The sequence below is a fragment of the Maribacter ulvicola genome, from assembly GCF_900155985.1.
Lineage (GTDB): Bacteria > Bacteroidota > Bacteroidia > Flavobacteriales > Flavobacteriaceae > Maribacter > Maribacter ulvicola.
Genome location: NZ_FTMA01000003.1, coordinates 1 through 115,343 on the forward strand (window position 1 = coordinate 1; position 115,343 = coordinate 115,343).

Consider the following 115,343-nt stretch of genomic DNA (forward strand, 5'->3'; position numbering starts at 1 on the left):
GATCGATAAACAAACTTTGAGGGTATGCCCAGAACAGCTTCCCCATGTATCTTGTTCTTGGTTGCGGTACGTTGTTTTAAATAGGTATCCAATAAGCGGAACAACTGTAAGCATTCACTCTGGACATCCGTCAAGGCATTGTAAATAGGAACCTCGTTGATAAGGGCATACTCACATATGGCCTTGGCGTCGCTCTTATCCGTTTTTACCTTGGCAAGTTTCATTTGAATGAAACGTTTGACAGATAATGGGTTTACTACTGAAACTATTACTCCATTTTTGTAAAGAAACTGGGCAAGTCTATAATGATAGTAACCGGTAGCTTCCATAACCACCAATGAACCTTTGGGCAATTCCTTAAGGTATTTCCTGAACCCCGTTTCATTGTTCCTATACTGGTGGCAACCTGCTTTACTACCATGTACATCAAAGACTTCCTTACTGATGTCAACTCCAAAAGTTTCTTTATATTTATTCATAGAAAATGATTTATGAAAGAACCGGCTACTTCTGCTCACAACAACTTGAAAACGAGATCTAAAGTCTCACAGAACTGAACGTGATCTAAGTAGTAAAAGAGAGAGGATTATCAATGTTGTCGAAGTCTAAAGCTTCACCGTGTATAGTAACCTTAATTCTCTCTTTTGTTCTTTCTAGTTATATCAACAATTTACTGAGAATCAAACTTAAGCCGTGTATAATTAATGGCTAGTTCGAGCTTGCTTACGAAAATCCTCGCGTATTTTCTATTTGTTTTTTATTTGCTAAATTAGGTGCTTAAACACGCCACTAGTCATACACAAAACCGTTGGGCATAATATAAAGAAACGATTGAAAACAGAATATCAAATAGTAGTTGACACAAAAAATGGATTATGCGAATCTATAGAATCTTTTAAGAGTTTATTAAACATAAATTCCAAAATTACTCTTTCGGAAAGCACAATCGAATTTGACGAATTACATTTTGAATATAACCTTGAAATAAAAACACTTTCCAGTCAAAATCAAAGTATCTTCCATTTGGAAATATCTATAGACAATGGAAATAGCTATGATATCTATACAAAACTATTAAGATTAATTCGAGAAATTTTAAACAAAGTAAGTCTTTCAATAAATATCTTATGGGATGATTTAAGTATAAAATATAGCGAAGAAGCTTATCCTCTTATCCATAAAACTGAAAATCTCTTGAGAAAACTAATAACCAAATTTATGGTTACGAATGTTGGACTTGAATGGACAAATGACAACTTACCTAAAGAGTTAAAAGATGGTTTAAAAAATGGAAAGAAAAACAGAGCTTCACATTCAAACATCCTTCATAATTCGGATTTTATTCAATTAGCAGATTTCTTATTTAAACCTTACGCCAGTAAATCGTTCGACTTTCTCTTAAACGAATTAAAAAGTCAAAAGGAGAAAAATATAAAAACTAAAGATTTAACTGATTATATACCAAAATCAAATTGGGAAAGATACTTTACAGAAATTGTAAAATGCGATGACCAATTCTTTAGTAAAAGATGGTCAAAACTTTACGAATTGAGATGCTTGGTTGCTCACAATAGTTTCTTTACAGAGAAAGATTTAAAAGAGGTTGTTGATTTGACTTCGACACTTGACGAAATAATTATAAAAGCAATTTCGGAATTAAACAAAGTCACAGTACCTGAAGAAAATAAGGAAGAATTAGTTGAGAATTTAGCAATTAACTCAAGTGAAGTTTATGCTGAATTTTTAGAAAAATGGAAAGACCTCGAATTAGCTGTTATTTCACACGTAGAAAGGAAAAATAAATTTGACTCTGAATTAAAAGAAACAGTTAAAATGAAAATAACTCGACCAAAATTAATCTTAAGTCGAGACAAATTACCTTACAGAAGGAACATAAACGCTCTAATGAATATTAGAAATAGTATTGTACATCAAATAGAACCAAGAGTTAAAGAAAAAACCTTATACAAATACATCGACAAGATGGACGAAATAATTAAGGGATTAAAATAAAAATACTATGCCCAACAAAGAACTTAGGCAAAAAACAAACAAATTCTTCCTTTATCTAAGACAATGGTATTCTAGGCTCATAGATTCTAAAGTCAGATTTTTGAGCTTTTTTCATTCCATGTATCCGCGATTTATCTAGGCAATACGGAAACGTAGGTTTCCTCATAGGGTCTACCAGATTTTGTTATAGAAAAGCTATGTTTGAACAACTTATTTGAGACAGCAATCAATGCCAGTTTCTTGCTCTTCCCTTTGTTCAAGATTTGCTCATACACTTCTCTGCATGCTTGGTTATTAAAAATGAATCTTGGCAACACCATAAAAAGAGCGGACTGGTACGTGCAAAAGAGCATTATTCTTAAACACCTTATAGCTCTCCTCTTTTTCTATGTATATTTTTATGTAATACAATTTATAAAAATACGTTGTATGTAAATAATAAAACGAATTTAAACAATGAATCATATAAATGATTATGCTTTCTTTATAGCCATTCCTGTTTTTATCGTTCTAAAGCTTTTAGAGATTTATATAGGATGGAAAGACGATAAGCAAAATTATCTCACAAAAGACACACTTGTCAATATTAGTTCAGGACTTATTTATTTTTTCATTAGCTTAATTACTAAATCATTCAAATTATTAATCTTTTTTCTGGCATATGATAATCTGAGGATTTTCACCATTGATTATACTATCTGGTGGAGTTGGCTAATTCTTTTCTTTTTAGATGATCTTACCTTTTACTGGGGACATCGAATTGCACATTCTGTTTCTTTTTATTGGGCTAGTCATGTGGTTCATCATTCATCTCAATATTTTAATTTTTCTACTGCTTTAAGGAAGACCTGGACGTATGACGCAACCGGACATTTTTTATTTTGGATATGGTTGCCAATTTTAGGGTTTCATCCTTTACAAGTTTTTAGTATGATCACCTTAAATTTCATATATCAATACTGGATTCATACTGAAAAGGTTGGTAAGTTACCTAAACCTATTGAACTCATATTTAATACACCTTCTCATCATAGAGTACATCATGGCTCAGATTTAAAATATTTAGATAAAAACCACGGAGGAGTATTAATAATCTGGGATAGACTATTTGGCACATTTCAAGAGGAGGAAGAATCTCCAAATTATGGGTTAACAACGAACATTAATAGTAACAACCTATTTAAGGTTGAATTCCATGAGTGGCAAGGCTTACTAAAGCGAATAAAAAATAGCAAAGATATGTTCACAGGAATAAAGTACTTAGTAATGCCACCGGGTTGGAGTCATGACAAAAGTACTTTGTCTACCAAAGAATTAAGACAACTAGAGAAAAGTCATTCTAAAAATTGAAATCACCATAAATACAATTATGCTATACATCATCTAACTACCATTTTTAGAGTCCTTAAATATTATCTTAATATCCACACGTCCTTACAATTTAAGATTCCCTTTAGTGCATGTTCAATAATTCTAATTATGATTATTGAAGGTATTTTTTCACAAAGAAAATATAGGATAATCAACACACATTTGGTATACGGTCGTAAACCGTAAAAGCTACGGTGCACCTATTACACCTCCCTACTTTGTTTTAAAATTTAGTACTTTCATCATTATAATATTCAAAAAGGTTGCACTAATTACTTCCTTTACCCAAAATTCAAACTTCTAATATTCCAAATAGTTCTGAGCAACTGTATAGAAAGAGAGCACGCATGCGTGTCAAGAGCATTATTCTTAAACACGATATAGCCCTCCTCTTTTTCTAGCTATATTTTTATGTAATATAAACTATAGAAATACGTAAAAGTCCGCTTGAACGCAACGCTTTAAATATGGAAGCATCTACTTAAAAAGTTAAATTATGAAACTAAAATTGTTATTTTTAATAGGACTATTGCTTGTCATTCTGTCATGTAATACTAATGATGAAAATCCGAAAACTGAAATTAATGGCAAATACATTGGAATTTTTGAACGAAATGGAAAAAATTCTAATGTGGAGTTGACATTTAATGATGGAAATTGGACTGGTGAAAGTGAAATTGTGAAATTTCCTGCTTTGTGCAATGGTAGATATTCATACACAGCAAATATAATCACTTTCGAAAATGCCTGTCCTTGGACTGCTGAATTTGATTGGTCTCTAATTTTAGGTGGTGAATGGAATTATAGTTTTAATGGAAATTTGTTGATTTTAGCAAAAAAAAATGGAGATAAATATACCCTGACAAAACAGTAAACACATACTTTAACACCCTTACCCAAGCCCTTGATCTGAAATAACTATTATTGCTAAGCCTCTCTACGGGGCTTTTTATACCGCGTTAGAAGTTCAACCCATATTAAAAATGTAATAGTTAAGTACTTTTTAAGTTTTGAGATCAGCATTTCACAACTGATGCCAAGTCAAGTAGGCCTGCACCGATTTATAGATTTTTTTCGTTCAAATTTTAGCTATTTCTTACCTACCGGACAAAGCTTAAAAAGCTACATATAAGTTACAATCACTGGGCAAATCAACAATAATCAACAATGGATTTTTCCCAACTTGTGCCACAGGTAGATCACCTATAATTTATTGCTAATCCTAGGTTACTTTTAAACATTTCTGTGGAATAATTGAAGGTTCATAAAAGTTCACTAATTTAGTTGCCAAACCACGTAACTAGTCTTAATAAAAGCGTGTAGCCAATTAAAACAAACATCATGTCAATATCAAAAGAATCAGAATTAATTGGAATGAAGAAAGTTAGTGAAGTTGTTGGTACTACACTTAAATTAATGAGGGCATATGCTAAGATTGGTATGTCTACTAAAGAATTGGATACTTACGGAGGAAAAATTTTATTAAGTTTTGGAGCTAAATCTGCTCCTTATGAAACTTATGATTTCCCAGGTTATACTTGTATAAGTGTAAACGAGGAAGCTGCTCATGGAATTCCATCTGAAAATAAAATACTAAAAGAAGGTGATTTAATAAATATTGATGTTTCGGCTGAATTGAATGGTTTTTGGTCAGATAATGGAGGGTCTTTTGTACTTGGAAAAGATATTCATAACCACCAACCTCTTGTAGACGCTTCTAAAAACATCTTGAACAAGGCAATTAATACTATCAAAGGAGGAGTAAAAATAGCTGATATAGGATACTTGATAGAAACTGAAGCTAAAAACTCTGGCTTTAAAGTAATAAAAAACTTAGCTGGCCATGGAGTTGGAAGAAGTTTACATGAAGAACCTGAAAATATTTTAAATTATCGAGTTAAAACAAATCAAGAAAGGTTTAGAAAGAACACCACAGTTGCAATAGAAACTTTTATCTCTACAAAATCAACTTTTGCAGTGGAACTAAGTGATGGGTGGACTTTAGTTGGAAACAAAGGTGGTTATGTAACTCAACATGAACAGACAATATTGATTACGGATAAAAACCCTGTAATTCTAACTGAATCTAATGGAATGTGGAACTAAAGTTGGCTACGGTAAACTGAAGTAAAAAAGCTTAGAACATCCAAAACACCGCTATTTCCCTGTCCATAGATTCTAAAATTAGTTTCGTTAAGTTCTTTTTCATTGAATGTATCATTTAATTTTGTAGTCGATATGGAAAGGGTAAGCTTCACCTGTATAAACCGTTTTATTGATAAAGACTTTACCACTACAACTAGTACTTCTTTTTTTTAATATCAAAAAAGCAAATGACACGTCAGTTATTTCTTGATGAATTAAATATCTTTGTATGCATAGTATATCATACTAATTATTATCCCAAATTCATTAAAAGCTGCCCGTTTTTTAAAGGTAAAATCAGTAGCTTCTGCTGGTAACATTATCTAGTAGCGCTTTAATTACAAACAGTATGTTTAGACATCAAGGTAAAAGCAGAAAATTAAAGCACAATCTGCAAATTGCCACTATATTATCATTTGTTGCCGGTATTGTAAATGTTACGGGTTTTTTAGCATACAACCAACTCACCACCAATGTTACTGGGCATTTTGCATTATTTATGAATGATGTTGCCAATTTAGATTTCTGGAAAGGCACTGTTTATTTTCTTTATATTTTCTCTTTCCTTTTTGGGTCATTTTTCTCTAGTTTTCTAATTGAAAAATTTAGAATGAACAAGCGACTTAATATTTTCGTAATTCCTACTGCAATAGAATGTCTTATTCTAATAGCTATACCACTTTATAGTAACGCATTTACAATTTCCCAACCCAATCTAATTGTATGCACCCTTTTATTTGCCATGGGACTACAAAATTCTCTTGTCACCAAAATTTCAAATGCAGTAGTGAGAACTACACACCTTACAGGACTATTCACAGATTTGGGAATTGAACTTTCACAATTATTTTTTCCCGAAAGGCATCCAAATAGTACACAGTTAAAATCTACAATTAGATTGCGTCTTTATATTATTTGTTTCTTTTTTCTTGGAGGAATATTGGGTGGTTACCTCTACCTACGGCTAAATCTAAAATTGAACGCCCTATTTGCTGGCGCTCTTATTTTACTGGCGAGCTTATTTTATGATGATTTTAAATATCAATTGATACGTACCAAAAGAAAATACAACAAGCGTAGTTCATAGATAACAATTAAAAAGTAGCGAACTCATTATAATTTTCAGTATTTTTAGTATTAATACCAGTCCTAATTAAAACTATGAAAATTACCTAAGAGCCATTCTTACGATACTATTTTGGGCTATTCTGGTTACCATTGTCCAAAACTTTTTAATGAGGGTTATTAGATCCATTTACAACTAATGAAATATAAACTATACCTGAACCTATGAAACATCTACTTGCCTCTTTGCTTTTTTCAACACTATTAATTTCTTGTAATACATCCGATAAATCTAAAGCTACTTCTGCAGAAAGTACAGATGCTAAAACGACTACAGAAACAGTTGCCAAAACAGAAAAGCAATTAAAACCTATTGAAACAGATGAAGACCTTATTGCTACGGCATTAATGGCTGCACCTGCAGAAAGCAGAGCCACCAGTAAAGTAATTGGCTATAATATGGCTGGAGAATTTGTTACGCTTAAAGAAGGTGACAACGAGTATATTGTGTTGGCAGACGACCCAAAGAAAGATGGTTTTAATGCGGCATGCTACCACAAAGACCTAGAACCGTTTATGGCAAGAGGTAGAGCTTTGCGTGCAGAAGGAAAATCTGCAGAAGAGATATTCGCAACTCGTGAAGCAGAAGTAAAATCTGGAGCAATCAAAATCACCCCCGGTTCAGCATTACACATCTACTATGGCCCAAATTCAATGTATGATGCAGAAACATCTAAAGTAGACGGTGCAAAATTACGCTACGTGATTTATACGCCTTTTGCCACGTCTGCATCTATTGGCTTACCTGAGACCCCGTCCGCACCTAACCACCCATGGATCATGAATCCTGGTACACACAGAGCACATATTATGATTTCTCCGTTAGCAAATGAAGAGGGAGAAAATTAGAGTTAGGAGTTAGGAGTTAGGAGTTAGGAGTTAGGAGTTAGGAGTTAGGAGTTAGGAGTTAGGAGTTAGGAGTTAGGAGTTAGGAGTTAGGAGAAATTAAATTTAAAATTAAATTCGACCAATAAAACTCAGAATTAAACATTTAATTTTATCGGCTTTTGTACTTTGTGCTTAAGACTAAATACGTCACACTAACTACTCATAACTATCTACTATCTTCGCAGTATGAATACAATTGATATTAGAACGGTAGATGTTGTTCAATATTTACAGCCCTTACGAGAAGGCGGCTCCATGCCTGCCATTGTAAAGGCCGATGACGATTTTTTGTATGTTCTTAAGTTTAGAGGATCGGGACAAGGTAAAAAATCGCTCATTTCTGAATTTATTGGTGGCGAGTTGGCGCGGGCCATTGGTTTAAAAGTACCTGAATTGGTCTTCATGAATCTAGAAGATTCTTTTAGACAAACGGAACCTGATGAGGAAATTCAAGATCTATTGAAATTTAGCGTAGGGCTCAATCTTGGCCTACACTTTCTTTCTGGTGCCATTACATTTGACCCCTTAATTTCTACGGCAGATGCTATGATAGCTTCCAAGGTCGTAGTTTTAGATAGCTTGATCAGTAACATAGACCGTACCGCAAAAAATGCAAATCTATTGTTTTGGCATAATGAATTATGGGTAATAGATAATGGGGCAAGTTTCTACTTTCATCATAATTGGGAGACTTGGGAGAGTCACCTTACCAGAACATTTCCGTTTATAAAAGACCACGTGCTTTTACAACAAGCCACTGCCCTACCTGAAGCTGCTGCTGAAATTCAAAAATTTATTACGCTAGAGAAAGTAACTGAAATAGTTTCAAACATACCAGAAGATTGGTTAACAAGTGAGTCTGATATTCTAAATGCGAATGAAAAAAGAGCAGCTTACATTCAATTTATAACCACTAAGCTATCTATGATTAATGTTTTAGTAAAAGAAGCGGAAGATGCAAGATAGACACACCTTTAAATATGCCATAGTTAGAATTGTACCCAAAGTTGAACGAGAAGAGTTCTTTAATGTAGGTGTGATTTTATTCTGTAAACGAACCAAATTTCTAGATATTAAATTTCATATTGATGAGGAAAAATTAAAAGCTTTTTCTCCGGAAATAGAATATGAGATATTAAACGAATATTTAAAAGCTTGGAAGTTGATATGCGCGGGTCAAGAAACTGGCGGAACTATTGGAAAATTAGATTTAAATGACCGTTTTGGTTGGCTAACTGCTTGCAGAAGTACAGTTATACAAAGTTCCACCACCAGATCCGGACTAAGCACAGACCCTAAAAAAGAACTAGAAGATATTTTTAACAAGTATGTTTTATAATTTTTAAATGATATATAAAAAATTACGCATACCACATTTGATGTTTAGCTTAAAATTGGACGCTAAGGCAATTACCCTTCGTTAATATCCTGTTATAAAAGTAAGTTTAACATGTATATATAGACCTACTTACCACAAAAAATTTCAAAATCACTCTTAAAATGGAATCATTTAAACTTCAATCTATTATTCAAGGCATACCTAAAGCCGAACTTCATTTACATTTAGAAGGTAGCTTTGAACCAGAATTAATGTTCCAAGTTGCAAAGAGAAATAACATCACCCTGCCCTATGATTCAATTGAGTCTGTTAAAGAAGCTTACAAATTCAATAATTTACAAGAGTTTTTAGATATCTATTATGCGGGTGCGCAAGTGCTATTACATGAACAAGATTTCTTCGATTTAACATGGGCATATTTAACCAAGGTACACAGCGAAAATGTAAGGCATGTTGAGGTATTTTTTGATCCCCAAACCCATACCGAAAGAGGTGTTCCATTTGAAGTAATCATTAAAGGAATTCACCGAGCATTAGAAAAAGGTAAAAATGAATTACATATTTCTTACAAACTAATCATGAGCTACTTGCGCCATTTAAGTGAGGAAGATGCTTTTAAAACCTTAGAAGCATCATTACCATTTAAAGACATCATTGATGGTGTAGGTTTAGACTCATCAGAAAAGGGAAATCCACCAAGCAAGTTCAAAAATGTATTTAAAGCATCTGCAATGCAAGGGTATAGATTAGTTGCCCATGCAGGAGAAGAAGGTCCGGCAGCATACATCTGGGAGGCCTTAGACATTTTAAATGTAGCGCGTATAGATCATGGTAATCGCTGCCTTACAGACAAAGCACTGGTTAAAAGATTGGTTGATGAGAAAATTGCCTTGACCCTCTGCCCTACCAGTAATGTTGCCTTAAAGGTAATTCAGAAGATGGATGAGCACCCAGTTGCAAAAATGCTTGATAAGGGAATTGTAGCCACCATACACTCAGATGATCCTGCCTATTTTGGTGGTTATATGAATGAAAACTATTACCAAACTATCACAGCGCTTAATCTAAATTTAAATCATATTAGACAATTAGCCATCAATGCTTTTGAAGCTAGTTGGTTATCTGCTTCCGAAAAGGAAAAACATATCAATGAAGTAAACAATTACTTTGATTCTATCTGATCAGCAAGTGGAATGAAAATAATAAACTTGGCACCTTCTCCCAAATTGCTCTCCACTTTAATTTGACCGTTATGAGTGGTAACAATTCGTTTAACAATAGCTAGACCAATGCCGGTTCCTTGGTATTCTTCATCGTTATGTAATCTTTGAAAAATTTCAAAGATCTTAGATTCATATTTTTGATCAAAACCGATACCATTATCGGAAACTTCGATTCGGGAATATTGCGTATTCTCAGATAATTTCAACGCTGGATAATCTGCTCCTGACACAACTTTACCGCTAACCTTAATGGCGGGCCTATCTTTCTTTTTTGTAAATTTTATAGCATTTGTAAACAAATTGAACAACAACTGTTTAAACTGAATTGGACGCACCGTAATCTCACAATCCTTTGGTACTCTAAGTACTGTTTTATGTTCTTTTAGCTCTTCACTTAAAACATCTTTAACATCTAGAACCAATTTTTTTAAAGATATGTTGGTTAAACTATTATCTATAATTTCCGTTGAACCATATGCCATTAAATCTTGAATTAGATTTCGCATTCGTGCGGCGGATAAGTCTATTCGTTCTAATTTATGTTTCCCAGCTTCAGACAGATTATTGAATTCCGTATCACTTACCTGAGAGATAAACATTTGAATTTTACGCAAAGGTTCTTGAAGGTCATGACTACAAATATGATTAAACGACTCTAGGTCGTTAATCATCAACTCTAGCTTTATGGTTTTAATTTCAAGTTGATTGGTACGCTGAAAAACCTTCTTTTCAAGCTTTTTAGAGAACTTCTTCAACTTTCTGTGTGCACGCTCTAGCTCAAGCTTATTTTTTCTAAGTTCCAGTAAATTAATAACCTGCTCAGATAAAATATTAAGAGACTCCTTTTGACTATCTGTCAAAATTCTAGGCTTGTTATCAATAACGCATAAGGTTCCAAAAGCCAATCCGCTCGTACTTTTTAAGGGTATTCCGGCATAAAAAACAACATTGGGATCACCGGTCACCAGAGGGTTGTCTTGAAAACGCTCATCTCTTCTTGCATCTTCAGTAATAAAAATAGTATCATCACCAGTAATGGCATGTACACAAAAAGCATCTTCAATAGGCGTTTCAGAAGCTTCTAATCCGTAATGAGATTTAAACCACTGTCTTTTTTCATCTAATAATGTTATTAAAGAAATAGGTGTCTGACAAATTTCAGCAGCAAGTTGTGTTAGATTATCATAATCCTTTTCAGGCAGTGTATCTAATACGGAATATGAATTAATAAGTGCTAATCTTTCCTTTTCCCTATCATTAATTTTAGCTGCTATCATAGTCTATTAAAGAGAAGTGGTTTAAAAAATTAGTCGTAAAAATAGAGTGACAAATATACGCTAGCGTCACATTTTAATGATTAAATATAAACCATTCTTTTATTAGTGGTATCATTAAATAATATTATATTACTTTTTTAGTACGCATTTACCACACAGGAAACCGTAGCCATGGATCAAGTATAAGAACATAATTTGTTAGAAAATTATAGTATAGAAAGTATCATATTCTGTTTCTTTACCTAACCATGAATTATATATCTCATTATCATGGCTTTATTCTCATTTGCAACATTTACTTTTAATGGATACTATTCATGCCTAGTTTTTAAATAGAATCTAAAAGCTGTAGCAGTATAAAATTAAATTAGCAATATTCTCCTCTCATCGATTACTTTTTAAATTGAGAATAAGAAGTATGCTAGTTGAAATATCCCTCTATCATCATTTGCTATTATTTTTCTAAGACCTTAATAACTAAAATAGAAAAGGATATAAATAGAAAAGCCAGAGAATAGATCTCTGGCTTTTAAGTACTACTACTTATATTATAGATTTAATTCTATTCCAAAGTTGATAGTGTTCCACGTACCATTCTTTACTTTTAGACCCGTAAAAGAAGTATTTATACCGATCAGGTCTGTTACTCGATAACCAATTCTTGGCTTATAATGAAATCCTCCCTTTATTCCCTTACCAATACCAACAGCATAACCTATATCTGCGCCAAGGTATAATTTCTTTATTACATTAAATCGTACAACGCCGGTAATTGGTATGTATTTTGCATCTTTATATTTATAGGTAGCGACAAAACCTTGTTCTCTTAATGTTACTTTTTCACCCTTAAAAAAAGATAACCCCGTAGCAAAACCTACATCAAACTTATTGGAAACTTCAAATAGATAGGTGGCATCCAAACCAAAACCTGTTTTAGAAACTTCTTTAGTATCTCCTATTGGCAAGGCTCCGAAAGCGCCTATCTTCAGGTTTCTGTTTTGAGCAAACGATGTTACCCCTATCAATAAAACTACTACAAAAATCATTGTTTTTTTCATTATCGTTTATATTTAAATTTATATACGGCAAAGGTGTTAATAATGAAAAAACAATTCTTTGACATAAATCAATTTTGCTAACCTGGACCTATTGAAAGTGATAATTTTGACCTAAATCAAAACTTTACTGTTGCTACTATTTTTATTCAATTTTTAAGTTTAAAATTAGGTTACATTTGGTATGCACATAACTAATGCGGCAGACCTTATGTCGTAATTAAATTATGTACGTAAAATGCAATACGTGCACCTTTCACATATCTATGAATATGATATGCAATACAATGATGCTTCAAGAATTAAAATGATGTAGAAATTATAGAAGAAAAATAGCATCTACTATTACTATGAAGATGATTAGAAACGGTCTATTAATTAAACTACTAACTTTTAGTAATGACCTACTTATTTATAAAATAGAGGCTTATTTTCATAAAACACAAAATAGCTATCTTTATAAATAGACATACCCTTTTTTGTGTAGATGTTACTATAAGGTAGCTTGTATAAAAAAACTTAATCTAACTATGTTAGTAAGGTTAAAGCTGTTAAAACCGTCCAAACGGCAACCATTAACCAATACATTAAAGGAGCGTCTTTCTTTTTTATACTTTCTACAAAATGAATTTCTCCTGTAACAATCACATTCAGTAGCCCAAGAGCTACAATTAATGCCCAGAACCAATTCCAATCGTAAATAATAGCCAATACCATTAAAATAAGAGCTACTATAGTTTTCCAATACCTCAACTTAAATCGTTTTTAATCTTGAACTAATTTCACGCAGGCGAATAATTTGTTGAAAAACAATGGGCAACATAAATACACCCCCAGAAAATTCCATTACATACGTTAACACAGAAAAAATACTACCTGCAGTAGCATTGGCAGCACTGGCTGAAGTATACAACGCAAAAATAGCCAATACAAATAATAAAATTTCAATGATAGAGAAGTTAATAGTTTCTAGATCGCTCATTTTTACTAGCCAATTAGCTATATTTTTAAAGTGCCTTAAAATACCTGCTTGCTCCCGTTTTTCTAAAATATTAATTCGATGTTCCAACTCATCATTTAAACCAATGTTATAGTTATATATTTTTTTTGTGCTCAAGATATAAATCAAAATAATAATTAGAATAGAAATTAGGCATCCGCTAAAAATCCAAACATCGAAAAAGGCCAGCATTACAAGTGCTCCAATAACACTAATTGTTGATGTAAAAGCCTGTGTAATGTCGTGTTCAAAAAAATCAATCAATTCTTTGACCAAGGCACTTCTGGCTGCAATAGAAGAAACCTGAACTTTTTTTACATTTTGAATATCAGCAATTTCAGATGCTACATTCGTATAAATGGCAGTATATGCCGGGGTATCATAATAGCGCCGTAAAGTACCTAATATAAAACCTACGCAATATAATATGCAAAACAACCACAAACCATCTTTGGCACCATTTATAAGGTCATTTATAGCCATACCCAGTACTAAAGGTTGCAATACCTTGGCAACGTTTTCTAATACCAACAATAAAAAGGTTAAAGAAATTTTCCATTTATATTGCTTAAAAATAGACTTAATTGAAAAATCGATCATAATTATTAGTATTGTGTAAAGTCAATGAACAATGTTGATAAAGAGAACAAAGACATGATAATCCAGCTAATCACAATTGCCCAAAATAAAATTGGATTATTATCGCGTTCTACCGGGTCTATAAAGTAGGTTACCCCTCTAAATATATCTGGTATTACCCAATACAAGAATAAAATTCCCCAAGCCCATTGCCAATCCATGATAAAAATGATATACACACCGATCAATGCAAGAATAGGACGCCATTGAAAATTCCTTTTCGTTTTATCGGAAAAAGAAGTCGACTTCTTTTTTTTGTGTTTGCTTTCTCTCCTTATTAAATTTCTTAATTGTTCTGATTTTACCATTCTATAATATATTTAAATAGTTAAACCAAACCTACTTAACATCTTCTTTTCCATAGCCCAGAAAAATTTAAACTGGCCAAACAACCAACCATATAACACTAAAAACAATTGATAAAAAACAAAGCTTAAAACACAAAAAATAGGGTAATAAATGTATGCATTTAGGTTTTCTAAAGTAATACCTAAAAGTTTTAAAATTGGTCTTCCGATCACAATTGACGAGGATCCTGTAATGGAAAAAACAAAAAAGATGATTAGTAGTTGCCAAGGTTTTTCAATATTCCATCGTATCATTAATTTCTTCATATACTTAGTTTTTAAGATACCGCAAATCTAAAACCTGCTGAAAAACTTGGGTTTGATTTAAATCAAAAAGAACGAAACTTCACATTAAAAATAGTTTTTGACATAGGTCAAAAAAAAGCACCTACCCTCATTATAGATTTGCCCTAAGAAACAAAACGATGAAAAAACAAGTTTGTGCAATGCTATTAACAATCATGTTCTCCTGCTCTAAAAATACGACAGAGCTAGTGGGAACTTGGCAAGTTAAAAGTAAATACTACAAGGCTACTTATGCCATAATGGAGGAGAACGATTCTATTAAGGCCAAAGTGCTCTATTACAATGATGGCACTACTATAATAAGAAAGAAAGATAAGAAAGAATATTATGTCTTTGAAAACCTAAAACCATCTAAAAACCAATATATGGACGCTGTTTCCGGAGCAACAACAACCAATGAAAACAAACCCAATATAGCACTACAACCCATACATAAGGATACTTTAAAAGTAACTACATATATAAGAAACAAACCATTAAATGAGATTTGGATTAGAATTAATAATTAACCATAATACATGAAAAAAGCGATTCAATTTTTAAGTTTTAGCACTGTTCTATCTTTAGTATTTATAGCATGTTCCGCAGAAGATATTAGGAATATTGCCGATCCAAATGGAGAAAAGGGAACACCAACGCAAACTACAGAAGTTATTCCGATTGATATCAATTCAGACGGATTTGATTTTATGGCAAAAATGCAAGGTCATTGGGTGGGTAATAATCTGGTAATTAATGACGAGTACCCATTTTTTGCTTGGGATTACAGAGCTATTTCATCATCACATACTTTTGGTATTCACGAAGGAGGTTCTGCCGGTAATTTATTTACATCTTTTTTCGTAAGCAACTACAAGGGTAAACGAACTATTATGGCCAGAAATGGTGGTTTACTAAATGGCATTTATAGAACCAGTTACTTTGTATTGGATAAAGTAGAAAATAAAGATAACGGTCGTTATTATAGATTAGTAGATGCCATTGGAGGGGATGGTATTATGTATATGGAATTACGTTTTCCAAATAATACAGATAGCTTATATTTTAATTCTTATACCAGTGGCTTAGGAAATAGAATTCCTAATAGGCATATGACCTTTAAAGGTAAAAGGATGCATTCAGAATTAGCTGAGAATGCTGCATCCGCTACCGGATATCCACAAAATACAATAGATCCTGAACTTGATTTTACCAATGGTTTTAATAAAGATTTCCTATATGTAAAAGAAGGGTTGTCCCAAGCAAATTCCGCTACATTTTTAGCAGTTCAAGAAACGAACAATATTTTTGACCTAGCGCCACAATCAGGTGATCCATATATAATTACAGACCATCCAAGATTAGCGTACTTACAAGTTAATATAGATCGTGGTGCGTTAGACAACGACCAAACCCTACTGTTGTTTTTATCAAGAGATCCTTTTACGGATACGAATGGATATTTCACTTCAAACCTTAACGCTTTCAAAACAGCTTTACATTTTCCGGTGCTATCAATTAAAGAGAACCAATTTTTAATGACATACATGCACCCAGGAACGTATTATGTAACAGTAGTTGCAGATATAGATGGGGACTTCTCAATATCTGAAGGTGATATTACACATCCTCCACGTAAAGTAACCATAGAACCTTTAGCGGAACAGCAAATAACAATAGATAATATTACAATCCAAAACTAACCTGAAAATGCAAAAACATATTTTTAAAATTGTATTACTAGCTCTTGTTTTAGCGGTAATAAGCTGTACAAAGGCCATCATAGATGAAGGAGATAAAAGCACATTACCTCCAATAACGAAAACCGTCACCTATGAAGCAGACATTAAGTTAATAATGACCAATAATTGTATTACGTGCCATGCAGGTCCAGCACCTAATGCCGGGTTAGATTTGTCTAATTATCAAAACACCAAGTATTCAGCAGAGCAAGGTAGTCTTGTTGCTAGAATGAATAGCGCTACAAACCCTATGCCACCAAATGGGACATTATCACCACAAACACTTCAAATAATTGATAAGTGGATTACAGATAATCTTCCAGAAAATTAATCTTAATTATTACACTATGAAATATATAATTCTTCTTATGCTACTTGCATCAAACATAGTAATGGCCCAAAAATACTTTACAAAAACGGGCCTAACCGAATTTAAAGCTTCGGTAGAAAATTTTGAGCCTATAGAAGCCAAAAACGAAAGTACCACAGTAATCTTAAATACCGAGACAGGAGCACTTGCTGCATTACTTTTTATAAAGGCGTTTAATTTTGAAATAGCCTTAATGCAAGAGCATTTTAATGAAAATTATATGGATTCCGATAAGTTTCCAAAAGCTACATTCAAAGGGCTACTAATAGATTTTAACATGAAAAATTTATCTTCTGAAGAAAAAAAAATAAAACTTAAAGGTACTTTAACCATACGTGGAAAAGATAAAATAATTGATACTACGGTGACGCTAAAAAAAGAACAAAATAAAATAGTTTTGACTTCAGAATTTACCGTAAAACCTGAAGAGTTCAATATTGTTATCCCTGGTATTGTTAGAGAAAAAATAGCCAAATCCATCAACCTAAACTTACATTATGAGTTTGTCGAAAAAAAATAAACTAGTGCTATTCTTATTTACAATACTACTAATAGCAAGTTATACTGCATACAAATACATCTATAAACCTCACAAACCTATAGCAGAAAAAGCAGTAGCATTTTCAGGTTCTACAGATAGCTTTTTAGAAATAGTAAAAACAGATGTTGTTAAATGGCAAGACGTGGTTGTAGAACTAACAGGAACCATCACTTTAATAGATACAAAAGGTATTATGCTTAATAATAATAATATCTATTGTCAATTAGAGGATCGCACTGCAATTACAAATTTACAAAAAGGACAAACCCTTACTATTAAGGCAAGAATGATAGGCTATGATGACCTTTTAGAAGAGATAAAATTAGATCAAACCATTATAAAATAAATACTTAATGAAGCCATATTTATTAGCAATAACCATAATATTTCTAGGGATAAACTCTGTACGTTCACAAGAAGATTTATTAAATGAATTAGAACAAGTTACCCAAGAAGAATCTTACGAACAACCCGCTTTTAAGGCGATGAAGATCGGAAACCTACAATCTACTAAAGTTGCTGCTAAAGGTGATATGTATATGTATGTTTCGCATCGTTTTGGAACGTTAAAAGATGGATTAACGACCTTTTTTGGTTTTGATAATGCCAATACTAAAATTCAACTGGTGTATGGTATTTATGATGGCATTCAAATAGGTTTAGCAAGGGAGTCCATAAGAAAGACATATTCATCACATATCAAAGCAAAAATAATTGGACAATCAAAAGATTTTCCTGTGAACATTGTAGGGTATGCAACTGCAAATATCAGAACAGATATAAGGAAGCAGCAATATCCCTTATTAGAATTTGGAGATAGAATGAACTATGCAACACAACTTTTAATTTCTAAGCGGTTTAGTAATAGTTTCTCTTTTGAACTAGCTCCAACCTACGTAAGGCAAAATTTGGTTTTAGAACCTTTTCAAAAACACGACCAAGTAGCTTTGGGTGCAGGTGGACGCATGAAGGTAAGCAAGCGTATGTCTGTAAACGTAGATTATGTATATAATCTTAGTAGACACAAAAACTCCATTTACAACAATCCGTTAACTTTTGGTTTAGATATTGAAACTGGAGGTCACGTTTTTCAATTACTTTTCTCTAACGCGCAATCAACTAACGAACCAGGATTTATTAGTAATGCCGAAGGTAAATGGTTTGAAGATGTATTTTTTGGGTTTAATATAGTAAGAGTATTTTAACCTCTAATTATTTCATTTGAACTAGGCTTACATAAACTTATGTAAGCCTTTCTATTTTCCTCTAATTCTACTTAAGGTTTCTTGAGAAATTCCGAGCATAGAAGCTATATGACCCAAATTAGCACGTTGTGTAATGGAAGGGAACGCCGTAGTTAATAGTGTATATTTTTCTTTCGCAGATAAAAAATAATAGCCTTTAAAAAAGTCATCAATTAAAGCCATTTGCTCTTCTAAAATTAATCTTCCAAAGCGTTCCAAAATTGGATATTTTAGATAAAGTTCTTGCCATTGGTCGTAAGACATTGAAATTAAAATAGATTCTTCTGTGGTTTCAATATATTCTGAAGAGGGTTTTCTTAAAATATAACTGTGCCAAGACGTAATCATTGTATTTTCAGGATAAATCCAATAGGTAATATCTTTGCCTTTTTGATAATGATAAGTTCTTGCTGTTCCTTTTTGTAAAAAATATAAACGTTCGCAAGTTTCTCCTTCCTTTAAAATAACCTGACCTTTAGAAACACTTTCATTGATTAATGCTAAAGCCCTAATCTCACTTTCTGCCTCAATAGAAAGGTTAATGTATTTCTGTATGTATAGTATGAATTCATCCATGGTTCAAAAGTATAAAAAGTCCGTTTAAAGTCATGAATTAATAGTTAAGTTTAAAACAATATAAACACTGATTTTTATATTATTCACACATTAAAACTTATATAATTAATCAACTTAGATCATAGCATTATAGCGGCGTTGACAAGATCTTTGAATGTTACAGCCTAATGCTTCAATAATTCACTCAAAGCGGTTAGAAAAATAGCGTTCATTCTTTTTATAATAACTAGTATATTCGTTTAATAATAGAACCGCACAATGTTATCCCTTGTCCCCCCCTTTACTATTGTATTCTGAAAACCTTATGGTACAAATTTTAAAAAGCAAAAAACCAATATCTTACGACATTGGGTTTAATTTTCTACGGAGAAAACTCTTCGTTTGAAAATATTTTCAAAGTTGCTTTAGGGTTAAGTACCACATAAAGATTTACAACAACTTTTTTAAACGTTTGGTTCTAAATGTCGTGTTTAGAGATGTAAACGACCATTTAAAGAACCATGGTTTTATTTACAATAGGGAAACAGATAATTGGAATTGAGCCCCACTAATGATTTGGCCTATGCACTTAATCCCCTACTCACTTTTAAAACTACTTCTAGAGCATTGTCCACTAATGGTAAGCGTACCGAAATTACTAAAAGATATACTTACCATTACACAAGGGTTTTCCAAAAAGAATCCTAAAGGCATTGTGGCGGATTTGCATACATTGATTCCAAGGCGGCTAGAACTAGCCAGTAAATTAAAAATACCAGAAAATATCATACATAAAATCCATAACGATCTGAAATCCCTGTAAGCTATGGACAAACAAGTACAAAACAATAACATCATCTACACGAGTACTAACGGCAAAACATCTGTTGCATTGTTTAAATGTGATGATAGTATGTGGGTTAATCAAAGATTAAGACCCTATAGTTATGACCGATTGCTAAGTATGGAAGGACATCCAAATAATACTTAATTATAATATTTCATAGAGTTTATACTCTCCTGATTTTCCTTTTAATAAGGTTGTATAAACTTTATATTTCGGGAATTTTTCTTTTATCATTTGATAAGCATCTTCTGAAAACAAAAGCTTAGTTTTAAATAATTTATTAGCCGTTTCTACTCTGCTGGCAAAATTAACATTATCTCCTATCACAGCCATCTTTTTCATTGAACCAAAATTTAGAGACCCTACAATTACATTTCCATAGTGAACACCAATTCTAATTTCATATTTTGTATTAAAATTAGCCATAAGGTAATTATTAAATTTCCTAAGCATGTGATGCATCTCCCTAATAGCCATAGTGGCATCTAAAACTGAATTACCATTTTCTTTATTTAAACCAAAAATTGCTAAAATTCCATCCCCTGTTACATCACTTATAAAACCATGATTATCTACAATGACCTTATTCATTATTTTATAATATCTATTAAGCACATGCATAGTATCATAAGGAGGAAATTTTTCTGCCCATGAGGTATAGTTGACAATATCAGTAAACACCATGGTCAATTTCTGTTGATTGCCTAAGGCTCCTTTAGAATTCTCGGAAAACTGTTCAAAAATAATTTCTTGATCCAATTCGTCAGAAACTATTCTTCTAATAGAAATATCACCTGAGACTTTTGTTTGACACGCTAACCTTACTTCCGAAGGAAAACTTAACTTATCAGCTATGAGTTGTTCTATTTTATTTCTTGTATTACAGTTTTCTATCCCTTTAATAACTCGAATTCTACATGTAGAACATTTTCCTGTACCACCGCAAGTATGGGAATGATTAATATGGGCTCTTAAAACAGCCTCTAACACTGTGTCATCTTCCAAACACTTAATTTCTGTATTCTCTTTAGATAAATAAATTTTATACTGTCTTATTTTTTTAATCATCTAGCTTCTTTTTTAATTATTTTCATCTTACCCTCTATAGAGAATAATTTTAAAGCATTGTTTCTGTGTTACATTCTTCTTACTTCATTAAGAATAGAAATAAAAAGTGGCTCATTGTAAAATTAATGAGCCACTCAGAAAAAACTACTATTTATCAAAAATACTTGCTAAAACATTTGATTTCTCACATATACTAATCTAAACATAACTTTGTAATGCTCCATTTCTTACCAATAAGTTATAATCTTAAATATTTTTAATTCCATGTTTAAATCGCATTACTATTTTAGCCACTCTTTCGCCTAAATACTCGCCTGTATTAATGTCGGACAAATCTGGTCCTTCTCCTGTTTTAGATTGCACTCCGGCTCCTAATTGATATCCAGTAGCATTTAATATATATTCTGATTCACCTGATGAATAATTACTCGCTTTAAAAACGACTTAGAAGAGTGAAACCCGTACATCCCAATATTAATCCAAAAGAGTGTAATGAAGTGTGGAGTTCGGACTACAAAGGGAAGTTCTTGATGTGCAACAAAATCTACTGTCACCCACTGACCATTGCCGATTCCAAAAGCCGATTTGTATTTACGGCCAAAGGGCATTATAAAGAAAACCTTGCATCGGCAAAGGCAGTGACCTCCTCCCATATTTAGGTACCGGTCATAATTAGAGAATCCGGGCTATTGACCTCCTCCCATATTTAGGTACCGGTCATAATTAGAGAATCCGGGCTATTTTCATTCTTTTCGATATACTCGTTGGGGGACATGTCCCCCAACGAGCTGTGCGGTCTAAATACATTATAGTCTTCCCTCCAAATATCGAACTTTTCCTGTGCATCTCCCAAGGAAAAGAACCAATTGGCATTCAAGCATTCGTCCCTGAACGAACCGTTGAAGCTTTCTATAAACGGGTTATCGGTAGGTTTACCGGGCCTTGAGAAGTCAAGTTCGACATTGTTTTCATAGGCCCATTTGTCCAATACCTTACTGATGAACTCACTTCCATTATCCACTTTGACACGCTTTGGCAGCACTTCGTTCCCAAAGGTAATCGCCTCCATAACTTGCACGACATCGCTTCCCTTGAGCGATTTTCCCGCATGGATGGCCAAGCACTTTCGACTATAGTTATCCACTACAGTTAAAGCCCTGAAACGGTTGCCGTTATAGAACTGGTCGCAGACAAAATCCATGCTCCAACATTCATTTAAACTAGAAGCGTTGCCCTCGCTTGGTTGTCTATGTGCGGCCGAACGGTTTCGTTTTGGGCGCTTGCTCCTTAAGTTCAGGCCTTCCTCGCAATAGACCCTGTACATGCGCTTGTGGTTGTCCATGAAGCCTTCCCTCCTTAAAAGGATATGGATCCGCCAAAATCCATAGCGTACCCTGACAGCGGCAATCTCGTTCATACGCATGCGTAACAGTTTATCGCTGCGCCGTCCCTTGGCCTTGTAGTAGAATACGCTCTTATGCAGCAATACGAGCTTGCAGCAACGCTGAACGGAAATATTGTACTTCATCCTGATATTACAGACCATCCCGCGCTTTCGGGACGGTCTCAGAACTTTTTTTTAAGAACGTCCTGTAAGATCTGTTTGTCCAGGCTCAGGTCGGCCACCAGTTTCTTCAACTGCGAGTTCTCCTCCTCGAGGTTCTTCAGCCTGCGCAGTTCCGATACGCCCAGCCCCCCATATTTCTTCTTCCAATTGTAAAAGGTGGCCTCGCTTACCCCCATCTTACGGCAGACCTCTTGGATACGGGTGCCCGTCTCTACCTGTTTGATCGCAAATACGATCTGCGACTCCGAATACTTTGATCGTCTCATAAGCAAATAGTTGTTTAAAGTTAAACATTTATTCGCCCGGTTTTCTCTAGTATTAAACGGTCCGGTTTAAAGGGAGGAGGTCAGTTATAAGGAAACGTGAGCCCCAAAAAGAAATAGTTAATAAATATAACCTCAAACCGACCTCAGATGGTTCTACAATATTCGCATCCATAATTAACATTGAATTAGAGAAATATTTAGAAATTCGTGAAGAGTACATTCAACCAGATAGTTTAGAAAATGTTGAAACTATTAAAAATAAAGTACAAATATATGTTTGGATGCTTTGGTTGATTTTATGGAGAAAAGACCAGAAAATTATCCAAATTGGTATCGACACTAGATATGAAGAACAAGGGTTTAGAAATCAACTTAGTGAAATTGAACCTTTAAATGAATGTTAGACTAATTTGATTAAATATTAAAAAAAGAACTGTCACCAAAAATGACACCTAAAAAAACAAAGCCCCGTAAACATTAGCTTACGGGGCTTTTCTGCGGAGAAAGAGGGAACGTAATCACTTAATTTTAACATTTCAAACACTACCCTAAAACGCTACCCAAACACCTTTAAATATTACTAATACCCTGTATTTATTTACCTAAGTACTAGTTAAATCAAATTAAGCCAAATAAAGATAAACTAACTTTTCAACGGTACGCATTACGGTACAAGTTTTTTTAAGTAGTTTTTTTACTTACTTTTGGTTTGCTTAATACTCTTTACAATGGCTACATTAAAATTTTACGTTAGGGGCAAACGTAACCCGTCTAAAATTGGGGTACGTTTTATGGTTGACGGATCAACAGATTACAGAATAACTACCCCTTTACAAGTCAACCCCCAACACTTCAACAACAATACGGGCAAAATCAAACACCTTGCACACGTCCAAAATAAGGATGCTTTACAAGGCAACTTAAAGGGTTTGGAAACCTACCTTTTAGACCAGTATAACAGTACGATGGCTAAAGGGGGCATTATAAACTCGCAATGGCTGCAAAGCTGCATTGATATACATTTTGATTTAATAGAGGTTACAGATAACAACTACCTAGAAAACTATTGCTCACATTATGTAGAAAAATTAAGGTTAAAAACCAATGACAAAACAGGCGGTTTGGGTGCATCAAAGGCGACCGTAACAAAGTATAATACCATTAAAAAGAAAGTGGCTGAATTTCAACGCCATACCCGTAAAAAGTATCGTTTAACAGATGTAAACCTAAAGTTTCGGGATGCGTTTCTAACCTATCTTTTAGAGGTTGATAAATTAGGGCGTAATACAGCGGGGCGGTATCTAAAGTTTCTCAAAACCGTTTGTTTGGATGCTCAACGGTCGGGTTTTAAAGTTAGCCCCGAACTATCACAAGTAAAGGGTTTTAGGGTAGAGGTCAAAAAAATATATCTCAACTTTAAGGAACTAGAACAAATAGAAACAACTAACTACCAAAGCGAACTTTTAGAAAATGCAAAGGACTGGCTAATCATTGGATGCTATATAGGGCAAAGGGCGGGCGATTTACTGCAATTAACGAACGAAAATTTGAAGACCAACGGTAGACTAGACTTTATAGAGTTGGTACAACAAAAGACCAAAAAACGGGTTTCTGTTTTAGTCCATCCCAAAGTAAGGGATATACTAGATAAGAGAAACGGACACTTTCCCACGCCATACAGTACCAATATAGGTAGTGCAATGACCATTTTTAACCGTCTTATTAAAAAAGTTTGTGCCAAAGCCGAACTAAACGAAATAATTGAGGGTGCAAAGGTCAACGAAAAGACCAACCGGAAAGAACAGGGTAATTTCCCAAAGTCCAAACTAGTAACCTCCCATATTTGCCGACGTTCTTTTGCTAGTAACTTTTACGGTGATATGCCAACAGCATTACTTATTAATGTTACTGGACATTCAACCGAAAAAGAGTTTTTAAACTATATAGGAAAGACTAATACAGACTATGCCGAACAAATGGCAATGTACTGGAATATTCAAAGCCAAAAGCAGGAAAAAGAAACCGTTTTAAGGGCAGTTAAATAGGGTTTAAATATGGATTTAACAGATACCCGGAACATTGATTTTTCGACATTAGATATTGATAAGTATTTGAAATGGCTAAAAGAAGAATACTATTTATTTAGCCGTGTTTGGGAACTCCCATTCTTAGATCGTAGAATTAATAATTTACTACTCGATAAGTTTAGTGCAAACAGCCATTATATAGCAACGAGAGGTCTAAAACTACCCAATAGAATTGAGGGGCTATATGATACTAAAATAAAGTATCTAAAGGAATTGGCGCAACCATTGAGGGAGTTACCTATAAGAGTTATTTTCTTCAAATCCGTTAAACATGGTAAGTACCCAAATAAAAAATACGGCTTTTTCACTTCGGTGGAATTAGAAGAAATAAGAATTGATACAGAGCATTTTAATTCTTTGCTAAAAACACTTAGCAACACTTGGAAACCCTTGTTTATAGACGAACTTGAAAAAGATTTTGCGAAATCCCCATTTCCTAGAATAAACTACTATCGCAATAAAGCTATTGCGATTAGAGAAAAACAAGATAGATTTGTATACTTACCACAAATTTTACAAGGTAATTTTATATACAACCTCAACGACTTTAATGAGTGTTCAGACTTCTTTTTAGAACTTTCTGTTATATGGGAAATATCATATTTAGAAAAAGAGATTACAAGATTACAAAGCCCAAATAAAAAGACTAATCATACTTTATCCTTAAACCCAAATTTTGAAGATAGGAATTGGCAAATAAGTACAATTTTTGAATCGAGTAAACCTTTGTTTAATTCAACAATTGAACAATGGGAAAATTTATTCTCTGACAATATTGTATTATTTGATAAACCAATTGAATTAAAAAAGGGAATAAGTAAGGCGGATTTAAGGTGTTTCATTGATGAATTAAAACACTTTGGGCTTATACGTACTGGGTCATTTCTAAAAACATTACAAAATGTAAACGCATTTTCTATAAACGGTAAAATCTTAACTGCTTACGATTACAAAACAGCAAATAATGGTAAAAATTACCCAAATACACGCAATCGAAATAAAATACTAGATGTTTTCTCTGCTTTAAAAGTGTAAGATTGATAAAATTTAAAATTTGCCTTTCTGCTTTGGGCAAATTAGACAAACGCACTTATTAACACATTTGCACCATACAAATAATAAAAATGTATGGTTATGCAAATCACAAAAACAGAAATACAGGGCATTGAAGCAAGTACCCTGTTAACTCACTTTCAAACTTTAGAAACACATCTTTCCGACCTCCTACAAGCGGTTAAACCTCAACCTGACACCCAATTATTAACCCGTCAGGAAGTTGCTAAATGGTTAGATGTTTCATTGCCAACGTTACACGCTTGGACAAAAAACGGTATTCTACAATCATACCGTATAGGTAACAAAATCCGATATAAAAAGAATGAGGTTTTGAATGCTCTACAAAGCATTAACCCGCAATAACAAGGCTATGAATCTAAACGCAAAAATTAGCCATGTGGTTGCTGTACTAGATGAACTTGCAACTATTGGGTATATGACAAATAAACCCGAAAAAATGCAATCTATAGAACTTATACAGAGCATTTTAAAAGGTTTCCATTTACCCAGTAAACCAACAAAGGCGGATTATACTATACAGGCATTAAAACTACTTGCAGATGTTAAACCAAATAACTTAAATATACAATTAGTTGCGATTGTCTCTTTAGCGGAAAAAGCCCTTACGGAACTTCATAACCAGTACGCAAATACTATTTAACTGCGAATGATTGACGGGGTTAAAATAGACGTACCTAACCTTTCGGGCTATGAATGGCTATCTAATGATTTGCTAGATTTTTACACGTATACAAATACGAAAACGGGCGAATTGAAAGACGGCACACAAGTAGCAAAATACAAGGGCTTAACGTTTATTATTACCAACTCAATAAAGTACCAAGGCGTTACCTATTGTAGCGTAAGGGGTTCGCTGCATAAGTATTATAATAAAGGAGAAACCAACGCTAACGACTTCACCATTTATCAGTTAAAAGAGGTTATAAACGACCTATACAAAAAATTTAGCATCAACCCCAAAATAGCACTTTTAAGAAACGTTGAGTTTGGGGTTAATTTGTATACCACTATTACAGCAAAAGCCATTTTAAATAACCTTGTGGCACTTAATAGCGACCCTTTTACAGATTTCAAAGCTAACGGGCAAAAGATTGGTAAGACAATAGCAAAACAACGGTACACCCTTAAAATTTATAACAAAGGAAAACAAGAGGGATTAAAACCGCAAAACCTTTTGCGGGTAGAAATAGCGGTTAAAAAAATGGACTACCTAACCAAGTATAATATTAAGACGTTGGACGACCTCCTAAAGATAAATAAGGTGCAACCGTTGGGGATTTTATTGGCTACCTATTGGACTAACTCCATATACTATGATAAACAATTGAATTGGAAAGGTCTAACCGACTATGAGCGAAAAAAGGTGTTATACTATGCCACGCCCCGAAACTGGGGGGAATTTACACCTAAGCAAAGGTTAAGAGCAAAGCAACATTTTGATAAAATACTTTCCCTGTTTAGCACAACATTAACCCACGGAGAAACTTCCCATTTGATAACTAAAAAATGGCATGAACTAACAGCGGTAAAGTGTCCACGTTTGAACCACGATATTTTAAAAAATAGAAGCAAAGATGTGTCCATGTTTGACCCGTTAGAATACACGGTTAAAACATACCCAAATCATTTTATCCAAAGTGAACTAAAAAAAGTCGCAAAAATGAACGAAAAAAAACCAATGATTTCAGAAACTAAAACAATGGCTAAAAAGGGTAATCTATGCCGAACGTGTGCAAAGGATATATCTAACAAAAAAACCACCGCCCTGTATTGCTCTAAAAGGTGTAATAATAGTTACCAAGCAACACAACGAAAAAAGATAAGGCACAACTTAAAAATATCAGAAACTCCAATTGTAAAATTTCATATTAATAACCTCCTTAACACACGCCTTAATTTATTGATTGAGTATAGGCATAACGGAATTTGTGAAGCTGTACAGCTAACCCAAAACGAAATAAACGCCCCATACTATTGGGTTCAAAAAGTTATAAAAGCAACTATAAAGGACACGGGGGAAACACTAACAAGTCATAGAGCAAAAAGATTAATTAACAGTATATCCAAATTAAACCATATCCAAAATGAAAGACACTAAAAGACGATTTACAAAACAGCAAAACCACAATTTAAAACAAAAGTTTAAAAGTGATTTTACAACTGGGCTTTATTCTATTGAACAACTAGCAAGAAATTACAATGTAGGTTTTCGGAAACTCTTAAAATGGAAACACGAGATTTTTGGAAAAGGCAGTATAAAACAAAAAAGAATGTTTCAAATGCACCTTTCGGGATTACCAACTAAAGCAATAGCAAAATTCTTTAATGTTCCTATCTCACAGGTACATAGAAGCATAAGAGAGCATAACAACACCCAAAAAACATAAATATGAACAGTTATAATATATCCGATTTATTCAAAATTGCATTTGGGTTAACAGTTGATCCATACAACATATCGACATTAAACAAGTCAATACAGGATAATCAAAAATATAAGGGAATTACACTTTTGCCTACCGAAAAAGTAGAGCGATTAAGCCATCTTGGTACGCCTATATTGCACCCTATCAAATTTGAAAAGGGCAATTATAAAACCTATAACGAAAAAGGCGAAATTATAATGACCGGGTTAAGTGATTTGTATTTACCACCTACCACCTTAGTTGATTTTAAGAGGGCTAAAATTTTAAGTAGGTCAACCGCAATACAGGGAGTTGGTACAGTAAAAGAGTTGTACGGTTTTGATGATTGGAAAATAAGAATTAGAGGGCTATGTTTAAATACACCTAGCAATACTGCAAGGCAACAAATAAATGAATTATTAAAATGGGAAAAAGTAGCTAGCGGGGTTGATGTAGTAGCAAAATTCTTTAACGACAAAGGAATTTACAGCATAGCAATAGAAAGTATAGAAATAAAGCAAATTGCGGGTAAACCAAGTGTAATACCCTTTACTATACTTGCAGATAGTACAGATAATGATTTGCAACTAATAGAGACAAAACCCTCAAATTAGCTAAAGATTAGTCTCTAATGGCGACATTTTCAATATAGGGGTACAGTTGCTGTAATTGCTTAAAAAGTGCGTTTAAACGTCTTAAAATTGTTCGTTGTTAATTAGTTCAATATAGTACCATTGAGGTTGTATTTAGTACCGTTAAAAACATAAAAAACACCTTTACCATGCCAAAAAATTTAAAACTGGACACCCAAAAAGCCTATAGATACTATTGTTTAGGCTTAAACAGTAAGGAAATAGCAAAATTACTAGATTGTAGTTTTAGAACAGTACAAAACTACATGAGTGCTGAAAATTGGAAAGAAAAAAAAGCCAAACTTAAAAAGTCTAAGTGATTAGAAAAAAAGTATTGATTATATTTATAGATATAAAATCATTTAATTTAAAAATAATAAAATGACCAAAAGTTTTATAGACCAAGTAAATATTATAGAACAATTTAGCGATAACTATAGTATAGAAGAAATGAGCATTATTAGAGAGGAACTAAGAAAAGATATTCACCAAAGATTAAAAGAACTTAATAACGAATAAATTATTGAAATTATGAAACAGCCAAACAGACCAACACCTCCGACAAGACCAACACCTCCGACAAGACCGACACCTCCGGCAAGACCGACACCACCTAGTCCAAGTAGGAACAATCCCCCTACACCAACTCCAAAGCATAACCCTACACCGCCCCCCACAAGAGGGAATCCAAGACCTCCTAAAAAGTAAATAGAAAAAAACTCATTAGAGTTATTAATCCTATAAACATTAGCACTACACTTACTATTGTAAAATTATTAGTATAATTACTATATTTTTCTGCATTGTCATCATGTACTTTTATTTCAATTTTCTCTTTTTTGTTGATTTTATTGCCCGCTTTAATCTCGGTATCGCACATTAAATAGTCCTGTTCGTTTGATTTTCGACCATAAATTTGGCTAACAAAATTAAAGCAGATAGCCAATACAAATAGGATTCCTGAAATTTTCACAAGACATGATGTCGCCATTTCATTATCCCTTAAATACTTTATTGTCTCTAAGCAAACATAAGTTCCCGCTCCGCTAATGGATATGGTAAGCAAATCAATTCTTTGAATACTATATATTAAGCCCTCATACGAAAGTCTTCTTCTTTCCTTTAAATCTTCCATTGTTTCAATTTATGCTATTAAATATAAAACAAAAAGAGGTTAAGATAACTTAACCCCTTTTTCTGCTTAATACTTATCAAATGGCTTTATGATAAGTTTACCAAATATAGTTTTTATTTCAACTTCAAAAAATAGGTTATTCAGTTTCCAACGGTACGCATTACGGTACAAGTACTAAAAAATTAAACCTCAACTATCTGAAAATCAGATTGTTGAGGTTTTTAATTGCGGAGAAAGAGGGATTCGAACCCCCGGAGGTGTGACCCTCAACAGTTTTCAAGACTGCCGCATTCGACCACTCTGCCATTTCTCCTGAGTGCTCATCAGGTATTACCTGAATGCGGGTGCAAATATATAAAGGTTTTCTAACCTAAGAAAGCCTTTTCTTAATTATTTTTAAACTTAGTTTTTCCTAAACTTTTATAAAGAAATGAAAAGGTTGAAATTCAGTTATTTATTACCTTGCCACGATGATAAATTCACTTGTAAGTATCCTTATTCCATTCAAAAATGTTGAACGTTATTTTGAAGAATGCCTTAAATCTATCCAAAATCAGACCTATAAAAACTGGGAAGTAGTTGCCGTAAACGATAATTCAAGCGACAATAGTTTAGTGATCGCAAACAAATTTGCTGCAGTTGATCAAAGATTCAAGATACTTTCTAATAATGAATCTGGTATTATTACAGCACTAAGAAAAGCTTACAAACATAGTAGTGGCAATTTTATTTCTAGAATGGATGCAGATGACCACATGTCCCCAGACCGCATTGAAGTCATGGTCAATTCATTAATACAAGAAAGAAAAGGTAGTCTAGCCGTGGGTAAAGTCAAGTATTTCTCAAGAACCGGTGTAAACGATGGTTATAACCGTTATGAGAAGTGGTTAAACAAATTGACAGCAACTGCAGACAACTTTAACGAGATATACAAAGAGTGCGTAATACCTTCCCCTTGCTGGATGGTCCATAAAGAAGACTTTGAAGCTAGCGGTGCTTTTAACCCAGACCGATATCCTGAAGATTATGACCTTGCTTTTCGGTTTTATGAATTGGGATTAAAGTGTATACCCTGCACCACTACTCTACACTATTGGCGTGATTATGATAACCGAACATCGCGCACTAGCGAGCATTATGCTCAAAACTATTTTTTAGATATTAAACTACACTACTTCTTAAAATTAGAATATAAAAAAACAGAAAAACTGGTAGTATGGGGAGCCGGTAAAAAAGGTAAAACGATAGCTAATTCCCTTGTAGAAAAAAACATTCCCTTTCAATGGGTCTGTGATAATGAAAAGAAAATTGGAAAAGATATTTATGGTGTTCGGCTAAACCACTACTCTGAACTAAAAGACATAAAAAATGCTAAAACTATTATTACCGTAGCAAATGAAGATGATCAAACTATGATCAAATCGTTCTTTGCAGCATTGGGACAAATACCAGCGGTGGATTATTTCTTTTTTTGCTAACTGTATTCAAAAAATAATAGTTGTTTTCTCACGAACTTCTAATTTCAAAATAATTATCTTTGCCCTAATCAAAATTAGGAATGCAATTTAAATATCCAGAACTTCTTTGGGGTCTTTTACTACTAGTTATTCCTATATTAATTCACCTATTTCAATTACGCCGATTTAAGAAAACCCCTTTTACCAATGTAAAGTTCTTAAAACAAGTAGTATCCGAATCTAGAAAAAGTAGTCTATTAAAGAAATGGTTATTGCTATTTACCAGAATGGGCTTACTAGCTGCATTGGTTCTTGCATTTGCCCAACCATTCATTGCAAACGAAACAGCTCTTCAAGAAAAGGAAACTGTTTTTTATCTGGATGACTCATTTAGCATGAAAGGGCAAACTGAAAACGGCAGCTTGTTCAAAAACGCCATTCAAGATTTTATCAAATATGTCCCTTCCGATCAACGGTTCACACTATTTACCAACAAACAGGTATTTAAAGATGTAATTATAAAAGACATTCAGAACAACTTATTAAATCTCTCCGTTGGTTCAGAACAGTTGGGAATTTCTGAAATTATACTGAAAGGAAAAACCTTCTTCACGGATAATGCAGCAGCCCAGAAAAATTTGGTACTTATATCTGATTTTCAACGACAAATGGGCGATTTATCTATTGTAGACTCAACCAACAACATCAATGTTCAGTTTATAAAACCCAGTAATGCAATCATCACCAACACAGCTATAGACACGGTCTTTATAGCGGAGCGCAGTATTGACAATATAGAATTAGTAGCACGGTTATCTACAAATTCTGAAGAAAAAACAATACCTGTTTCACTATATAACAATGATAAGCTAATAGCAAAAACAGCCGCTAATTTTGATGGAAACAAAAAGGCTGATGTACAGTTCACCATACCTGCAAATGACAGTATCTTGGGTAAGGTAACCATCATGGATACCGGATTGGATTATGACAATCAATTTTTCTTTAACATTGACAAGAAATTGAAAATTAAGGTATTGGCCATTGGTAATTCGTCTATAGATTACTTAAAACGTATATATACCGATGACGAATTCAGTTTTACCAGTAGTACTTTAGAGCAATTGAATTATAGTACCATTGAAAATCAAGATTTAGTAGTTTTGAATGAAATATCAAAATTACCAAACTCGCTTATTACCGCTTTAAAATCTTTAAGCGCCAACGGAGGTAGTTTTGTATTGATCCCTGCCATAAACGGTGATATTACCTCATACAATCTATTAGCAACCACCTTTAATGGTTGTCAGTTTACAAATACAATTTCGCAAGAAATGTCAATTGCAAATGTAAAAACGGCGCATACATTATTTAGAAATGTATTCGATAAACAAGTTTCAGATTTTCAATTTCCAAGTGTTCAAGAACATTTTAAGTTAAAAACAAATGCATCGGTAGCACTCGCTTTTCAAAATAACGAACCGTTTTTAGTGGGTTCGCAAAAAGCTTATTTCTTTGCAGCGGCAATTAGTAGCAATAATTCTAATTTCAAGAATTCACCCCTTATCGTTCCCGCATTTTATAACATGGGTATGAATAGTCTAAAACTACCTCCCTTGTATGCAACAATTGGTAACCATACAGAAATAGAACTACCTATCACCCTACAACAAGATGATATCATTAAAATAGCGAATGATACAAATGAGTTTATTCCCAAGCAACGTGTACTACCTAATAAGGTGCAAGTTAATTTCATAGAAAACCCAAAAGAAGCAGGCATCTTCAGAATCTTGAATAATGACAAAACTATTAGGCACATCAGCTTTAATAACAATAGAAAAGAAAGCGAGTTAGTGTACGCTGAACTACCAAATGACAATAGCAATACATCGGTATCAAATTTCTTTTTAGAAAATCAAAAAAACAATGCTATAAACGAGTTTTGGAAATGGTTTGCTATTTTAGCACTGGCATTTGTTTTAATAGAAACCGCACTACAAAGAATTATAAAATAAACTATTAACGAACCTCTCATAACCCCATGAATATACTTTTAAAATCTGTTACTATAGTAAATGGGAGTACTAAAAACCTTCATTTAAAAGAGAAGGACATTCTTATTAAGAACGGACTTATAGAAGCTATTGAGACCACAATTGAGCCTAACGGTAAAACAAGGGTTATTGAAATAAATAATTTACATGTTTCATTAGGATGGTTTGATAGCGGAGTTAGTTTTGGAGAGCCTGGTTATGAAGAAAGAGAAACCATTGAAAACGGACTGCTAACCGCTGCCAAAAGCGGATTCACAGATGTCATCCTAAATACCAGTAGCCATCCTACACCAGATTCTGCTTCTGATATAGTCTATCTAAAAAATGCCGGTAAGGACCAATTAACGAATTTGCATCCTTTAGGAAATTTAACGGTACGAGGTGAAGGAGAGGTATTGGCAGAGCTTTATGACATGAAGAATGCCGGCGCCTTGGGATTTTATGATTATAAACACCCAATGACAAATGCCAACCTCTTAAAAATAGCCCTACAATATGCTCAAAATTTTGACGGAATGGTATTTTCTTTTCCTTTAGATAAAAGCATATCTGGAAAAGGAATTGTTAACGAAGGAATTACCAGTACCAAATTAGGCTTAAAAGGAATACCTGCCTTAGCAGAAGAATTACAAGTAGCAAGAGATTTATTTGTACTGGAATATACAGGCGGAAAGTTATTTATTCCCACTATTTCAACCGCAAATTCGGTAAAACTCATAGCCGACGCAAAGAAAAAAGGATTACAGGTTTCTTGTAGTGTTGCTGCCCATAATCTGGTAATTACGGATACCGCATTAGAAGATTTCGACACAAAATACAAGGTAATGCCACCGCTACGTACAGCAGCAGATATAAAGGCATTACACAAAGGGGTAAAAAACGGAACTATAGATTTTGTGACCTCTGATCATACTCCATTAAACATAGAATTAAAGCATGTTGAGTTTGATAATGCTAATTTTGGCACAATAGGACTAGAAAGCATATTTGGTATGCTAAACCAACTTTTTAATGTTGAAGAAACCGTTGAATTACTAACCAAAGGACGTTCTATTTTTGGAATGGAAGAACCACAATTAGAAGTTGGACAAGAAGCAAACCTCTCCCTATTCACCACAAATGACACTTATAAATTCTCTCAAGGTCATATCTTTAGTTCAAGTAAAAATTCAATCGCAATTGGTAAGCAAATAACAGGAAAAGTAGTAGGCGCCATTGCAAACAATCAAATAGTTTTAAATAAGTAACATGGAGAAATCTCCCCAATTACCCGGAAAAACAACCGCCATTGTGGCTTACCTTACAATTGTAGGAGCACTAATTGCAATTAGTATGAATTCCGAACCAAAAGACAAATTTGCTCGTTTTCATATAAGACAGGCTTTCGGACTTCATATAACCTTTATTGGTTTTGCAATATTCAATGCACAATGGGGTAATGCGTACGGCTTTTATGGACTTTATATATTTTATATTGTACTTTGGTTTTATGCCTTTTTAGGCCTATTGGCCTACAAAGAACAAGCGGTTCCTGTTTTGGGACCTTATTTTCAAAAATGGTTCACTTTTATAAATTAATATAATGACAACAGCTCCCCTATCTTTAGAACATATTATAAGACCTTCTAGCCTTACCGATAAAAAACCACCGGTACTTTTTATGTTACATGGCTATGGTAGTAATGAAGAAGATCTATTTTCTTTTGCACCAGAATTGCCAGAAGAACTATGCATAATAGCTGTTCGTGCACCTTGCATTTTACAACCTTATGGTTATGCATGGTATGCCATTAATTTTGATGATGAAAAAGGCAAATGGAGCGATGATGATCAAGCCATAGCATCGCGCGATAAAATCAAGAACTTTATTGAAGAAGCTTGTGCCACCTATGGGTTAGATGAAAAAAACGTAAATCTTTTAGGCTTTAGCCAAGGAACAATTCTTAGTTATGCCGTTGCCTTATCCTATCCAGAAAAAGTAAAAAACATCATTGCTTTAAGCGGCTACATTAATGAGACTATTTTGACAGACTCATATACCCAAAATAATTTTGACAACCTTAATTTCTATTGTTCTCATGGCGATATGGATCAAGTGATTCCGGTAGATTGGGCTAGAAAAGCTCCAGATTTATTAAAAAGCCTAGGTATAAAACATATATATGAAGAGTTTCCTGCAGGGCATGGTGTTGCCCCACAGAACTTCTATTCCCTTAAACAATGGATTTCAGATAAAATTTAATTGCTACGTGTGTAAAGTAAGTGGTCTACCAAGGTAAAGTCTACCCCAAGGTCATCTTTCAATTCGTATTTAATTAGTAATTCCCCCCAATATTTACCATCAGAAAAATCAGTAAGAATCCATTTATGGTTCAGAACTTTAATTTTATTAATTTTAAAATCATTCTGCATTCCTTCATATGGTACTAATGGGTTATCGCCTTTTTGCGCATTAGTTTCCAATAACTTATCAGTAACATAAGTTGTAGGATCTTTTAAATCTAAGTGCTCAAAATAAGCAAGGGCATCATCATTATTTTCTAATGAAAAATATTGCATATCCAATACCTTCAAAGATGATTGCTGAACCGAGTCTTTTAACGTTGCTACTTGATTTTCCAACTTTGTAATTTTTTCTATACTAGACTTTGATTTTTTCGCATAATCCTTAGACATATTATTACTGCTTACCATTAAGTATAAACAGATCAAGGATACAAATAGAAATAAATAAAGATATATTTTACTCTTCATAATTATATGGTGATTGTTAAATTATCGTATGCCAAATGTACATTATTCGGCAATATTTTTTCTACTTCGTCATGAAAACCAAGCAGGTGACTTATATGTGTCAAGTATGCCTTCTCTGGACTAATCTCCCTTATAAAAGCAAGTGCTTCTTCTAAATTAAAATGAGAAATATGTGGCTCTATCCTTAAGGCATTTACAACAACGACTTTAGAACCTTTTATTTTCTTCATTTCTTTTGGCGTAATCGACTTCACATCGGTTAGATATGTGAAATCTCCAATTCTAAATCCAAATACCTGCAATTTGTTATGTAGTACATTAATGGGTATAACTTCTTTATCTCCAATTTGAAAAGGTTTGTTATCCGCTATCAAATTTACATCAACCGTTGGCGCTCCAGGATATTTATTCTTTTCTTGAAAAATATAATCAAATCTCTTTTTTAAAGATTTCACCACCCTGTTATGGGCATATATTGGAATATTTCCCTGTCTGAAGAAAAAAGGGCGAATATCATCTAAACCAGCAGTATGATCTGAATGTTCATGAGTGTATAATATACCATCAAGATGGTTTACCTGCTGTGTTAGCATCTGCTGACGAAAATCCGGACCACAATCAATGACATAATTGTAACCATCCCAAGAAAGTAAAACAGAAACCCGTAATCTTTTATCCTTTGGATTATTACTTAAACAGACCGGATGAGTACTGCCGATAATTGGAATACCTTGAGAAGTTCCCGTTCCTAAAAAAGTAACACGTAAATTGTTTGTCATGTATTACAAATTTAATTCCTTTTTAATAAAATTGGTAGCTGAAAATTATAAGATCACTGTATTTAAAAGGTAATAAAAACAATAACCGAAACTTATTCCATTTTTTTGCGGCTATTGCCCTTTGTCACAACCATTCTTTATAACTTTGTTAAAAGATAAACAGGTAAAAAATGGCATCGGTATTAAAAAGAGATAGTGTCTTTGAAAATATTCCCTCTATTAAAGCAAAAACCTTACGTATAAATCTGAATCCGGATATATATGGAACTTTCGCTGAAATTGGCGCCGGACAAGAAACCGCTCGTCATTTCTTTAGGTCTGGTGGTGCATCTGGTACTATCGCCAAGGCGATGAGTGCGTATGATAAAGATTTCAGTGATGCAATATATGGTATTGAGTCTGACGGGAGGTATGTAACCCAAGCGAGATTAAAAACAATGCTAGATTATGAAATGCAATTGATGGAGGAGCGTATTAGTCGCGATAACCATCCTGATAGATTGTTTTTCTCCTATGCCAACACTGTAGCTACCATAGATTTCTCTAAACGTTATAAAGGCCACGGATGGATCGGAATTAGATACCAATTAGATCCTACCCAGAAAGAATATGATGAAATTATTCTTCACATTCGCTTTAAACAGAATGAAGCAAGGTTGCAACAAGAAACATTGGGTATTCTAGGTGTAAATTTAATTTACGGAGCCTTTTACAAGTACCACAAACCAAAGAAAATGTTGAAATATCTATATGATCATATAGATAAAGATACGTTAGAGATTGATATGATCAACTTCTCTGGCCCGAATTTCAAAGAAGTGGACAACCGTTTAATGAGTTTACAGCTTATTAAAAATGACATGACAGATGCTGTAATGTTCGGCCCTGACGGTAATAACTTATTACCTGCGGCAGTTCTTTACAAGAAAAATATTCTTGCTTTGCGTGGTAGTTTTAGACCCGTAACCAAGGTGAACTTAGATATGTTTGAAAAGTCTTATGACATTTTCATTCGTGATAAAGGGGTAGATCAGAACAACACCATTGTTATATTCGAAATAACACTTTCTAACTTGAAAGCTTCTGGTGAAATTGATGAGCAAGATTTTATGGATAGGGCTGAGTTGCTTTGTTCCCTTGGCCATTCTGTAATGATCTCTAAATTTCAAGAGTATTATAAATTGGTTGAATACTTTAATAACTATACCAAAAATAGAATTGGTTTAACCATGGGTGTAAATAACCTAGTGGACATATTTGATGAAAAATACTATCGTCATTTAAGTGGTGGTATTTTAGAAGCATTCGGTAAATTATTCTTTAAAGATTTACAGGTATATCTATATCCAATGAAAAATGCAGATACCGGTCAGATAATGACTAGTAACAATGTAAAAGTCCACCCACGTATGAAGGAACTATATAAGTTCTTTAAGTACAATGGTAAAGTGATGGACATCATAGATTACGAACCAGAAGTAATGCATATTTTCTCTAGAGATGTTCTTAAAAAACTAATGAATAACGAAGAAGGTTGGGAAAAAATGCTCCCAGAAGGAATTGCTGAAATCATTAAACAAAAGCAATTATTTATGCGTAAAACCGAGGAGCAAGAAACTGAGTAAAACCTTAATTTACAAAGCTTTACATACAAAAAAAACGCCCATTTAAAATGGGCGTTTTTTATTTTGCAACACACTTAAATTCAATCTAATAACTGAGCAGCGTGGTCTTTTGTTTTTACTTTGTCAATTACCTTGGTAACAATACCATCACCATCAACGACAAAAGTTTTTCTATGGATACCATCATATTCACGACCCATAAATTTCTTTAGTCCCCATACACCAAAAGCATTAATTACAGTATGATCTTCGTCTGCCACTAACGGAAAAGGAAACTCATATTTATTTCTAAAGTTGGTCTGTCTTTTTTCAGAATCTGCACTTACCCCTAAAAGTTCATAACCTTCAGATTGTAATTCTTTGTAATTATCCCTTAAATTACATGCTTCTGCCGTGCAACCGGGAGTACTTGCTTTAGGATAGAAAAAAACAATTAATTTCTTACCGGCATAATCCTCTAATTTAACTGTATTTCCATCTTGGTCCTTTGCAGAAAACGATGGTACTTTATCACCAACTTTTAACGTATTCATAAATGAAGTTTTATAAATTTGTGTTTACTTATTTACAATCGAAATTAATCAATTAATGACGAAAGCCGAAAAAATAGCTTTTACAATTTCTACCCTTAAAGAGTTGTATCCAGAAATTCCTGTGCCATTAGACCATAAGGATCCATATACACTATTAATTGCGGTTTTAATGTCGGCACAAAGTACAGACGTTAGAGTTAATAAAATTACGCCCCTCCTATTTGCAAAAGCAGACAATCCTTATGACATGATCAAATTAAGCGTTGATGAGATTAGGGAAATTATAAAACCTGTTGGCCTGTCCCCAATGAAGGCAAAAGGAATTCATGGGTTATCGCATATTTTAATTGATAAACATAATGGTGAGGTACCAAAGGAACTAGAATATTTAGAAGAATTACCAGCTGTTGGGCATAAAACGGCTAGTGTTGTTATATCGCAAGCTTTTGGTGTACCGGCTTTTCCTGTAGATACACATATTCATAGATTATTATATAGATGGGGCTTTACAAACGGAAAAAATGTGGTGCAAACAGAAAAAGATGCCAAACGTTTATTTCCTAGAGAGATTTGGAACGATCTTCATTTGCAAATTATCTGGTATGGTAGAGAATATTCACCTGCTCGAGGTTGGGATTTGGAAAAAGATATTATCACAAAAACTATTGGTAGGAAAACAGTACTTAACGACTACTATAAAAAGAAAAAAACCCGGTAAAACCGGGTTTTTTTATTAGTTTAAAAATGTTTCGAAACTTAAATTGTCATGTTCAAATTCATAAAGGGCCTGTGAATAGCTCAATAAGAAGTTGATTGTCTTAGGACAAACTTTCTTAAATTCTGTCTGTTCTTGGTAATCTGAGTAAATTTTTTCCATACTTCCTACGTTGTTACAATAAAATAACGCAGCAAATTTAGAAATATTGTTTAATTCATTTTCTACTCCAAATTAATTGGTAAGAACTATATTATTTTTTTCAATAATTTTTCTAAGGTTAATTAAAGCATAACGCATTCTACCCAGTGCAGTATTTATACTAACCCCCGTATTTTCAGATATCTCTTTGAAGCTCATATCTTTATAAATACGCATTAAAAGTACCTCTTTTTGGTCATCTGGTAACTCTTCTACCAATTGTCTTAGATCAGTATCTATTTGATTTTTTATCAATTGCTTTTCAGCATTCAACTTATCATCTCCAATGACCGAGAAGATATTAAAATCATCGCTACCTTCAAACATTGGCATTCTTTTGTTTCTTCTAAAGTGATCTATAATAAGATTATGTGAAATTCTCATTACCCAAGGTAAAAATTTACCTTCCTCACTATACTTGCCTCTTTTTAAAGTTTTAATAACCTTTATAAAAGTATCTTGAAAAATGTCTTCTGTGATATCCCTATCTAAAACCTTAGAATAGATAAAACTAGTAATACGTTGATTGTGTCTGTTAATTAAAATTTCAAGGGCTCCTTCATTACCGTTGATATAATCTTTAACTAATTCTGAGTCTTCAATTTGTAGTTTCATACGAGTTACTTTCTTTAATTGGTTAAGATTGGGGTAATCCTTTTAGTTAATTGGTTTATTTTTTAATTCTGATATAAAACTAGAGAAAAGGGGGACTGTGCAAAAAAGTATGTTGTCAAACCTCGTTTTTATGATGTGAAACATCGAATAAGTATAATTCTACACAATAAAATGGATTTCAGATAGTTCGGCAGAAAAATAAGGGTTATAAAAAAATGTCCTAAAGACCTCTAATTATCAGCATCACAATACAATACCTCTACAAACATACTGCAAAAAAAACTGTTTACACTCAAAAATCAAGAACTCTATAAGTAGTCTATAACAGTATTACATCAGGTATAAAACCAAAAAAAACCCTTAAGCAAACGCCTAAGGGTATATATAATTGAAGGATTATTCTAATTTAAGTTACTCTCAAACTGCAATCCGTCTACTTCTGTAATATTTAAAGACTTTGAATAAGAAAGCAAAAACCGAATTGTTTCTGGTTTCGCTTTCACCAATTTGGTCTGCCCTTGATCCTTAGTGTATAAATTTTCCATGCTACGTATTGTTTAGGTTCATCTAAAGAACGACACATTGATGAAGATAGTAGATCCACTCGACCTGTGACCAATTAATTCGTTAAAACTATATTATTGGCTTCCACCAACTTTCTTAGATTAATTAAAGCATAACGCATTCTACCTAAAGCGGTATTAATACTCACATCAGTATTATCAGAAATTTCTTTAAAACTCATATCCTTATATATACGCATCTCCAGAACCTCTTGTTGATCCTCAGGTAACTCTTTAATCATTCTAAGCAAATCAGAATCTATCTGTTCCTTAATCAACTGTTTTTCTGCATTCAATTTATCATCACCCAGCAATGAAAATATATTATAACTTTCTTTGCTATTATACATGGGCATTCTATTATGCTTTCTAAAATGGTCTATAACAAGATTATGAGCAATTCGCATAACCCAGGGTAAAAATTTACCTTCTTCATTATAGGCGCCTCTTTTAAGGGTACGTATAACTTTCATGAATGTATCTTGGAAAATGTCTTCGGTTAACTCACGGTCTCCTACTTTAGAATAGATAAAACCTGTAAGGCGAGAATTATGACGATTAATAAGCGCTTCTATGGCTCTTTCGTCTCCTTGAATATATTGTTTTACTAATTGTGAATCTTCAACTTGTACTACCATAACGTTACTTATAGGGTTAAAAAGCAGCCCCAAATTCTTAATGAATAAGGGTCTAATGGTTAAATTCTAACTTTTAAAAGTAATGTTGCGTTATAGGCGAATTGAATTATAATGAGATTCCAAAGATATAAAAAAATATATACTCTTATAAAAATGTGAAAATTTCTTATGCCATTTTTAGATAAAGGGTATTTTTTAGTTCAGAAAAAAGGCAAAGCTTATCTTTGTAAACTTAGATATTTGTATGCCTACACTCGCCGAAGTAAATCCGAAAGAAAATATTATAATTAAGGGAGCAAAACTGCACAACCTTAAAGATATAGATGTCGTAATCCCTAGAAATAAACTTGTTGTAATAACAGGCTTATCTGGTTCCGGTAAATCTAGCTTAGCTTTTGATACCCTATATGCAGAAGGTCAAAGACGTTATGTAGAAAGTCTTTCTTCTTATGCTAGGCAGTTCTTAGGTAAGCTAGACAAACCAAAAGTTGATTATATAAAAGGTATAGCCCCGGCCATTGCTATTGAGCAAAAGGTAAACTCTACCAACCCAAGATCAACAGTGGGTACTACAACTGAGATTTACGACTATATAAAACTACTATACGCACGTATTGGTAAAACCTTCTCTCCTATTTCAGGAAATGAAGTAAAAAAACATACCGTTACAGATGTTGTAAATTATGTGAAAACGTATAACGAGGGAACTAAACTTCTACTTTTAGCGCCTATCACTATTCGTGAAGATAGAAACGCATTAAAATCATTAGAGTTATTTTCTAAACAAGGTTATGCGCGTATAAAATATAATGACAAGGTACTACGTATAGACCAAGCTCCTGAAGATATTGGTAAAAAGTTTGATTTGGTAATCGACAGAATCATCACCAAAGATGATGAAGACTTTTACAATCGTTTAGCGAATGCTGTTGATACTGCATTTTTTGAAGGTAAGGGCGAATGTTTGATCGAAGAGTTGCAAGATGGAAAACAAACCCCGTTCAGTAATAAGTTTGAATTGGACGGTATGACGTTTTTAGAACCTAACGTTCATCTTTTTAGCTTCAATAACCCTTATGGCGCGTGTCCTAAATGTGAAGGATACGGAGATGTAATTGGTATTGATGAAGATCTTGTTATACCAAATACAGCATTATCCATTTATGAAAATGCCATTTTTCCATGGAGAGGTGAAAGCATGAGTTTTTACCGAGATCAATTGGTAAACTCTGCCTATAAATATGATTTTCCTATCCACAAACCTTGGTATGAGCTATCTGAGACCCAACAACAATTAGTTTGGGACGGTAATGCGCATTTTATAGGACTGCATAAGTTCTTTGGAATGTTAGAAGAGAAAAGCTATAAAATACAGAACAGGGTAATGCTTTCTAGATATAGAGGTAAAACCAAATGTAATGTATGTAACGGAAAACGCTTACGACAAGAAACAGATTATGTAAAAGTTGGCGGAGCATCTATTTCTTCGTTAGTAGGTTTATCTATTGAAAAGCTAGTTGTTTTCTTTAATGAGCTTAAGCTTAATGAAAATGATGCTACCATTGCGAAGCGACTGTTGGTAGAAATAAATACAAGATTAGGATTTTTAGATAAAGTAGGTTTAAACTACTTGACCATAAATAGAAAATCTAACACCCTATCTGGAGGGGAAAGTCAACGTATAAACTTAGCAACGTCTTTAGGTAGTAGCTTGGTGGGTTCTATGTATATATTAGATGAGCCTAGCATTGGTCTACACCCTAGAGATACCGAAAATCTTATTGATGTACTTATATCATTACGAAACTTAGGCAACACCGTAATTGTTGTTGAGCATGATGAAGATATTATGAAAGCGGCAGATATGGTTATAGACATAGGTCCTGAAGCTGGCACGCATGGTGGTGAAGTAGTTGCTCAAGGAACTTTAAGCGAAATACTTAAATCAAAATCACTTACCGCACAGTATTTAAATGGTAAAATGGAAATTAAGGTTCCAAAAGAACGAAGAACCTGTAAAAACCATATTACTATTAAAGGTGTGCGAGAGCATAACCTTAAAAATATCAATGTCACTTTTCCATTAGATATGTTGACTATAGTTACAGGAGTTTCGGGGAGTGGCAAAAGTACCTTGGTAAAGAAATTGCTGTATCCTATTATATTAAAGGAAACAGGAGGCTATGGTGAAAAAGCTGGTCAGCATACATCCGTAGAAGGAAAATTCAACCATATTAAGCATGTGGAGTTTGTAGATCAAAACCCAATTGGCAGATCATCACGCTCCAACCCTGTTACCTATATAAAGGCATATGATGATATCAGAAATTTATTTGCCAACCAAAAACTAAGTAAAATAAGAAACTACCAAGCAAAACATTTTTCGTTCAATGTTGATGGAGGTCGTTGTGAGAAATGTAAAGGGGAAGGGGAAATTACCGTAGAAATGCAGTTTATGGCAGATGTTCACTTAGAATGTGAAACCTGTGGTGGTAAAAGGTTTAAAAAAGAAGTACTAGAAGTTACATTTAACAAAGCTAACATAGATGATGTTCTAAATATGACCATTGATGATGCCATTCAGTTTTTTGAAACTGGGGAGCAAACTAGAATTGTCACCAAACTAAAACCATTGCAAGATGTAGGTTTGGGTTATGTAACTTTAGGGCAATCTTCCTCTACCCTATCCGGTGGTGAAGCACAACGTATTAAACTGGCATCTTTCTTAATTAAAGGAAGTACTAAAGATAAAGCACTATTCATTTTTGACGAACCTACAACCGGATTACACTTTCATGATATTCAGAAATTATTGAAGTCTTTTAATGCACTTATTAAAAAAGGACATTCCATTGTAGTCATTGAACATAATATAGATTTAATAAAATGTGCTGATTACATCATTGATCTTGGACCAGGTGGTGGAGAAAATGGCGGACTACTATTAGCAGAAGGTACGCCAGAAGAGGTTGTAAAAAGCAAAAAATCGTATACTGCAAACTACTTAAAAGAGAAATTAGCTTAGTTTAAAATCCTAGAAAAGATTAAAAAATAATATCTAAATATCTGACTACCAATACACTTATCAGATTTTTCGTTTTTTGGCATGCTGTTTGTATACTATTAAGGGAATGTAAATAATTACATTTAGAACAACTGCCTAAGGGGCAGATTTAAAACCTTATATTATGAAAAAATTAGTACTACTTTTTACAGCGATGATGATTAGCACCACAGGTGTTTTCGCTACAGGTATTAGTGAAGATAAGGTTGCAACCAGCAATACTTATAGATACGACAACTCATTTATTTTTATAGAAAATGGCATTACATTTTCGGTTTACCCAGATGGTGAATTCGATTTTTATATTGAAAACCAGGTTACAGGAAGTAAAAACGGAGTAACATTTAACTCTGGTTATGATTACAGTCCGTTTGCACAGTATGATGATTACGGTGCAGTAATTCAAGTAGAAAATGTGCCCATCTATTATGACTATTACGGTCGTGTAAGCCAAATTGGTGAAATAGACATCAACTATACAAACAATAGAGTTCGTAGGGTTGGTAATATGAATGTATATTATAACACCCGTGGTTTTTATGATTATCACACAGGTTACATTAATATATATAATAGAAGATATGTGTACCGTCCATTTCACAGATGGTTTGTAAGACCAGCAGTAGGATTTAGCTTTGTATACAACAGCCCATACAGAAGATATTATACACCAATTAGATACTCATACTATAGTCCTTACAGAAATAATTTCAGAAAGGCTTATGTACATGTTGGTAAAAAACATAGATACAATAAGGTTAGAAATAACAGAGCTAAAGTGTATAGAAATGATAAACGAGTAGTAGTAAGAAATAACAACTATAGAAGTAACAGAACTACAACCAAAAGAACTAAAGGCTTAAGAACTAATAGAACGTTGACATCTAACAATACAGCAAGAGCTAATAGAAATTCAACGGTAAATAGATCAACTACTGTAAGACGTAGCAATAGCGGTAGAACAATACAAAATAGAACAGTTACAAGAAGTACCAATAATGGTACGATTAAAAGAAGTAATAGCACTGCGGTACGTACGTCACCGAACAGAACGATTACCAAAAGAGAAGTAAGCCGTACACCAAGAATTACCACAGTAAAAAGATCTACTACATATAAAAAACCTGTTCGCAGAAGTGCAAATACTAGAACGGCAACAAATACCAGAACGCAACGTAGTACTGTAACTAGAAAAGCAACTAGTAGTACGCCTAGAACTACAGTTAGCAGAAGCTCAAGATCTGTAAGTAAAGCTCCCGCTAGAAGTTCAAGTTCAAGAACAAGTTCAGCGACTAGAAGTAGCAGAAGAAATTAAAATTAGTTTTTAGGTTGGTTAGTTGTAAAGCGCCGTAGTGATTTTATGCACTGCGGCGCTTTTGCTTTTAGAACTTATTATTTCTGGTAAATAGTTTTGTAAACTTTTTAGGCAAATCACTTTTAATATGCATTTCTTCTTCAGTTATAGGATGCTGAAAATGGAGGGACCTTGCATGCAGGTACAATCCCTTTCCTTTTAGCTGCAACCCGTCTAAAAAGTAAGTAGCATCACCCAATATGGGATTTCCTTTGGCCAAAAGATGTTTTCGTAACTGATGTCTTCTACCTGTATGTGGACTTAACTTAACTAAATTTAAAAATGAGAAACGCTCAGAAACAACGGTTTCCAGAACTTCAAAAGAAGACTTGGCAGGCTTATTATCTATTTCAATTTCAATAGTTCCGTTGTTTTCCATTTTGCCAATAGTCACCGCATAATATTCTTTTGTAATCTTTTTATACTCAAATAACTGATTCAGCTTAGTAATAACGCTCTTTGTTTTACCTACTAAAAGCAAACCTGTAGTAGCATAATCCAAACGGTGAACCGGTTGTGGAGTAACCGCGTCATTAGCTGAACTTTTATTTAAATTCTGAGGAAGTGCATTGGCTACGGTTTTAAATCCGTTGCCGCTAACCAATATTCCTGCAGGTTTATTGATGACCGCCAAAAACGTATCTTCATAAACTACATCGAGACTTAAAATGAGTCTTGTCTTTATTTTATTTTCAGATGGGTACAGGTAAACTATTTTCTCCCCACCATTAATTATTGTGGCAGTAGTAGCTACAACACCGTCAACCAATACTAACGCTCTTTTAATTGCCTTCTTCAAAGCGGACTTGGTTGATATTCGCTGAAATATTCCTACTCCATACTCCTGTAACCTCAAAGGAGATATATGATCAGGTACACTATGTAATTCCTTTAGATGCATAATTATCATTCAAAGTTAAGAAGGTTTTACTTAAAGCTAAACAATTCATTTTTGGACTATTAAAAAATTGAAGTGAGTTAATGAACCTAAGCATATAGGTTTAATTTTAATCAGGCTATCAATCTCCCTACAAACAATACTCATGAAAAAAATCAATCATAAAATTCTTAGACAGCTTATTATCTTAGCATTGATTATTTTTTTAGGTGGGTTGATTATTAAATATATGCTTCCCTATATATCTGGAGTTCTTGGGGCACTAACCTTATATGTCGTTTTAAGAAAATGGATGCTAAAATTGATAAATAAAGGTGTTAAAAGAATGTGGGCCGCCATGCTACTCATTGTTGCGGCATTTATTGGTATTTTTATACCATTGACCGGAGCAGGTTTTATGCTAAGCTCAGAACTGGGTAATTTAGCAGATAAATCTGAACAAGTCACAAAGGCATTTAAAGACCAGTTATTTCAAGTAGAAAAATATGTACAGTATGACATCTCTTCTGCTATTGACCCAGAACAAGCATCTGGATGGTTAACAGACAATATGCAAGGTTTTGCCAGCGGCACTTTCAATATATTTATTTCTTTAGGTATTCTACTGTTTCTATTATATTATATGTTAAAAAGTCCGAAACAACTTAAAGACTCCCTTCTAGAGTATATTCCTTTAAGCAACAAGAACTTGGTTACATTGGGTAAAGAAATTGACAACGTAGTTCGTTCAAACGCCATTGCAATACCACTAGTTGCAATAGCACAAGGCTTTATAGCCTTAATTGGATTTTATATTTTTGGAGTAGAGAATCCATTATTTTGGTTTGTCATTGTTACCATAGGCTCTATGATTCCTTTTATTGGTACATTCATAGGCATTTTCCCTGTATTTGTATTAAGTCTTGCAAGCGGAGATGAATTACAAGCTTGGGGAATTTTACTTTACGGAATATTGGTCGTTGGCATGACCGACAATGTTATACGCTTATTTGTTCTTAAAAAATTAGATAGTACTCACCCATTAATAACCTTAATAGGTGTTTTGATCGGTATTCCGCTATTTGGTTTCGTAGGGTTAATATTTGGACCGTTAATTATAAACCTGTTCTTAATTATCGTGAAAATATATAAGCAGCAATATGGTATTCAAAAGGCGAACAAACAAAGAGCACAGCACATGTAATTAACGACTTAAGTATTTACTCAAAAAACCATATACATCTTCAGATATTTTAAACCAGTATAGAACACCTACATAGAACACAAGCATTAACATACTTTTAAGCACTATATTAAGAAATGGGTGAAAAGAAAAATTAAAAGCCGAAAAAATAGCAGCTACAACAATCAATAACCCCAGTACTTTCAACGTTTCATTTGTAAATGGTAGTATTTTAAATTTCGCCTTTACATATCCTAATTTCAACGAGTTATAAACAAAAAAGGCACTAAAACTAGCAATGGCAGCACCATTTATACCATAATTAGGAATGAGCCAAAGATTAAATAAAATTGCCAATACAGCCAATAATACGCCAAAAAATAAAATAGAACGGTAATAATCCGAGTTGAACAAAATAGAATTGTTATTACCTAACAATGCATCATACACCTTCACCAAACCTACCCAAAAAACAATCATGAATCCGCCAGAATACTTTTCTGGTAGCAATTCATAAAGTTCATTTAAATTCAATAGGATAAGAAGGAAAAGAATACCAGAAACTATGAACAAAGTCAATGAGCTTTTCTGATATAACTGCGTAAGGGCAGTCTTGTCATTAGTGTTTAAATAAGTTGCCGTTAGCGGATATGTTATTTGATGCATTGCCCTAGAAGGCACTGCTATAGTTGAAGCAATAAACCCTGCTACGGCATAGAAAGCTACATTTTCAAGTTCCAAAAAGTTGTTTAGCATTACTTTATCGACCTCCATAAGTACAATGGCCGTAGAACCTCCCAATATAATTAAACCACTATACTTTATAATCGTCTTCCAATTTTTAGGAAGTGTAAAATTCAGTTGAGGTTTACGCACCCTGTATGCATACAACTTCATGATTAGTGTACGAACAAGATAAAAACCTACTAAAGCATTGATAAAAAATTCAATATCAATGACTTTAAAAAATAGAAGGAGCAGTAATATGGTCTGACCTATTCTACAAAAAATCTCTTTCATAAAATTACCGAACATAGATTTCATTCTAATTCTTGCCCAAGCATAGAAAACTTCAAAATATGCCATTGCCATACCTACAAAAAAGATATGCCACACATAATCTTTAACCACATCATTTTGCCTAGAAAGTAAGTTTCCAATTGCATCATTAGCCAAATAACTTAGTACAGCTACGGGAATTATTAATAATAAAGGCAGTAACAACATTAAAGTAAGAAATGAATTCTGACTTTGATCATTTTTAAAACTAGAATAAAATTTCACTAAACTATTAGGGACACCAAATGCCAGAACAGGCATAAGTACTGCAGATACGGATAAGATAACTTGTATTAATCCATAATTACTTGGCTGCATAAAATTGGTATACAAAAACAAGGTATTGGCCGCCCCTATTGCAAATCCAAAATAGGTTACAATAGTATTGTTCAATGATTGTTTAAGTACGATGCCCATTAAATATATTCAACCAATTTACGGGTGAGCTCCCTTCTACTGTATTGCCCAATGTTACCAGAACTTATTTGTAATTCTCCTTTCTGAAAATCTTGAAACCACCTTAAAAGTACGTTTTTCAACTCAATATCATCGGAATACTCAAATACCTGACCGGTTTTAGTCTCTTTTACGATATTAGCAACCTCCCAATTTTTAGGTCCTACTCCTAATATAGGTCGCGCTGCGGCCATATACTCAAACAACTTACCAGGTATAATGCCAATAGTATCTACCGAGTCTATTTCTACCAATAACAAAACCTGTGATGCCTTTTGGTATGCCAACGCCTCTTTATGGGTCACATAACCTACAATTTCAATATAATCTTGCAAATTTGATGCCGCTATAGCGGTAAGTATTTCCTCGCTAACTACTCCTATAAAACGTAATTGTAGTGCATTTTTAAAGCCCTCATTCTCTGCCACTAGTTTTGATAATACCCTCCATAGATTCAATGGATTTCTACCGCTTAATAATGAACCAATATGTGCAATGGTAAATTTAGAATTTAATTTATGGTTTAAAGCTATATCACCATCAAATCCGTTTGTAATGACTTCTATAGGTTGTTTAGTAATATGTTGAAATTCTTTTTTAGTAGTATTGCTAGTAACAATAATTTTGTCGGCACTATTTAAAACATCAGACTCTAGTTGCTTATGCTTCTTTTCTGCAGATGCATTTAGTTTCAATTTCTTATGATAGCCAATGGTAGTCCAAGGATCGCGGAAATCTGCAATCCAGTTTAAAGGTTTAGACTTCTTTAAGTAATGACCAATTAGGTGAACACTATGTGGAGGTCCGGTAGTAATTATCGTATCTATTCCTTCATTTTCAAGAACATCTTTTAAGAAATTCACAGATGGTTTCACCCAAAATTTTCGTGCATCCGGTATAAAGAGATTACCACGAATCCATAACAAAGTTTTCTCAACAAAAGACTGATTTTTAGTTTGAATAATACCAGAACTAATGCGCGTTGTTTTCTTACTAGAAAATACAGAAGCTATACGGTAGGGTTCCTTTATAGGATGCTTATAAATTTTTAAACCATTAGGGATATCATGAGAAAAAGATTCATCTAAAAGCGGATAATGCGGATTTTCAGGAATATATAATACCGGTTCAACATCAAAATCTCTAAGGTACTTTACAAACTTTAACCAACGCTGAACTCCCGGTCCGCCAGCGGGTGGCCAATAATAGGTAATGACCAACACCTTTCTCATTATGCTTCCTCTTCTTTTCTAGCACTCCAAAAAGAAAAACCAAATCCACCAATAATAACAAGACCTAATAAAATAGTACTCGCTAGCGTAATTTTACTTCCCGTTGCTACAACTTCTGGTTCAAACTTAAATTCGATCTTATGCTCTCCTGACGGAACTTTTAGAGCTCTTAATACATAATCCACTTTAAAATAATCACTTTCCTGACCGTCTATATAAGCATTCCATCCATTTTTATAATACATCTCTGAAAAAACAGCAACGCCTTCGTTGTTATTCTTAGATAAATATGTCAAATGATTAGGTTCATAGTCAATTAATGATATCGACGCTGTAGAATCTACTTGATAAGTTAACGGAGAAATATCTGTAAACTTAGTAGAATTGAGAACCGCCACATTCTTAGTGTCTAAACTATCTAAAGCCATTATTTCTGCATCTGCATTGGCTACAGGTTGCAATTGGGAAACAAACCAAGCATTACCATTTGCATTAGGGTTTTCAATAGGAAAAACATTTCCTTCTTGATCTTGCCTGACAACATATTTAATGTTCATCATATTTAATACGGACAAGTTACCTTTATATACATGAAAATTAAACAAGTCCTGTATACCGGCAGGTTTTGCTGCATGGTACCCAGTTATACTTTGATGAAAGTAAGCTGTTTTGGCAGAATCAAATCCGTCTGTTTGATCAAAAACACGGAATACTCCGTCATCTTTCGATATAATTTTATCAGCAGTAGTTTCTTGAAAAGGCGTTAACATTTTACGTTTAGACACAAAGTTGTCGTTGTTTACATAACGTAAATCTACCCCAACTAAATCTACCACAACCAAAATACCAATTGCAATAATCAAGAAATTCATTTTCAATTTCTCTTTTAAATACAACCAAATTAATAAAGCCGTACCTAATGCAAATGCTAAAGAACGTAATAAATCGCTTGTATAAACACTCTTACGATCTAGACGAAGCATTTCCGGCAATTCTTCCAAGCCAGTCATTCTAAGGCTATCATCATTGACACCAACAAAATGAAAAGCACCTTTAAAAAGGAACAACACCACTCCTAAGCCTAATATAATTGCAGATGCAGTGGTTAGGGATTTTATTTTATCCGCCTGCGGAACTTTGTCTTTAAATAATTTTTTAAGTGCTAGAATAGCTAAAATGGGAACACATAATTCTAATACAATTTGTATAGAAGAGACTGCTCTAAACTTATCATAAAGCGGAAAGTAATCTATCATGAAATCGGTTAAAACGCTAAAGTTTTTACCCCATGATAACACCAAAGACATCATGGACCCAAACAGTAACCACCATTTATGTTTGCCCTTTACCAAGAACAATCCTAAAATAAATAAGAAGAATATAACCGCACCCAAATACGCCGGACCAGAAGTACCTGGCTGTTCTCCCCAATATAAGGGTAATCCGCTAACAAAATCTAATGCGCTAGAACGCTGTAGCCCTTTATCAATTAAATAATTAAAAGATTTAGAGTTCTCTCCCAAGTTTTCTTGACTTGCACCACCAAAAAGGCGAGGTACGAACAGGTTCAACGATTCAGTAATACCATAGCTCCAATTGGTAATATATGCCTTACTCAATCCGCCAGTATCTTCCTTTGGTGACCCATCAGGGTTTATAGTCAATTCACTTTTACCACGAGTACTCCAATCAGCATATTCTTTGGTAGCCATTAATCCTGTTGCATTGGCTGCAATACCCAGGGTTACCGCCAATACTAACATCCCTACAGAAATGACATAATGCTTAACCTGCTTATCTCTAAATGCATATACCAAATACACCACCCCCAAAATGAGCACTAATAACATAAAGTAATAGGTCATTTGGTAATGGTTTGCAGTTATTTCAAGAGCCATTGCCAAAGCGGTCAAAACAAACCCCCATAGGTACTTCTTTCTAAAGACCAGTACAATACCCGCCAAAAGTACCGGTAAATACGCCATTGCATGCGCTTTAGAGTTATGTCCCGCTCCTAAAATAATAATGAGATATGTAGAAAAACCAAATGCAAGTGCTCCAACAATTGCAAGTTTATAATCTACTTTAAGACAACAAAGAAGTATATAAAACCCAATAAAATACAGAAAAAGATAATCTGCAGGTCTAGGTAAAAACCGAATTAATCGATCTAATTTTTTTATATAGTTATGTGGATAATTTGCCCCAAGTTGGTATGTTGGCATACCACCAAACGCACTGTTCGTCCAATACGGTTCTTGGTCATTAGATTTTCTAAAATCGTTCTGTTCTTTTGCCATACCCGTATACTGGGCAATATCATGTTGGTACATTACTTTACCTTGAAGCACAGGGCTGAAATATGCCAATGCAGCAATGATAAAAAATACGACAACAAAAAAATGGATGAAAAAGAATTTTAGACCTTGCTTCATTTGCTAAATAAGTAGTGTTTTGTCAAAGATAACTAGTCTAGCTCTTCAAAATCAATGTATTCACCTACTTTTTCAGAATCGTTCTTTTTTCTAGAAGGTTTTTTATTGATAATAACACTTTCTTCCTCCTCTTGCTTAAAAGGACGTTGATTATCAAAAGCTTCTCTGAAATGAGATTCAGTTTTCTTGGCAGCGTAGTTCAAAATTTTTGGCGCAAATAACTTCGCCAAAAACTTTAGCAAGTAATACACCAAAAGAATAATTAATATCGTTTTTAAAAAAGCCATTTATTCTTACTTAAGATATATCAAAAATACAATTATCACGTTGTATATAAAGAATCATACTATTAAAATAAATATAAAATCGTGTTCATGAATAGTCTTTTTGCCTACTCTAAATCATACCAATATGCAGTAACCCTATTATTTCTTCTACCACTGGTGAGCATCTCCCAGTACACGGATGTTATAAATTCTAATAGACCTGGAGTTTCTGTAAGTGCCTATGCCGTTGGAAAAAATGTGGTACAAGCAGAGGTGGGACTGTTCTATGAACAACAAGACCATACCCTTTTAAATACAGAAAGTAACATTTGGGGAACCGATATTTCATTACGTTACGGATTATTATTCGAAAAACTAGAATTGAATTATGAAGGTACCTTTCAAGATCAAAATACTACTTATTTAAATTTTGATGTAGTAGCGAAACGAAGAGATTTTTCTAGAAATAGATTAGGGTTAAAATTTTTAGTCTATGATCCGTTTAAAAATCCAGAAGCCAACAAGCCCAACCTGTATAGTTGGAGAGCAAATAACAAATTTCAATTCAAGAACCTATTACCGGCCATTTCTATTTATGGCGGGGCTAACTTTGTATTAGGCGACAATCCTTTTTACATTGGCGAACCCACAGTTTCTTACCGTGGTATGATCGCAACACAAAGTCGTTTAACACCAAGGTTTGTTTTAATTACCAATACCGCTTTTGACCGTATTAGCACAGATGACCCAGAATTAAGCTACACCATTTCATTATCTCATGCCTTCAGGAATCCTAAATGGAGTGTATTTGCAGAACACCAAGGTATAGATAGTGATCGTTATTCTGATTTACTGATCCGTGGCGGTATTGCCCATTTACTAAAAGAAAACCTCCAATTAGATTTTAATATGGGAGCCAGTCTAAAAAATACCCCAACTCGTATTTTCTTCGGAATAGGTGGGTCATATAGATTGGATTTTCACAAAGATAGTCTTAAACCTATAGAAGATCAAGAGGCTAACCAGAACGGCGGCGCTATTAATAAGAAGGCTATGAAAAAGAAGAAAAAAGGTAGCGGAGCAGAAGATATTGACCTTGGCCCTTCTAAAAGACAACTTAAAAAATTAAGGAAGGCAGAGAAGAAGAAAAAGAAAGAAAGTAGTGAAATAGACTTTTAATTCACCATTTCCTTACTCTATTTTTCATTCTCAACGGCTTTAAATTGTAGATTAATATCACTAATATTGACACTTCTAAAGAAGTTCAATGATTACACTACATGAAGCTAAAACAAAGCAAGATTTAAAACGCTTTGTAACATTTCCGTTTTCACTATATAAAGAGAATAAGTATTGGGTTCCCCCAATAATCAATGATGAGCTAGATAGCTTTGATAAAGATAAAAATCCCGTTTTTAAAGATGCCGAAGCATGGTTCTTTCTTGCCAAGGACGGAGATAAAATTGTAGGTCGTGTTGCCGCGGTCATCAATCACCTAGAAATTAATCAACAGCACGTAAAGAAAATGCGTTTTGGTTGGTTCGATTTTGTGGACAACCTAGAGGTATCCAAGGCACTTTTAGAGAAAGTTGCAGAAATAGGCAAAGAACACAACTTAGAATACATGGAAGGTCCTGTAGGCTTTTCAAATTTGGACAAAGTAGGTGTTCTAGTAGAAGGTTTTGACCATATAGGAACCATGATCACTTGGTATAACCACCCCTACTACAAAGATCATTATGAAACTTTGGGCTTTGTAAAGGAAAAGGAATATATGGAAAATAAGTTCCCTGCAAAAAATGCCGATCCCGCATTGTTCACCAGACTGAATGATCTAGTAAAAAAACGCTACGGCTTAAAGGAGGTTAATTTCACCAAAACAAAAGAAGTGATGCCAATGGCTGACGAGATGTTCGATCTCTTTAATGCTACATATGCCAACCTTTCTTCATTTGTACCGATCACAGAAATACAGAAAGCATATTTCAAAAAAAAATACATCAGTTTTATAAATCCTGAATACATTAAGTTTGTCAAAGATAAAGATGATAAACTAATTGCCTTTGCCATTGTGATGCCATCATTTTCAGAAGCATTACAAAAAGCGAATGGAAAGTTATTCCCGTTTGGTTTGTTCCATTTACTAAAGGCTAAGAAAAACAGTAAAGATGTTATTTTCTATTTGATTGGCATAGACCCTGAATATCAAAACAAAGGTGTTACCGCTGTTATTTTCAATGAGTACCACAAAACTTTTAGTGAGAAAGGTATAGATATGTGCTACAGAACTCCTGAATTGGAAGAAAATATAGCTATAAAACAAATGTGGAAACATTTTGACCCTAAAGTCTATAAACGCAGAAGAACGTATAGAAAATCACTTTAAAATACGAAAAAAGTAAAAGCCCGTAATTATATGATTACGGGCTTTTTTAATATACTTTAATGAGCTATTATTCTCCCATTGCTGCAGCTACTGCAGCAGATAATCTTTTGTAAGTACCATTTTGCAAACGCTCACGAATTGCAGAGAACGCTGTTAAGGTTTCTTCTACATCTTGTAATGTATGTGTAGCGGTTGGTATTAAACGTAAAAGAATTAGTCCTTTAGGTATTACCGGGTATACAACGATAGAACAGAAGATTCCATGATTTTCACGTAAATCTTTCACTAAAGCCATTGCCTCAGGAATACTACCATTAAGGTATACCGGTGTTACACAACTAGTTGTTGTACCAATATCAAAACCTTTTTCTTTTAATCCGTTTTGTAACGCATTTGTATTCTCCCATAGCTTAGCCTTAAGCTCTGGTTGCGTACGTAACATATCTAAACGTTTCAACGCTCCTTTTACATAAACCATTGGTAATGATTTAGCGAACATTTGAGAACGAAGGTTATATTTTAAATAATCTATAATTTCTTGATCAGCAGCAACAAAAGCACCAATACTAGCCATTGACTTAGCAAAAGTTGCCAAGTAAACGTCAATACCGTCTTGCACCCCTTGTTCTTGACCTGCACCAGCACCAGTTGCTCCTAAAGTACCAAAACCGTGTGCATCATCAACCAATAATCTAAAGTTGAATTTATCTTTTAAAGCAACAATTTCTTTTAAAATACCTTGTTCACCGCGCATCCCGAATACACCTTCAGAGATAACCAATATACCTCCACCAGTTTGCTCGGCCAATTTGGTAGCACGCTCTAAATTCTTCTCTAAACTTTCTGGATTATTGTGAACAAACGTAAAACGTTTACCCATGTGTAAACGTACACCATCAATAATACAAGCATGACAATCTACATCATAAACGATAATATCATCTTTAGTAACAAGGGCATCAATAACAGACATGAAACCTTGATAGCCAAAATTTAATAGGTACGCAGCTTCCTTTTCCACAAAAGCAGCACATTCTTGCTCTAATTGCTCATGAAACTCCGTATGACCACTCATCATTCTTGCCCCCATTGGGTATGCAGAACCATATTCAGCAGCAGCTTCCCCATCCACCTTCTTTATCTCTGGAAGATTTGCCAAGCCTAAATAGTCATTGATACTCCAGGTGATAACATCTTTCCCCTGAAATTTCATTCTATTAGAAATAGGACCTTCCAATTTAGGGAACACAAAGTACCCCTCTGCTTGTGAAGCCCATTTACCTAAAGGGCCTTTATTCGCTAAAATTCTATCAAATAAGTCTTTCATTGTTTAATTTGGATCTGTCTGCAAAAGTAAAAAATTTTGATAAAAATTCATAAATTATTTACAACGCAAAAAAGTGGGTTAGAAACCCACTTTAATTTATATGATATTTATTTCAATTACTTTATGTATTGTATCTCTTGAGTTTCTTCAACCACTTCGGTATTTAAGAAACCTTGATCTTCCATCCACTGGTCGCTATATATTTTACTCATATAACGAGAGCCATGATCAGGAAAAATACAAACTACGTTACTGTCTTTGTCAAATGCATTTAACTCATCTAACTGCTTAATAGCCTGCATTACCGCTCCACTGGTGTACCCAACAAAGATACCTTCTGTTCTAGAAATTTCTCTAGCCGTATGTGCACTTTCAGCATCGGTTACTTTTATAAACTCATCTATAGCGCTAAAATCCGTAGCACCAGGAATTAGGTTTTTACCTAGACCTTCTATTCTATATGGATAAATTTCGTTGGTATCTAATTTACCGGTTTCGTGATACTTCTTTAATACAGAACCAAAGGCATCAACACCAATAACTTTAATATTAGGGTTTTGCTCCTTCAAGAAACGAGCTGTACCAGAAATAGTACCACCAGTTCCACTACAAGCAATAAGGTGTGTTATTTGACCCCCAGTTTGTTCCCAAATTTCAGGACCGGTAGATTTGTAATGCGCTTCCATATTCAGTTGATTGAAATACTGATTTATATATATGGAGCCTTTTGTTTCTTTATGCAATCTCTTAGCCACTTCATAGTAAGATCTGGGATCATCTGCACTTACGTGAGCCGGACAAACATATACTTTTGCGCCCATAGAGCGCAGCATATCTATTTTATCTGGAGATGATTTAGAACTAACCGCCAGTATACAATCGTAGCCTTTTATAATACTTGCCATTGCAATACTAAAACCGGTATTTCCTGAGGTTGTCTCTATTACTGTGCTACCTTCGGTAAGTATACCTGCTTTCTCTGCCTGCTCAATAATATGAATCGCAATTCTATCTTTAGAAGAGTGACCTGGATTGAATGCTTCTACCTTGGCGTAAAAATTACCTGTTAGGTTTTCTGCTATTCTATTCAATTTAACTAATGGCGTATTACCTACTAGTTCTAATATATTGTTGTAAGCCCTGATCTCATTTTTCATAAGGGGGATATCAATGTTTGGTTATTGTATAAACGAAATTTGTTAAAATTTCTGATGCGAATTTACAGTTTTTTTTTCACTATGCGATTTTTCCTTCTAAATCTAAAAGAAATGCATATTCCTTAGCCACCTCTCGCAAAGACTCAAACCTGCCCGAAGCACCGCCATGACCTGCTTCCATATTAGTATTTAGCAATAATTGATGATTATCTTTTTTTAATTCTCTTAGTTTGGCAACCCACTTTGCAGGCTCGAAATACTGAACTTGAGAGTCATGAAGCCCTGTTGTAACCAACATATGAGGATAATCTTGAGCGGTTACATTATCATAAGGAGAATATGATTTCATATAATCATAGTATTCCATTTCATTAGGGTTACCCCATTCATCATATTCTCCCGTAGTTAGCGGTATAGAATCATCTAACATAGTAGTTACTACATCTACAAAAGGCACAGCGGCAATGATACCGTTATAAATATTGGGTTGCATATTACTGATAGCCCCCATTAACAGACCACCGGCAGAACCGCCCATAGCATACAAGTGCTTTTCACTGGTCATTTTTTGTTCAATTAAATACTTAGAACAATCTATAAAATCTGTAAACGTATTTTTCTTTTGCAGTAGCTTTCCCGTTTCGTACCATCTACGCCCTAAGTACTCACCCCCCCTAACGTGAGCAATAACAAATACAAATCCGCGGTCCAACAAGCTTAACCTAACCGTAGAAAAATAGGGGTCAATGGTTGAACCGTACGATCCATAGGCATATTGTAAAATTGGTGTGTTTTCACCTAAGACGGTATCTTTCCTGTATACGACGGACATCGGTATTTTCTCGCCATCTCTTGCAGTTGCCCACAAACGTTCTTCTTTATAATTGTCCTTATCAAACAATCCGCCAAGAACCTCTTGTTCTTTTTTAATTTCCTTGGTCTTAGTACGCATATTAAAATCTATAACCGAACTAGGTGTTGACATAGAGTTATAAGAATATCTTAAAACCTCCGTATCAAAATCAGGATTACTACCCACATAAGCAGTATAAGTTTCATTTTTAAAAGGCAAGAAATACGCTCCGGTTCCATCCCAACGAATAATTCTAATCTTATTCAGTCCGTTCTCACGCTCAGAAAGTACATAATATTCTTTGAAAATATCAATATCCTCTAAAAGCACATCTTTCCTATGAGAAATGAATTCTTGCCAATGCTCAGAAGTAGTTTTATCTTCTGATGTTCGCATCAATTTAAAATTCTCTGCCTTATCCTTATTGGTTAATATGTAAAAGCTATCCTCATAATGAAAAATAGTATATTCTAAGCCACGTTCTCTTGGTGAAAACACCTGGAATTCTCCATCAGGATTATCCGTAGAAAGAATTTGAAACTCAGAAGTCAAAGTGCTAAACGAACCAATAACTAAGTATTTTTTAGATTTTGTCCTATAAATAAATGTGCTGAACGTATCATCTTGCTCATGAAAAATCAACACATCCTCAGATGTTGGCGTACCTAATTTATGCTTGTAAATTTTATCTGACCGAAGGGTAACCGGATCTTTACGCGTATAAAACAAAGTTTCATTATCATTTGCCCAAACTCCGCCACCTGTCGTATTTTCTATCTTATCATCTAAGACAGCCCCCGTTTCAAGGTCTTTAATCTGTAGGGTATACTGTCTTCTAGAAACCGTATCCACACCAAAAGCGGCCATTTTATTGTTTGGACTTATGGCAATACCACCAAGACTAAAGTAATCATGCCCTTTAGCCATGTCATTACAATTAAACATGATTTCTTCCTCAGCATTTAGATCATTCTTAAATCTAGAATATAAAGGATATTCACCCCCAATAATATACCTAGTACTATACCAATAATCATTCAATTTATAAGGTACAGATGAATCATCTTCTTTAATTCTCCCTTTCATTTCTTGAAAAAGAGACTCTTGAAAATCCTTGGTGTGCTGTGTTAACGCATCGTAATACTCATTCTCTGCTTCTAGATAAGAAATAACATCTTTGTTTTCTTTATCATTTAGCCAATAGTAATTATCTACCCGTACATCATCATGAATAACTAATTCTTCGGGAACTTTTTGCGCCTTTGGCGGATGCTTAACACTCATACAAACTTCATTATAAAATAAGACGGCAAAAATAAGACTAATTCACAGACCCCCGTTTTATTACCGCTAAAAACTGAAATGCCTCTATTTTTAGTATTTTTACACGCTAAATCTAAAATTGAAATTATGTTTGGAGATATGATGGGTATGATGGGAAAGCTTAAAGAGACCCAAAAAAAAGTGGAAGAAACCAAAAAAAGATTGGATACGGTTTCACTAGAAGAAAAGTCTAATGATGGTTTAATTTCTATTACCATAACCGCAAATAGAGAAATCAAAAAAATAGCAATAGATGACAGTCTTTTACAAGACAAAGAGCAATTAGAAGACTATTTGATCCTTACGTTGAACAAGGCAATACAGAATGCTACAAGGGTAAATGAAACCGAATTGGCCGCTGCCGCAAAAGACGGAATGCCCAATATTCCAGGTATGGACTCGTTATTTAAATAGCAATACAGATTATTTGCTCTGAACCTTATAAATTTTAATTATGAAGTATTTAATCTTAGTATTCATGATTCCGCTTTTTATTTCTACGCAAGCAGACTTCAATAGCGTAGATGATTCTAAATGGCTCACCAATTATGACTCTGCCATTTCAAAAGCTAAAGAGCAAGATAAAAACGTTTTAGTATATTTTACGGGCAGCGACTGGTGCCCGCCTTGTAAAATGCTAAAAACTGATTTATTCGATACCAACGAGTTTCAAAAGTTATCGAACAATTATATTCTTCTTTATATAGATGTTCCTAGAAACAAAGATTTAATATCAGAAAAGCAAATGGCTCACAACAAAGAATTGTTAAGCAAATTGAACAAAAGAAAAGTTTTTCCGATGTTCAAAATTCTGGACACCAAGGGGAATGAATTAGATCAATTAGCCGGCTATAGCATGAATGGTATTGTAGATTCTCATCTTAGTCTTTTAGAGAAGAACAAATAACAAACATTACTACCAATGAAAAAGGGCTTACTTAACGTAAGCCCTTTTTTAATCAACAACCTCACATTTAATTATTGATTAATCTAAATTGAGTTCTTCTGTTTGCGGCGTGCTCTCTTGCCGTACAAGAAACACCATCACTACATCTGTTCAATAATTTAGTTTCACCGTAACCGTTTGCTACCAAAAGACTAGAATTAACACCCTTTGTAATCAAGTAATCAGCAACAGCCTTAGCTCTTCTTTCAGAAAGATCTTGGTTAGACACCGCGCCACCTTGGGAGTCTGTATGTGAAGCTAATTCAACTTTAACACCAGGGTTTTGAGCTAACACAGGTAATAATCTGTTATCAATAATACTCTTTGCCTGTGAAGTTAAAGTAGCGCTACCAGAATTCCAGTTTATTGGTAAAGCCTGGTACTCAACTAATGCACACTCTATTTCTTTCCAAGTAGTTAACCCCCCTTTTTCTTTTAACACTTCTTTGGTAAGTGTAGTTGTCTTTGCAGGAACTATTTCTTCAACGGTATACGCATCTTTATCCAAAACAGTTTTTGTAATTTCTCTGTACTCAGCAGGAATAATTTTCTCAACAACAGTTACAGGAGAAATCAATACTGATTTAGTGTACGATCCGTTTTTAGCAGCTAGTGGGCTACTTGTAAAAGAAGCATCATTTGCAAGGACCTGGGTAGAAACCGTCTCAAATTGCGCAGGATACCCTTTGTAACACCAGTACCTACAATCATCTGGATTGCCCGAATCACAATCAGGAGCTGCAACACCCAATTCCCATTGTGCGTAAGCAGGCTTTATTTCTAATGTTTGAATACTTGGAGAAAAAGAAGCTGGAATTACCTATAAAGCATTCCTTCCTCCCTTAGAAACGTAGGTTATAGTTTCTGTACCCCACTTCGCAGGAACCACTGTAAGTACTTTTTCTTCCTCTCTCACCAACACACGTTCCGTAATTGTTTTAAAAGTAGCAGGAATTGTCTTTAAAACCTTATAAGACGGGTTTGTTGTTATGGTAGTTGACTCGTTAACGTAAATATCTGGAGTTGTACAACGAACATAACATTTACCAGGTTCTGGATTTGAAGGCAAATCTTGTGCCATTGCAAAAGAAGCTGAAAACGCAACTGCTAGGAATAATACTTTTTTCATTGAGATAGTGTTTAAAATTAATAATTGGTTATCTATAATTATTTACTTGAGGTTTTCCTGTTAGGTTGATGCAGGTTAGCGTGGGACATAATTTGGCAACCAACGCAATAACCCCTCAATATTTAAGACCTGGTATTATTTAAAAAGTCACTAAAAAACAGAGAAAATATTTTTTATCTTTAAGGATATGATTAAAATCGATAAAGATAAAGACGGATCATTTCATTTTATTTTAGAATCTGTAGATGGTAAAACATTATTAAAGAGCATCTCCTTCACCAGCAAGAACGAGGTAAATAATGTAATAAAGGATATTAGATGCTTTAAAAATGCCAATGGCAAATTTTTTGAACGAAAGACAAATACCGATGGTAAGTTTTTAGTTGAATTAAAAAATTCTAGCGGAAAAGTAATTGGCTCCAGCGGACTTTATTCTTCTGAAGCCGGTATGGAAAATGGTATTTTGAATATATCTAACAGTTTAGACCTAGGTGTTAAATAGCCACTAATTGCTTCAACAGTTTTTCATGCATCTCATCAGTATAATCCAAATGGGTGACCATTCTGAGTTTTCCCTGCCCCATGCCTATAATAAGAATGTCCTTTTCTTTTAAAGTATGTACAAACTGATCACTGGTCATAAATGATTCATCTATTTCAAAAATGACAATATTGGTTTCAATAGGTTCCACCTTTTTAATGAAAGATTTTACAGACAATGCTTTACCGATCTCTTTTGCCTTTTTATGATCTTCTGCTAATCTATCTACATGATTATCTAAAGCGTAGATTGCTGCCGCAGCCAAGAAACCAGATTGACGCATACCGCCACCAAATATTTTACGAATTCGAAGAGCCTTATTCATATGTTCTTTAGTACCGATCAGCAAAGACCCAACTGGGCAACCCAAACCTTTACTTAAACATACACTTATCGTATCAAATAACTGCCCATATTGTAATGCAGTTTCATTTTTCTCCACCATGGCGTTCCACAACCGGGCACCATCTAAATGGTAACCTAATTGATGCTCATCACATACTTTTTTGATTTTTTGTAATTCTTGAAAATCCCAACAAGTTCCACTACCTTTATTAGCAGTATTCTCCACACAAACTAATGTTGTAAGTGGGCTATGATAAAAATCTGGAGGGTTAATGGAGGCTACAACTTGTGCAGCTGTCATAGTACCTCTATCACCATCAACCAGACGGCAAGACACTCCGCTATTAAAACTTACTCCCCCACCCTCATAATTATAGATATGCGCATATTTATCACAGATCAATTGTTCACCAGGTTGGGTATGCAATTTTATTGCGGTCTGGTTAGTCATAGTTCCACTAGGAAAAAACAAGGCAGATTCCATACCAAAAAGTTTGGCTACTTTTTCTTCTAACGCGTTTACCGTTGGATCTTCTTTAAAAACATCATCACCTACGGCAGCAGACATCATAGCGTCTAACATGCCTTTAGTTGGTTTTGTTACCGTATCACTGATAAGATTAATAAGCATAATAGAATTGTAAAAATTGGATTAGTGAAAACAACTCATTCCTATTGGCGAACCATCCGGAATTTTTGGCGAAGGTATCACTTTGAACAATTCTGGATGCTCATTAAAGGCATTAATTCTTTTGATCATTTCTGCACGTATTGCATTTGAACCAGCATCTTTAGCTAATTGGGCACTCAAGCCTTTTAATTTCTGAGACGCAATTGCATTTACCTGCGGATGTACATTTGTATGACCCGCCAAATTCATAATATGAAACAACACTCTAAAATTAATTATGGTCTGTGCTTCTTTTAAATAAGCATCTTGCTGTTTCTTATTAATAGTAGATGCTATCAATATATCTAACACTTCACCTAATCCAACATTATCTGTATCAATAGCTTTTTGCTGTATAAGTCTAGATGCTTTCTCAGGATGTAATAAAAATTTCAAAGTCATATTAGAAGCAGTTTCTACCGCTGATAATGCATCAAAAGAAACACCGGTTTTCCCGTTGATAGATTCTCTAGTTCGTGGAGTACCAAAAGATCTTGGCGGAAACAAGCTCAACTTATCTTTAGGTATAGCTATTTCATTGGCATCTAAAGTCTTTAAAACACTTTTTAACGCTTCCTCTTGCATCGCTTTATCGGCAATAGCAACCACTTCCTGTCCGTCACCCTTGGTAGCATAATTATATTCTAATCCGCCTATAACCTTTGCTACACCTTCCGTTTGGTATCTATGAAAGAAATATAACGGAACAAAAACGTCTTCTAAAACGGAATACGGAGTACCATCTTGAATATTATCAACAGAGAAATTATTAATAGCTACTTTCCGCAGCTTTAACATATCATCTAATTCTTTGCTAACATTTGTGCCGTTATCCCATAAATGAGCTATCACATGGGCACTACCCTGTGGACGGGCATCTTGATCGGTTATATAACGCAGTCCGTCAGCTTTTGCTTTATCCAGAATCGCATTTAATCCGTCTTTCTCATTTTCGTCTTTATTAAAGTTCTGATAAGAATAAGCAACCGTCACCTTATCCCAGGCGCCTATACCAACTTCATAAGCTTTAGAAAAATCAACCTTACCATCCACTAACTTAAATTGTGGATGCGGATAATCCATCACTGAAGCTTTACCTGTAGTGCTTGCGGCATAATTATGTGCAAAACCTAATGTATGACCAATTTCGTGTGCAGACAATTGACGAATACGGGCAATAGCCATTTCTAACATTGGCTGGTAATTATCATCACGCTCGGCAAATGGCTTGTTCATTAATGCTTGGGCTATTAAAAAATCTTGACGTATTCTCAAGCTACCTAAACTTACATGCCCTTTCATAATCTCACCGGTTCTTGGATCGGTAATACTGCTCCCATAGCTCCAACCTCTTGTAGAACGGTGCACCCATTGTATAACATTATACCGAACATCTAAAGGGTCAGCATCATCTGGTAACATTTTTAATTGAAAGGCATCTTTATAGCCTATAGCTTCAAAAGCTTGGTTCCACCAACGCCCGCCTTCTAAAAGTGCAGAACGTACAGGTTCAGGTGTGCCATTATCCAAATAATAAATAATAGGCTCTACCGCTTGGCTAACCGCTGCTGTTGGATCTTTTTTCTCTAAACGATGTCTTCTTATAAATTGCTTTAAAATAGGTGACTCTACGGGCGTTGCATAATCATAATAATTAAAAGGAGAAGAACCGGACCTTGGATCAAAAACACGCTTTTTATATTTATCATCTGGCAATTCAATAAAAGAGTGATGCTCAGCAACAGTTACCAAATCTGCATTTGGCGCTACGCTTTTAATATAATCACCATTTCCCTGACCTTTAAAAGTCATGGTAACATCAAACTCTACATTTTTTGGAAATGCTTTGGTTCTCTCTAAAGCCAAAGCACTTTTAGACGTATCAAGAGTGTAAGAACCTTGTTCGGTTCTTTGCAAACGGTTAGCTACCCCGTGGGCATCTTGCATTAAAAAATCGGTGATGTCAATAACATATGTACCACTTTTCTCTTCAATTATCGGAAAACCGAATAAGACCGATTTCGCAAACGCCTGCTTAACTGATTTTCGCTCCAATTCATTATCGGTTATCGCCCTGTATTTCAAGTTAGGCTGAATCAATAATAACTTGTTGCCTGCTTTTTTAAAGAAAACTACTTGCTCATTACCCAACTGCCCTCTATCAAGACCAATATCATTGCTACCTATACCACTACTAAGTGAATAAACGTACAGAAATTCTTCCTCTAAATTATCGACTTCCAAAAAAATCTTATCAGTACTTTCATCATAATAAAAATCATAAAATCCCTGGCACTTCACATACGCTTTATTTTGTTCACTAAACTGCGCAGATAACAAATTAAAGGATAGCAATAGCAACCAGACCAGAAGTGCGTAATTCTTTCTCATTTTAAATAAGTTTTTCTAAAAATATATAAAAACTTATAGATTATGTATAACGCTAGTAGCGAACTAGATAATAATATTTAATTAAACGAAAGTTATTTATAAGAATAAATGCTATCGAGTATAAAGCCAACTCTATACCATATACAGGAACAAACCCTATATTCTTCTTAAATAAATTGATTTAGTTAATACCTTAATTTTAGCCAACATTATTTAAAAGAGTATTATTTTTACCCAAAACTAAAATTGTATGAACATAAGCATAGACCATTACAAAGGTCTTATAGATCGCCTTGGTGCGTTAAGGAGGTATCTTTGACATTGATGCCAAATTAATAGAAATAGAAAACGAACAAGAGAAAACCTTGGCACCTGATTTTTGGGATAATCCTCAAGAAGCGCAGGCGCATATGAAATTTATCCAATCTAAAAAGCAATGGGTAGATGATTATAATGCCGCACAACTATTGGTTACTGACCTAGAGGTGCTCATAGAGTTTCAACAAGAAGGAGATGTCTCTGAAGCTGAAGTAGAAGAGCAGTATGAAAAAGCTGTGAATACCATTGAAAAAATGGAGTTCAAAAACATGCTATCAGAGGAAGGAGATGAATTACCGGCCGTTCTTCAAATAACCGCTGGCGCAGGAGGCACGGAAAGTTGCGATTGGGCCGCTATGCTTATGCGTATGTATATGATGTGGGCAGAAAAAAACGGTTATAAAATAAAAGAGCTTAACTACCAAGAGGGTGATGTTGCCGGTATTAAAACCGTTACATTAGAAATTGACGGGGAATATGCCTTTGGATGGCTAAAAGGTGAAAATGGTGTACACAGGCTAGTGCGTATCTCTCCTTTCGATAGTAATGCTAAAAGACACACATCATTTGCATCTGTATATGTTTATCCTTTAGTGGACGATAGCATAGAGGTAGCCGTAAATCCGGCAGATATAACCATTACCACTGCAAGGTCTAGTGGCGCCGGTGGCCAGAATGTAAATAAGGTAGAAACAAAAGTGCAATTGACCCACCACCCTACCGGAATTCAAATATCTTGTTCAGATAGCAGAAGTCAGCATGACAACAGGGCTACGGCAATGAAAATGCTAAAGTCACAATTGTATGAGATAGAACTGCGCAAGAAAATGGAAGCACGACAAGAAATTGAGTCTTCGAAAATGAAAATTGAATGGGGTTCACAGATTAGAAATTATGTCATGCATCCTTACAAATTGGTAAAAGATGTGAGAACAGGGGAGGAAACCGGAAATGTAGATAACGTAATGAATGGCGATATTGACCAATTCCTTAAAGCTTTTCTAATGATGATGGGCCAAAGAGATGAAGAATAACATAGTATATCCCAATTTATTTATATAATGAATTGGGATTTCTAGTATAAAAATTAAATAGTATGATTAAAATATATCATAATTCTAGATGTAGTAAATCTAGAGAAGGACTTAAAGTACTTGAGAATTCTGGCAAGAAATTTGAAGTAGTGAAATATTTAGAAAACATACCAACAAAAGATGAGTTAAGAAATGTCATTAGCTGTTTAGGTATTAAACCCATTAACCTAGTACGTAAATCTGAAGCGATCTGGAAAGAAAAGTTCAAGCATTTATCACTTAATGATGAGGAGATATTAGACGCAATGATTACCCATCCAAAACTAATTGAAAGACCTATTGTTATAAATGGAAACAGCGCAGTCATTGGCAGACCGGCTTCTAACATAGATTCATTGTTAAAATAGAATTCACTATAATTAACGCATTAATTATCTTAACAAACAATTAACCATATTCAGTTAAACCATAGTATAACTTTATCATCTAAACACATGAAAAAAATAATACAATGTAGCAGTCTAAAAGTATTAGTTCTGCTACTAATTCTATTAGGTAGTTCTGAAATTTATGCACAATACGGTTATGGAAATAACGGTTATGGATCCCGCGGCGGTTATGGTTATGGCAGACAAAGAAGTTCTATACCACAGGCACAAACGCCAGCTGAAGAACCAAAACCTAAAACCGCAGAAGAATTGGTAGACGGCGAAATGCCTAGAATTACCGAAGCTCTAGGGCTAAATGCATTTGAACAAGCTGTATTAAGCTCTGTTCTTAAGAAATATGTTCAAGAGCGTATAGAGGCTCAGATATTAAAGCTTCCGCCAGAAAAAATGGCTGAAGTATATGAGAACATTACTAAAAGGCAAGACGAAGAATTAAAAGCAGGTTTGCCCTTAGAAAAGTATGAAGCTTTTGTTGCACTACAAAAAGATGGTGTTTCAAAAACTATCAAGAAGAAGAATAAAAAGAAGAAAAAAGAAAAACGAAAGAAACCCAAAAACTGAATTAATGAAAAAACTTTTCCCTTTACTCCTACTCCTTACACTATCATTCAATTACACACATAGTCAAAGACCGGGAGGAGACCGGGAAAGAGGTCCAATTGTCATTAGCGGAAAGGTTTTGGATAAAGATGATAACCTACCGTTAGAATATGCCACCTTAGTATTGCAAAGCGTAAACAACCCAGATCAAATTACTGGTGGCATTACAGATATAGACGGAAATTTCAAAGTTGAAGCTACCCCTGGAAAATACAATATCTCTATTGAATATATTTCCTATAAAACCTACCAATTACCCAATCAAACTATTACAGAGTCTAAAGACCTAGGTACCATTAAACTTGCATTGGACGTAGCGCAACTAGAAGCCGTAGAGGTTGTAGGTGAGAAAACTACGGTAGAGGTTCGTTTAGATAAAAAAATCTATAATATTGGTAAAGATTTAACTAATAGTGGTGCAACCATAACCGACGCCTTAAACAATGTACCATCTGTTGATGTAGATGTTGAAGGCTCTATTAGTTTACGAGGAAATGAAAACGTTAGAATACTAATTAACGGAAAACCATCTGCACTGGCAGGTTTTGGATCTACCGATGCCCTTACACAACTTCCTGCAGATGCTATTGAAAAAGTAGAGGTAATAACAAGTCCGTCTGCACGATATGATGCCGAAGGCACCGCTGGTATTTTAAACATTGTACTTAAAAAAGAAAAAACACTTGGTTTTAACGGCTCTGTCAATACCACCATTGGCTACCCTGTTAACAGTGGTATTTCTGTCAATGCCAATTTAAGAACAGATAAATTCAATTTATTCAATACTACAGGATATAGTTATAGGGACGCACCGGGCAACGCATTTTTTGACAACACCTATTCTTCTGGTAGTTTTGATAGGATTATAGAAGACAGAGCATATAATAGATTAAGAAAAGGGTTCAATACCAACTTAGGCTTAGAATACTTCTTGACTGAACAATCTTCTATAACCGGTAGTGTTTTCTATAGAACTTCTAAAAGTGAAGATGAAACAGATAATACCAACCAAAGATTTGTAAGCAATCTATTAAATAGCGAAACTTATAGAACGGAAGACGAGAATGAAGATGATGACAATTACCAGTTTTCATTAAACTATGTTAATGATCTTGACGACGACGGCCAAAAATTAACTGTAGACTTACAGTACTCTAATGGAGAAGAGACTAAGCTTTCCGTTATTGAAGAAAAAAATACTATTCCTAACGAAAATTTACTCGTTTTAGAAAATGTCTTTGAAACCGAATCTAAAAATGAATACTTAGCACAAGCCGATTATGTATTACCATTAGGAGATGCGCAGTTTGAAGTTGGTTATCGCGGTACTTTTGAAGAAGAGGTAACAAATTACAGGTTAGATTCCTTAAATCAAGAAACAGGTCAATTTGATATCAACAAGAATCTTACCAATATATTTACCTATAATGAAAATGTAAATGCTGTTTACACACAATATGGAAATAAGATTGGTAACTTTTCTTTCTTACTAGGGCTTCGTTTAGAGAATACACAACTAAAAGGCCAATTAGATTCTGAGTATGATACTAGTGAACTTGAAGAACAATTAGGTGTAGATGTCGACGTTAATTTTGACAAGAACTATTTGGGTCTTTTCCCTACTGTAAATTTCATATATGAACTTGCAGAGAACGAAAACATTTCATTAGGCTACAATAGAAGGATAAATAGACCTAGAGGATGGTTTATAAATCCGTTTCCATCTCGATCAAGCAGAACTAATATCTTTCAAGGTAATCCAGATTTAAATCCTGCGTTTTCTAATGCTTTTGATTTAGGATACCTAAAACGATGGGATAAAGTAACCTTAACGTCATCTATCTACTATCAAAAAGAGACAGACTCATTTGAAAGAGTACAAGAAGAAACCGGACAAACAACTACTGATGGTATTGAAATAATAAGAACCATACCAATTAATCTTTCTACAAATGATCGCTTGGGCGTAGAGGCCGGTATGATGTACTCCCCTGCCAAATGGTTGCGATTAAATTCAAGCTTTAATTTTTTCAGATTTTCAACCGAAGGTATATTTAACGGTGTAGACTACGGTACTACTAACACCAGTTGGTTTGGAAGATTTAGCTCTAAAGTATCATTACCCGCAAAAATTGACTGGCAAACAAATGCATTTTATAGAGGACCATCTTCTACGGCACAAACTGAAAACGAGGGTATATTCTCATTGAATTTAGCCTTTAGTAAAGATATTTTAAATGACAACGGTACACTTTCTCTTAATGTAAGCGACCTTTTGAACTCTAGAAAAAGAAGCTCTTATACAGAAACAGAGTTTTTTACATCAAACAGTGAATTTCAATGGAGAAAGCGCCAAATAACCATGGGCTTTGTATATCGTTTTAACCAACCAAAGGAACGTAATAAAGGTTCAAGAGGAAATGGTGGTGATGAAGGTGGAGAAGAAATTGAAGGATAAAATAGAAAAGACAAGACATAAAAAAAGAAGCCAATTGGCTTCTTTTTTTTTATGCTATACTTAAAAATAAAGATTTAAACACTCCAGCGCTTGCGTGGAAATTTAAATAAAATTTTTAATTCTTTACTTAGAGAACTCGTCTTAAGATAGGATTCTAATCTATGCTTCTCGTGCGGCTTTTTTCTTGTCGCTTCTTTCTTTTAATAATTCTTTAATGTTACCACCTAACCAGTAAGGGACAACAAATAATAACAAAAACATCATTAGCCAAAAACCTATAGTTAATATGGTTAAAAAAGCTAAAAATCCTAAATATTGGTCAAAATCAAACATATCTTCTTGCTTATATATTACAAAGATACCATAAACCAATTATTTTTTGCAAACGTTCTGCAAAAAATAATTTTACTTTTCGCAACAAAGTTGTCACCATAAAAATAAATGTAAACCTTATTTTTGAAGGGATATAAATAAGTTAACTTAAGATTCATATAAATTAATAAGATTATGGAGTTCAGAATCGAAAAAGATACCATGGGTAATGTAGAAGTACCCAAAGACAAATATTGGGGAGCACAAACAGAACGCTCCCGTAATAATTTTAAAATAGGTCCTGCTGCATCCATGCCTTTGGATATCGTTTATGGTTTTGCCTATTTGAAAAAATCTGCTGCATATGCAAATTGTGAACTTGGTGTTTTGGCTGCTGAAAAAAGAGACTTGATCGCCACTGTTTGCGATGAAATTTTAGAAGGTAAACATGATGACCAATTTCCTTTAGTAATATGGCAAACGGGGTCTGGCACCCAAAGTAATATGAACGTTAATGAAGTAGTTGCCAATAGAGCCCATGAAATTGCAGGTAAAGTGATCGGCGAAGGTGAAAAAACCATTCAACCAAATGATGATGTCAATAAGTCACAATCATCAAATGACACCTTTCCTACCGGTATGCATATAGCTGCCTATAAAAAGATTGTTGAAGTTACCATACCCGGCGTAACTCAATTAAGAGATACACTTCAGAAAAAAGCTGTTGAATTCAAGAATGTAGTTAAAATTGGCCGTACGCATTTAATGGATGCCACTCCCCTGACCTTAGGTCAAGAATTTTCAGGTTACGTATCTCAATTAGACCATGGTTTAAAAGCTTTGAACCATACACTTGCCCATTTAAGCGAATTGGCTTTAGGCGGAACTGCGGTGGGAACCGGACTAAACACACCTGAAGGATACGATGTTCTAGTAGCAAAATACATTGCTGATTTTACAAAATTACCATTTATCACTGCTGAAAATAAGTTTGAAGCCCTTGCTGCACATGACGCCATTGTGGAAAGTCATGGCGCATTAAAACAATTAGCGGTTTCCTTAAATAAAATAGCTAACGATATTAGAATGATGGCCTCTGGTCCTCGTTCAGGTATTGGTGAGATCATTATTCCGGCAAATGAACCTGGTAGTTCTATAATGCCAGGAAAAGTGAATCCTACGCAGTGTGAAGCACTAACTATGGTTTGCGCACAAGTTATGGGTAATGATGTTGCCGTTAGCGTTGGTGGCACCCAAGGTCATTATGAGTTAAACGTTTTTAAGCCTATGATGGCTGCAAACATTTTACAGTCTGCACAGTTAATTGGCGATGCCTGTGTAAGTTTTGAAGAGCATTGTGCTGCCGGCATAGAACCAAATCATGAAGTTATTAAGCAATTATTGAATAACTCTCTCATGTTGGTTACTGCTTTAAATACTAAAATTGGTTATTACAAAGCCGCAGAAATTGCAAATACCGCACACAAGAACGGTACAACTTTAAAAGAGGAAGCAGTTAATTTAGGATATGTATCAGCAGAAGATTATGACGAATGGGTAAAACCTGAAAATATGGTAGGTAGCTTAAAAGACTAAATACCACTCTCACAAATAAGAAAAGGCGACCAATTGGTCGCCTTTTCTATTATATTTTTAAAACTATTACTTCAACATAAATTTAGAAGTACCCAATAATTTTAATTGGTCGTCATATACGTTTACCATATAATTTCCATCTTGAAAATCACCAGAAGGCTTACTGATATAATCACATACATCTAAAGACTTGTTCTCATAGTAGAAACCTGTTTGCTTACTGTAAGTAATAGAAGCTCCGTTATCATTTGTTAAAGAGTTGCTACCACCAAGTACGTTACCTTGAGGGTCTAAAACTTCTAAGAAAAACTCTCTATCACCAGCTTGTGCAATTACGTTATCAGCTACTGTAAAACAAATTTTAAATTTGTCAGTTGCCCTAGCTCTTTGTGTTGAAACTAATTTACCACTATTACGTTCTTTTACCGCATCTACATTGAATTTAGATAAGTTCAAAGCAGAACCTTTCTCAACAACCTGAGCCAAATTTGTGTTCTGTACTACAAGAGAATCATTAAAAACTGTTTGCTTTTCCAATTCAACGTAAGTACTATCACGCTGCATAGCAATTGCCGTATTAGAACGTGTTAAAGAATCTACTTGCTTTAATAGTTGCTCTCTTTCAGCCTTAAGAACACCAACTTGCCTTCTGTATCTAGATAAGGATCCTATATCCGCTTTCATCGTTTTTACAGAGTCTATATATTTTGCAATATTATCCCTTGCACTAACTAACTCTTCATTAGTAGCATTACTTTCTAAAATAGCCTTATCATATTCAGATTTTAAACTATTTAAATCCTCAACTACCAATTCTTTCTCTTTTGAAAGAACAACTTCGGTCTTCTTTTTATCTTGGTAAAGACTTACGGTGTAAATGATAGTACCTAAAAGCACAACACCTAAAAGAGCGGTCAAAACTTTTAAACCATTGTTATTTTTTGTTTCAGTCATAATTTTAAATTTAATAAAGTGTCTGTTTGTTCAGTTTATATACGTGTTAATTGAAATTTTAGATTTTTTAATGTTAAAATAATTTATTTAACTTAGTAAAGACGTATCTAATATGTTATTTCTAAGATCATTACTGTAACTTACCTTTAAAAGCTATGCTTACCATAGTACCTTACACGCCTAAATATACTCAAATCTTTAGAGATTTGAATATAGCTTGGATAACGGAACATTTTGAAGTTGAAGAAAAAGATAAAGAGCTCTTGGAACATAGTCAATCTACTATTATCGATCAAGGTGGTTATATCTTTATAGGATTGTGGAATGACATACCCGTAGGATGCTTTGCATTAATCAAAAAAACAGAGCATCGTTTTGAATTGGGAAAAATGGCTGTTGACAAAACCTATCAAGGGTTAAAAATTGGTCAAAAAATGTTAGAATACGCCATTAACTTCTCAAAGAATAAAAACTGGAAAGTACTTGATTTATACTCTAGTACAAAATTAAAGATCGCACTCCATATTTATAAAAAATACGGATTTATTAACGTTCCTCTAGAGCATAATATGGAGTACCTTCGATCTAATATCAAAATGGAACTAACACTTTAAACATAACAGAATGAGAATATTTAAATTACTGATTTTACTATTTGTAGAAATCATGGCGTTTTCATGTAAAGATGCCAATAAAACAGCGCACGAATTAGACCCTTCAATAAGGATCGAAGAAAACAAATCGGTAGCTGAAATAACAAATGAGCGCAAGTCCGAAGACATTGAAATCATTCCAATAGCACATGCCACTGCAGTCATAGAATGGAAAGATCTTGTTATTTACATTGACCCTGTTGGCGGAGCTGCTGCTTTTGAGGGTCAAAAGAACCCTACTGTAATATTGATTACCGATATACACGGGGATCATTTAAATGTAGAGACTTTAAATGCCCTAAACACTACTAACGCAACATTTGTAGTACCACAAGCGGTTGCAGATGAATTACCTCAAAAATTTAATGAGCAATTGGTAATTATGACAAATGGCACCAGTAAAGAACTTAGCGAGATTATTATAGAAGCTATACCAATGTACAATCTTAGAAAAGAGGCTTTGAAATTTCATGAAAAAGGACGCGGCAACGGTTATGTTCTTACAATTGACAATCAGCGTATTTACTTCTCTGGTGACACCGAGGATATTCCTGAAATGCGTTCTTTAAAAAATATAGACAAAGCTTTTGTATGTATGAACTTACCATATACCATGACAGAAGAAAGTGCCGCTGCCGCCGTGTTAGACTTTAAACCAAAACAAGTTTACCCTTATCATTACAGAGGCAAGCCAGACGTAAGTGATGTTGCAAAATTTAAGCAGTTGGTTGATGCAGGAAATCAAGATATTGAGGTGATACAGTTAGATTGGTACCCTAATGAAGAATACTAATTTTAGCTGTTAGCTTAAAATAAAAAAGCCCGCAATTGCGGGCTTTTTCTTTATATAAAATACTATCTAATTAATTTCTTGTACTTAATTCGTTTTGGCATCAAATCTCCGCCCAATCGTTTTTTCTTGTTCTCTTCGTAATCAGAGAAAGAACCTTCAAAGAAATATACTTGAGAATCACCTTCAAAAGCTAAAATGTGTGTACAGATACGATCTAAAAACCATCTATCATGCGAGATTACTACGGCACAACCTGCAAAGTTTTCTAAACCTTCTTCTAAGGCACGTAGCGTATTCACATCTAAATCATTGGTAGGCTCATCTAAAAGTAGAACGTTTCCTTCCTCTTTTAAGGTCATTGCCAAGTGCAAACGGTTACGTTCACCACCAGAAAGCATATTCACTTTTTTGTTCTGCTCACTACCTGAGAAATTAAACCTGCTCAAGTAAGCACGAGAGTTCACTTGCTTACCACCCATCATCACCAATTCTTGCTCATCACTAAAATTCTGCCAAATGGTTTTTTCGGGATCAATATTAGAGTGACTCTGATCTACATATGCAATTTTTGCAGTCTCACCGGTTTCAAACTCTCCTTTATCAGGAGTTTCTTCGCCCATGATCATTCTAAAAATAGTAGTCTTACCAGCACCGTTTGGTCCAATAATACCAACAATACCTGCTTGGGGTAATTTAAAGTTCAAGTCTTCGTATAGTAACTTATCATCATAAGCTTTACTTACTCCCTTTGCTTCAATAACATTGGTACCCAAACGGGGTCCGTTTGGAATGTAGATTTCCAGTTTTTCGTCAAGTTGTTTTTGATCTTGACTCATTAACTTATCATAGTTCTTAAGACGTGCTTTTTGTTTTGTTTGTCTACCTTTTGCACCTTGGCGTACCCAATCAAGCTCTCGCTCAAGAGTTTTTTGCCTTTTGGAGGCTGTTTTACTTTCTTGAGCCATACGTTTAGACTTTTGATCTAACCAAGAAGAGTAATTCCCTTTCCAAGGAATACCTTCCCCTCTATCCAATTCTAAAATCCAACCGGCAACATTATCCAAGAAATATCTATCGTGTGTTACGGCAATTACCGTTCCTTTGTAAGACGCCAAATGATGCTCTAACCAATGTACAGATTCTGCATCTAAGTGGTTGGTAGGTTCATCCAATAATAAAATCTCTGGTTCTTGAAGCAGTAATCTACATAAAGCTACCCTTCTTCTTTCACCACCGGAAAGCACAGCAATTTTCTTCTCTGGATCCGGAGTACGTAAAGCATCCATGGCTATTTCTAACTTGGTATCCAGTTCCCAAGCGTTTGCAGCATCAATTTTATCCTGCAACACAGCTTGTTGATCCATCAACTTCTGCATTTTATCGGCATCTTCATAAACTTCAGGAAGACCGAACATGTCGTTTATCTTATTGTACTCATCAAGAATAGCTACCGTTTCGGCCACACCTTCCTTAACAATTTCCAATACGGTTTTGTTCTCATCCAATTCAGGTTCTTGTTCCAAATATCCAACTTTGTAACCTGGAGAAAAAACTACATCACCTTGAAAGTTTTTATCAACTCCTGCAATTATCTTTAGCAAAGTAGATTTACCAGAACCGTTTAAACCTAAGATCCCGATTTTAGCACCGTAGAAAAAGCTTAAGTATATATTCTTTAAAACTGGAGTATTCGCATTTTTATAGGTTTTCGTAACTCCTGACATGGAGAAGATTACCTTCTTATCGTCTGACATAAAATTATAGTGTTTAGTGAAAATTAAAACCTAACAGAAGAATTCACTGTCGGTTCTAAAAATATGTTATACTCTACCTTTAAGTGCGTTGAACACCCAAGCAATAGCAAAAAAACCTATACCTACGGATGCAAAACCCCAACCTGCAACATCATCATAGCGAAAAGCACCTAATGCAATTAGCGCTAGACCTACAAAAATCATAATAAAAGTTGCCCAAGAGAGCACTGTATTCTTGTTCATTTTCGAATCAATTAAAATTTAAGCTAACATCAAATATCGGAATTTTTAAGACATTTGCCCAGTATTACCCCTCCTATTATTCAAACGGAAACACAATTCCTGTCTTTTTACGAACGGAATCCATAATCTCTACTAAATCAAGACTATTTTGATGGCTCCACATATCACTCTCTTTTTTTCCAGAATTTAAACAATCATGAACTTCTTCAATTTCATGCACATACCCTTTTCCTCTTTTCCCTACTTCATTTGAGGAAGTCTCACCATCTTTTATCAGTGTATAGCCCGTAGTTTCATGCCATCTAGGATGTAAAAAAATAGTTCCTTTACTTCCGGCAATTTCAGCCTTTTTTTCAGAATCAGAGTTAAGTCCGCTATATAAGATGGCTTGAGCATTGTCATAATTAAAAATCATACTGCACTGCATCTCCACACCTGTTTTGTAAAAATTGGCAGTTGCTTTTATATCCTTAGGTTTTCCTAACATTACATATGCTAAAAATATTGGATAGATACCTATGTCCAATAAAGACCCACCAGCAAGATCAGGATTCAATAACCTTCCCTCTTCATCCCTATTCAAAGCGTAAAAAGCAAAATCTGAATGTAAATATCCAATATCACCTATAGTACCATTATCTACTAATTCTTTTACTTTTACAATGGTAGGGTTAAATCTTGACCATAAAGCCTCCATCAAAAAAACATTATTTTCTTTGGCAACGGCTATCATTTGCTCCACTTCTGGCTTATTGACACCCATAGGCTTTTCACATAATACCGCATTACCTGCCTTCATTGCAGCAATGCTTAAATCTGCATGTGATGTATGTGGCGTTGCCAAATAAATAATATCAACCGTACCGCTATGAAATAGTTCTTCATAACTACCATAAGCATTTGGCGCACCATATTCATTGGCAAAAGCCTGGGCTTTATCTATACTTCTAGATGCTACCGAAACCAATTTACCGCCATCAACCAATGCCAAATCTTTTGAAAAACTATGTGCAATGTTACCTGCCCCTACAATACCCCACTTTATCATACTTTTTGTTTTTGTTGCATAAACACCAAAATTAACTCCTTATCTTTATCCGAAGAAAAAGAAATTATAGAGAATGGATTTAAAATTCAATCAAAACGAAGATAGGAATAAGTTGTTATTATCAGACCTTAGAAGAAAGTTAAACGAAGTTTATTTAGGCGGAGGAAAAGCCAAAATAGCCAAGCAGCACGATCAAGGTAAAATGACAGCCAGAGAACGTATTGATTATCTTTTAGATCCAAAATCAGAACAAATAGAAATAGGAGCCTTTGTTGGAGAAGGAATGTATGAAGAACATGGCGGCTGCCCTTCTGGCGGAGTCGTTATTAAAATTGGCTATGTGCAAGGCAAGCAGTGTATTGTAGTTGCCAATGATGCAACCGTAAAAGCCGGAGCATGGTTTCCTATTACCGCAAAAAAGAATTTAAGGGCACAAGAAATAGCTATTGAGAATAAACTTCCTATAATTTACCTAGTAGATAGCGCGGGAGTGTACTTGCCTTTACAAGATGAGATTTTCCCTGATAAAGAACACTTTGGTCGCATATTTAGAAACAATGCCATTATGAGCAGTATGGGTATTACTCAAATTTCTGCCGTTATGGGCAGTTGTGTTGCCGGTGGTGCTTATTTACCAATTATGAGCGATGAAGCTTTAATCGTAGATAAAACTGCAAGTATATTTTTGGCAGGTAGCTATTTGGTAAAAGCGGCTATTGGAGAAAGTATTGATAATGAAACTTTAGGCGGAGCCACCACACACTGTGAAATTAGCGGAGTAACTGATTATAAAGCGAAAGATGATGCAGCTGCTTTAGATACCATAAAGAACATTATGGATAAAATCGGCGATTTCCCTAAAGCCGGATACAACCGTAAGAAAAGCATGAAGCCAAAAGAAAATCCGGATGATATTTACGGAATACTACCTAGCTCTAGGGCTGAGCAATACGATATGATGGAAATCATTAAGCGCTTGGTAGACGATTCTGAATTTGAAGAATACAAAGCTGGCTACGGACAAACCATTCTTACCGGATATGCACGAATAGATGGTTGGGCTGTTGGTATCGTTGCTAATCAAAGAAAAGTTGTAAAAACCAAAAAAGGTGAAATGCAATTTGGCGGAGTAATCTACTCCGACTCCGCAGATAAATCTACCCGATTCATAGCCAACTGTAATCAAAAGAAGATTCCGTTAGTCTTTCTACAAGATGTAACCGGTTTTATGGTAGGTAGTAAAAGTGAACATGGTGGTATTATAAAAGATGGTGCTAAAATGGTTAATGCGGTAAGTAACTCCGTCGTTCCAAAATTCACCATCGTCATAGGAAATAGCTACGGAGCCGGAAACTATGCCATGTGCGGTAAAGCTTATGACCCAAGGTTAATTGTTGCTTGGCCAAGCGCAGAACTAGCGGTAATGAGCGGAAACTCTGCTGCCAAAGTATTATTACAAATTGAAAAAGCTTCTTTGAAAAAGAAAGGTGAAACTATTACTGAAGAAAAAGAAACCGAGCTTTTCGATAAAATCAAGAAGCGTTATGACAATCAAGTTTCCCCATATTACGCAGCATCAAGACTATGGACCGATGCTATCATAGACCCAAAAGACACCCGTAAATGGATATCAATGGGTATAGAGGCTGCTGACCATGCGCCGATAGAGAAGCCTTTTAATATGGGCGTTTTGCAGGTTTAATGTAAACGGAAGTAATTAAGAGATTATTAATCTATATAGATAAATAAAAAAATACCCACAATACACTTAAAACGTATTGTGGGTATTTAAATATCTAAACGTTTATAGTTTTATTATTTATGTAAAAAAGCAAAGAAGCTCGGAGCAAGTCCGCTTAAATATAAATCTCGATGATCGAGTTTAATTAGCAACCATACTTTCAGCATTTGATACTGAAAACAATTGCTGATTTACATTACGTAGACCGAGTTTAAAGAGTTTTGTTAATGTAGATGATATAATTTAATTACCCTGATGCCCTTTTACTCTTGGTATCAATAAAAGTTCTGTCTGTCTACCATTAACATACCTAAAACCCTCTTCGCCGTAAAAGCCGGCTTCTTCAAGCATGATACGGATACCTCTATCCCATTCAGGAATATTAACCGTGGTATTTAATTCAATGGCATATACGGTATTTGGGTTTAATGGATAGTTCTCACCATCATCTTTCATAACTCCACCTTGAGAATCCCACATACCAATTGTAGTACCTGCAGAATGCCCATAAGAGCCTAAAGGATGCGTATAAATAGCTGGTTTTAATCCCGCAGCTTCTGCCTCACCTAATGATTTTGCCAGAATCTCATTTCCGGTTCGTCCCTTGATCATGTTCGAAGTCAAAAAATCTTGTAATTTGTTTCCATCTTTTAACCCGTTGATTAAAAAGTCGGGTGCCGAAGTTTCTTCTGGCTTTAAAACATACGCCAATTCTTGACAGTCTGTATTTAAGCGCAAATAAGTAATACCAAAATCGCAATGCACCAGATCTCCCGGTAGAATTACCATATCATCAGGCTTATTTGCAAAGGAATAGAATTCGCTTTTTTTACCCTTCTCACTTCTTTGAACATCCACGGTTGGGTGAAACCAAGTTTCCAACCCTAAATCGGTCACTTTTTGGCGCATCCACCATACCACATCTGAGGTTGTTGTAACACCGGGCGTAATTACTTTCTCTGAAAAAGCCTCCTCAATAATATCATGTGTAATATCTACTAATTGATCATAAATAACCATTTCGCGTTCGGACCTTGTTTCAATCCAACGAACAGCTAGTTGTTCTGCTGAAGTCACTTTTGAAGTATATTTTTTAGGCAGATTAGCCATAAACTCTTCATAATCTGTCTTCACCAAACCATCTGCAATATTATGATCTGTAGAATAATTGAGTCCGATCTTCTTCGGATTTCTTTCTGATATCAATTGCATTAATCGCGTCCACTGATTTGGTTCTTTCTTCTTATCCCAAGCAGAAACAATATTCTTACCCACATTATAACGGGCTACAGCCAACTTCTCTATCGTATTCTTTGCCTTATCTCTATAAAACAATAAAATAGTTCTTCTACGAGCATTCAACCACGTAGCCGGAAGCATTGTTTTAATAACCGGATCCTCATTGTATTCCCGTGAAATTACTACCCACATATCAAGGTCAGCGGCATCCATAAGTTTAGGAAGCAAATTATTGAAACGATCGTCTAAAATTTCATCAATTACCTTTGCTCTTTCTTTTTCATTTAAAATTTGCTGAGCATTAATTTCACCTATAAAAATTAGGCATACCAAAAGGAATAGTTTTTTCATGAGTATAGTTTGGTTTAAACCTTGAAAATACAAAATAACCCACATTTGAAATAAACTATTCCCCGCAAATCAATTGACTTTTATAATCTGAATAAAATCAATAGTTATCTGTTACCAATTTCTCATTCATGCTTTTAACCAACCTGATAAATTCTGCTCTGTATCCGTTTTTGTCTTCACCCCTACCGTTCTCCGCCAATTCAATAACATCATCAAAAGATGTTTTATTTATAAATGCGGACTTTCGTAATTGCTGACCGAATAAGGCAACGGCTGCGGTGAATTGAAAATCTTTAGACATTTCTTGAGCATTTGCATTTTGAACGTGTACTAGTTCTATACTCTTATTACCATCTGGCTTTTTATATCTGAATTTCACGGTAAACAACTCATCAGAAAACCCTGAATTGCTAGAAGTATTGGTATACTTTAATACTGGTACTTCTTTATCATATGTTGATGATACCCCTTTCTCTATTATCTCATACAGGGCAGTTACCTTATGTCCGCTACCCAACTCACCTGCATCTTTGGTATCATCAATAAAATCTTCATCTGCCAACAATCTATTTTCGTAACCAATTAGTCGATACGATTTTACTTTAGCAGGATTAAACTCTATCTGTAATTTTACATCTTTTGCAATGGTAAACAAAGTACCACCAAACTCCTTGCCAAATAATTTCTGAGCTTCTTGCATAGTATCTATGTAACCATGATTTCCGTTCCCTTTATCTGCTAAAGTTTCCAACTTAGCATCCATGTAGTTACCCATTCCAAAACCTAGTACAGAAAGAAACACTCCTGACTTACGTTTTTCAACAATCAAATCTTCCATGTCTTTATCACTGGACAGCCCAACATTAAAATCGCCATCTGTTGCCAATATCACTCTATTATTACCATTTTTCTTAAAATGTTTCTCAGCCAATTTGTAGGCTAATTCAATGCCTTCTCCACCAGCTGTAGAACCGCCAGCTTCTAAATTATTTAGAGCGCTCATGATTTTCTCTCTATTGTTACCAGATGTAGGCGCTAACACAACGCCGGCAGCACCTGCATACACCACAATAGAAACCCTGTCTTTTTCTCTCAATTGATTTACCAATAGTTTAAATGCGGATTTCAATAGCGGCAATTTATTACCTGCAGACATAGAACCTGAAACATCTATAAGAAAAGTAAGATTAGATGCCGGTAATTCTTCATTCAAGTATTCTTTTCCTTGCAAACCAATGCGCACTAATTTTGTATCTATATTCCAAGGAGTTTGCGCTACCTCTGTGTTTACAGAAAAAGGATGTTCATCTGTTGGTTGCGGATAGTCATAATCAAAGTAATTTATCATTTCTTCAATCTTAACCGCATCTACAGGAACGTCTTTTCCATTATTTATGAATCTTCTAATATTGCTGTATGCCGCTTTGTCGACATCTATTGAAAAAGTAGACAAAGGTTTAACACCTACATTCTGAAATTGATTTTCTGTAATTTGCGCATAATTATCGTCTTCTTCAATTACATAATTTCCTTTAACGGTATGTATTACAATGCAGCCAAACTTGGCATTAGACCCATACAGACTTTTCGCTTCAGAAGCATTAAGTTCTTTTCTACTATCAATATTTTCACTTTTTAAGCTTTGAACAATTGAATTGTATTGCTTTTTAATAGGAATACCATCAACAATATACAAAGGACTTTTCGCTTTAGTTCCAACACTTTTATTTTCTACAGCACCTACTCCACGAATTTGAACGCCACTAACGCTACCTTGCAAGATTTTACTAATATTAGATTGGGGAGATTGCATATTAACCATTGCAACTGAACCGGGAACATGACGACGCTTCTGAATACCATACCCAGTCACCACTATTTCTTCTAACATTTGAAGATCTTCTTCAAGTGACACATTAACAATTGCCGATTCCCTGATCTTTACAATTAGATTTTTACAACCTATATATGAAAATGATAATTCAGCACCTTCTGATACTGTTATAGCATAGTGTCCATCAAAATCTGTTTGAGTACCATTGGTTGTTCCTTTTTCCATAACATTTACACCAGGCATAGGGTTCCCTGCATCATCAGAAACAGTACCACTAATTTTAACTTGTTGCGAAGACAACAGCATACTACTGAACAGAAAATATAAGAAAGTTGCATTTTTCATAATAATTGGTTTAAAGTTTGAGCAATAAACCTATTAAGAAAGAAGCTTTTAAAAAACGAAAAATGAGGGAAGGACACTTTAGAATGAGGGAAGTTATGACTTCAATAAGGTCATAGTTTCTTTCCGCTTCACCTTTCCGCTATCTGTTCTTAAGAATACCGGAATAGTTTTAATTTGACGTGGCACTTCGTACTTAGACAAAAGCGGACTTGAAGTAATTTTCTTCAACACATCGTTCTCTTTCACTTTACCTTCTATAACCAATACTAATTGCTCGCCCAGTTTTTTATCTGGTAAAGAAGTAATAAAAAAAGGTTGGTCTAAAATATTGGAAATTTTAGCCTCTATCTGCTCTGGACTAAATTTAATTCCACCAGAATTTATAACATTATCAAATCTGCCTAACCATTGAAATTCCGATTTAGAAACCAATTCAACAACATCATTGGTAACTACAGTTTCATCTGAAATCTTTGGAGCATTGATTACCAAACAACTTCTATCATCTATAGAGATCTCTACATCTGGCAAAACTAAAAACGGACTACCCTCCACTGCTCCGCTATTTATAAGTTTTACAGCCATATGCGTTATGGTCTCCGTCATACCATAGGTCTCGTAACTATTATTTGAAATGCTTTTTAATTCTTCTCTTAACGAAGTAGAAATAGGAGCTCCACCAATAATCAAATTTCTAATTTGATGTAACTGAGACAAAGAGTTACCTACTTGCATAGGCACCATTGCCCCAAAATCGAAAAATTCTTTCACACCCTCCAACGGATTTGAACTTGGTGGCAGAAAATGAATATCCAAACCTAAAACCATGGCTCTAACCAACATCATTTTACCAGCAATATATGTAGCCGGCAAACACAACAAAGCCGTAGACCTAGATTTCAAATTAAAATAGCTACCTGTTGCCAAAGCGCTATTTATCATTTGTTCCTTCTTTAACAGAATAGTCTTTGGAGCACCTGTAGAACCTGAGGTTTTTACAGTTATAGTTTCAGAGTCATCCGTCCAATTTAAAAGGAATTCCCCTATCTGCTTTTCAAATTCTTCTCCCTCTTTAATTAGACTATAACTAACTTCTGTAAGGTCATTAAAAGAAATTGTTCTACCATGAATAGAAAAACTAGGATGAACAGCATGTTTATTCATTGCTTAATTATCTAGCTTAAAAAATTCTTCTTCAGCCAAAACCTTACCGGTTAATTTTTCTTTCCAATTGGTCCAACCATATTTTTTTGAAAAAATGATTAACAAAATAGGAAACACAACAAATACAGGCACTAACATATCCCAACCAAGAATTGGTTCTGAAATATCCCTATATAAAGAATCTACACTAAACGCCGTCCAATCTGCAGTAACTAAAAGTGCCGCGGTTAAATTGTTGGCAGCATGAAAACCAATTGCCAATTCCAAACCTTCATCCATTAAGGTGATAATACCCAAAAACAGACCTGTACCTATATAAAACACCATGATACCATAACCCAGTTTATCTACTTCTGGGTTCATTATATGGAGCATCCCAAACAACAAAGAGGTAAATACCAATGGAAACCATCTATTTTTGGTCAGTATACCTAAACCTTGCATCATATAGCCTCGCATAAAGTACTCTTCCATACTGGTCTGCAGCGGTATCATAGCTATGGCAATCACCGCTAAAGTTATAAAAGGAACCAATTGAAAGTTGTATGCATAATCCTCTGGTGAAAAGTAGATATCTATAAAAACAAAAAGTACAGATATTGATGCCCAAAGAAAGAAAGAAAAAAAGATTCTTTTCCAATCTACTTTTGTTCTAGATGTTGTTAAGCTTTTAATGGATTGTCTATGCAAATATTTCACCACCAGGAAAACAGCTATTAGTCCAAATACAAAAGTTAAAAGCATAAAAAACAAAAAAGTATTAGACCCTAAAACTTCTGACATTCTACCAATATCACCACTCATCATTGCAGACATTCCCCCGTCTTTAGCTGCTAAGGCTCCTAATAACGGAAAAGAGCCTAAAAATTGCCAAACGCCAACAATAAGCAACAACCCTATTAAATAACGCCAATTATCAATTAAACCTTTATACGCTTGTTCTATATACATAAACTATCAATTAAATTTTTGTTCCATTCTTTAGCGCTGTCGTAAGACAAGCTCCCATCAATTACTGCTAACGGACTATCAATATTATTGGTAAATAAAGATCCCGTACCCAAACCTTGTGGCATTTCATTGCCTAACGTTGCAGTCCACTGCGCAATGGCATTCAAGCCTATATTACTTTCTAATGCACTGGTAACCCACCAACCTATTTTATTTTTTTCTGCAATTTTAATCCATTCATAACTACCTGCAAAACCGCCTACCAAACTTGGCTTTAAAATAATATACTGCGGCTGTATAGTTTGTAGCAACTCTTGCTTCTTTGTTACATCTACTATACCAATTAATTCCTCATCTAATGCAATTGGCAAAGGCGTTGCTGCACAAAGGTCTTTCATCTCTTCCCATTGTCCCTGTTTAATTGGTTGTTCTATAGAATGCAAATGGAGTTTTGACAAAATTTCTAATTTGGACAAAGCCTCTTGTGGAGTAAATGCTCCATTAGCATCTACACGTAATTCGATATCTTCTTTTGAATAACGTGCTCTAATGGATTTTAGCAGCGCAATCTCCGCATCAAAATCTATAGCTCCAATTTTCATTTTAATACACGAGAAACCGCTTTTTAGCTTTTCTTCTATTTGCTGATGCATAAATTCCTTATTACCCATCCACACCAAACCGTTAATTGAAATCGGTTTTTGGTCATTTAAAAAAGTAGATTCAAAAAGATGGAGAGGATTTTTAGAACGTAGCGACATAAATGCTTGCTCTACCCCGAAATGGATACTGGGAAAATTCCGCAACTGTTTTAGTAATTCGCTTTCTCCCTGCTTTATGTTTTGTGCTACCGAAGCACATTTCTCTTCATATTCAGGAACATCATCATAACTAAGACCTCTAAACAGTCCGCATTCGCCAATTCCCCATTTATCACCTTCCTCTAAAATCAAAAACCATGTTTCCTTGGTACGTAGCACCCCCCTGGAAGTTCCGCTAGGATTTTTAAAATTTAGGAGATACTTTTTAAATGTTGCCTTCATATAATCCTTCAAATTTAGTTATATTTTAAATTTAAATACGATGGATAAATAAGTATGGAGAATAAAGTGATTTGGATTACGGGAGCATCTTCTGGTATTGGAGAGGCATTAGCATATCAATTTAATGCCCTAGGTGCAAAAATAATTATTTCAGCAAGACGAGAGAATGCCTTGTGTGGTGTTAAAAGCAAGTGTAAATTTCCAGATAATGTAGTGGTACTCCCTTTAGATTTAACCCATTATGAATCCTTAGAAAACATTACGGAAAAAGCTTTTTCATTTTATGGACATATTGATGTTCTGGTCAATAATGGCGGACTAAGTCAACGCTCGCTCATCATTGATACCAAATTTGACGTGTACCAACAAATGATTAACGTTAATTACCTAGGTACTCTAAATCTAACAAAACATGTTTTACCTTATTTCATTTCTCAAAAGAGCGGTCATTTTGTTACTGTTACCAGTTTAATGGGTAAATTTTCTTCGCCTTATCGTTCAGGATACTGTGGTGCAAAACATGCCTTACACGGCTTCTTTGACGCTTTGCGTATGGAACACGAAAAAGACAATATTGATGTTACTATTATCTGCCCAGGGTTCATTCAAACAAATGTTGCCAAAAATGCATTGACCGGTGACGGCTCCGCTTTGCAAAAAGAAGATAACGCAACAAAAAACGGAATGCCCGTAAGTGACTGTGCCAAAGAAATTATCTCAGCAATTAAAAAGAAACGATTTGAAACCTACATAGGTGGAAAAGAAAAGTTTGGAATTTACCTGAAAAGATTTTTCCCTAAACTATTACACAAAGTAGTTATGAGCAGTAAGGTAAGGTAAGTTTATTTAAAATTAAACCAAAAGCGAACTCCGCTTTGTGTTCTATCGGTATTCAAGGAAGTCTGAAGCTGATTTGCCAATCTACTCATTAACCGAATACCCATGGAAGAATTTGCTCGTTCTTCTGAATCTTCTGGCAGACCAATTCCATTATCCGTATACTCAAAGAAGCCTTCTTTATCTGCTATTTTGCGTAAATGGATATATATTTTACCATCGCTATCATCATTTGGAAATGCATATTTAAATGAATTAGAAACCAACTCATTTAATATAAGTCCGAATGGAATAGCTCTATCAATATCCAATTCTACACCTTCGGCATCAATAGTAATATTAATATTATGACCTCCTTTTTTGTAAACAGATTGAATACTATTAATTAAACTTTCAATATATCCCTGCATTTCAATAACGGACAGATCGTCATTTTGATATAATTTCTGGTGTATGAGCGCCATAGCTTTTACCCTACTTTTACCTTCTTCCAATGCAGCAATTGCAGCCTTGCTTCGAGTATTTTTGGTTTGTAAACTTAATAAGCTAGAAACCATTTGTAAGTTATTTTTAACCCTATGGTGAATTTCTTTTAAAAGTGAGTCTTTTTCAACCAGTGAATTTTCAATAATATATTTCTGTTCGGCAATTAAACGTTGATTTTTAATACTTTTTAAATACGCATATACCAGACCAGCAAAACCAATAAGTGTAAATATTAAGGACACGAACACCAAACTAATCTTATCATCTCTAGCTTTAATGTCTTTTCTAGATTCTTCTAACTGTGCTTTTTGTTGCTCCATCGTTTTTTTAGAATTCTCTAAATCTTGAGTAACAACAGAAGTCAATTGTTGGTTTTTAATATTAGATGCCAATGCATCAATAGAATCTCTAATTCTTATATTCTTTTTTAAATATAATGTAGAGTTCTTAAAGTCTCCTGTTTTAAAATAATAGTCAGCATAAATTCTATTACGTTTTAAAATATTGTCAGATTTTATAGGATTAAGATCATCACTTAAATAATCTGTAGCTTTTGCATAGTTATCCAATTTTAAATAACATTCAGCCAAGGCAAGTGTATTCTCGATAATATCTGATGAAAACTTACTTTTATTATATTTCTTAATTACCTCTCTACTCTCTTCTAAAAACGGAATAGCTTTTTCATATTCTCCAAGTTGCACGTGACATTTACCAATATTACCAATAATCAATCCGTTTAAAATTCTACCATCGGCAATTTCTTTATCAGTTTGTTGATTGGTAACATCACTTAAAAAAACTTTAATTAATCCTTCTGCCTTCTTAAAGTAACTAAGGGCCGTAGGGGTGGACTTATCCAACCTTAGATAATTACCTATTGTATTATTGTATATAGCCTGACCATAGTAATCGTCATCTTTTAACTCCTTTTTCTCTTCGGTCATATAGTCACGCATTGCCTTTCTATACTGACCAAGACTTGCGTATATATCATAAAAAGCAACATTATTGGTCAAACCCAACTCACGTTTTACCCTTCTAATTTCAATTTGTTTATCATACAATTCCAGCATTGCATAATTATTGTCCAAAATTCTAAGTATGGTACTCTTAGATTCTACATCTAAATTCTGCAGGTTATTATAAAGATTTCTTGCTATCGCTAAACTTTTCTCATAGTTTCCTAAATCAAAATAAATTTGAGATTCTATAAGTTGATAATTTCTAATAGAAACAGAATCTTTTGTTTTCTCAGAACTATTTAAATACACCTTTACCGTATCTAACCAATCATACGGAGAATTTTGATTATAACGATTGGGAGTATTAAAAAAGAAGAAAGAACGTAATTCACCGTTCTCCAAATCTTGAAATTGTCTGTAATAATCTTCATTTTGAGCTACTACACTATCTTGCGCAATTACAAGGCACGTAAATACACTTAAAATCAAAGTGCAATATAATCTCAAAATAAATGGTTTTTTCATATCTCATTAAAAGTAAAATCAAACTTAAAAAACATACCTGATTCTACTAAATTTTTGTTGTGAGTAATCATTATCCAAGCATTAAATAACAAGAATCTCTAAAAAGCGTGTTCTATGTACTTTTCATTAAATTGTTGAAAATAGCGGCTCTTAGGATTTTACCGTTCTCACTAAGCCACAAAATCGTTACAATTTCTATTAGCGCAAAATTATAAATTAGTGGCACTACATAACATTAAATGTTGTGTAACATCATATTATTGTTGTGTAGCAAATTCAGACACTCACTTCATGTAATTCATCGAGAAAAAGACACTCTTTAACGGTAAAAAAATACCGTTCATCTAAACTAGATCATATAAAAAAACACCTTTAAAAGGTGTTTTTTTATATTCTATATCGCTTAGGAATTCATTGCCGAGATAATAAATTCTTTAAAATCTTTAGAAATTGGAATTAAGGTATTGTTGATCATAATATCTTTAGAATTGATAGCATCTATATGATCAACATTTACAATATAAGATTTATGGGCCCTATAAAATTTGTTTTGAGGTAATTTCTCTAAATAGTCTTTTAGCGGAGATCGGACCAAAAACTTTTTATCTATGGTATTTACTTCTAAATATACATTATCCGCTTTTATAAATTGAATATCTCCAAATTGGATTCTATAATACAAATGTTGTTTCTTAACAAAGATAGAATCCTTTAAAATGGAGTTGGACATTGCAACATTTTCAGTATTGGTTTCGTTGGCAGCTACTTTTTTTCCATTTTGTTTACCATATATAAAATTTGATAATGCAATTTCAATTGAGGTATACAAATCTTGTTGCTCAAAAGGCTTAACCAAGTAACCGTTAGGCTTTACTGTTTTAGCATTTTCTACCGTTGCACGGTCAGAGTTAGAGGTTACAAAAATGAATGGGATATCATAATTCTCTCTAATATGTTTACCCAAATCAATACCTGTTTTATCGGAAGCTAAAATGATATCTATAAGAACTAAATCTACCTGTTGTGTTTTCAAAACTTCAACAGCCTGTTCATAAACGATCACATTATCAACTATTTCATATCCAATTTCCTCTAACATAGATTGCATATCATCTGCAATAATTACATTATCCTCAACAATTAGAATTTTTATAGGTTGTTCCAAGACTTAAACAGGTTTGTGGGTTATACTCAAAATTACAAAAAATTATAATAACTAATAAAAAACAGCAATGCTATAAAAAAGGTACTCAACGCTAATTTTTTAAGCTCGGGGTCTAGCTTGGCGGCATCATGGGTAGTGGCTACTTTCCTTAAGTGAACAAACACGGGTATATAGCCAATAAGACATACATAACGTAACATTGATGCATTTGTTGCAAATAAAAAGCAAAACAAACATATAGCTGATAGCAAAAGTAACATATAATGATATTTTTTAGCATTCAACAATCCCATTTTTACCACTATAGTATTCTTCCCCACTGCTGCGTCCGATTTTATGTCCCTCATATTATTGAGATTAAGCACCCCTACGCTTAAAAGCCCTACAGAAACCGCTGGCAAAATTGCCAAGAATGTTATTGTTTTTAAGTATAAGAACAGCGTACCTAAAACGCTTACCAATCCAAAAAAGATAAAAACAAATACATCTCCTAAACCGTTATATCCGTAAGCTGATTTACCTACCGTATATTTAATTGCCGCCCAAATGGCGAATGCACCTAACAACAAGAAAACTATTGGATATAGCATATCTTTTAGCCCAAATGAAGTTACAATTAACGACACTATGAGGATTACATTTATAAGAATACTCCAATAAATACCTGATTTCAATTGCCCTGCAGTCAAGAGCCCGCTTTGCAAGGCTCTTTTAGGCCCTACCCTATCATCGCCATCGGTACCTTTGACTCCATCACCGTAATCATTGGCAAAATTAGAGGTTACTTGCAACCCTATGGTAGTCAAGATTGCCAAAATAAAAATATAGACATTAGTCATCCCTTGATAGGCTGCCATACCAGTTCCCACAAGTATACCTGAAATTGATAAGGGAAGCGTTCTAAGTCTTGCTGCGTTGAGCCAAGCTTTAACTTTAGTCACTAAAACGGATCTTCTATTTGAATTCTTTTACCATCTTGATATGATGCTACAAAAGCATCTCCAAATCCAATATCAACCAATTGCTGTCTAAAGGATTGTGCTTCTTCCAGTGTCTCAAAATTACCAAGTGAGTAGGAATAAAAAGGATTCGTTTTAACAAATAAAGTGTTGGTAAGTGCCTCTGATGCCAAGGTTACATTGTTATCAACAAATGATTTCACCTGAACCGAGTATATTTTTTCTTTCTGCAAGAACTCTTTTGCCAAGTAAAATTCTTTTACAAGACTAAGCTCTTCATTCTGCTCTTTTAAATTCTCTAAACGTGTTCTAATTGCATCTACGCTATCAATAGATGTTAAAACCAAGTCTTTAGATGATTTCCTATTAAAACCACCTGAACTGGACAAACCCGCTGTAAAAGAAGTAAAAGCTAACCCTCCTATTAGAAATAAACCTGTAATCCCAGCCAAGATATTTCGCTGAATCTTACTTTTCTTTAATTCTTTATTCTTAAATTTTATCTGATCAATCAAACGCTCATTTATAATTTGCGCTTTGTCGACATCTTTATGCAATTCCAATAAATCGCTTTCTTCTATAAAAGGCATATACAGGGGTAATTTTTACACTTAAAATCTAAATGTAAGGCAAAAAAATTTAATAACTTTTTATTTCTCACAAAAAAAAATAAAATTCTATTATAATGTACTAACCTATATAAATTTTAAACACACTAAATTGATAATCAAATGTTTAAGAATTATCTTACAATTTAAAAATTTAATCATCTATTAGTGAAATACCATCAGATTCAATCTTTATTTTTCTATCCTTATAAAGAGTCCCTAGCCCCTTCTTAAACGTCTTCTTGCTCATTTGAAATACATCTCTAATTTCCTCTGGCGCAGATTTATCATGTAATCCTAAAAAACCGCCACTTTCAACAAGCACTTCATATATTTTTTTTGCTGCAGGTTCTAATACTTTAGCGCCTAAAGGTTGTAAAGAAATATCTAATTTATTATCCTTTCTGATCGTTTTAATACACCCAGGTATAACATCACCAATATTAATTGGCTTAAATACCTCATTAAAATAGACCAGGCCTTTATGTCTTTCGTTTACGATAACCTCCCAACCCAAATCGGTTTGTCTTGTAACTACTAAATCTACCTGCTCCCATTCTTTAAGATCTACGGTATCATTACTTAAAAATTTATCAAGCTTATTAGAGGCAACCAATCTACCAGAGCGTTCATCTAAGTAACAATGAACCACATACCACTGGCCTTCTTTCATTTTAACACGTTGCTCTCTAAAAGGAACCAATAGATGCTTTTCTAGACCCCATTGCATAAACGCACCAAACTCATTAACTTCCGCCACTTGTAACAATCTAAATTCACCAAGCATTATGTCTGGTTCTAAGGTTGTTGCAACAGGCCTTTCATCATAATCCAAATAACAAAAAACTTTGATCTTCTCGCCTATTTCATACGCTGTAGGCACATATTTATTGGGTAATAAAATATCATTTTCTTCTTCATCACCTAAAAAAAGACCTACACTAGTGTCTCTTAAAATTTCAAGGTTGTTAATACGTCCTAATTCTATCATGTTGCAAAATTACATTTAAAATATTTAAAATCTTAACGTAAAAAAAAGACCGTTACCAAAAAAAAGGAAACGGTCTTAAAGTTATTTGACTACTAACTATTTATCATAAACAGATGCTTTGTTGAAATGTTGACATAGCTTGTAATAAATCACTGCTCTATGCTTATTTCTGTTAGAAGAGCCATACTTCTCCAAAACAGTGGCAATAGCATCATCAAGTTTAGAATCATCAGCAAGACCTAACTTCTTGATCAAGTAATTGTTCTTTACAGTGTCTAGTTCCTTTTGGTCCGTACCAGATACTTTAGAAGCGTCAATATTGTAAATAGAAGGTCCTAAACCAACAGTTACTTTTTTAAGTAAATCCATATCTGCATTCTCACCAAATTTATCTTTGATGTCCGCAGCATATTTTTCGATTAAATCGTCTCTTTTACTCATACTTAATGTGTTATAATTAATGGTTAATACCTCACTAAGATATAAAACGAAAATAATCAATCAAAATTTTATCGTTTTTTAATGCAGGTGTAGTAATTTCCAGTAATTGCGGACACATCGTTTCTTTGAAAAAATCACGTAATTCTTCTTCAAGTTCTTCAGATGATCTTGCCGTTCTATAATTGAGACCGTACATGGCACAAAGATGCTCTGCCGATAAAGAATGTCTGGTCTCAAAATAAGTTTCAAAAACATCAGAGTTCTCTTTTCCCGGAAGTATTCTAAAGATTCCTCCACCATTATTATTAATGACAATAATTCTAAAATTAGGCTTTAAGTAGTTATTCCACAACGCATTACTATCATAAAAAAAGCTTAAATCTCCTGTTATAAAAAGTGTAGGCGAACTACCTACTACAGAAGCCCCTATTGCGGTAGATGTGCTACCGTCTATACCACTTGTACCTCTATTACAAAATACTTTTAGTGTAGGGTTAACATTAAATAGTTGCGTATATCTAATGGTAGAACTATTAGCCAATTGCAACATATAATTGTTAGGCACAGCTGCCAAAATATGCTGGAAGGTCAAGAAATCTGAAAACGGAATTTCTTGTAAATATTGCCTCCTTTTATGCTCATAGTTCCGTTTTACCAAATTCCAATGAGAATAATAATCACTTTTTAAAACAGCCTCTGCTGAATACATTTCGCTGAAAAAGTCATTGACAGAAACTTTTATATGCTCTTCTAAACAAAAAAAGGTATTGTTAGCAAATTGTCCGTCTACATGCCAATGGTGTTCTGGTGCATGATCTCTTAAAAATGCTTTTACTTTTTTTGAAACTATGAGTCCGCCAAAAGTAATCAACACCTCTGGTTTTAATTTTTCAAATTCCAATTCTTTTTCGGCATGCATTTCAATAGGCGCGATTAAAGAATCAATACTATTGAAAAAATTAGGATGATGCATATTAGAGGTTGTTTCTGTCAACACCAAAACGCTTGGATCATGAGCTAGTTTCTCTAATAAAGCAGCTGTAATTACATTTGGCATATTCACCCCTACCAAAACCAATTTACGAGTAGAGGTTTTCCAAATTTCCCTGTATTTCCCTAAATTAACAACATGGTCAATTTCAAAAGGAATAGCACTAATCTGCGGAGATATTGTGGGTTCAGACAGCGTTTCATATAAAGGCTCTTCAAAAGGGATGTTTATATGAACAGGAGTATTCGTGGTCAAGGCAATTTCCAAGGCAAGATTTAACTCGCCATCATTAAAATTTTGAACCTCTTGTTGAACATCGATTATCTCTCTACCAGAAATCCACTCTGGTCTATATTGTAAGACCTTGGCCGTAGCATGGCTAACATCTTGCTTTAGATTGGCCGAATATCTAATATGGTTTTCAAATACATTCCGCTGATTAATAGTTTGGCCATCCCCAATCCCCAATTTATAAACCGGTCTATCAGCAGAAATAACCAGTAGTGGAATATTACTAAAATAAGCCTCTGCAACTGCAGGGTAATAATTTAAAAGAGCACTACCAGATGTACATAAAATGACAACAGGTTCTTGTAATTGCTGCGCCATACCTAGAGCAAAAAAAGCGGCACAACGTTCATCAACAATACTATAACACGTAAAAAAAGGATTCTCGGCAAAGGCTATGGTCAACGGGGCATTTCTTGATCCCGGCGATATTACAATATTAGAAATATTCTTTGCCAGGCAATGTAAAACAATAGATTGTGCAGTGGGTATAGCGGAGTATTTCATGTGGCTCAAAAATACGACCAAAGCTGGTTATTACCCAAAAGTTGCCCATCTATTTAGACCCTAGAACACGATACATAGTTCTACTCTTTAAAACGGTTTCTTCCCATTCCTTTTCAGGTATAGAATCACTGGTGATACCACCACCTACATATATCTCAGCTTTTCCTTGAAACATTTGCATGCAGCGAAGATTTACATAAAGTTCCGAAGATCTTACAACGCTTCTATAAGCACTATTTTCCTGATTACGACGGTTTCTATTTCTAGATAATTCTGTTTTTGTGTTCAGCTCTCCTAAAAACCCGGTATAAAAAGTACGTTCATACCTCTCATTTTCAAAAATAAATTGCTTTGCATTCTCTAACGGACTACCACAAACCGCAGGGGTTGGATGTAATGCTTTTATAGCATCACCAAATTTATTAGGTGAGAATGTACCTTTCATCTCTGTTCTAAGGTGCCATAACCTACCTGCTTTTACCGACCCTCGTTCTAAACTATTTAGAGAATTAACCTTCTCCTTTAAGGTGTCAAAAATGTAATCAGTAACCAACTGTTGCTCATGTAATTCTTTCGCTGTCCAAATGGGTTCATTGTCATCTACAGAATTCTGAGTGCCCGCCAAAGACATTGTGGTAAATTGAGCGCCATTACTTTTTACTAATATTTCTGGAGTAGCACCCATCCATGTTCCTATTTTTGGATGGTACCAGAAGTAACAAAATGCTTGTTTATAAACTGAAAGTATGCGCTGAAACACTTTAAAGTTATCGTCTTTGCAATCAACTTCTATTTTCCTGGACAATACAACTTTATTAAAATCACCCTGATGAATACGATCAATAGCTTTTGAAATTAATTTAATATAGCCTTCCTTCTCTATAGCATCACATTTTGGCATGTTATCTTCATGAACGGCAACCTCTAGAGACCTATTCAACCGCACCTTTTCAACGGCATCCAACTTTAATAATATAGCATCTGAATTTAAATCGAACGGAGCAAAAACAAATCCTGTTTCCGTAAAATCCTTAACCTTATGTACAGCATCGTTGTGCTGAAAAACACCTACTAATTCAGTTTCATTTGGCTTACTGTATACTACAAACGGTAACTGCTCTTTAAAGCATTTTGTAGCCCGATCAAAAAGTTCTTGTACCATATTAACTCTTAGGTAATGCGATAGTAGTTAGCTTACAAAGAGAAACCAATTGATCATCCTCATTGGTAACCCTGATCTGCCATAATTGGGTAGTTCTACCCTTGTGTAAAATGGTAGCCCTTGCATAAACAAAACCTTCTTTTACGCTTTTTACGTGATTAGCAGAAATCTCCAAGCCTCTAACAAAATATTTGTTACCGTCTAAAAACACATAAGACGCAGCACTACCAACACTCTCTGCCAATGCAGCCGTAGCCCCACCATGCAAAACCCCGTCTGGCTGATGCACTTTTGGAGTAACCGGCATCTTAGCCAATAAAAAATCTTCTCCAACATCAACATATTCAATATCCAAGGTTTCCATTAAGGTATTCTTAGAAGTTTCGTTACAAATCTTTAGAATTTTTTCTTTGTAATCGTTCATCCTTTTTTTTGTAAAATTAAGCATTACATTACCAACAGAAAAGCATAACAAAAAGGACCTATTGATGAAAAACCAAATAAAAAATGTAACCTACAAAAGTACAAACACCTATGAAACTTTAAATGAATTAAATAACGATACAAAACAAGTTTGGATTGTTTTTCATGGTATAGGATTCTTAAGTAGATTCTTCTTAAAGTATTTCAATGAACTGCCTAAGAGGGAAAATTATATAATAGCCCCACAAGCACCTTCCAAATACTATTTAAAAAATGAATATAAGCATGTAGGCGCAAGTTGGTTAACAAAAGAAAATACAGCACAAGAAACCAAGAACCTCTATAATTATTTAGATGCTGTATTAGATAATGAAAAACTCCCATTAAATTGTAAAATTATTTTCTTTGGATTTTCTCAAGGTGTTTCTATAGCACTACGGTATTTGGCACATTCTAAATTAAAATGTTCAAAATTGATACTGTATGCAGGAGGAATTCCTAAGGAGTTAAAAACTGCCGATTTCGACCACTTAAATAGTGAAACAGAAATTGTATCAATGGTTGGACGCAACGATGAATACTTGACACCAGATAGATGGATAGAAGAGAATAACAAACTTAAAATACTTTTTGGGAAACGTATTAATAACATCTCTTTTGATGGTGGACACGAAGTAAAAAAGGAGATTATAAATCAATTGGCGCTATGATAAATACACCAATCTTAGAAAACGAACGGGTAATATTAAGTCCGCTCACCATAGACAATTACAAAAAACTGATTCCTATTGCTTCACAGGAAAAATTGGCTCAATACTCTCCTTCTGATATTGAAACACCAAATAGCTTAAAAAATTATGTAGAAATAGCTCTACAACAATTAACGGCAGGCACCAGTATGCCCTTTATCATTTATGACAGAAAACATGATGCTTTTGCAGGTTCTACCCGTTTTATGCATATCAACAGAAAAAATAGAGTTTTACATATTGGATCAACCTGGATCGGGCGTGAGTTTCAAGGTACAGGGTTAAATACCCAAATGAAACAATTAATGCTAGCCTATGCGTTTAGAACCTTAGATTTTGAAAAAGTAGAATTCCGGGTAGATGAAAGAAATTTAAGATCAAGAAAAGCTGTAGAAAAACTAGGGTGCACCTTAGAGGGTATTCTTAGAAAAGATGTGTACTTATTAGATGGCTTTAAAAGGAATACGTGTTGTTATGGCATTCTGCGAGAAGAATGGTCAACCACCAACCAATAAGCTTTACTCCTCAACAGCTTTTGTATCTGATAGATAATAGGTGATTTTTCTAGTAGTATAGGTATTATCTGGCGTTACAATTTGCTTGATCCAATTACCAAATTTAGAATTATCGTATTGATAAATATATTCTTTCTTAATAATACCAGCACCTCTTTTCGCAGTTTGGGCAATTAAAGCACCTTTTTCATCATATTCGTAAGTGGTACGGGTTGTTGGTTCAAATTTCTTCAATTCTGAATTAAATTCAAATTCTTGTTGTGCTATTAATTTACCCTCCATATTAAACACTTCTTCAAAAGCACCACTCTCCTCTCCCTTTAAATATTCTTTAGTCAAAATGATTCTTTGAGCCGGTTTATTTTTAGGTTTTAAGGTGGATGTACGTATAGATTTTAAAGGAACCTCATTCAATAGATAGGTAACAGTATTCTCACCTTTAAATTTCTTATATTCAATTTGGGTGATATCTATACCGTCATTATTGGTTCTTTGAATACTAATTAAATCTCCATACTCATCATAAACATAGATATATTGATCTAAAAACTGCTTATCATAAGAAAATATACGCTCTTTAATTTTTAAATTATCAGTAGAGTCTATCTCATAAAAATGGGCTATTGACGTACTTGGATCAAATGTATTGTCTCTATAGGACTCTGCTCTTTTTTCCAATAGTTTGCCTTTGCCGTACTTGTAATGAACTACATCATAATCAGCTTCATTATATCTAGTGACAGACTTGGTAAGTAGGCCGCTCTTGTTAAAATCATATTCTTCCTTACCATAATTTGTATTTACTAAACATACTTTAACATGTCCTTTTAAGTCAAAATCCTTAATGGTGAAAATTTGAATTTCTTGACTTTTTACTGTAGAGAACGTTATTATAAAAACCGTTAAAAAGATGATATGAGATTTCTTAATCATACTACAAAATTACTTTATTAAAAATAGGCATAAAAGAATATTTCATAAATGTAAAAAGGGACGGTAAATACCGTCCCTTTTCTATAATAACTAATAGCTATATTATTTAACTTCTTCGAAGTCTACGTCTTCAACGTTATCACCTTCAGCAGCACCACCATCAGCAGTTGGTTCTCCCTGAGGAGCACCTTGAGCGTCAGCTTGCGCTTTGTACATTTCTTCAGATGCAACTTTCCAAGCTTCATTGATTTTATCTAAAGCTGGTGTAATCACAGCCAAGTCTTTAGTTTCGTATGCCGCTTTCAATTCTGCTAAAGCGTCTTCAATTGGTTTTTTCTTATCGTCAGATAATTTATCACCAAATTCAGTAAGTTGAGATTCCGTTTGGAAAATCATTCCGTCTGCTTCGTTCAACTTATCAGCAGTTTCTTTCGCTTTTTTATCAGATTCAGCATTTGCTTCAGCCTCAGCTTTCATCTTCTTGATTTCTTCTTCAGTTAAACCAGAAGAAGCTTCAATACGAATATCCTGAGTTTTGTTCGTAGCCTTATCAGTTGCAGATACTTTAATAATACCGTTAGCATCAATATCAAAAGTTACTTCAATTTGAGGAGTACCTCTCTTTGCTGGTGGAATACCGTCTAAATGGAATCTACCAATTGTTTTGTTATCGCTTGCCATTGGTCTTTCTCCTTGCAATACATGAATTTCAACCGATGGTTGGTTATCAGCAGCAGTAGAGAATACTTGAGACTTTTTAGTTGGTATTGTTGTGTTAGACTCAATTAATTTAGTCATTACGCTCCCCATAGTTTCAATACCTAATGAAAGCGGAGTAACATCTAATAACAATACATCTTTAACATCACCTGTTAAAACACCCCCTTGAATAGCCGCACCAATTGCAACAACCTCATCTGGGTTTACTCCTTTAGAAGGTTTCTTACCAAAGAATTTCTCAACAGCTTCTTGTACCGCAGGTATTCTAGTAGAACCACCTACTAAAATAATCTCATCAATATCACTCTTAGAAAGTCCTGCTGCTTTCAAGGCAGTCTCACATGGCTCAATAGTTCTTTTTACCAAATCGGCAATTAATTGCTCAAACTTAGATCTAGTCAATGTTCTCACTAAGTGCTTTGGTCCTGAAGCCGTAGCTGTAACATATGGTAAATTGATTTCTGTTTGTGCAGAAGATGACAATTCAATTTTTGCTTTCTCAGCTGCCTCACGTAAACGTTGTAACGCCATAGCATCTTTTCTAAGGTCCATATCTTCTTCAGACTTGAACTCCTCAGCCAACCAATCAATAATTTTTTGATCTACATCATCACCACCTAAGTGCGTATCACCATCTGTAGACAATACTTCAAAAACACCATCTCCCAACTCTAAGATAGATACATCATGTGTACCACCACCAAAGTCAAAAACAACTATTTTCTGATCTGTATCTTTTTTGTCCATACCGTAAGCCAAAGAAGCTGCGGTTGGTTCGTTGATAATACGTTCTACAGTTAAACCGGCAATTTCACCTGCTTCTTTCGTAGCTTGTCTTTGTGCATCATTAAAATATGCAGGTACAGTAATTACGGCACGAGATACTTCTTGACCTAAATAATCTTCTGCCGTTTTCTTCATTTTCTGAAGAATCATAGCAGATAGTTCTTGAGGAGAATACAAACGTCCGTCTATATCAACTCTTGGTGTATCATTATCACCTTTTACTACTTTGTAAGGTACTCTTCCAGCTTCTTTACTAGACTCTGAATATTTGTTACCCATAAACCTTTTAATAGAATAAATGGTTTTAGTAGGGTTTGTTACTGCCTGTCTTTTAGCTGGATCACCAACTTTAATTTCACCACCTTCTACAAAAGCGATAACAGACGGGGTTGTTCTTTTACCTTCTGCATTTGGTATTACTACTGGCTCATTACCTTCCATTACAGAAACACAAGAATTGGTAGTACCCAAATCTATACCTATAATCTTACTCATCTTATATGTTTTAAATTAAGTGCTTTATTTTACAATCGGTTTGTAAATGACAAACAATATGCCAAGCCAGAAAAACTGACATGATGTCACCAATAGTCATTCATTGATATTAATTATGCCATTTAGGTATAGTTAATAGGTCTACGAAACATTGTATCTTAGCCTATAAAATATAGAGCAACTTGGAAATAGAGAGTATAAGTGTTTTTGATATGTTAAAAATTGGCGTGGGTCCTTCCAGCTCTCACACTCTTGGTCCATGGCGAGCCGCAGAGCGGTGGTTGGCCAGATTAAATTCCAAAGACAATCTTGAGAAAGTTGAAGCGGTTGAAGTGCATTTATACGGTTCACTTTCATTAACGGGTAAAGGTCATGCCACAGACTATGCCGTAATGCTAGGGCTATTGGGTGCCGATCCAGAATTAATTCCTATTGAAACAATAGATCCGTTAATAGCTAAAATTAAAAAGGAACATGTGTTACTTTTAGCTGGCACATACAGCATAGCCTTTGATCCAAGTAAACATATCATATTCAACAAAAAATTCCTTCCATTTCACGCCAACGGATTAAAGTTTCAGGCTACATTGAAATCTGGCAAAAAAATATCGAAGACCTATTATTCTATAGGCGGCGGATTCGTAATTAGCGAGGAACGAAAAAATGCCAAACGCAAAATTGACATGTTTAACAAGTTCCCCTTTCCGGTTCAAAAAGGAACTGAGTTACTGGATTTTTGTAATAGTGAAAAACTCAAGATTTCTGAACTAGTACTACAAAATGAAAGGTCCTTACGAGACGAAATAACAATTGACCATGAATTAAAACGTATTTGGTCTACCATGCTAGAATGCATGTATACCGGGTGCCACACAGAAGGTACTTTACCTGGCGGACTACATGTTAAACGCAGGGCTTTTGAAATGCATAATAAACTAAAAAGCGGTCTTCCCTACTCCACTCCTGAAGAATGGTTGCAAAGCATTAGACAGACAGAAGTAAAGTTTAGACAAATATTACAATGGGTTAGCTGTTTTGCATTAAGTGTAAATGAAGTAAATGCATCTTTAGGCCGCGTTGTTACCGCACCAACAAATGGTAGTGCCGGTGTGATCCCTGCGGTTTTAATGTATTATATGGTCATCGAAAACCATGCGGGTAATTTTGAGCACATAAAACAGTTTCTATTAGTTGCCGGTGAAATTGGGAGTATCTTTAAAAAAGGCGCCACCATATCTGCCGCAATGGGCGGCTGCCAAGCAGAAATAGGGGTGTCATCCGCAATGGCCGCAGGTGCCCTTACAGAACTACTGGGCGGCACACCAGAGCAAGTACTTATGGCTGCAGAAATAGCCATGGAACATCATTTAGGACTCACCTGCGATCCTATTGGCGGTTTGGTGCAAATACCATGTATTGAACGCAATTCTATGGGAGCAATAAAAGCAATTAATGCTGCAGAACTTGCTTTAGGATCCGACCCATCAGCAGCTAAAGTACCTTTAGATAAGGTAGTACAGACCATGTGGGAAACTGCAAAAGACATGAGCTCTAAATATAAAGAAACCTCAGAAGGCGGACTAGCAGTTGGTGTTTTCTTGAGTGATTGTTAATTTTTATTCAAAACAAAGCATGCTTTACTTTGTTATGCTATTTATGACTGTCTTTTTATTACAGCGGTTATTCCGCTAACTTTAGTTTATGAAAAACCTGATTTCTGAAAGGGTAGCCGATTTTATTAAAAACTACCCGCCATTTAATGTTCTTGACAGCAATTCTTTATTTGAGTTGGCCGAACAAGTATTGATCGTTTACAAAGAAAAAAACAGTATCATTTTCACCGTAGACGAACCTCAACATGCCTATTTTTATTTAGTTCATAAAGGTGCGGTTACCTTAAATAATCTTGCATCATCTAACATTCTGGACTACTGTGATGAGGGTGACATATTTGGACTTCGTCCGCTTTTTGCCAATGAAAATTATAAGCTTGAAGCTAGAGCTCATGAAGAGTGTATCCTTTACGGAATCCCTATCAATATATTTAAACCTATAGCAAAACAGAATGACCAGGTAACGATTTTCCTGATGGAGAGTTTCGCTTCTAACTCTAGGAATCCGTATGCAAAAAATCAAAAAGGAAAACTTTATGACAACGAAGAGGAAGAAAATAGTAACAAAGAAAAAGTACTCCCAGATTTACAATTAGCCAGTTATTCAAAAAAACTGGTAACTTGTTCTACAAGAACTTCCATTAAAAAAGCTGCTGATATCATGTCCAAAAAGAAAATTGGATCCATATTGGTCACTAGCAAGGACTTACCCGTAGGCGTAATAACCGATAAAGATTTTAGAAACAAAGTAATTTCAGGTGAGCAACCCATAACAGCATCAGTTAAGTCTATAATGACTACGCCCGTTATCACCTATCCTAAAAACCTGACGATTACTCAGGCCCAAATGGCTATGATGAAGAGTAATATAAGTCATTTGGTGATTACCGAAGACGGCACCTCTAATTCAACGGCATTAGGCATATTATCCAAGCATGATGTTATGGTTTCTTTGGGTGACAACCCAGCCGTACTGGTAAAAGCAATTAAACGCACCTCTCGCATTAAGAAAATAAAGCAGATCAGAAAAAGTGTGATGGTACTTTTATCCGGATACTTAGAGCAAAATATACCATTGGGATTAATTGCAAAGATTATTTCTGAATTGAATGACACCTGTATTAAGCAGGTAGTAGAAATTTCTATTGCTAAAATGGATTCTGCCCCACCCGTTAAATTTGCTTGGCTGGCTTTGGGAAGTCAAGGTAGAAGTGAACAACTATTGCATACAGACCAGGATAATGCCCTGGTTTTTGAAGATGTACCAGAAGAAGACCTACCTAAAACCACCACGTATTTTCTAGAGCTTTCAAAACATATTACCAAAGGATTAAATACTATAGGGTACGAATATTGTCCAGCAGATATGATGGCCTCTAACCCAAAATGGTGTTTAAGTTTGCAGGAATGGAAGAGCAAATTATCATATTGGATCGGTAACCCCGGACCCAACGAAGTTTTAATGTCCTCCATTTTTTTTGATTTTAGTTTAGCATTTGGCGATAGAAGTTTATTGGACAATATGTCTGACCATATATTTAGAACTGTTGAAAAACACCCAATTTTCTTGGTGCATTTAGCCAATGGAGCACTTCAGAGTCCTTCACCAACTGGATTTTTCAGACAATTTGTAGTAGAGCAAGACGGACAACATAAAGATTCCTTTGACCTAAAGAGCAGAGCACTAAGGCCATTGATAGATGCCGCACGGGTTTTAATATTATCACATGCTGTTAAAGCAATTAGTAACACATGGGAACGATATGAAAAATTGGCAGAACTTGAACCCAATAACCAAGAATTATATTTGGCCTGCTCTTATGCCACTAAGGCATTATTGAAATTTAGAACGCGACAAGGCCTGGCTAATCATGATTCAGGAAGATTTATTCAATTAGACCAGTTAAGCAAGCAAGAAAAAATGAAATTGAAGCGTACCTTTAAAGCAATTAAGGAGATTCAAGAACTGATAACACTTCGTTTTAAGGTGACTAATATTCTAGGATAATGGGATTATTTAAAAAAACACCTAAAAATCTACCAGAATTTTGGAAAACATACGAGAGCCTTTTCAAAGACACTCAAAACAAAAAAATTGACGAACTAACGTTTGTAGTTCTAGATACAGAAACAACAGGGTTTAGCTTTAAAGAAGATCGAATACTCTCTATTGGTGCCGTAAAAATCAAAAAAGAAACCATCTTTGTGCAAGATGTTTTTGATATCTATTTAAAGCAGGAAAAATTTAATAAAGAAACAGTTCATGTACACGGCTTATTAAAAAACGGTCGAAGAAATTGCGTAAGTGAACTTTTAGCCATGCAAAAATTTCTGGAATATATAGGCAACGCTGTAATTGTTGCCCATCATGCAGGTTTTGACCTAGGTATGCTCAATACCGCTTTAGAAAGACATCATTTACCCAAACTAAAAAATAAAGTTTTAGATACTGGTGTCATTTATAAAAAAACACTCATTAAATCTTATTTAGTACAACCAAAACTAAATTATTCCTTAGACGAACTTGCAGAAAAATTCTCCATCTCAAAAAAAGACAGACACACGGCATTAGGCGACGCCTACATTACAGCCGTCGCCTTTTTAAAAATTATTTCTCGCTTAAAGGAAAAGAAAAACTTCTCTCTTAAATCATTGCTTAGATAGTTTTATAAACTCTCTAAATAATTTAATACATTTCTGTTTATTCTATCATGAATGTGTGTAGTATCCGCTTTTACAAATGGCTCTCCTGTTATATGCTCGTACAGTTCAATATACCGTTCAGAAACAGATTCAATATACTCATCAGACATCTCAGGAACTGTTTGCCCTTCTAAACCTTGAAAATCATTGGCAATTAACCACTGTCTTACAAACTCCTTAGAAAGTTGTTTTTGTGGTTCGTTGGCATCTTGTCGTTGCTGGTACCCTTCAGAATAAAAATACCTGGAAGAATCTGGAGTATGTATCTCATCAATTAATACTATTTCCCCTTCCTTGGTTTTTCCGAATTCATACTTTGTATCTACCAAAATCAATCCTCTTTCAGCAGCAATTTCTGTACCTCTTTGAAAAAGTGCATAGGTATACTTTTCAAGTAGAGCATAATCTTCTGCAGTAACAATTCCTTTACTAAGGATATCCTCCTTAGAAATATCCTCATCATGGTCACCCATTTCTGCTTTCGTTGCAGGAGTTATTATTGGACTAGGAAATTTGTCATTTTCTTTCATACCATCTGGCATTGCTACGCCACAAAGTATTCTTTTACCTAATGTATACTCTCTAGCCGCATGACCAGATAAATAACCACGTATGACCATTTCAATTTTAAATGGCTCGCACGCAGCGCCAATGGCCACATTAGGATCTGGTGTAGCAGTTAACCAATTTGGAACAATATCTTCAGTAGAAGCCATCATTTGAGTTGCAATCTGATTTAATATCTGACCTTTATAGGGAATTCCTTTAGGCATTACCACATCAAAGGCAGACAATCTATCTGTAGCCACCATGACCAACATATCGTTATCTAAAGTGTAAACAGACCTTACTTTGCCTTTATAGACGTTCTTTTGACCTGGAAAATTAAATTCAGTTTCGTAAATAGTATTCTTTGACATGTATAGTTTTAATTGTGGTGTTCTATAGTTTTATAAGCTTCAATAACTTTTTTCACAAGTTTATGACGAATAACGTCTTTATCATCTAGGTAAATAACTTCTATACCCGGAACATTTTGCAAAATTAACAAAGCTTCTTTTAAGCCCGAAATAGTTCTTCTAGGTAAATCTATTTGCCCTGGATCACCAGTAATAAGAAATCTGGCATTTCTACCCATTCTGGTCAAAAACATTTTCATTTGTGCATGGGTGGTATTTTGTGCCTCATCTAAAATAACAAAGGCATTATCTAAAGTTCTACCACGCATGAATGCCATAGGGGCAATTTGTATGGTTCCATTTTCAATATAATGCACCAACTTTTCCGCAGGAATCATATCTCTAAGCGCATCATATAATGGTTGCATGTAAGGATCTAGCTTCTCTTTTAAATCGCCGGGTAAAAATCCCAGGTTCTCCCCCGCTTCCACGGCAGGTCTCGTTAAAATAATTTTTTTGACCTGTTTTTCTTTCAATGCCTTTACCGCAAGTGCTACCCCGGTATAGGTCTTTCCGGTACCGGCAGGACCAATGGCAAAAACCATATCGTTCTTTTTAGAGGCATCGACCAAACGACGTTGGTTAGCGGTCTGTGCTTTTATTAGCCTACCGCTTACACCATGAACTAGGGTTTCCCCGCTATTCTTTGATGATTTCAGTTCGTCATCTTCAGACCCCGTCAACACCCTTTCAATGCTATTTTCATCTAACTTATTATATTTAAGGAAATGTTGGGTCAATAAATTAAACCGTTTTTCAAACTCCTCTAAAAGTTCTTCATCTCCAAAGGCTTTGATCTTATTGCCACGGGCAACAATTTTCAGCTTAGGAAAATACTTTTTCAATAAATCGATATGTTCATTTTGCTGCCCAAAAAACTCTCTCGGGCTAATTTCAGTTAGTTCTAGAATTATCTCGTTCAAACAGTTAGTTTTATAATGATATATAGTTAGCGAAGATTAGTTTCTAATCGCTATTTTTTTGTTTAATTTTGTATATCAAATTTAAGCAAATTTTAAGTTTGACTAACCAAAAACATATCAACATTGCTGTATGGCAATCATCACCCTCACAACAGATTTCGGATTAAAAGATCACTTTGTAGCTGTATTAAAAGGCTCCATATATACAGAATTGCCCGATGCCAAAATTGTTGATATTTCGCATGACATCATGCCTTTCAACATTCACGAATGCGCATATATCCTCTCTAACTCTTACAAAAGCTTCCCAAAAGGGACAATACATATTGTTGGCGTAGACTCTGAGGAAACACCAGACAACAAGCATGTTGTAGCCCTGGTGAACGGGCACTATTTTATTAGTGCAAATACCGGTGTTATTGGGCTAATTACTTCTGAAATGAAGCCTGAAAAGGTAATGGAGATTCATTTACCGGATTCCATAGCAAACTCATTTCCCGTGTTAAATGTCTTTATACAGGTAGCATGCCATATTGCTCGCGGTGGTACTCTAGAGCTTGTTGGCAAGCCGTTTACTGAACTTAACGACCTTAGGGAATTTGCACCAAGAATAGTAGAAGACGGAAAAAAAATTATTGGCAGCGTAATCTATATTGATAACTATGGAAATGTTATCACCAATATCCGTAAGAATTTATTCGATGCCTACCGAAAAGATCGAGGATACACGCTTATTGCCCGCAATCATAAAATAAATAAGATCCATAAAGCTTATAATGATTTTATAGATTATAGTTTAGAAAAAAACCAACGCAAAAGTGCCGGAGATCTGCTAGCTATATTTAATTCTTCCGACTATATAGAATTGGCCATTTACAAAAGTAACCTCACCACGGTAGGAGGAGCTTCTACTTTACTAGGGCTAGATTACAGAGATACCATTATGGTAGATTTTGAATGACCTTAGTAAACTCTATTTCATGAAAACATAAGTGTATTTTTATAAAATAGAGAAACATCAAAAGTTAATAACTAATGACCAAACACATTTTTTTGCATCTTAATGTAGTAATACCTAGTAATATACACTACCTTAAACGATAACAAACTGTTAATAAGTTTGTTTCCTTAAAAAGAGCAATTAAAATATCTTTGTTGGTAACGAAAACTGTCAACGATAAGGAGTTAAAACCTGTTATTCTTGATAAAATCAAGAGTAATATCATTAAAATATAAAGAATGAAATTTATAGTTTCAAGTACCTATTTGCTAAAACAACTTCAAATATTAGGAGGTGTAATCAACAACAGTAACACATTACCGATCTTGGATAATTTTCTGTTTGATTTGCAGAAGGACAAACTAACCGTATCGGCTTCCGATTTGGAAACTACCATGAGTTCAGTAATAAAAGTAGATTCTGATAATGAAGGTACTATTGCCGTACCGGCAAGATTGCTTTTAGAAACTTTAAAAACTTTCCCTGAGCAACCACTTACTTTTGTTGTAGAAGATAATAATACTGTAGAAATTAGTTCTAATCATGGCAAGTATGCTTTAGCTTATGCCGATGGTGCAGAATTCCCTAAAGCGGTAGAATTAAGCAACCCTAGTTCAACTACTTTACTAGGAGACATTTTGGCCACCGCAATCAATAAAACAATTTTTGCTGCCGGTAACGATGATTTAAGACCTGTAATGAGCGGTGTCTTTTTTCAATTTTCTCCAGAGAACTTAACGTTCGTTGCTACAGATGCCCATAAACTGGTAAAGTACCAACGTACAGACGTAAGAGCTTCTCAAGTAGCAGAATTTATTATGCCTAAAAAACCTTTAACACTATTAAAAGGAATATTGGGTGGTAGCGAGTCTGATGTACTTATTGAATACAATGAAAGTAACGCAAAATTCAGCTTTGAAGAAACTGAATTGATCTGTAGACTTATTGATGGTAAATATCCTAATTACGAAGCAGTAATACCAAAAGAGAATCCTAATCAACTTACAATAACTAGAAATCAGTTTTTAAGTTCTGTAAAAAGGGTTTCTATTTTCTCTAATAAAACTACGCACCAAATACGTTTAAAAATAGCAGGTGCGGAATTGAATATTTCTGCAGAAGATTTAGACTACTCTAACAAGGCTGAAGAAAGGTTAACGTGTTCTTACAAAGGTGATGACATGCAAATTGGTTTTAACTCTAGATTCTTAACTGAAATGTTGAACAATTTAGGTTCTGATGAAGTATCTTTAGAGATGAGTCTACCTAACCGTGCGGGTATACTTACCCCAACAGATGGTTTAGATGAAGGTGAATTTGTAACAATGCTGGTGATGCCGGTTATGCTTAACAGCTAAAATTAAAATCTTATAGATAAAAAAAGGGTCAGTTTAATAACTGACCCTTTTTACATTTTATAAAACTCTGTTTATGATAAAAACCGTATAGTTCCAAAATAGCTAGGTGATTCTCCGTTACTGGCTTTTATGGCATTCACGGCAGGCATTACTACTGCCAAAATACCGGCAAAAACCAACAATAAAATTCCTAGACCAAACAACAAGATTCCAGGTATACCAATAACCAAATATAAGATTAAGGTCAACTGAAAGTTAATTACAGATTTACCATGCTCATGCATACCAATAACTGAATCTTTGGTCGTAAGCCAAATAACTAACGGTACTATAAGTCCGCCGAAACCTGTTACAAAATCTAAATATTGGGATAAATGTGTAATGACCAAGAGATTTCGGTCTTCACGAACAACTACTTCATTTTTATTTACTAATTCCATTTTTTGATTGATTTAATGATGAATACTATTTATAAGACGCATACAGCCTCTATTTGTTACAATAGTGAAGAAATTATACGTTGCTACCCAATGTTGTATATTTCTTCTTTTGCTTCAATACCTTCATTTCACTCCTAGCAGTGCCACCCTCCTTATTCTGAACTTCAAAAGAAGAAAGGATACCTTTTCCATCTTCCTTTTTCTAGCTTCCTCCTTAATTTATTAATTTGTTTTTTAAAAAAATTACACAAAATAAGATACAAAATTACTGTATACTAAAACTCAGAAGACGAAATGCAATTAATTTAAGAAAACTACAACAACTATAATTGATTATTTTTGCATGATGATTCAAACAGATACCATAATAGCTTTAGCAACACCTTCAGGAGCAGGGGCTATTGCCATTATTAGACTTTCAGGACAAAATGCCATTACCATTGCTTCCAAGCATTTTGAATCTGTATCAGGTAAAACACTAGAAAATCAAAAAAGTCACACCATACATTTAGGATATATTAAAGACGGTGAGAATGTGCTAGATCAAGCACTTGTTTCAATCTTTAAGAATCCGCACTCTTATACCGGAGAGAACGTAATAGAAATATCTTGCCACGGATCACCATATATACAACAACAAATTATTCAATTGTTTCTAAGAAATGGTTGTAGAACAGCAGATGCAGGTGAGTTCACCCTAAGAGCATTTTTAAATGGTAAGATGGATTTGAGTCAGGCTGAAGCCGTTGCCGATTTAATTTCTAGTGATAATGCCGCTAGCCATCAAATAGCCGTACAACAAATGCGTGGTGGATTCAGTAATGAGATAAAACAATTGCGTACCGAGTTATTGAATTTTGCTTCATTAATAGAACTAGAACTCGATTTTTCTGAAGAAGATGTAGAATTTGCAGATCGTACTCAATTTAAAGAATTGCTTACCCGTATTCAAAAAGTACTACAAAGCTTAATAGATTCTTTTTCAGTAGGAAATGTAATTAAAAATGGAATTCCGGTAGCAATTGTGGGTGAACCTAATGTAGGTAAATCTACCCTTTTAAATGCATTTTTAAATGAAGAACGCGCATTGGTATCTGATATTGCAGGAACTACCCGGGACACCATAGAGGATGAAATTTCTATTGGTGGAATTGGATTCAGATTTATAGATACGGCGGGTATTCGTGAGACCGAAGATGTCGTAGAAGGAATGGGAATTAAACGAACGTTTGAAAAAATAGAGCAAGCCCAAGTAGTTTTGCTTTTAGTTGATGGGTCAAAACTTTTAAGCGACGATAAAAAGCTACAGAATATTGTTATCGATTTTGAGAAGATAAAAAACCAAAATCCGCTAAAACCTTTAGTCCTGTTAGTAAACAAAGCCGATACCCTTTCCGAAGACGATAAAAACAAAATAGGCACCTATTTAGATAATGTAAAATACCTATCTGCAAAAACCGGAGAAGGTGTAGAAGCATTACAGAATAACCTTTTGGAATTTGTAAATACTGGTGCATTACGAAACAATGAAACTATTGTTACCAATACACGCCACTACGACTCTTTATTAAAAGCATTGGAAGAAATAGAAAAAGTACAATTTGGAATGAAAGCAGAACTTTCAAGCGACCTGATGGCTATAGATGTGAAGGAAGCATTATATCATTTAGGAGAAATCACAGGGCAAGTGACTAATGATGAGTTGTTGGGGAATATCTTTGCTAATTTTTGTATCGGGAAATAGATTTAATACAGCTAAAAAAGCAGTTGAATAGAAAAAACACACTAACTACTACCAATTTAAAATAGCGCATTAAAAACCTATCTTTGAAGTTGAATTACATCTAAATATTAAATAGTGCGCTTTAAAGCACTATTTAATGTACCTCTAACTTAGATAATTAAATTCACACAAAAAAGAGCCATATAATGCACTTTAAAAGTCTAATTTAAAGAATAAAGGTAATCTTCTTTCATATTTAGATATTAATCATAACAAGAGAATAAGGACTATTTTTATTCATTTTAATGTACTCGTTGGGAGCCATGTTCCCCAACGATCTGTACAGGCTAAAGCTGTTATGTTCCTCTCTCCAATAACGAACTTTTGTTGTGCATTTGGATTGGGGAAAGAACCTATTGGCATTGAAACATTCAATTTAAACGAACCGTTATAGCTTTCTATAAACAGATTATCGATAGGCTCCCAGGCCTTAAGAAGTCAAGTTCAACATTGTTCCCACATGCCATTTATCCAATACTATTCTGATAAATTTGCTGCTGTTATACTCCTTTATACGTTTGCGTGCTTTTTTTCCTAAAGTAACTGTTTCCAGGTCTTACACAACATCATTTCCTTTGAGTGATTTTCCTATCTACTTCACCTAGCACCTTCTACTATAAGTATCTACTACAGTTAAGGCTCTTAACCGATTGTTATTAAGAACTGGTCACAGACAAAATCCATGCTCTAACACTCATCTAAACTAAAGGCATTAATAATGATTATAAACTTTCTGATAAAATTCTCTTACAAGCTCCCCCCTCCCTCTTTTACACTTTTATTACTGGTAACAGCCCGTCTTAAACACCAGAAGTAAAACTAACCAAATGCTTATCCGGAGAGACAACATTAACCGATTTGCACGAACGTTTTGCTTCAACCGCCGCAGATATTGCAGCCGAAGTTCCTCCATAGATGATGATATAATATCTTTTGCTTCTTAAATTTTTTCATCACATGAATACTAGATTGACGTCATAATCATCAACACAAACATATGGAGAACAAACTTCCTGCTATTTTTCATTCTTCTTAATTTTTAGAGCGTGTTTTGGCGATTATATCAAATAATTCCTTTTGCATTTTCTCTCCTAATTTATATTGCTCTTTGATCAAATTATTTGTTTCAGATTCATCCTCTGCCAGATTATATAATTGACCTTGTAAATCATTATTATCAGGTTGAATAAACTTCCAGTCCCCTTTTCGTAATCCCATTTGACCATTAGAAGATTGTACAACGACAGCGTTTCTAATATTCTTTTCCTTACCCATAAAGTTCAAGGATTGATCATAACTATCTATAGCAGTGTTATTTGGCATATCATACTTAACAATAGAACTGAGAGATGCCATTACATCGTTTAAAGCAAAAATCTTGTCGGACTTCATACCTGAGGGAATTTTACCTGGCCATTTTGCTATAAAAGGCATACGGACCCCGCCTTCCCATATAGTCCATTTAGACCCTTTAAGTTTGCCATTTGGATGATGCTCTTCAGAGTTATTATTCTTCCCTTTTACACTTGTCAAATCATTACTAGGGTTGGCATTATTTATATGCAAACCAGTTTTTTCAAATTGAGATCCATTGTCACTAGCAAAAAGTATTAGGGTATTATCTGCCTGCCCAGAACTCTCCAGTGCATCCAATATTTGACCAATATAAGAATCCAATTCAGCAACATAATCACCATAAGATCCAGCTTTTGTTTTCCCAATAAACTCATCACTTACGGACAATGGAATATGTGGCACATAAGGAGCAAAGTATAGAAAAAATGGGCTTCTATCTGTCGATCTAAATCTTTCACTTAAAAATCCGATACTTTTTTTAGTTAGAAGTTTAAGATATTGATTGGAAGGAATAATTTCAATATGCTCCTTATCCTCTGCAGAATCTATATTATAAAATTCGTGTTGTAAAGCAGCAACTATAGTATTACCATCCATAACCCAACATT

Annotated in this window: 110 protein-coding genes, 1 tRNA gene and 2 pseudogenes (1 of these 113 running past the window's edge); 58 read left to right on the forward strand and 55 right to left on the reverse strand. The window is 34.4% G+C overall.

Annotated features, from left to right (window positions below):
* Positions 1–479: IS110 family transposase (locus tag BW936_RS10755; protein WP_143744117.1), on the reverse strand; the 479-nt coding region annotated here is incomplete at its 3' end.
* Positions 480–831: 352 nt separating this feature from the next.
* Between BW936_RS10755 and BW936_RS10760 the strand changes: the two genes are divergently transcribed.
* Positions 832–2,013, forward strand: a complete 1,182-nt coding sequence (locus tag BW936_RS10760) for a HEPN domain-containing protein (protein WP_076548415.1) — start codon at positions 832–834, stop codon at positions 2,011–2,013.
* 131 nt (positions 2,014–2,144) lie between these two features.
* Here the strand turns inward: BW936_RS10760 and BW936_RS20225 are convergent.
* Positions 2,145–2,309, reverse strand: a pseudogene (locus BW936_RS20225) (IS110 family transposase); the annotation flags it as partial.
* Positions 2,310–2,469: 160 nt separating this feature from the next.
* Here BW936_RS20225 and BW936_RS10770 point away from each other — a divergent pair.
* The 8 genes from BW936_RS10770 (at position 2,470) to BW936_RS10805 (ending at position 10,062) form a co-directional block, all read left to right on the forward strand.
* A complete protein-coding gene (locus BW936_RS10770; RefSeq protein WP_076548417.1) occupies positions 2,470–3,363 on the forward strand; it encodes a sterol desaturase family protein in 894 nt (297 codons plus the stop codon).
* A gap of 517 nt (positions 3,364–3,880) precedes the next feature.
* Positions 3,881–4,258: a hypothetical protein gene (locus BW936_RS10775; RefSeq protein WP_076548418.1), complete on the forward strand. Its 378-nt coding sequence runs from the start codon at positions 3,881–3,883 to the stop codon at positions 4,256–4,258.
* A 467-nt stretch (positions 4,259–4,725) separates the two neighbouring features.
* Positions 4,726–5,490, forward strand: coding sequence for a type I methionyl aminopeptidase (map, locus tag BW936_RS10780; protein ID WP_076548419.1), 765 nt, complete (start codon positions 4,726–4,728; stop codon positions 5,488–5,490).
* 388 nt (positions 5,491–5,878) lie between these two features.
* Positions 5,879–6,616 carry a YoaK family protein gene (locus BW936_RS10785; protein WP_076548420.1) on the forward strand — a complete coding sequence of 246 codons (738 nt, stop codon included), beginning with the start codon at positions 5,879–5,881 and terminating at the stop codon, positions 6,614–6,616.
* 203 nt (positions 6,617–6,819) lie between these two features.
* The gene (locus tag BW936_RS10790; protein WP_076548421.1) at positions 6,820–7,503 is read left to right on the forward strand and encodes a hypothetical protein; all 684 of its coding nucleotides are present in this window, start codon (positions 6,820–6,822) and stop codon (positions 7,501–7,503) included.
* 225 nt (positions 7,504–7,728) lie between these two features.
* The gene (locus tag BW936_RS10795; RefSeq protein ID WP_076548422.1) at positions 7,729–8,508 is read left to right on the forward strand and encodes a HipA family kinase; all 780 of its coding nucleotides are present in this window, start codon (positions 7,729–7,731) and stop codon (positions 8,506–8,508) included.
* Positions 8,498–8,881, forward strand: coding sequence for a DUF3037 domain-containing protein (locus BW936_RS10800; protein WP_076548423.1), 384 nt, complete (start codon positions 8,498–8,500; stop codon positions 8,879–8,881). The genes BW936_RS10795 and BW936_RS10800 overlap by 11 nt, the downstream gene beginning before the upstream one ends.
* A gap of 161 nt (positions 8,882–9,042) precedes the next feature.
* Positions 9,043–10,062 carry an adenosine deaminase gene (locus tag BW936_RS10805; protein WP_076548424.1) on the forward strand — a complete coding sequence of 340 codons (1,020 nt, stop codon included), beginning with the start codon at positions 9,043–9,045 and terminating at the stop codon, positions 10,060–10,062.
* On the opposite strand, the gene BW936_RS10810 is transcribed toward BW936_RS10805, so the two are convergent.
* The 6 genes from BW936_RS10810 to BW936_RS20125 form a co-directional block, all read right to left on the reverse strand.
* The gene (locus tag BW936_RS10810) at positions 10,044–11,381 is read right to left on the reverse strand and encodes a GAF domain-containing sensor histidine kinase (RefSeq protein WP_076548425.1); all 1,338 of its coding nucleotides are present in this window, start codon (positions 11,379–11,381) and stop codon (positions 10,044–10,046) included. The genes BW936_RS10805 and BW936_RS10810 overlap by 19 nt on opposite strands.
* A 548-nt stretch (positions 11,382–11,929) precedes the next feature.
* Complete coding sequence (locus tag BW936_RS10815) at positions 11,930–12,439, reverse strand: hypothetical protein (protein WP_076548426.1); 510 nt, start codon at positions 12,437–12,439, stop codon at positions 11,930–11,932.
* A gap of 525 nt (positions 12,440–12,964) precedes the next feature.
* Entirely contained in the window at positions 12,965–13,189 is a 225-nt protein-coding gene (locus BW936_RS10820) for a hypothetical protein (protein WP_143744119.1), read from the reverse strand.
* A gap of 1 nt (position 13,190) precedes the next feature.
* Complete coding sequence (locus BW936_RS10825; RefSeq protein WP_076548428.1) at positions 13,191–14,036, reverse strand: ABC transporter six-transmembrane domain-containing protein; 846 nt, start codon at positions 14,034–14,036, stop codon at positions 13,191–13,193.
* 5 nt (positions 14,037–14,041) lie between these two features.
* Positions 14,042–14,383, reverse strand: coding sequence for a hypothetical protein (locus tag BW936_RS10830; protein WP_076548429.1), 342 nt, complete (start codon positions 14,381–14,383; stop codon positions 14,042–14,044).
* A 12-nt stretch (positions 14,384–14,395) separates the two neighbouring features.
* Positions 14,396–14,689 carry a DUF6787 family protein gene (locus BW936_RS20125; protein ID WP_076548430.1) on the reverse strand — a complete coding sequence of 98 codons (294 nt, stop codon included), beginning with the start codon at positions 14,687–14,689 and terminating at the stop codon, positions 14,396–14,398.
* Positions 14,690–14,847: 158 nt separating this feature from the next.
* Between BW936_RS20125 and BW936_RS10840 the strand changes: the two genes are divergently transcribed.
* The 6 genes from BW936_RS10840 to BW936_RS10865 are packed head-to-tail and all read left to right on the forward strand — an operon-like array spanning position 14,848 to position 18,565.
* A complete protein-coding gene (locus BW936_RS10840; protein WP_076548431.1) occupies positions 14,848–15,237 on the forward strand; it encodes a hypothetical protein in 390 nt (129 codons plus the stop codon).
* Between the two features lie 9 nt (positions 15,238–15,246).
* Entirely contained in the window at positions 15,247–16,410 is a 1,164-nt protein-coding gene (locus BW936_RS10845; RefSeq protein WP_076548432.1) for a hypothetical protein, read from the forward strand.
* A 7-nt stretch (positions 16,411–16,417) separates the two neighbouring features.
* Complete coding sequence (locus BW936_RS10850; RefSeq protein WP_076548433.1) at positions 16,418–16,780, forward strand: c-type cytochrome; 363 nt, start codon at positions 16,418–16,420, stop codon at positions 16,778–16,780.
* Positions 16,781–16,796: 16 nt separating this feature from the next.
* Positions 16,797–17,339: a YceI family protein gene (locus BW936_RS10855; RefSeq protein WP_076548434.1), complete on the forward strand. Its 543-nt coding sequence runs from the start codon at positions 16,797–16,799 to the stop codon at positions 17,337–17,339.
* The gene (locus BW936_RS10860; protein ID WP_076548435.1) at positions 17,317–17,706 is read left to right on the forward strand and encodes a hypothetical protein; all 390 of its coding nucleotides are present in this window, start codon (positions 17,317–17,319) and stop codon (positions 17,704–17,706) included. Before BW936_RS10855 ends, BW936_RS10860 begins: the two co-directional genes overlap by 23 nt.
* Positions 17,707–17,713: 7 nt before the next feature.
* Complete coding sequence (locus BW936_RS10865; RefSeq protein ID WP_076548436.1) at positions 17,714–18,565, forward strand: DUF5777 family beta-barrel protein; 852 nt, start codon at positions 17,714–17,716, stop codon at positions 18,563–18,565.
* Positions 18,566–18,616: 51 nt separating this feature from the next.
* Here the strand turns inward: BW936_RS10865 and BW936_RS10870 are convergent, their stop codons facing one another.
* Complete coding sequence (locus BW936_RS10870; protein WP_076548437.1) at positions 18,617–19,180, reverse strand: Crp/Fnr family transcriptional regulator; 564 nt, start codon at positions 19,178–19,180, stop codon at positions 18,617–18,619.
* An 805-nt stretch (positions 19,181–19,985) separates the two neighbouring features.
* Between BW936_RS10870 and BW936_RS19630 the strand changes: the two genes are divergently transcribed.
* Positions 19,986–20,150, forward strand: a complete 165-nt coding sequence (locus BW936_RS19630) for a hypothetical protein (RefSeq protein WP_159439015.1) — start codon at positions 19,986–19,988, stop codon at positions 20,148–20,150.
* Here BW936_RS19630 and BW936_RS10880 read toward each other — a convergent pair whose 3' ends face one another.
* Complete coding sequence (locus tag BW936_RS10880; RefSeq protein ID WP_076548439.1) at positions 20,151–21,074, reverse strand: adenylate/guanylate cyclase domain-containing protein; 924 nt, start codon at positions 21,072–21,074, stop codon at positions 20,151–20,153.
* Positions 21,075–21,526: 452 nt separating this feature from the next.
* Here BW936_RS10880 and BW936_RS19495 point away from each other — a divergent pair, with 452 nt between their 5' ends.
* Complete coding sequence (locus BW936_RS19495) at positions 21,527–21,733, forward strand: hypothetical protein (protein ID WP_143744121.1); 207 nt, start codon at positions 21,527–21,529, stop codon at positions 21,731–21,733.
* Positions 21,734–21,780: 47 nt separating this feature from the next.
* Here BW936_RS19495 and BW936_RS10890 read toward each other — a convergent pair.
* Positions 21,781–22,907, reverse strand: a protein-coding gene (locus BW936_RS10890) for an IS3 family transposase (protein ID WP_394333586.1) whose coding sequence is annotated in 2 segments (ribosomal slippage) — positions 21,781–22,655 and positions 22,655–22,907 — 1,128 coding nt in all. Because the reading frame shifts where the segments join, the coding sequence is not laid out codon by codon here.
* Positions 22,908–23,635: 728 nt separating this feature from the next.
* On the opposite strand from BW936_RS10890, the gene BW936_RS10900 reads away from it, so the two are divergent.
* The 9 genes from BW936_RS10900 to BW936_RS19635 all read left to right on the forward strand — a co-directional run bounded on the left by BW936_RS10900 (position 23,636) and on the right by BW936_RS19635 (position 29,627).
* Positions 23,636–24,952 carry a phage integrase SAM-like domain-containing protein gene (locus BW936_RS10900; RefSeq protein ID WP_076548443.1) on the forward strand — a complete coding sequence of 439 codons (1,317 nt, stop codon included), beginning with the start codon at positions 23,636–23,638 and terminating at the stop codon, positions 24,950–24,952.
* A 9-nt stretch (positions 24,953–24,961) separates the two neighbouring features.
* Positions 24,962–26,029, forward strand: a complete 1,068-nt coding sequence (locus BW936_RS10905) for a hypothetical protein (RefSeq protein ID WP_076548444.1) — start codon at positions 24,962–24,964, stop codon at positions 26,027–26,029.
* 99 nt (positions 26,030–26,128) lie between these two features.
* The gene (locus BW936_RS10910) at positions 26,129–26,413 is read left to right on the forward strand and encodes a helix-turn-helix domain-containing protein (RefSeq protein WP_076548666.1); all 285 of its coding nucleotides are present in this window, start codon (positions 26,129–26,131) and stop codon (positions 26,411–26,413) included.
* Between the two features lie 7 nt (positions 26,414–26,420).
* On the forward strand, positions 26,421–26,711 hold the full coding sequence (locus tag BW936_RS10915) for a hypothetical protein (RefSeq protein WP_076548445.1): 291 nt from the start codon (positions 26,421–26,423) through the stop codon (positions 26,709–26,711).
* Positions 26,712–26,717: 6 nt separating this feature from the next.
* A complete protein-coding gene (locus BW936_RS10920) occupies positions 26,718–28,169 on the forward strand; it encodes a hypothetical protein (protein ID WP_076548446.1) in 1,452 nt (483 codons plus the stop codon).
* On the forward strand, positions 28,156–28,458 hold the full coding sequence (locus BW936_RS10925) for an aminoacyl-tRNA hydrolase family protein (protein WP_076548447.1): 303 nt from the start codon (positions 28,156–28,158) through the stop codon (positions 28,456–28,458). The genes BW936_RS10920 and BW936_RS10925 overlap by 14 nt, the downstream gene beginning before the upstream one ends.
* Positions 28,459–28,460: 2 nt before the next feature.
* The gene (locus BW936_RS10930) at positions 28,461–29,090 is read left to right on the forward strand and encodes a DUF6046 domain-containing protein (protein WP_076548448.1); all 630 of its coding nucleotides are present in this window, start codon (positions 28,461–28,463) and stop codon (positions 29,088–29,090) included.
* A 167-nt stretch (positions 29,091–29,257) separates the two neighbouring features.
* The gene (locus BW936_RS19500) at positions 29,258–29,428 is read left to right on the forward strand and encodes a helix-turn-helix transcriptional regulator (RefSeq protein WP_143744125.1); all 171 of its coding nucleotides are present in this window, start codon (positions 29,258–29,260) and stop codon (positions 29,426–29,428) included.
* Between the two features lie 61 nt (positions 29,429–29,489).
* Positions 29,490–29,627, forward strand: coding sequence for a hypothetical protein (locus tag BW936_RS19635; protein WP_159439016.1), 138 nt, complete (start codon positions 29,490–29,492; stop codon positions 29,625–29,627).
* A gap of 178 nt (positions 29,628–29,805) precedes the next feature.
* Here BW936_RS19635 and BW936_RS10940 read toward each other — a convergent pair whose 3' ends face one another.
* Both BW936_RS10940 and BW936_RS10945 read right to left on the reverse strand, forming a co-directional pair.
* Complete coding sequence (locus BW936_RS10940) at positions 29,806–30,243, reverse strand: hypothetical protein (RefSeq protein ID WP_076548450.1); 438 nt, start codon at positions 30,241–30,243, stop codon at positions 29,806–29,808.
* 228 nt (positions 30,244–30,471) lie between these two features.
* A tRNA-Ser gene (locus BW936_RS10945) sits at positions 30,472–30,556 on the reverse strand.
* A 157-nt stretch (positions 30,557–30,713) separates the two neighbouring features.
* Here BW936_RS10945 and BW936_RS10950 point away from each other — a divergent pair.
* The 5 genes from BW936_RS10950 to BW936_RS10970 all read left to right on the forward strand — a co-directional run bounded on the left by BW936_RS10950 (position 30,714) and on the right by BW936_RS10970 (position 35,999).
* The gene (locus tag BW936_RS10950; RefSeq protein ID WP_076548451.1) at positions 30,714–31,721 is read left to right on the forward strand and encodes a glycosyltransferase family 2 protein; all 1,008 of its coding nucleotides are present in this window, start codon (positions 30,714–30,716) and stop codon (positions 31,719–31,721) included.
* 80 nt (positions 31,722–31,801) lie between these two features.
* Complete coding sequence (locus tag BW936_RS10955) at positions 31,802–33,718, forward strand: BatA domain-containing protein (RefSeq protein ID WP_076548452.1); 1,917 nt, start codon at positions 31,802–31,804, stop codon at positions 33,716–33,718.
* 26 nt (positions 33,719–33,744) lie between these two features.
* Positions 33,745–35,004 (forward strand): dihydroorotase, encoded by a 1,260-nt coding sequence (locus BW936_RS10960; RefSeq protein WP_076548453.1) that lies wholly within the window; start codon positions 33,745–33,747, stop codon positions 35,002–35,004.
* A 1-nt stretch (position 35,005) separates the two neighbouring features.
* Positions 35,006–35,335 (forward strand): hypothetical protein, encoded by a 330-nt coding sequence (locus tag BW936_RS10965; RefSeq protein WP_076548454.1) that lies wholly within the window; start codon positions 35,006–35,008, stop codon positions 35,333–35,335.
* Between the two features lie 4 nt (positions 35,336–35,339).
* Entirely contained in the window at positions 35,340–35,999 is a 660-nt protein-coding gene (locus BW936_RS10970) for an alpha/beta hydrolase (protein WP_076548455.1), read from the forward strand.
* On the opposite strand, the gene BW936_RS10975 is transcribed toward BW936_RS10970, so the two are convergent.
* Both BW936_RS10975 and BW936_RS10980 read right to left on the reverse strand, forming a co-directional pair.
* A complete protein-coding gene (locus BW936_RS10975) occupies positions 35,996–36,511 on the reverse strand; it encodes a hydrolase (RefSeq protein WP_076548456.1) in 516 nt (171 codons plus the stop codon). The two genes, BW936_RS10970 and BW936_RS10975, sit on opposite strands and share 4 nt — an antisense overlap.
* A 2-nt stretch (positions 36,512–36,513) precedes the next feature.
* Positions 36,514–37,290, reverse strand: a complete 777-nt coding sequence (locus BW936_RS10980; RefSeq protein WP_076548457.1) for an MBL fold metallo-hydrolase — start codon at positions 37,288–37,290, stop codon at positions 36,514–36,516.
* 170 nt (positions 37,291–37,460) lie between these two features.
* Between BW936_RS10980 and BW936_RS10985 the strand changes: the two genes are divergently transcribed.
* Positions 37,461–38,915, forward strand: coding sequence for a nicotinate-nucleotide adenylyltransferase (locus BW936_RS10985; protein ID WP_076548458.1), 1,455 nt, complete (start codon positions 37,461–37,463; stop codon positions 38,913–38,915).
* Between the two features lie 80 nt (positions 38,916–38,995).
* Here the strand turns inward: BW936_RS10985 and bcp are convergent, their stop codons facing one another.
* On the reverse strand, positions 38,996–39,448 hold the full coding sequence (gene bcp, locus BW936_RS10990; RefSeq protein WP_076548459.1) for a thioredoxin-dependent thiol peroxidase: 453 nt from the start codon (positions 39,446–39,448) through the stop codon (positions 38,996–38,998).
* Positions 39,449–39,503: 55 nt separating this feature from the next.
* Here bcp and BW936_RS10995 point away from each other — a divergent pair, with 55 nt between their 5' ends.
* Positions 39,504–40,166, forward strand: coding sequence for an endonuclease III domain-containing protein (locus BW936_RS10995; protein ID WP_076548460.1), 663 nt, complete (start codon positions 39,504–39,506; stop codon positions 40,164–40,166).
* A gap of 231 nt (positions 40,167–40,397) precedes the next feature.
* On the opposite strand, the gene BW936_RS11000 is transcribed toward BW936_RS10995, so the two are convergent.
* From BW936_RS11000 to BW936_RS11005, 3 genes are all read right to left on the reverse strand, one after another.
* Positions 40,398–40,979, reverse strand: a complete 582-nt coding sequence (locus tag BW936_RS11000; protein ID WP_058103181.1) for an RNA polymerase sigma factor — start codon at positions 40,977–40,979, stop codon at positions 40,398–40,400.
* A gap of 401 nt (positions 40,980–41,380) precedes the next feature.
* Positions 41,381–41,524, reverse strand: coding sequence for a hypothetical protein (locus BW936_RS19735; RefSeq protein WP_167368351.1), 144 nt, complete (start codon positions 41,522–41,524; stop codon positions 41,381–41,383).
* 74 nt (positions 41,525–41,598) lie between these two features.
* The gene (locus tag BW936_RS11005) at positions 41,599–42,180 is read right to left on the reverse strand and encodes an RNA polymerase sigma factor (protein ID WP_076548461.1); all 582 of its coding nucleotides are present in this window, start codon (positions 42,178–42,180) and stop codon (positions 41,599–41,601) included.
* Positions 42,181–42,424: 244 nt separating this feature from the next.
* Between BW936_RS11005 and uvrA the strand changes: the two genes are divergently transcribed.
* On the forward strand, positions 42,425–45,205 hold the full coding sequence (gene uvrA / locus BW936_RS11010) for an excinuclease ABC subunit UvrA (RefSeq protein WP_076548462.1): 2,781 nt from the start codon (positions 42,425–42,427) through the stop codon (positions 45,203–45,205).
* A gap of 163 nt (positions 45,206–45,368) precedes the next feature.
* Positions 45,369–46,559 (forward strand): hypothetical protein, encoded by a 1,191-nt coding sequence (locus BW936_RS11015; RefSeq protein WP_076548463.1) that lies wholly within the window; start codon positions 45,369–45,371, stop codon positions 46,557–46,559.
* A gap of 67 nt (positions 46,560–46,626) precedes the next feature.
* On the opposite strand, the gene BW936_RS11020 is transcribed toward BW936_RS11015, so the two are convergent.
* Positions 46,627–47,499: an RluA family pseudouridine synthase gene (locus BW936_RS11020; RefSeq protein WP_076548667.1), complete on the reverse strand. Its 873-nt coding sequence runs from the start codon at positions 47,497–47,499 to the stop codon at positions 46,627–46,629.
* Between the two features lie 142 nt (positions 47,500–47,641).
* Here BW936_RS11020 and BW936_RS11025 point away from each other — a divergent pair, with 142 nt between their 5' ends.
* Entirely contained in the window at positions 47,642–48,679 is a 1,038-nt protein-coding gene (locus tag BW936_RS11025) for an AI-2E family transporter (RefSeq protein WP_076548464.1), read from the forward strand.
* On the opposite strand, the gene BW936_RS11030 is transcribed toward BW936_RS11025, so the two are convergent.
* The 4 genes from BW936_RS11030 to BW936_RS11045 are packed head-to-tail and all read right to left on the reverse strand — an operon-like array spanning position 48,680 to position 54,127.
* Positions 48,680–50,134, reverse strand: coding sequence for an oligosaccharide flippase family protein (locus BW936_RS11030; protein ID WP_076548465.1), 1,455 nt, complete (start codon positions 50,132–50,134; stop codon positions 48,680–48,682).
* Positions 50,134–51,405: a glycosyltransferase family 4 protein gene (locus BW936_RS11035; RefSeq protein ID WP_076548466.1), complete on the reverse strand. Its 1,272-nt coding sequence runs from the start codon at positions 51,403–51,405 to the stop codon at positions 50,134–50,136. The genes BW936_RS11030 and BW936_RS11035 overlap by 1 nt, the downstream gene beginning before the upstream one ends.
* On the reverse strand, positions 51,405–53,840 hold the full coding sequence (locus BW936_RS11040) for a YfhO family protein (RefSeq protein WP_076548467.1): 2,436 nt from the start codon (positions 53,838–53,840) through the stop codon (positions 51,405–51,407). Before BW936_RS11040 ends, BW936_RS11035 begins: the two co-directional genes overlap by 1 nt.
* Positions 53,841–53,872: 32 nt before the next feature.
* The gene (locus BW936_RS11045; protein ID WP_076548468.1) at positions 53,873–54,127 is read right to left on the reverse strand and encodes a DUF4834 domain-containing protein; all 255 of its coding nucleotides are present in this window, start codon (positions 54,125–54,127) and stop codon (positions 53,873–53,875) included.
* 87 nt (positions 54,128–54,214) lie between these two features.
* Between BW936_RS11045 and BW936_RS11050 the strand changes: the two genes are divergently transcribed.
* A complete protein-coding gene (locus BW936_RS11050; protein WP_076548469.1) occupies positions 54,215–55,285 on the forward strand; it encodes a transporter in 1,071 nt (356 codons plus the stop codon).
* Between the two features lie 88 nt (positions 55,286–55,373).
* Positions 55,374–56,492 (forward strand): GTP cyclohydrolase, encoded by a 1,119-nt coding sequence (locus tag BW936_RS11055; protein ID WP_076548470.1) that lies wholly within the window; start codon positions 55,374–55,376, stop codon positions 56,490–56,492.
* Positions 56,493–56,559: 67 nt separating this feature from the next.
* Here BW936_RS11055 and BW936_RS11060 read toward each other — a convergent pair whose 3' ends face one another.
* From BW936_RS11060 to BW936_RS11070, 3 genes are all read right to left on the reverse strand, one after another.
* On the reverse strand, positions 56,560–57,819 hold the full coding sequence (locus BW936_RS11060; protein ID WP_076548471.1) for a cysteate-C-fatty acyltransferase: 1,260 nt from the start codon (positions 57,817–57,819) through the stop codon (positions 56,560–56,562).
* Positions 57,820–57,935: 116 nt separating this feature from the next.
* Positions 57,936–58,976: a cysteate synthase gene (locus BW936_RS11065; protein WP_076548472.1), complete on the reverse strand. Its 1,041-nt coding sequence runs from the start codon at positions 58,974–58,976 to the stop codon at positions 57,936–57,938.
* A gap of 79 nt (positions 58,977–59,055) precedes the next feature.
* Positions 59,056–61,113: a S9 family peptidase gene (locus tag BW936_RS11070; protein ID WP_076548473.1), complete on the reverse strand. Its 2,058-nt coding sequence runs from the start codon at positions 61,111–61,113 to the stop codon at positions 59,056–59,058.
* A gap of 126 nt (positions 61,114–61,239) precedes the next feature.
* On the opposite strand from BW936_RS11070, the gene BW936_RS11075 reads away from it, so the two are divergent.
* Both BW936_RS11075 and BW936_RS11080 read left to right on the forward strand, forming a co-directional pair.
* Positions 61,240–61,566: a YbaB/EbfC family nucleoid-associated protein gene (locus BW936_RS11075; RefSeq protein WP_076548668.1), complete on the forward strand. Its 327-nt coding sequence runs from the start codon at positions 61,240–61,242 to the stop codon at positions 61,564–61,566.
* A 40-nt stretch (positions 61,567–61,606) separates the two neighbouring features.
* Positions 61,607–62,059: a thioredoxin family protein gene (locus tag BW936_RS11080; protein WP_076548474.1), complete on the forward strand. Its 453-nt coding sequence runs from the start codon at positions 61,607–61,609 to the stop codon at positions 62,057–62,059.
* 67 nt (positions 62,060–62,126) lie between these two features.
* Here BW936_RS11080 and BW936_RS11085 read toward each other — a convergent pair.
* Positions 62,127–63,227, reverse strand: a pseudogene (locus tag BW936_RS11085) (OmpA family protein).
* 187 nt (positions 63,228–63,414) lie between these two features.
* Between BW936_RS11085 and BW936_RS11090 the strand changes: the two are divergent.
* Positions 63,415–63,729, forward strand: a complete 315-nt coding sequence (locus tag BW936_RS11090; protein WP_076548475.1) for a YegP family protein — start codon at positions 63,415–63,417, stop codon at positions 63,727–63,729.
* Here the strand turns inward: BW936_RS11090 and BW936_RS11095 are convergent.
* Positions 63,722–64,744 (reverse strand): threonine aldolase family protein, encoded by a 1,023-nt coding sequence (locus BW936_RS11095; protein ID WP_076548476.1) that lies wholly within the window; start codon positions 64,742–64,744, stop codon positions 63,722–63,724. The two genes, BW936_RS11090 and BW936_RS11095, sit on opposite strands and share 8 nt — an antisense overlap.
* Positions 64,745–64,765: 21 nt before the next feature.
* Positions 64,766–67,174, reverse strand: coding sequence for a zinc-dependent metalloprotease (locus tag BW936_RS11100; protein ID WP_076548477.1), 2,409 nt, complete (start codon positions 67,172–67,174; stop codon positions 64,766–64,768).
* 250 nt (positions 67,175–67,424) lie between these two features.
* Here BW936_RS11100 and prfB point away from each other — a divergent pair.
* From prfB to BW936_RS11120, 4 genes are all read left to right on the forward strand, one after another.
* Positions 67,425–68,526 (forward strand): peptide chain release factor 2 gene (gene prfB / locus BW936_RS11105; RefSeq protein WP_143744129.1). Its coding sequence is split into 2 segments (ribosomal slippage): positions 67,425–67,490 and positions 67,492–68,526, totalling 1,101 coding nucleotides; the frame shifts between segments, so codons are not numbered across the junction.
* Between the two features lie 62 nt (positions 68,527–68,588).
* Positions 68,589–68,933: an arsenate reductase (glutaredoxin) gene (gene arsC, locus BW936_RS11110; protein ID WP_076548478.1), complete on the forward strand. Its 345-nt coding sequence runs from the start codon at positions 68,589–68,591 to the stop codon at positions 68,931–68,933.
* An 87-nt stretch (positions 68,934–69,020) separates the two neighbouring features.
* Positions 69,021–69,536 carry a hypothetical protein gene (locus tag BW936_RS11115; RefSeq protein WP_076548479.1) on the forward strand — a complete coding sequence of 172 codons (516 nt, stop codon included), beginning with the start codon at positions 69,021–69,023 and terminating at the stop codon, positions 69,534–69,536.
* Between the two features lie 4 nt (positions 69,537–69,540).
* The gene (locus BW936_RS11120) at positions 69,541–72,033 is read left to right on the forward strand and encodes a TonB-dependent receptor (RefSeq protein WP_076548669.1); all 2,493 of its coding nucleotides are present in this window, start codon (positions 69,541–69,543) and stop codon (positions 72,031–72,033) included.
* Positions 72,034–72,192: 159 nt separating this feature from the next.
* Here the strand turns inward: BW936_RS11120 and BW936_RS19740 are convergent, their stop codons facing one another.
* The gene (locus BW936_RS19740) at positions 72,193–72,366 is read right to left on the reverse strand and encodes a hypothetical protein (protein WP_167368352.1); all 174 of its coding nucleotides are present in this window, start codon (positions 72,364–72,366) and stop codon (positions 72,193–72,195) included.
* A gap of 174 nt (positions 72,367–72,540) precedes the next feature.
* Between BW936_RS19740 and fumC the strand changes: the two genes are divergently transcribed.
* Positions 72,541–73,941, forward strand: a complete 1,401-nt coding sequence (gene fumC, locus BW936_RS11130) for a class II fumarate hydratase (RefSeq protein ID WP_076548481.1) — start codon at positions 72,541–72,543, stop codon at positions 73,939–73,941.
* A 66-nt stretch (positions 73,942–74,007) separates the two neighbouring features.
* Here the strand turns inward: fumC and BW936_RS11135 are convergent, their stop codons facing one another.
* Positions 74,008–74,895 (reverse strand): hypothetical protein, encoded by an 888-nt coding sequence (locus BW936_RS11135; RefSeq protein ID WP_076548482.1) that lies wholly within the window; start codon positions 74,893–74,895, stop codon positions 74,008–74,010.
* Between the two features lie 155 nt (positions 74,896–75,050).
* Between BW936_RS11135 and BW936_RS11140 the strand changes: the two genes are divergently transcribed.
* On the forward strand, positions 75,051–75,509 hold the full coding sequence (locus tag BW936_RS11140) for a GNAT family N-acetyltransferase (RefSeq protein WP_076548483.1): 459 nt from the start codon (positions 75,051–75,053) through the stop codon (positions 75,507–75,509).
* Positions 75,510–75,519: 10 nt separating this feature from the next.
* A complete protein-coding gene (locus BW936_RS11145) occupies positions 75,520–76,341 on the forward strand; it encodes an MBL fold metallo-hydrolase (protein ID WP_076548484.1) in 822 nt (273 codons plus the stop codon).
* A 62-nt stretch (positions 76,342–76,403) separates the two neighbouring features.
* On the opposite strand, the gene ettA is transcribed toward BW936_RS11145, so the two are convergent.
* From ettA to BW936_RS11155, 3 genes are all read right to left on the reverse strand, one after another.
* Positions 76,404–78,095, reverse strand: coding sequence for an energy-dependent translational throttle protein EttA (ettA, locus tag BW936_RS11150; protein ID WP_076548485.1), 1,692 nt, complete (start codon positions 78,093–78,095; stop codon positions 76,404–76,406).
* A gap of 66 nt (positions 78,096–78,161) precedes the next feature.
* Positions 78,162–78,338, reverse strand: a complete 177-nt coding sequence (locus BW936_RS19745; RefSeq protein ID WP_091904100.1) for a CAL67264 family membrane protein — start codon at positions 78,336–78,338, stop codon at positions 78,162–78,164.
* 76 nt (positions 78,339–78,414) lie between these two features.
* Complete coding sequence (locus BW936_RS11155) at positions 78,415–79,386, reverse strand: Gfo/Idh/MocA family protein (protein WP_076548486.1); 972 nt, start codon at positions 79,384–79,386, stop codon at positions 78,415–78,417.
* A 73-nt stretch (positions 79,387–79,459) separates the two neighbouring features.
* Here BW936_RS11155 and BW936_RS11160 point away from each other — a divergent pair, with 73 nt between their 5' ends.
* Positions 79,460–81,088, forward strand: a complete 1,629-nt coding sequence (locus BW936_RS11160; RefSeq protein WP_076548487.1) for an acyl-CoA carboxylase subunit beta — start codon at positions 79,460–79,462, stop codon at positions 81,086–81,088.
* Between the two features lie 282 nt (positions 81,089–81,370).
* Here the strand turns inward: BW936_RS11160 and BW936_RS11165 are convergent, their stop codons facing one another.
* The 5 genes from BW936_RS11165 to BW936_RS11185 form a co-directional block, all read right to left on the reverse strand.
* On the reverse strand, positions 81,371–82,717 hold the full coding sequence (locus tag BW936_RS11165; RefSeq protein ID WP_076548670.1) for a M24 family metallopeptidase: 1,347 nt from the start codon (positions 82,715–82,717) through the stop codon (positions 81,371–81,373).
* Positions 82,718–82,814: 97 nt separating this feature from the next.
* A complete protein-coding gene (locus BW936_RS11170) occupies positions 82,815–84,896 on the reverse strand; it encodes a vWA domain-containing protein (protein ID WP_076548488.1) in 2,082 nt (693 codons plus the stop codon).
* Positions 84,897–84,989: 93 nt separating this feature from the next.
* On the reverse strand, positions 84,990–86,060 hold the full coding sequence (locus tag BW936_RS11175; protein WP_076548489.1) for an AMP-binding protein: 1,071 nt from the start codon (positions 86,058–86,060) through the stop codon (positions 84,990–84,992).
* 3 nt (positions 86,061–86,063) lie between these two features.
* Entirely contained in the window at positions 86,064–87,011 is a 948-nt protein-coding gene (locus tag BW936_RS11180) for a CPBP family intramembrane glutamic endopeptidase (RefSeq protein WP_076548490.1), read from the reverse strand.
* A complete protein-coding gene (locus BW936_RS11185) occupies positions 87,002–88,054 on the reverse strand; it encodes an o-succinylbenzoate synthase (RefSeq protein ID WP_076548491.1) in 1,053 nt (350 codons plus the stop codon). The genes BW936_RS11180 and BW936_RS11185 overlap by 10 nt, the downstream gene beginning before the upstream one ends.
* Positions 88,055–88,108: 54 nt before the next feature.
* On the opposite strand from BW936_RS11185, the gene BW936_RS11190 reads away from it, so the two are divergent.
* Positions 88,109–88,894 carry an SDR family oxidoreductase gene (locus tag BW936_RS11190; RefSeq protein WP_076548492.1) on the forward strand — a complete coding sequence of 262 codons (786 nt, stop codon included), beginning with the start codon at positions 88,109–88,111 and terminating at the stop codon, positions 88,892–88,894.
* A 2-nt stretch (positions 88,895–88,896) separates the two neighbouring features.
* Here BW936_RS11190 and BW936_RS11195 read toward each other — a convergent pair whose 3' ends face one another.
* From BW936_RS11195 to BW936_RS11235, 9 genes are all read right to left on the reverse strand, one after another.
* On the reverse strand, positions 88,897–90,849 hold the full coding sequence (locus BW936_RS11195) for a sensor histidine kinase (RefSeq protein WP_244156217.1): 1,953 nt from the start codon (positions 90,847–90,849) through the stop codon (positions 88,897–88,899).
* A 421-nt stretch (positions 90,850–91,270) separates the two neighbouring features.
* Positions 91,271–92,032, reverse strand: coding sequence for a LytR/AlgR family response regulator transcription factor (locus BW936_RS11200; protein ID WP_076548494.1), 762 nt, complete (start codon positions 92,030–92,032; stop codon positions 91,271–91,273).
* Between the two features lie 32 nt (positions 92,033–92,064).
* Positions 92,065–92,973, reverse strand: coding sequence for a 1,4-dihydroxy-2-naphthoate octaprenyltransferase (menA, locus tag BW936_RS11205; protein ID WP_076548495.1), 909 nt, complete (start codon positions 92,971–92,973; stop codon positions 92,065–92,067).
* Positions 92,973–93,581 (reverse strand): SPOR domain-containing protein, encoded by a 609-nt coding sequence (locus tag BW936_RS11210; protein WP_076548496.1) that lies wholly within the window; start codon positions 93,579–93,581, stop codon positions 92,973–92,975. The genes menA and BW936_RS11210 overlap by 1 nt, the downstream gene beginning before the upstream one ends.
* A 172-nt stretch (positions 93,582–93,753) precedes the next feature.
* Positions 93,754–94,590, reverse strand: a complete 837-nt coding sequence (locus tag BW936_RS11215) for a CvfB family protein (RefSeq protein ID WP_076548497.1) — start codon at positions 94,588–94,590, stop codon at positions 93,754–93,756.
* 96 nt (positions 94,591–94,686) lie between these two features.
* Positions 94,687–95,031 carry a DUF2853 family protein gene (locus BW936_RS11220; protein WP_076548671.1) on the reverse strand — a complete coding sequence of 115 codons (345 nt, stop codon included), beginning with the start codon at positions 95,029–95,031 and terminating at the stop codon, positions 94,687–94,689.
* Between the two features lie 34 nt (positions 95,032–95,065).
* Positions 95,066–96,817 (reverse strand): 2-succinyl-5-enolpyruvyl-6-hydroxy-3-cyclohexene-1-carboxylic-acid synthase, encoded by a 1,752-nt coding sequence (menD, locus tag BW936_RS11225; protein ID WP_076548498.1) that lies wholly within the window; start codon positions 96,815–96,817, stop codon positions 95,066–95,068.
* Positions 96,818–96,866: 49 nt separating this feature from the next.
* A complete protein-coding gene (locus BW936_RS11230; protein WP_076548499.1) occupies positions 96,867–97,979 on the reverse strand; it encodes a chorismate-binding protein in 1,113 nt (370 codons plus the stop codon).
* A 1-nt stretch (position 97,980) separates the two neighbouring features.
* Positions 97,981–98,403 (reverse strand): PaaI family thioesterase, encoded by a 423-nt coding sequence (locus tag BW936_RS11235; protein ID WP_076548672.1) that lies wholly within the window; start codon positions 98,401–98,403, stop codon positions 97,981–97,983.
* Positions 98,404–98,467: 64 nt separating this feature from the next.
* On the opposite strand from BW936_RS11235, the gene BW936_RS11240 reads away from it, so the two are divergent.
* Both BW936_RS11240 and BW936_RS11245 read left to right on the forward strand, forming a co-directional pair.
* Positions 98,468–99,112, forward strand: a complete 645-nt coding sequence (locus BW936_RS11240; RefSeq protein ID WP_076548500.1) for an alpha/beta hydrolase — start codon at positions 98,468–98,470, stop codon at positions 99,110–99,112.
* The gene (locus BW936_RS11245; RefSeq protein ID WP_076548501.1) at positions 99,109–99,666 is read left to right on the forward strand and encodes a GNAT family N-acetyltransferase; all 558 of its coding nucleotides are present in this window, start codon (positions 99,109–99,111) and stop codon (positions 99,664–99,666) included. Before BW936_RS11240 ends, BW936_RS11245 begins: the two co-directional genes overlap by 4 nt.
* A gap of 3 nt (positions 99,667–99,669) precedes the next feature.
* Here BW936_RS11245 and BW936_RS11250 read toward each other — a convergent pair whose 3' ends face one another.
* Positions 99,670–100,599 carry a hypothetical protein gene (locus tag BW936_RS11250; protein WP_076548502.1) on the reverse strand — a complete coding sequence of 310 codons (930 nt, stop codon included), beginning with the start codon at positions 100,597–100,599 and terminating at the stop codon, positions 99,670–99,672.
* A gap of 102 nt (positions 100,600–100,701) precedes the next feature.
* Positions 100,702–102,600, reverse strand: coding sequence for a molecular chaperone DnaK (dnaK, locus tag BW936_RS11255; RefSeq protein WP_076548503.1), 1,899 nt, complete (start codon positions 102,598–102,600; stop codon positions 100,702–100,704).
* Positions 102,601–102,788: 188 nt separating this feature from the next.
* On the opposite strand from dnaK, the gene BW936_RS11260 reads away from it, so the two are divergent.
* From BW936_RS11260 to BW936_RS11270, 3 genes are all read left to right on the forward strand, one after another.
* Positions 102,789–104,213, forward strand: a complete 1,425-nt coding sequence (locus BW936_RS11260) for an L-serine ammonia-lyase (protein ID WP_076548673.1) — start codon at positions 102,789–102,791, stop codon at positions 104,211–104,213.
* A gap of 88 nt (positions 104,214–104,301) precedes the next feature.
* Entirely contained in the window at positions 104,302–106,221 is a 1,920-nt protein-coding gene (locus tag BW936_RS11265; protein ID WP_076548504.1) for a DUF294 nucleotidyltransferase-like domain-containing protein, read from the forward strand.
* Positions 106,221–106,877, forward strand: coding sequence for a 3'-5' exonuclease (locus BW936_RS11270; RefSeq protein ID WP_076548505.1), 657 nt, complete (start codon positions 106,221–106,223; stop codon positions 106,875–106,877). The genes BW936_RS11265 and BW936_RS11270 overlap by 1 nt, the downstream gene beginning before the upstream one ends.
* A 2-nt stretch (positions 106,878–106,879) precedes the next feature.
* On the opposite strand, the gene BW936_RS11275 is transcribed toward BW936_RS11270, so the two are convergent.
* Together BW936_RS11275 and BW936_RS11280 are read right to left on the reverse strand one after the other, a co-directional pair.
* Positions 106,880–107,836, reverse strand: a complete 957-nt coding sequence (locus BW936_RS11275; RefSeq protein ID WP_076548506.1) for a phosphoribosylaminoimidazolesuccinocarboxamide synthase — start codon at positions 107,834–107,836, stop codon at positions 106,880–106,882.
* Positions 107,837–107,844: 8 nt separating this feature from the next.
* On the reverse strand, positions 107,845–108,798 hold the full coding sequence (locus BW936_RS11280) for a PhoH family protein (RefSeq protein WP_076548507.1): 954 nt from the start codon (positions 108,796–108,798) through the stop codon (positions 107,845–107,847).
* 130 nt (positions 108,799–108,928) lie between these two features.
* Here BW936_RS11280 and BW936_RS11285 point away from each other — a divergent pair, with 130 nt between their 5' ends.
* Together BW936_RS11285 and dnaN are read left to right on the forward strand one after the other, a co-directional pair.
* Positions 108,929–109,759, forward strand: a complete 831-nt coding sequence (locus BW936_RS11285; RefSeq protein ID WP_076548508.1) for an SAM hydrolase/SAM-dependent halogenase family protein — start codon at positions 108,929–108,931, stop codon at positions 109,757–109,759.
* 278 nt (positions 109,760–110,037) lie between these two features.
* On the forward strand, positions 110,038–111,156 hold the full coding sequence (gene dnaN / locus BW936_RS11290; RefSeq protein ID WP_076548509.1) for a DNA polymerase III subunit beta: 1,119 nt from the start codon (positions 110,038–110,040) through the stop codon (positions 111,154–111,156).
* Between the two features lie 71 nt (positions 111,157–111,227).
* Here the strand turns inward: dnaN and BW936_RS11295 are convergent, their stop codons facing one another.
* Entirely contained in the window at positions 111,228–111,596 is a 369-nt protein-coding gene (locus BW936_RS11295; protein ID WP_076548510.1) for a DUF4870 domain-containing protein, read from the reverse strand.
* A 346-nt stretch (positions 111,597–111,942) separates the two neighbouring features.
* Here BW936_RS11295 and mnmE point away from each other — a divergent pair, with 346 nt between their 5' ends.
* Positions 111,943–113,340: a tRNA uridine-5-carboxymethylaminomethyl(34) synthesis GTPase MnmE gene (mnmE, locus tag BW936_RS11300; protein ID WP_076548511.1), complete on the forward strand. Its 1,398-nt coding sequence runs from the start codon at positions 111,943–111,945 to the stop codon at positions 113,338–113,340.
* A gap of 1,071 nt (positions 113,341–114,411) precedes the next feature.
* On the opposite strand, the gene BW936_RS11310 is transcribed toward mnmE, so the two are convergent.
* Positions 114,412–115,343, reverse strand: partial view of a sulfatase family protein gene (locus tag BW936_RS11310; protein ID WP_076548512.1) — the 3' portion only. 616 nt of this gene lie beyond the right edge of the window; 932 of the gene's 1,548 nt are visible here — the last part of the coding sequence; the start codon falls outside the window, past its right edge — the gene reads right to left on this strand; it ends in the stop codon at positions 114,412–114,414.

Bases quoted from the DNA above. Each gene is read 5' to 3' on its own strand.
- BW936_RS10770 (WP_076548417.1), top strand. From the start codon at position 2,470: ATGAATCATATAAATGATTATGCTTTCTTTATAGCCATTCCTGTTTTT.
- BW936_RS10775 (WP_076548418.1), top strand. From the start codon at position 3,881: ATGAAACTAAAATTGTTATTTTTAATAGGACTATTGCTTGTCATTCTG.
- map (WP_076548419.1), top strand. From the start codon at position 4,726: ATGTCAATATCAAAAGAATCAGAATTAATTGGAATGAAGAAAGTTAGT.
- BW936_RS10785 (WP_076548420.1), top strand. From the start codon at position 5,879: ATGTTTAGACATCAAGGTAAAAGCAGAAAATTAAAGCACAATCTGCAA.
- BW936_RS10790 (WP_076548421.1), top strand. From the start codon at position 6,820: ATGAAACATCTACTTGCCTCTTTGCTTTTTTCAACACTATTAATTTCT.
- BW936_RS10795 (WP_076548422.1), top strand. From the start codon at position 7,729: ATGAATACAATTGATATTAGAACGGTAGATGTTGTTCAATATTTACAG.
- BW936_RS10800 (WP_076548423.1), top strand. From the start codon at position 8,498: ATGCAAGATAGACACACCTTTAAATATGCCATAGTTAGAATTGTACCC.
- BW936_RS10805 (WP_076548424.1), top strand. From the start codon at position 9,043: ATGGAATCATTTAAACTTCAATCTATTATTCAAGGCATACCTAAAGCC.
- BW936_RS10810 (WP_076548425.1), bottom strand. From the start codon at position 11,381: ATGATAGCAGCTAAAATTAATGATAGGGAAAAGGAAAGATTAGCACTT.
- BW936_RS10815 (WP_076548426.1), bottom strand. From the start codon at position 12,439: ATGAAAAAAACAATGATTTTTGTAGTAGTTTTATTGATAGGGGTAACA.
- BW936_RS10825 (WP_076548428.1), bottom strand. From the start codon at position 14,036: ATGATCGATTTTTCAATTAAGTCTATTTTTAAGCAATATAAATGGAAA.
- BW936_RS10830 (WP_076548429.1), bottom strand. From the start codon at position 14,383: ATGGTAAAATCAGAACAATTAAGAAATTTAATAAGGAGAGAAAGCAAA.
- BW936_RS20125 (WP_076548430.1), bottom strand. From the start codon at position 14,689: ATGAAGAAATTAATGATACGATGGAATATTGAAAAACCTTGGCAACTA.
- BW936_RS10840 (WP_076548431.1), top strand. From the start codon at position 14,848: ATGAAAAAACAAGTTTGTGCAATGCTATTAACAATCATGTTCTCCTGC.
- BW936_RS10845 (WP_076548432.1), top strand. From the start codon at position 15,247: ATGAAAAAAGCGATTCAATTTTTAAGTTTTAGCACTGTTCTATCTTTA.
- BW936_RS10850 (WP_076548433.1), top strand. From the start codon at position 16,418: ATGCAAAAACATATTTTTAAAATTGTATTACTAGCTCTTGTTTTAGCG.
- BW936_RS10855 (WP_076548434.1), top strand. From the start codon at position 16,797: ATGAAATATATAATTCTTCTTATGCTACTTGCATCAAACATAGTAATG.
- BW936_RS10860 (WP_076548435.1), top strand. From the start codon at position 17,317: ATGAGTTTGTCGAAAAAAAATAAACTAGTGCTATTCTTATTTACAATA.
- BW936_RS10865 (WP_076548436.1), top strand. From the start codon at position 17,714: ATGAAGCCATATTTATTAGCAATAACCATAATATTTCTAGGGATAAAC.
- BW936_RS10870 (WP_076548437.1), bottom strand. From the start codon at position 19,180: ATGGATGAATTCATACTATACATACAGAAATACATTAACCTTTCTATT.
- BW936_RS19630 (WP_159439015.1), top strand. From the start codon at position 19,986: ATGGACAAACAAGTACAAAACAATAACATCATCTACACGAGTACTAAC.
- BW936_RS10880 (WP_076548439.1), bottom strand. From the start codon at position 21,074: ATGATTAAAAAAATAAGACAGTATAAAATTTATTTATCTAAAGAGAAT.
- BW936_RS10900 (WP_076548443.1), top strand. From the start codon at position 23,636: ATGGCTACATTAAAATTTTACGTTAGGGGCAAACGTAACCCGTCTAAA.
- BW936_RS10905 (WP_076548444.1), top strand. From the start codon at position 24,962: ATGGATTTAACAGATACCCGGAACATTGATTTTTCGACATTAGATATT.
- BW936_RS10910 (WP_076548666.1), top strand. From the start codon at position 26,129: ATGCAAATCACAAAAACAGAAATACAGGGCATTGAAGCAAGTACCCTG.
- BW936_RS10915 (WP_076548445.1), top strand. From the start codon at position 26,421: ATGAATCTAAACGCAAAAATTAGCCATGTGGTTGCTGTACTAGATGAA.
- BW936_RS10920 (WP_076548446.1), top strand. From the start codon at position 26,718: ATGATTGACGGGGTTAAAATAGACGTACCTAACCTTTCGGGCTATGAA.
- BW936_RS10925 (WP_076548447.1), top strand. From the start codon at position 28,156: ATGAAAGACACTAAAAGACGATTTACAAAACAGCAAAACCACAATTTA.
- BW936_RS10930 (WP_076548448.1), top strand. From the start codon at position 28,461: ATGAACAGTTATAATATATCCGATTTATTCAAAATTGCATTTGGGTTA.
- BW936_RS19500 (WP_143744125.1), top strand. From the start codon at position 29,258: ATGCCAAAAAATTTAAAACTGGACACCCAAAAAGCCTATAGATACTAT.
- BW936_RS19635 (WP_159439016.1), top strand. From the start codon at position 29,490: ATGACCAAAAGTTTTATAGACCAAGTAAATATTATAGAACAATTTAGC.
- BW936_RS10940 (WP_076548450.1), bottom strand. From the start codon at position 30,243: ATGGAAGATTTAAAGGAAAGAAGAAGACTTTCGTATGAGGGCTTAATA.
- BW936_RS10950 (WP_076548451.1), top strand. From the start codon at position 30,714: ATGATAAATTCACTTGTAAGTATCCTTATTCCATTCAAAAATGTTGAA.
- BW936_RS10955 (WP_076548452.1), top strand. From the start codon at position 31,802: ATGCAATTTAAATATCCAGAACTTCTTTGGGGTCTTTTACTACTAGTT.
- BW936_RS10960 (WP_076548453.1), top strand. From the start codon at position 33,745: ATGAATATACTTTTAAAATCTGTTACTATAGTAAATGGGAGTACTAAA.
- BW936_RS10965 (WP_076548454.1), top strand. From the start codon at position 35,006: ATGGAGAAATCTCCCCAATTACCCGGAAAAACAACCGCCATTGTGGCT.
- BW936_RS10970 (WP_076548455.1), top strand. From the start codon at position 35,340: ATGACAACAGCTCCCCTATCTTTAGAACATATTATAAGACCTTCTAGC.
- BW936_RS10975 (WP_076548456.1), bottom strand. From the start codon at position 36,511: ATGAAGAGTAAAATATATCTTTATTTATTTCTATTTGTATCCTTGATC.
- BW936_RS10980 (WP_076548457.1), bottom strand. From the start codon at position 37,290: ATGACAAACAATTTACGTGTTACTTTTTTAGGAACGGGAACTTCTCAA.
- BW936_RS10985 (WP_076548458.1), top strand. From the start codon at position 37,461: ATGGCATCGGTATTAAAAAGAGATAGTGTCTTTGAAAATATTCCCTCT.
- bcp (WP_076548459.1), bottom strand. From the start codon at position 39,448: ATGAATACGTTAAAAGTTGGTGATAAAGTACCATCGTTTTCTGCAAAG.
- BW936_RS10995 (WP_076548460.1), top strand. From the start codon at position 39,504: ATGACGAAAGCCGAAAAAATAGCTTTTACAATTTCTACCCTTAAAGAG.
- BW936_RS11000 (WP_058103181.1), bottom strand. From the start codon at position 40,979: ATGAAACTACAAATTGAAGACTCAGAATTAGTTAAAGATTATATCAAC.
- BW936_RS19735 (WP_167368351.1), bottom strand. From the start codon at position 41,524: ATGGAAAATTTATACACTAAGGATCAAGGGCAGACCAAATTGGTGAAA.
- BW936_RS11005 (WP_076548461.1), bottom strand. From the start codon at position 42,180: ATGGTAGTACAAGTTGAAGATTCACAATTAGTAAAACAATATATTCAA.
- uvrA (WP_076548462.1), top strand. From the start codon at position 42,425: ATGCCTACACTCGCCGAAGTAAATCCGAAAGAAAATATTATAATTAAG.
- BW936_RS11015 (WP_076548463.1), top strand. From the start codon at position 45,369: ATGAAAAAATTAGTACTACTTTTTACAGCGATGATGATTAGCACCACA.
- BW936_RS11020 (WP_076548667.1), bottom strand. From the start codon at position 47,499: ATGCATCTAAAGGAATTACATAGTGTACCTGATCATATATCTCCTTTG.
- BW936_RS11025 (WP_076548464.1), top strand. From the start codon at position 47,642: ATGAAAAAAATCAATCATAAAATTCTTAGACAGCTTATTATCTTAGCA.
- BW936_RS11030 (WP_076548465.1), bottom strand. From the start codon at position 50,134: ATGGGCATCGTACTTAAACAATCATTGAACAATACTATTGTAACCTAT.
- BW936_RS11035 (WP_076548466.1), bottom strand. From the start codon at position 51,405: ATGAGAAAGGTGTTGGTCATTACCTATTATTGGCCACCCGCTGGCGGA.
- BW936_RS11040 (WP_076548467.1), bottom strand. From the start codon at position 53,840: ATGAAGCAAGGTCTAAAATTCTTTTTCATCCATTTTTTTGTTGTCGTA.
- BW936_RS11045 (WP_076548468.1), bottom strand. From the start codon at position 54,127: ATGGCTTTTTTAAAAACGATATTAATTATTCTTTTGGTGTATTACTTG.
- BW936_RS11050 (WP_076548469.1), top strand. From the start codon at position 54,215: ATGAATAGTCTTTTTGCCTACTCTAAATCATACCAATATGCAGTAACC.
- BW936_RS11055 (WP_076548470.1), top strand. From the start codon at position 55,374: ATGATTACACTACATGAAGCTAAAACAAAGCAAGATTTAAAACGCTTT.
- BW936_RS11060 (WP_076548471.1), bottom strand. From the start codon at position 57,819: ATGAAAGACTTATTTGATAGAATTTTAGCGAATAAAGGCCCTTTAGGT.
- BW936_RS11065 (WP_076548472.1), bottom strand. From the start codon at position 58,976: ATGAAAAATGAGATCAGGGCTTACAACAATATATTAGAACTAGTAGGT.
- BW936_RS11070 (WP_076548473.1), bottom strand. From the start codon at position 61,113: ATGAGTGTTAAGCATCCGCCAAAGGCGCAAAAAGTTCCCGAAGAATTA.
- BW936_RS11075 (WP_076548668.1), top strand. From the start codon at position 61,240: ATGTTTGGAGATATGATGGGTATGATGGGAAAGCTTAAAGAGACCCAA.
- BW936_RS11080 (WP_076548474.1), top strand. From the start codon at position 61,607: ATGAAGTATTTAATCTTAGTATTCATGATTCCGCTTTTTATTTCTACG.
- BW936_RS11090 (WP_076548475.1), top strand. From the start codon at position 63,415: ATGATTAAAATCGATAAAGATAAAGACGGATCATTTCATTTTATTTTA.
- BW936_RS11095 (WP_076548476.1), bottom strand. From the start codon at position 64,744: ATGCTTATTAATCTTATCAGTGATACGGTAACAAAACCAACTAAAGGC.
- BW936_RS11100 (WP_076548477.1), bottom strand. From the start codon at position 67,174: ATGAGAAAGAATTACGCACTTCTGGTCTGGTTGCTATTGCTATCCTTT.
- arsC (WP_076548478.1), top strand. From the start codon at position 68,589: ATGATTAAAATATATCATAATTCTAGATGTAGTAAATCTAGAGAAGGA.
- BW936_RS11115 (WP_076548479.1), top strand. From the start codon at position 69,021: ATGAAAAAAATAATACAATGTAGCAGTCTAAAAGTATTAGTTCTGCTA.
- BW936_RS11120 (WP_076548669.1), top strand. From the start codon at position 69,541: ATGAAAAAACTTTTCCCTTTACTCCTACTCCTTACACTATCATTCAAT.
- BW936_RS19740 (WP_167368352.1), bottom strand. From the start codon at position 72,366: ATGTTTGATTTTGACCAATATTTAGGATTTTTAGCTTTTTTAACCATA.
- fumC (WP_076548481.1), top strand. From the start codon at position 72,541: ATGGAGTTCAGAATCGAAAAAGATACCATGGGTAATGTAGAAGTACCC.
- BW936_RS11135 (WP_076548482.1), bottom strand. From the start codon at position 74,895: ATGACTGAAACAAAAAATAACAATGGTTTAAAAGTTTTGACCGCTCTT.
- BW936_RS11140 (WP_076548483.1), top strand. From the start codon at position 75,051: ATGCTTACCATAGTACCTTACACGCCTAAATATACTCAAATCTTTAGA.
- BW936_RS11145 (WP_076548484.1), top strand. From the start codon at position 75,520: ATGAGAATATTTAAATTACTGATTTTACTATTTGTAGAAATCATGGCG.
- ettA (WP_076548485.1), bottom strand. From the start codon at position 78,095: ATGTCAGACGATAAGAAGGTAATCTTCTCCATGTCAGGAGTTACGAAA.
- BW936_RS19745 (WP_091904100.1), bottom strand. From the start codon at position 78,338: ATGAACAAGAATACAGTGCTCTCTTGGGCAACTTTTATTATGATTTTT.
- BW936_RS11155 (WP_076548486.1), bottom strand. From the start codon at position 79,386: ATGATAAAGTGGGGTATTGTAGGGGCAGGTAACATTGCACATAGTTTT.
- BW936_RS11160 (WP_076548487.1), top strand. From the start codon at position 79,460: ATGGATTTAAAATTCAATCAAAACGAAGATAGGAATAAGTTGTTATTA.
- BW936_RS11165 (WP_076548670.1), bottom strand. From the start codon at position 82,717: ATGAAAAAACTATTCCTTTTGGTATGCCTAATTTTTATAGGTGAAATT.
- BW936_RS11170 (WP_076548488.1), bottom strand. From the start codon at position 84,896: ATGAAAAATGCAACTTTCTTATATTTTCTGTTCAGTAGTATGCTGTTG.
- BW936_RS11175 (WP_076548489.1), bottom strand. From the start codon at position 86,060: ATGAATAAACATGCTGTTCATCCTAGTTTTTCTATTCATGGTAGAACA.
- BW936_RS11180 (WP_076548490.1), bottom strand. From the start codon at position 87,011: ATGTATATAGAACAAGCGTATAAAGGTTTAATTGATAATTGGCGTTAT.
- BW936_RS11185 (WP_076548491.1), bottom strand. From the start codon at position 88,054: ATGAAGGCAACATTTAAAAAGTATCTCCTAAATTTTAAAAATCCTAGC.
- BW936_RS11190 (WP_076548492.1), top strand. From the start codon at position 88,109: ATGGAGAATAAAGTGATTTGGATTACGGGAGCATCTTCTGGTATTGGA.
- BW936_RS11210 (WP_076548496.1), bottom strand. From the start codon at position 93,581: ATGCCTTTTATAGAAGAAAGCGATTTATTGGAATTGCATAAAGATGTC.
- BW936_RS11215 (WP_076548497.1), bottom strand. From the start codon at position 94,590: ATGATAGAATTAGGACGTATTAACAACCTTGAAATTTTAAGAGACACT.
- BW936_RS11220 (WP_076548671.1), bottom strand. From the start codon at position 95,031: ATGAGTAAAAGAGACGATTTAATCGAAAAATATGCTGCGGACATCAAA.
- menD (WP_076548498.1), bottom strand. From the start codon at position 96,817: ATGAAATACTCCGCTATACCCACTGCACAATCTATTGTTTTACATTGC.
- BW936_RS11230 (WP_076548499.1), bottom strand. From the start codon at position 97,979: ATGGTACAAGAACTTTTTGATCGGGCTACAAAATGCTTTAAAGAGCAG.
- BW936_RS11235 (WP_076548672.1), bottom strand. From the start codon at position 98,403: ATGAACGATTACAAAGAAAAAATTCTAAAGATTTGTAACGAAACTTCT.
- BW936_RS11240 (WP_076548500.1), top strand. From the start codon at position 98,468: ATGAAAAACCAAATAAAAAATGTAACCTACAAAAGTACAAACACCTAT.
- BW936_RS11245 (WP_076548501.1), top strand. From the start codon at position 99,109: ATGATAAATACACCAATCTTAGAAAACGAACGGGTAATATTAAGTCCG.
- BW936_RS11250 (WP_076548502.1), bottom strand. From the start codon at position 100,599: ATGATTAAGAAATCTCATATCATCTTTTTAACGGTTTTTATAATAACG.
- dnaK (WP_076548503.1), bottom strand. From the start codon at position 102,600: ATGAGTAAGATTATAGGTATAGATTTGGGTACTACCAATTCTTGTGTT.
- BW936_RS11265 (WP_076548504.1), top strand. From the start codon at position 104,302: ATGAAAAACCTGATTTCTGAAAGGGTAGCCGATTTTATTAAAAACTAC.
- BW936_RS11270 (WP_076548505.1), top strand. From the start codon at position 106,221: ATGGGATTATTTAAAAAAACACCTAAAAATCTACCAGAATTTTGGAAA.
- BW936_RS11275 (WP_076548506.1), bottom strand. From the start codon at position 107,836: ATGTCAAAGAATACTATTTACGAAACTGAATTTAATTTTCCAGGTCAA.
- BW936_RS11285 (WP_076548508.1), top strand. From the start codon at position 108,929: ATGGCAATCATCACCCTCACAACAGATTTCGGATTAAAAGATCACTTT.
- dnaN (WP_076548509.1), top strand. From the start codon at position 110,038: ATGAAATTTATAGTTTCAAGTACCTATTTGCTAAAACAACTTCAAATA.
- BW936_RS11295 (WP_076548510.1), bottom strand. From the start codon at position 111,596: ATGGAATTAGTAAATAAAAATGAAGTAGTTGTTCGTGAAGACCGAAAT.
- mnmE (WP_076548511.1), top strand. From the start codon at position 111,943: ATGATTCAAACAGATACCATAATAGCTTTAGCAACACCTTCAGGAGCA.